Origin of the sequence: Streptomyces sp. NBC_01433 (assembly GCF_026340105.1) — a bacterium.
GTDB lineage: Bacteria > Actinomycetota > Actinomycetes > Streptomycetales > Streptomycetaceae > Streptomyces.
Genome location: NZ_JAPEPM010000001.1, coordinates 748,301 through 860,968, shown reverse-complemented (window position 1 = coordinate 860,968; position 112,668 = coordinate 748,301). Strand labels below are relative to the sequence as shown.

The following is a 112,668-nucleotide window of genomic DNA, read 5'->3' as shown; positions in this document are numbered from 1 at the left end:
CCGACGACCCGGACGCCCCGACCGTCCTCGTCTACGGCCACCACGACGTGCAGCCCGCGGCCCGCGAGGACGGCTGGGACACCGACCCGTTCGAGCCGGTGATCCGCGACGGCCGGATGTACGGGCGCGGCGCGGCCGACGACAAGGGCCAGGTGTTCTTCCACACGCTCGGCGTCCGGGCGCACCTCGCCGTCACCGGCCGCACCACCCCCGCCGTGCACCTCAAGCTGCTGATCGAGGGCGAGGAGGAGTCGGGCTCCCCGCACTTCCGCGCCCTGGCCGAACAGCGGGCGGCCCGCCTCGCCGCCGACGCGGTGATCGTCTCCGACACCGGCATGTGGGACGAGACGACACCGACCGTCTGCACCGGAATGCGTGGTCTGGCCGAGTGCGAGATCGAGCTGTACGGCCCCGAGCAGGACATCCACTCCGGATCGTTCGGCGGCGCGGTGCCCAACCCCGCGACCGCCGTCGCCCGCCTCGTCGCGGCCCTCCACGACGACCGGGGCCGGATCGCGGTCCCCGGTTTCTACGACGGTGTGGCAGAGCTCACCGACACCGAGCGCGCGCTCTTCGCCGAGCTGCCCTTCGACGAGGCCACCTGGCTGCGTACCGCCGGATCGCACGCCGCGTCCGGCGAGGCGGGGTATTCCACCCTGGAGCGCGTCTGGGCCCGCCCCACCGCCGAGGTCAACGGCATCGGCGGCGGCTACCAGGGTGCGGGCAGCAAGACGATCATCCCCTCCTCGGCCATGGTGAAGATCAGCTTCCGGCTGGTCGCCGGCCAGGAACCCGAACGTGTCCAGCAGGCCGTGCTGGCCTGGGCCGAGACACAGATCCCGGCCGGTGTCCGTCACCGGATCACCTTCTCGCCCGCCACCCGCCCCTGTCTGACCCCGCTGGACCACCCCGCCCTCCAGGCCGTGGCCCGCGCGATGGGCAGGGCCTTCGGCAAGAAGATCCTCTTCACCCGCGAAGGGGGCTCGGGCCCCGCCGCGGACCTTCAGGACGTCCTCGGCGCACCCGTTCTCTTCCTGGGCATCTCCGTACCGTCCGACGGCTGGCACGCCCCCAACGAGAAGGTCGAACTGGACCTTCTGCTCAAGGGAGCGGAGACAACCGCCCACCTGTGGGACGAGCTGAGGGTCTCGCTGCCCGCGGCACTCCGCTGAATCCTCTGAACACCCGATCCATCCCGGGGGAGTAGGAAGCACCTGTGAGCACCTTCGACAACGCCACCGCAGACCGCCCGATCGGTCTCACCGCGCCCAGCGGTATCGACCGCGCCGCACATCACCGCCTCGACGAGGCGTGGCTGTCCGTCGCCTGGAGCCACCCGACGACCAGGGTCTTCGTCGTCTCGGGCGGGCAGGTGCTGATCGACGACACGGACGACGGCGGCTCCGCGATCGTCATGACCCCGGCCTTCGAGGCGCCGGTCACCGAGACCCACCGCTACTTCCTCGGCACCGATGAGGACGGCGTCAGCTACTTCGCGCTCCAGAAGGACTCCCTGCCCGGCCGCATGGACCAGTCCGCGCGCCCGGCAGGTCTGCGCGAGGCCGGACTGCTCCTCGGCGCCCGCGACGCGGGCCTGATGGTGCACGCGGTGGCCCTGGAGAACTGGCAGCGCCTGCACCGCTTCTGCTCCCGCTGCGGCGAGCGCACCGTCATCGCGGCGGCCGGACACATCCGCCGCTGCCAGGCGTGCGGCGCCGAGCACTACCCGCGTACCGACCCGGCCGTGATCATGCTGGTCACGGACGACCAGGACCGCGCCCTGCTGGGCCGCCAGGTGCACTGGCCGGAGGGCCGCTTCTCGACGCTCGCTGGTTTTGTGGAGCCTGGGGAGTCGATCGAGCAGTCCGTGGCGCGCGAGGTGTACGAGGAGGCGGGCATCACGGTCGGCGAGGTCGAGTACATCGCCAGCCAGCCCTGGCCGTTCCCGTCGAGCCTGATGCTCGGCTTCATGGCGCGGGCGACCTCGTCGGAGATCGACGTGGACGGCGAGGAGATCGAGGAGGCCCGCTGGTTCTCCCGCGAGGACCTCACGGCCGCCTTCGAGTCGGGCGAGATCCTGCCCCCGTTCGGCATCTCGATCGCGGCCCGTCTGATCGAGCTCTGGTACGGCAAGCCGCTGCCGAAGCCCGGCAGCGCGACCCGGACGAACTGACCGCGCTCCGTAGACGCACCACGAACACGACTGCCCCCTTCCGGCCAGTGCCGGAAGGGGGCAGTCGATGCGGGCGGAGGGTGCGTCAGACGGCCAGCGCCTGCTTCACCTGGGCCAGCGAGGGGTTCGTCATGACCGACTCGGTGCCGGAGGGCGCGACGACGAGAAGCGTCGGAACCGTCTGGTTTCCGCCATTCGCCTTCTCGACGAAGGCCGCCGAATCCGGGTCGTGCTCGATGTTGACCTCGGTGTACGCGATGCCTTCGCGGTCCATCTGGCCCTTGAGCCGGCGGCAGTAGCCGCACCACGTGGTGCTGTACATCGTCACAGTGCCCGGCATGTCGCTCGCGCTCCTCTGTCTCGTCCGTCTCGCTGCAAAGCTGGAAGCTGAAAAGTGCGTTCCCGCACGCAGTGGAACGTACGGGACCCGGCCACCATTCCCGCAACGGGGCTGGAACACCGCGCGAGCGACGGGGCTGGGCCGTGGGGCGCAGCACGCGTGATGGGTGTGCGGGGCCGGTACGCGGATTCGGTACGTGTGGTGGGTACGCGCGATGTGTACGAGGGATCGGCCGTGGTTAGTACGACAGATGCGGCACCCCTGTGGACAACCTCCGCACCAGCCCCTCGCGACCTGGCAGCATGGCGGGGTGACAGCAGCAACGCATTCCACCCTCTTCCCACAGGTCCCCGAGTCCCCGGATGCCGTGCTCGACGGGCTCGACCCCGAGCAGCGCGAGGTGGCTCTGGCGCTGCACGGACCCGTGTGCGTGCTGGCCGGAGCCGGTACGGGCAAGACGCGAGCGATCACGCATCGCATCGCGTACGGGGTGCGGGCGGGGATCATCCAGCCGACGACCGTGCTCGCTGTCACGTTCACCAACCGGGCCGCGGGCGAGATGCGCGGTCGGCTCCGGCAGCTCGGTGCCACGGGGGTGCAGGCCCGGACCTTCCACTCCGCGGCGCTGCGGCAGCTCCAGTATTTCTGGCCGAAAGCAGTCGGTGGCGAGCTGCCCCGCCTGCTGGAACGCAAGGTACAGCTGGTCGCCGAGGCGGCGGCCCGCTGCCAGCTCCGGCTCGACCGCAATGAGCTGCGGGACGTCACGAGCGAGATCGAGTGGGCCAAGGTCACCCAGACCGTGCCCGCCGACTATCCGGCCGCGGTCGCCAAGACCCAGCGGGACGCGCCGCGCGATCCGGCGGTGCTCTCCCAGATCTACGCGATGTACGAGCAGCTGAAGCGCGACCGTTCGGTGATCGACTTCGAGGACGTGCTCCTTCTCACCGTCGGCATCCTCCAGGACCGGCACGACATCGCCGACCACGTGCGCGGCCAGTATCAGCACTTCGTCGTCGACGAGTACCAGGACGTCAGCCCGCTCCAGCAGCGGCTGCTCGACCTCTGGGTGGGCGACCGGGACAATCTGTGCGTCGTCGGCGACGCCAGCCAGACCATCTACTCCTTCACCGGGGCCACCCCCGACCACCTGCTGAATTTCCGCACCCGCCATCCGAACGCGACCGTGGTGAAGCTGGTGCGGGACTACCGCTCCACACCCCAGGTCGTCCACCTGGCCAACGGACTGCTGAGCCAGGCCCACGGCAAGGCGGCCGAGCACCGGCTCGAACTGGTCTCGCAGCGCGACAAGGGCCCCGAACCCTCCTACACGGAGTACCCGGACGAACCCGCCGAGGCCGAAGGCACCGCCCGCCGCATCCGCGACCTGATCGCCGCGGGTGTCCCGGCCGGTGAGATCGCCGTGCTCTACCGGGTCAACTCCCAGTCCGAGGTCTATGAGCAGGCGCTGGCGGACGCCGGTGTGCCGTACCAGCTCCGCGGCGCCGAGCGATTCTTCGAGCGCGCGGAGGTACGGGAAGCCGGTGTGGCGCTGCGCGGTGCGGCCCGCGCCGGGGGCAACGACTCGCTGCTCGACGAGGCGGAGGGCCTGCCCTCGCAGGTACGGGCGGTGCTCTCCACGAAGGGCTGGACCAGCAGGCCGCCCGCCGGCTCCGGCGCGGTGCGGGACAAGTGGGAGTCCCTGGCAGCGCTGGTGCGGCTCGCCGAGGACTTCGAAGCGGCCAAGCCGGGGGCGACCCTCTCCGACCTGGTCATGGAGCTGGACGAACGGGCCGCCGCCCAGCACGCCCCCACGGTCCAGGGCGTCACCCTGGCCTCGCTGCACTCGGCGAAGGGCCTGGAGTGGGACGCCGTGTTCCTGGTCGGCCTCACCGAGGGCATGATGCCGATCGCGTACGCCAAGACCGACGAACAGGTCGAGGAGGAGCGGCGCCTGCTGTACGTCGGGATCACCCGGGCCCGCTTCCACCTCTCGCTGTCCTGGGCGGTGTCGCGCTCACCCGGCGGCCGCGCGAGCCGTCGTCCGACCCGCTTCCTGAACGGGCTGCGGCCGGGTTCGGCGGGGCTCGGCGCCCGGGGCGGCACGGGCGGCACCGGCGGCATCGACCGGGGCTCCGGCACTGCGGGCGGCGGCGGCCGGGCGCCGGTGATCAAGCGGAAGCACCGGGGGCCGGTGCTGTGCCGGGTCTGCGGCAAGACCCTCACCCAGGCCGGTGAGATGAAGCTGATGCGCTGCGAGGACTGCCCCTCCGACATGGACGAGGCGCTGTACGAGCGGCTGCGCGCCTGGCGCGCGGGCCAGGCGGAGGGGCTGCGGCAGCCCGCCTACTGCGTGTTCACGGACAAGACGCTGATGGCGATCGCCGAGGCGGTGCCGGGCAGCGAGGGCGAGCTGGTCGTCATTGCCGGGGTCGGGAACCGCAAGTTGACCCGCTTCGGTGCCGATGTGCTGGCCATCTGCGCAGGTGAGGCCCTGGATGAGGAGGACGCGGAGGGTGCCGACGAGGAGTGAGGGAAACTCGTCGGGAAAATAGTTTGCGCCCGCCCCAGTCATCACCATAGGTTCTTAACCACGGGAACAGCGTCTTCTCTGAAGCCCTGATTCCGTGCTGTACTTATCCGAATACGCAGGACCGGTCCCGGCCGGTCCCCCGAGACGCCGAGAGGAGGCGATTTCTGTGATCAGCATCATCAAGAACGTCAAAATGACCGATCGCTCGGTCGTCTCCGCCTGCTCGCTCGGCCTCGCCTGCTCTTCGGAATCTGTGCTGCGTGGCACCGGTCTGTCCGGCATCTCCGCCGCCGGCCCGCTGTCCCCGGCCAGCCTCCCCGTGACGCGGGAGCGCAATGAGCGACCGACCCAGGCACCGGCAGCAGCAGTAGTGAAGGCGACACAGGCTCAGGCCTATGCCTTTGCGGCAGCCGGTGCAGGAGCCAAGAAGCAGTCGACGCAGCACCACACGATGTGGGCCTTCCGTGGGCCTGAACCCTGGAGTGATCCAGCCTGATCCAGCATCAGGCCGGCGCCTTCAGGGCCGCGGAACCCCACTCGGGATCCGCGGCCCTTTTGTTTTGTCCGAACGGACGAGACGTGACGAAGGAGCCTCGGGACAAGCAGTACCTGGTACCAGCCGCCAACCGGCCAACAGGCCGGCACGACCAGACGAGGACACCACCCACCGTGCAACTCGAAGCGCACGCCCCGTCCGTACCGCCTTCCGACACGATCTCCCCGCCCGGCCTCACGGAGGACTCCACCTTGATTCCGCTCACCGCGCTCACCGCGCTCGACGACGCCATCGAGAACCTCGGCGTGCCCGCCCCCTGCCGTTCCTATGACCCGGAGGTCTTCTTCGCCGAGTCCCCGGCCGATGTCGAGTACGCCAAGTCCCTCTGCCGGACCTGCCCGCTCGTCGAGGCATGCCTCGCCGGTGCCAAGGAGCGGCGCGAGCCGTGGGGCGTCTGGGGTGGCGAGCTCTTCGTGCAGGGCGTCGTCGTCGCTCGCAAGCGGCCGCGTGGCCGTCCGCGCAAGAACCCGGTCGCAGCGTGACCGCCGGCCTGGGGGTCAAGGCCCCCACACGAATGAAGCGCCTCGGAACCATCGACCGTCCCCAGACCCATGACCCTCGGAATCAGGCACCAATGATCACCCCCACGAAGGAGCCCGTCGGCTCCGCCACCCCGGACGTCACCATCATCGGCGCGAACGACTCGCGTCAGAACAGGACCCGCGAGATGCAACTCATCCCAGAAGCCCTGGCTCGTGCGCATATGCACGACCGCCTGCGGGAAGCCGAGGCCGACCGTCAGGCTGTGCGCCTGCTGGCCGCCCGGCGGATGCAGCGCCGTGCGGAGCGCGCCTCGATGCGCGCCCGCCGTGCGCTGGCCATGGCGGTCATGCACTAGCACCGGCAGGCAAAGAGGCCACCCCGCCGCAGTACAGCCGAGAACGCGGTACAGCGAGGACGCGGTACAGGCGAGAAGGCAGTAACTGGCGAGAACGGGCACGGCCCGGAAATACCCGGCTGCTCGGGCAACCGCTCTGCCCGGTGAGCAGCCACCACCCCCACTGCGGGGCCGTCCGAACAGGACGGCCCCGCAGTGCGTTGTGCCGCTCCGCATCGTGCTCCGGAGTTATCGTCACGAGGTGGACGAGGAAACGCACCACCCTGAACAACCGGGCGCCGCGCGTGTGGTGTGCGCCCGCTGCGGAACCGCCGCCGACGGTGAGACGGCCCCGCCGACCTGGATCTGCTCGGTGGAGAACGGGCGCCGCCACTACCTCTGCGACGACTGCGCCCGCACCCACATCAGGTCCATCGAAAGCCGCCTCGACTCCGCCTGGTGGTGAGCAGCCCCCTCGGACCGCTCCGCTGACCCAGCCCCGTCCGGGCCTCCGCCCGCACCGGCCGCACCGGTACCTACACCTCGACGGCCGCGTCCTCCTGCTGGCTCTCCGCCCCGGTCCCTCGCTCGCCGGACTCCTCGCCGGTCTCGTCGCCGGATTCCTCGTCGTACTCCGCGAAGAATCCCGGCAGCCAGGATTCGAGTTCGTCCCGCAGCCGGACCGTCGCCCCCAGCTGGCACAGCACCCCGATCGTGCTCAGCGTCACCCGGTGTATCAGGAGATAGGACGGCGGAAGATTCAGTTGCTTGCCCAGCTGATGGGCGGGGGAGCGCGGATCCGCGATCCGGGCCGCCTGCGTCCGCAGCCAGCCGCGGGTGAAGGTGAACTCCTCCACCTGCGCGGGTTCGATGATCGGCACCAGATAGTCGAGCACCGCGTCCGGTGCGAGGTCGATCGAGTCCTTGACGAACCCCTCTTCCCGAAGCAGCCCGTACACCGCCTCGGCGTCGCCCTCCAGTGTCAGCCGCAGGGAGTCACCGATGTTCCGCGGCAGCCCGCCCGGCAGCCGGTCCACCGTGCCGAAGTCCAGCACCCCGAGCCGCCACTGCCCACCGTCACCGTCACCTTCACCGTCCTCGGCCACCGCGGGCAGCAGCCGGAAGTTGCCCGGATGGGGGTCGGCGTGCAGCAGGCCGGTGCGTGCCGGACCCGAGAAGAGGAAGCGCGCCAGCAACTGTCCCGCGCGGTCCCGCTGCTCCGTCGTTCCCTCCGTGATCACTTCGGACAGCGGAATTCCGTCGATCCACTCCGTCACCAGCACCTGATCGGACTGGTGCACCACCCCGGGGATCACCACATCGGGATCGTCCTCGAACTCCGTGGCGTGCTCTTTCTGGGCCCGCGCCTCCAGTTCGTAGTCCAGCTCCTCGGACACCCGGTCGCGCAGTTCCTTGATGAGGGGCTTGATGTCCATCCCGGGGATCAACGGGCCGAGCAGCCTGGCGAAGCGGCTGAGCTGCGTGAGATCCGAGAGCAGCGCCTCACCCGCGCCCGGATACTGCACCTTCACGGCGACCTCACGGCCGTCGTGCCACACGGCCCGGTGCACCTGCCCGATCGACGCGGCAGCCGACGGCCTGTCCTCGAACTCGTCGAACAGCTCCCGCCAGTCCTCACCGAGCCGTTCCGCGAGCACCCCGTGGACGGTGCGGGTCGGCATGGGCGGCGCCGCTTCCTGCAGTTTGGTGAGTGCGGCCCGGTAGGGGCCCGCGACCTCCTCGGGCAGGGCCGACTCGAAGACGGAGAGGGCCTGGCCGAGCTTCATGGCCCCGCCCTTCAACTCGCCCAAGGTCTTGAACAGCTGGTCCGCCGTGCGCTGCTGCACCTCGCGCGCGACGAGCTCGGCGGACTTGCCACCGATCCGCTTGCCCAGGCCCCAGGTGGCACGGCCGGCGAAGCCGAGCGGGAGCGCGGCCAGTTTGGCGGTACGGGTGACCGCCTTCCGGGGTAGATCAGACATGTGCCCCTCCAGTTCCCAGACTGCCGTGCCGCTTGAGCCTCCGGTATCGCTGCGTCGGCGGTCACCCGGCCATTGTGTCGTGAGCCGATCCGGCCTCGGAAGTGAGTTCCCCCTCAGTCTGCCCAGTCGCACCACAGGAACAGTCGAGGTGCGGTCCGATCCGTTCCGAGCGCCAGTCCAACAGCGGCAGCGCGGCTTCCCACCGGGCACCCGTGCTCCCCGGCAGCTCACCGTCGAGGAAGGACAGGGCGTGCGCCGCCGCCAGACCCGCCACCGCAGTGGCCAGCCCCAGGTCACAGGCCGGTACCGTGCCGCGACGTCCGGACCGCCACTGCATCAGCATCCTCGGCCACTGGTCGTCCTGGTCCGCACGCCGCAGTGCCAGACATCCGGCGCATCCCGTTCCCCCGGGCAGCACGAGCGGGCCGACCACTCCGGTGGCCTCGATCACCCCCGCGTAGAGATGAGGAGTGCCCGAAGCGATCCAGGGCCCGGCCACCGCCGGGTCGGGTGCGTACACCGCGAGGCCGTCCCGAGGGGCGACGACGATCAGGGACAGTCCGGGCTCGCCGCTCCCCGAGGGACGGTCCGTCTCCGCCGCGCGAGGGGACCCGCCGACCGCCGACCGGCGGACCAACTGGCGAGCGGCGCTGTCCCGCCGCTCCCCGACGGCCGCCGCCGGAAGACCCCCGGGCGCGATGTCCCACGGTTCGGTGTGCCCGCCGTCCAGAACGTCGACCCGGCCCACCCCCGAGCCGGACAGCACCGCGGCGATGGCGGCACCGACCCGGCCCGCACCCCTCACCTGGACCCGCATGGCCCGCCGGGCCGCAAGCCGCCGAAGGCCACTGCCCGGCTCCGGATGGACCACGGAGAGTGAGGCCACGTCCGGGCGCTGCCGCTCCATGGCTTCGGCACGGTGACGCAGCGCGTCGGCCCCCGGTCCACCCGCGCGCGGATCGTCGAGCAGCCCCGCCGCGGCCAGCCTCTTCACGAGCGTGTCCACGTGACGGTCCGACAGGTCCAGCGCGCGAGCCTCCTCGCGAAGCAGCGGCAGCCCGCGCGTGCCGTCGAGCAGTTCCAGAAAACTGGCGGTGGCGATATCCAGCGGACCCAGCGTCACCGCATGCGCGGGAGTCACACCGAATTGCACGGTGCTCCGGCCACGCCATGCCCGGCGCAGCGCGGGCTTCAACATCGGATGCATGACTTCTCCCCCGGTCGGTTTCACGAACTCCGCGCACGAGCGGCGCCCGGCCGCTTCGCAAGATCGACAGATCCACGGATCCACAGTGCGGTGATCCGTTGTTCCGCGGTTCCGTAGATCCGTTGTCAGAATGCAGGCCGACGGCGAAGTGTGCGGAAAGTTGTCCACAGGCATGGGGCATTAGTCGTTCAAATGGTGCATGCCGAGGAGTGGATCAGCGCCGAACCGACCCGGAGGCGGGACTTCCCCCACTGACAGCGGGTAACGTCGGGGCGTGCCCGCCGACCCGTCACCCGGATTTGCCGGGGAGACCTCCGCGCGCAGCGCCGGAACCCCTCAGCGCAGCGCGGCCGCCGCCCAGCCCCGCGCCTCGGCGACGAGCGCGGTCGAGGTACGCAGGAGCACCCGCCGCAGAAGAACGGTTTCCGCGTACCGGGAGGGCGGCCGCACGATCGTGCTGATCCCCGCCCGGATGTCGGAGGCGGAGGAGCAGCGCTGGGTGGGCGTGATGCTCGACAAGCTCGCGGCCCAGGAGAGCAAGCGCGTCTTCGGGGACAGCGAGCTGGCGGCGCGCGCCGAGCGGCTGTCCGCCCAGTATTTCGACGGTCGGGCCAGGCCCGTGTCGGTGCGCTGGGTGACCAACCAGAACACCCGGTGGGGGTCCTGCACCCCGGCCGAGGGCAGCATCCGGCTCTCGCACCGGCTGCAGGGAATGCCGGAGTACGTGGTCGACTACGTACTCGTCCATGAGCTGGCCCACCTGCTGGTTCCCGGGCACGGCCCGCGGTTCTGGCGCCTCCTGGAAACGTATCCGCGTACCGAACGGGCCCGTGGCTATCTCGAAGGAGTGGTGGCGGCCGATCAGCTGCCGCACCTGCCCGCCGCACGCGAGGAATGAGAGTCGGCGTACGCGAGGAGTGACGGCCGCCGCACGCGACAGGTGACGTTCGGTGACTCTGTACCGGGTGTGTACCGACTTGGCTCATTGTCGTGGTTTGCGGTTAGCCTGACGCGACGTATTCACCTTCGGGATGGGGGACGGTCGTTACGCATGGCCAGGGAATTCCAACGCGGCCACAAGGCCAAGATCAGTGATCTCACACCAGGGACGGATCTGTACGTAGGTGTGCAGATCGCTGCCCCCGGATTGACCTTCGACATCAGCTGCTTCGGCCTCGACGCCAATGAACAGCTTTCGGACGACCGGTATTTCATCTTCTTCAATCAGCCGAAATCGCCCGAGGAGTCCATTCAGCTGCTCGGTGCCCAGTCCGGTGACACCGAGTCGTTCCGCGTCACTCTCGACCGCATTCCGGCGAACATCCACAGGCTGTCCTTCACCGCGGCTCTCGACGGTGCCGGACAGATGTCGCAGGTCGGCCCCGGATATATCCGGATCGTCGCGGGCGGCGAGGAAGTCGTCAGATACGCCTTCAACGGGTCGGAGTTCACCACCGAGCGCGCGGTCATGCTGGGCGACTTCTATCTCAAGGACGTCTGGCGGTTCGCCGCGGTCGGCCAGGGCTTCGACGGCGGTCTCGACGCGCTGCTGAAGAACTTCGGAGGCGAGGTCGCCGAGGAGGAACCGGCCGCCCCGCAGCCGCAGGCCGCGGCGCCGTCGTTCGCCCCGCCCGCCCAGGTCACCGCCCCACCGGCCTTCGGAGCTCCGCCCGCCCCGCAGGTGCCGCAGCCCGCACCGTCCTTCGGCGCCCCGCCCGCACCCGCCCCCGCGCCGCAGCAGCCGATGCACACCGCGCCGACCATAGCGGCGCCGCTGGCACCGCAGGCGCCGTCCCCGTACGGGCAGCCGGGGCAGCCGCCCCCGCCGCCGCAGTTCGGGCAGGTTCCGGGCCAGGGCGCACCGCCCGCGGCTCCCTATGGACAGCCGGCGCCCGCCCCGTACGGACAGCCGGCTCAGGCGCCGTACGGTCAGCAGGCGCCCGCCTCCTTCGGGCAGCCGGGCCAGGCGCCGTTCGGCCAGCAGCCTCCCGGCGGAATGCCGCCCGGGGTGCCGCAAGGCATCCCGCAGGGCGGTGCCGGTCTGCAGGCGGCTCTCCAGCCCTACAAGGAGACGGCCACCGGGCAGCGCTGGACCCCGCAGAACCAGCAGTTGATGCGGGTCGACCTGACCATGGGCGGCGGCGGTGTGCTCGCCCGGCAGGGCAGCATGGTGATGTATCAGGGCAAGGTCGACTTCGGCTACAAGAGCGCGGGTTTCGCGGGCCGTGTGGTCGGTAACGCCACCGGCCAGGAAATGCAGCTGATGCGCTGTACGGGCAAGGGCCAGGTCTTCCTCGCGGAGGAGGGGTCGCACCTGCACCCCATCGAGCTTCAGGGCGACGGCATCTGCGTCTCCGCGGAGAGCGTCCTCGCCTTCGACGAGTCGCTGCAGTACGAAGTCCGCCGGATCGAGGGCCACGGCATTCCCGGTGGCGCCCTGTTCACCATGCAGTTCCAGGGCACCGGCACAGTGATCGTCAAGACGCACGGAACACCGGTCGTCCTGCCGGTCACCCCGACCACCTTCGCCGACTGCAACGCCGTCGTGGCCTGGTCGTCCGCGTCCCAGGTGATCATCTCCAGCCAGGTCCGGCTGCGCCGCAACGCGTACCCAGGACACAGCGGAGAGACCGTGAACCTCCAGTTCCGGGGAGCCCCCGGCAACTTCATCGTCGTCCAGCCCTACGAGGTCTGAGGGAGCCCGTCATGAATCAGCAACTCGCGGGCTACGCCCCGACCCCCGTCACGGCCCGCATGGAGAACCACGGCAAGACCATGCTCAAGGTCGCCATGGCCTCCGGGCAGGACCTCTACGCGCGTACCGGCTCGATGGTGGCCTACGAGGGCTTCATCCAGTACGAGCCCAACCCGCCGGCCGTCCGGCAGGCCGCCTCCCAGTGGGTCACCGGCGAGGGCACACCCGTCATGAAGTGCTCCGGCGACGGACTGCTCTACCTCGCCGACTACGGCGCAGATGTGGTCGTCATCAACCTCGACAACGACTCCCTCTCGGTCAACGGCACCAACCTCCTCGCCTTCGACGCCCACCTCACCTGGGGTGTCGAGAAGGTCAAGGGTCTCGCCAAGTTCGCAGGTCAGGGGCTGTGGAACGTCGTCATTCAGGGAACCGGATGGGTCGCCATCACCTCCCGGGGCACCCCGATCGTCGTCGACTGCGGACGCGGCGAGGACGAGACGTACGTCGACCCGGACGCGCTGGTCGCGTGGTCCCCGAACCTGAAGGTGAAGGGCAAGCGCAGCTTCAAGGCCGCCTCGCTGATCGGGCGGGGCAGCGGAGAGGCGTACCAGATGGCCTTCTCGGGGCAGGGCATCGTCGTCGTCCAGCCGAGCGAGGACAGTACCGACCGGCTGCGGATCCAGAACTGAGCGGGAGGGAGACAACATCATGCAGAGTCCGCTTTTCAGCCACATCGAGCAGCAGACCCAGGACCGGTACGCGATCCAGAACCCGCAGCTCCTGCGGGTCGCGCTGACCGGCCACGACGACGTCCTCGCCCGCAAGGGCGCCATGGTCGCCTACCAGGGGCTGATGGATTTCGACGGTGAGTACCAGTCGCAGGGACAGCGCCGCGCCCGCGCGAACACCGGTGAGGGCCTCGACCTGATGCGCTGCTCCGGCCAGGGCACCGTCTACCTCGCCAACCTCGCCCAGTACATCCACGTCGTGGATGTCGACCGCGAGGGCATGACGGTGGACAGCGCCTATGTCCTCGCGCTCGACTCCTCGCTGCACACCGAGGTCATCGCGGTGGACAGCCAGTACGGAATCTCAGGCTCCGGCAAGTACCAGCTCAATATCTCCGGCTCCGGCAAGGTCGCCCTCATGACCTCCGGACAGCCGCTGATGATGCAGGTCACCCCGGAGAAGTACGTCAGCGTCGACGCCGACGCGATCGTCGCCTGGTCCAGCTCGCTGCGCGTGCAGATGCAGGCCCAGACGCACTCCACGAGTGTTTTCCGGCGCCGGGGCAACACGGGGGAGGGCTGGGAGCTCAGCTTCCTCGGCCAGGGGTACGCCCTGGTCCAGCCGAGTGAGGTCATGCCCCCGCAGAACGCCCAGATCGGCCAGGGCGCACGCGCCCAGTTCGGCGTGGGCCAGCAGGGCTCGCACGGCCAGAACCAGAACAACGCCTGGAACTGACCGGCACAGTCCGCGACAGCCGGGCAGCGGTAAGGGGCGGCCTATCAGGGGTCGCCCCTTACGCGTGTCCACTTCGGTTACGCGTGTCCACTCCGGCCGGACAGCTCACCCGGTCCGGCCGGTGCGTACGGCCGGACCCCTCGCCCGCGCGGCCGGTGCGTACGGCCGGACAGCTACCGGCTCTGCCCCAGCGCGACGCGTGTCCGCTCCAGCAGCCGAACGACCGACTCGTCGGCCACGGCCGCCACCTCGCCGTAGGCGAACCAGCGCAGGTCCAGCGATTCCTCGCTGATCCGCTCCGTCGCGCCGACCGGAGCCAGGGCGGCGTACTGCACATCGAGATGCCAGTGGCACGGCGAAGGGATCGGGTGCCGGTCCAGGCGCACCGGCCCGCCCGGGAGCAGGGTGAGTCCGGTGATGCCGGACTCCTCCGTCGCCTCACGGAGCGCCGCGGCGCTCAGCGTGGCGTCCTGCGGTTCGCAGTGGCCGCCCATCTGGAGCCACATCCGGAGCTTCTTGTGCAGCGTCAGCAGGACGCGGCCACGCTCCGGATCGACCACCAGGGCGCTGGCCGTCACGTGACCGGCACCGCACGCCTTCCACATGCCGTCCGGATGCCGCGCCAGATGGTCCAGATACACCTGACGCAGCTCTGCCCGGTCCCCGTCCCCGTCCCCGCCCCCGTCGAAGCTTTTCAGTACGAGAACGGCGTCGTCGTGCAGGTTCACTGGTCGCTGTCGCCCTTGCCACCGTTGCCGCCGTCGGCCTTCGGCTCGTCCTTGCCGTCGGTGTCCTCGCTCTTCCGCTCGTCCGCCGGTTCGGCGGCCGGCTTGTGCGACCCCTTCGCGGCCTCGCCGAGCATCTTGTCCAGCTCGGAGAAGTCCAGCTGCTCGTGGTGCACGAAGCCGTCCGGGTCGTCCAGGTCGTGGGCGGTCGGCAGCATGTCGGGGTGCTCCCACAGGCTGTCGCGGCCCTCCAGGCCCCGGGCGTCCGTGAGCGAGGCCCACAGCCGCGAGGCGTCCCGCAGCCGGCGCGGACGCAGCTGGAGGCCGATGAGGGTGGCGAAGGTCTGCTCGGCGGGACCACCGGAGGCGCGGCGCCTGCGCAGGGTCTCGCGCAACGCGTCCGCCGAGGTCAGCCGGGACTTGGCGGCCTCGTGGACCACGGCGTCCACCCAGCCCTCGACCAGGGCCAGGGCCGTTTCCAGGCGGGCCAGCGACGCCTTCTGCTCGGGCGTGTCCTCCGGCTGGAACATGCCCTGCTGAAGGGCGTCCTGAAGCTGCTCCGGCTGCGAGGGGTCGAACTGGCCGACGACGTCCTCCAGCTTGCTGGTGTCGACCTTGATGCCCCGGGCGTATGCCTCGACCGCACCGAACAGATGCGAGCGCAGCCACGGCACATGGGCGAAGAGCCGCTGGTGTGCGGCCTCGCGCAGCGCCAGATACAGCCGCACCTCGTCCTGCGGGACGCTCAGGTCCTTGCCGAACTGTTCCACGTTCAGCGGGAGGAGCGCGGCCTTGCCGGCCGGGCCGAGCGGCAGCCCGATGTCCGTGGAACCGACCACCTCACCGGCGAGAACGCCCACGGCCTGCCCGATCTGCTGGCCGAACATGGCGCCGCCCATCGACCGCATCATGCCGATCAGCGGGCCCGCCATGGCCTGCATCTCCTCGGGCAGCACATCACCCATCGCCAGGCCGACACGCTCGGCCACCGGGTCGACCAGCTGCTTCCACGCGGGAAGGGACGCCTCGACCCACTCCGCGCGGCTCCACGCCACGGTCGAGACCGAACCGGAGGGCAGCGAGGTCACGCCGTCCAGCCAGAGGTCGGCCAGCCGCAGGGCCTCGTCGACAGCGGTGCGCTCCGAAGGCCCGACGCTCGCGTCCTTGGTGCCGTCAGGGGTCCCCTGGGAGACCGTCTGGCGGGCGATCTGCTTGGCCATGTCCCAGTTCACGGGACCGCCCTCGTAGCTCAGCATCTGGCCCAGCTGCTGGAAGGCGGCGCCCAGGTCGTTCGGGTTCATCGTGCCGAACATCGCCGCGAACGGGTTGTCCCCGCCCGCGCCCGGCCCGAAGCCGAACGGGTTCCCTGGCCCGCCCGCGCCCTGCCCACCTTCGGTGGGGTCCTTCTTCTTGCCCTCGTCGCCGTTCTCAGGCTCCTCCGGCGGAAGGCCGAATCCGAATGGGGTGTCACTCACGGGTTTCCTCGGCTCGTAGGGCCGCCGGCTCGAACCGACGGCGACTGCCCGACATCACCATCCAGCGTAGACACCAAGCCCGCTCGGGGCCTCAGTGCTCCGCCTGCTCCCGGCCTGCGGCAGGATGGACGCCACCTGGTACGTACGCGTCATTCGGGTACGTACTGAAGACAACCGCTGGAGACGCCCGGTGAGTTCCCCAGATCCACAGGTTCGCGGAGCGCGAAACCTGACCGACCCCTCGCCCGAAAGCAAGCCCAGAAAAAATCGTTCCAAGAGCCGGGGCCCCGTCGTCGCGGTCACCGGCGCCGCGACCGGTATCGGTGAGCTGCTCACCGCGCACCTCGCCGCATCCGACGAGATCAAGCAGGTCATCGCCATCGACGAACGGCGTGGGGAGGTCTCCGAGGCGACCTGGCACATCCTGGACGTCCGGGACCCCGCCATCGCCGAGAAACTGCGCGGCGCGGACGTCGTGGTCCATCTGGCGCTCGATCTCGATCTGGAGACCGACCCCGCCGCCCGTACGGCGTACAACGTGCGCGGCACCCAGACCGTGCTGACGGCCGCCGCGGCCGTCGGCGTCCACCGGGTCGTGCTGTGCACCTCGGCGATGGTCTACGGGGCCCTGCCCGACAACGACATCCCGCTCGCCGAGGACGCCGAACTGCGCGCCACGGCGGAGGCCACCGGCGTCGGTGATCTGCTGGAGATCGAACGGCTCGGCCGCCGTGCGCCCCGGGCCCACCCCGGGCTCAACGTCACCGTTGTACGCCCCACCGTCCTGGTCGGCGGCACGGACACGGCGCTGACCCGCTACTTCGAGTCGCCCCGGCTGCTGGTTGTCGCCGGATCGCGTCCCACCTGGCAGTTCTGTCATGTGGACGACCTGGTCAGCGCCCTGGAGTACGCCGCCCTGGAGAAGATCGACGGCGAGTTCGCGGTCGGCTGCGACGGATGGCTGGAGCAGGAGGAGGTCGAGGAGCTCAGCGGCGTACGCCGGATGGAGCTGCCGTCCGCCGTCGCTCTCGGGGCCGCCGCCCGCCTGCACCGGATCGGCCTCACCCCCTCCCCGGCCGGTGACCTGGCGTACACCATGCATCCCTGGGTGGTCAGCGTGAGCCGGCTGCACGATGTCGGGTGGCGCCCGAAGTGGACCAACGAGGAGGTCCTGGGAGCCCTCCTCGAAGAGGTGGAAGGGCGTCACACGCTCGCCGGACGCCGACTGGGCCGCAAGGACGCCACCGCCGCGGGTGCCGCCGGTGCGACGGTCGCCCTGCTCGGTACGGCAGCCCTGGTCCGCCGCGCCCGCAAGGCCCGCCGTCGCATCTGATCGTCGTCGTCCCCTTCGGGGACGATCCACGGGCGCCTGTAGGAGGCTCCAACGCGACCGGCTGCCCACCGGTCGAACGCGCAATTCCGCGAGGTCGGTGCCGTGCGGCACCATGGGGGCCATGGCACGCACCCACGACCACCCCGGCGAGCAGGCCGCCCAGGACCCCATCCGGCTGCTGGCGATCCGGGACACCCCGCTGTCCGTCGACGAGATCTTCCGCGCCGTCGGGGACGACGCCGCGGGCGGCATCGCGCTCTTCGTCGGCACGGTGCGTAATCACGACAGCGGTCAGGACGTCGGCGCGCTCGGCTACTCCTGCCATCCGTCGGCCCAGGACGAGCTGCGCCGGGTGGCGGAGAAGGTCGTCGCCGACTTCCCGGTGCGCGCGCTGGCCGCGGTCCACCGGGTGGGTGAACTGGCGGTGGGCGATCTGGCGGTGGTCGTCGCCGTCTCCTGCCCGCACCGCGCGGAAGCCTTCGACGCCTGCCGCAAGCTGATCGACGACCTCAAGCACGAGGTTCCGATCTGGAAGCACCAGCGGTTCTCGGACGGTACGGAGGAGTGGGTGGGTGCCTGCTGAGCGCAAACCGGACCGGGTGGGATCAGCCCCGATTTGCGTAACCGCACCCCTGCCGTAAGCGTTGGACTTCCGGATCGTTAATCTGCTGATCGGTTACTTGCGGTCGCTCATGGGGTAAGGAGGCCGTCATGGCGGCACTCGCTTGGCTGCTGATTCCACTTTTCGCTGCTGTCGGCGCCGCGATATGGGGAAGCTGGGCCGCGCGTAACCGTACGACCGGCGACGTCTCCGAACTCGCCGGGTATGCCAGATTCCGTGATGCGATGGAGAAATCGCACTCCGGTTCCGACGTCCTCTGAGGCCGCTCGCCGCGTGACATCTTCCGCCGCCGCGCCCCCAGCCCCGTACGGACCGGCCCACGCGGTGCACTGACAGGCCCTTCCCGTACTGTCGTTCCATGCCACGCCGCACCGCGACGATGCTCGCCTCCACCCTCATCCTCATCGCGCTGCTCTGCGCCGGCGTGCTGATCAAAGTGCCGTACTCGGAGATGTCTCCCGGGCCGACCGTGAACACGCTCGGTGACGCACGTGGCGAGCCCGTACTGCACATCGCCGGTCGCAAGACGTACCCGACGTCGGGGCACCTCAACATGACGACGGTGCGCGTCACGGGCGCGGACTACAACATGAACATCGTCGAGGCCGTCTACGGCTGGCTGGCCCACGACAGCGTGGTCGTGCCGCACGACACCCTGTACCCCGACGGCAAGACCGAAGAGCAGTCGACCCAGGAGAACGCCGAGGAGTTCAGCCAGTCCCAGGAGAGCGCGAAGGTCGCCGCGCTGGAGGAGCTGGGCATCCCGGTGTCCTCGCGGGTGGTCGTCTCCACCGTGGTCAAGGACAGCCCGGCCCAGGGCAGGCTGCACGCGGGCGATGTGATCAAGGCCGTCGACGGCACCGTGGTCAAGGAGCCCGACGACGTCGCCAAGCTCGTCACCAAGCACGAGCCCGGCCAGGACGTCACGTTCACCGTCATCCCGGCCAAGGAGGCCGCCGCCGCCGAGAAGGCGGGCCGCGCCCCCGAGGGCAGCGAGAAGGTCACCGTCACGACGGAGAAGGCGCCCCCCACGCCGGAGGCCCCGAAGGAGAACCGCGCGATCGTCGGCATCAGGGCCGGAACGGACCACACGTTCCCGTTCGAGATCGACATCAAGCTCGCCGACGTGGGCGGCCCGAGCGCCGGTCTCATGTTCTCGCTGGGCATCATCGACAAGCTGACACCCGACAATCTGACGGGCGGCAAGTTCATCGCCGGCACCGGAACCATCGACGACAAGGGCACGGTCGGCCCGATCGGTGGCATCAACATGAAGCTGGTCGGCGCACGCAACGCGGGTGCGCGCTACTTCCTCACCCCGGACGACAACTGCGCCGCCGCGGCGTCCGACACCCCGAGCGGGCTCACGCTGGTCCGGGTGAAGACCCTCGACGACGCCAAGAAGTCGCTGGAGAAGATCCGGGCGGGGAAGACGGACGCGCTGCCGAGCTGCTCGGCAGGCTGACGGCCGCCCGCCCCACCCCTGAACGGAGCCGGTCCGGAACCCGTGGGTCCCGGACCGGAAGGCCTGGACCTGTGAGTCCCCGCCGGAGATCCGGGACTCGTGAGTCCCGGATCCGGGGGATCAGGACTCGAAGGTCGCCGCCAGCGCCTCGGCCAGCCCCGGGACCAGCCCCGCGCCGGTCAGGACCTCGGTGGGGGAGTCCTTCTCGCGCAGCCGTACGGCCGAGTCCCGCGCCCCGTCCCGCAGTACGGCCACGGTCATCCGCACCTCCTGCCGGTCCGGGTGCTTGGCGACCCACTTGGTCAGCTGCTTGTCACTGAGTCCTTCCGGTACGGATGCCTCGGCGGACGGCGGAAGCATCAGCCGCTCCACCGTCATGGCGCACCCGACCACGGAGTCGGGCCAGGCGATCGTGCCGAGGAAGTCGTCCAGCGCCGTGCCGGCGGGGAGCTCCTCCTGCTCGATGGGGGTGAGGGAAGCGGTCGTCGAACCGGTGTCGTCAAGACCGAGCTGGGCGGCGAGACCGGGCTCCTGGACCCGCAGCCGGGCGGTGTCGACAAGGGCGAACAGCCGGGCCGGCTGGTCCCAGCCGAGGGTGGAGGCGTAGGTGTCGATTTCGAGGACGGCGACGGTGAGGGGGCTCGCGGCCATCGGAGGGCCTGAGGGGGAAACGTTGGGCATGGTGAATATCCTGCCTCCTTCCGCCCCGGGAACGGGAACTAGGTAAAGCCTCAGTAAGTTGCTTAGGTGGGCTCTACGATCGCGGGGCCCGCTTCACACGACCGATGACTTCGAGGTGCGCACGTTGGCTTTCCAGATGCCGGACCGCGGCGGAGGCCCGACCGGGCCACGGATCAGAGTGGGCCGCCCGTCCCGGCGTGTCCGTACCCTGCTCATGACACTGGGCGTTCTGGCGGTTCTCGCCATGGCGTTCGTCATGTTCGCCGGGTTCTGGACGGACTGGCTCTGGTACCGGTCGGTGGCGTATTCGTCCGTCTTCACCACCACCCTGTGGACCAAGATCGGGCTGTTCCTCGTGTTCGGACTGCTGATGGCCCTCGCCATCGGCGTGAACATCTGGCTCGCGCACCGGCTCCGGCCGCCACTGAGCGCGATGTCGCTGGAGCAGCAGAGCCTGGACCGCTATCGCATGAGCGTCGCCCCCTACAAGAAGTGGGTACTGCTCGCGATCACCGCGCTCGTCGGACTGATCGCCGGAGCCTCCGCTTCCGGCCAGTGGCGTACGTGGCTGATGTACGTCAACGGCGTGTCGTTCGGGCAGAAGGACCCCCAGTTCAAGCTGGACGTGTCCTTCTACGCCTTCGACCTGCCGTGGTACCGCTTCCTGCTGGGCTTCGGCTTCGCGGCGACGGTGCTCGCGCTGATCGCCGCCGCGCTGACCCACTACCTGTACGGCGGGCTGCGGATCACCAGCCCCGGCGCGCGGGCGACGGGTGCGGCCACCGGCCATCTCTCGGTGCTGCTCGGCATCTTCGTCTCCCTGAAGGCCGTGGCCTACTGGCTCGACCGGTACGGCCTGGCCGTGAAGTCCAGTGACTTCAAGGCCACGGACAACTGGACGGGCCTGCGGTACGTCGACGCGAACGCCTACCTTCCGGCGAAGACCATCCTGTTCTGCATCGCCGCGATCTGCGCCGTGCTGTTCTTCGCGACGCTGTGGCGGCGCACCTGGCAGCTGCCGGTGATCGGCTTCGGCCTGATGGTGCTCTCGGCGATCCTGATCGGCGGGCTCTACCCGGCGATCGTGCAGAAGTTCCAGGTCCAGCCGAACGAGCAGGCCAAGGAAGCACCGTTCATCCGGAAGAACATCGATGCGACGCGGGACGCGTACGACATCGATGACGCCCAGGTCGACGACTACGCGGGCAAGGCCACCACGACCGACGACACCAAGCTGCGCGCGAGCGCGGACGCGGCGGCCAGTTACCGGGTGATGGACCCCAACGTCGTCTCCCCGGCCTTCCAGCAGCTCCAGCAGAAGAGGAACTACTACCAGTTCCCCAAGACCCTGGACGTCGACCGCTACAAGGGCAAGGACGGCAAGGAGCAGGACACCGTCATCGGCCTGCGCGAGCTCAACCTCCAGGGCCTGCCCAAGCGGAACTGGATCAACGACCACTTCACGTACACCCACGGCTACGGCGCCATCGCGGCCCGGGGCACCACCACGGGTACGAACCCGGCGGGCTCCCCGGACTTCACCGAGTCGGGTCTGCCCGCCAGCGGCGATCTGGGCAAGTACGAGCAGCGGATCTACTACGGCGAGAAGACCGAGCAGTACTCCATCGTCGGCGGGCCCCAGAAGGAGCTCGACTACGAGGAGGACGGCGAGAAGACCACCAGCTACAAGGGCAACAGCGGGGTCAGTCTCTCCAGCGCGTTCAACCGCGCCGCCTACGCGGTCTCCTTCAGCGAGCCGCAGATCCTGTACTCGGGAGCGATCGGCGAGGGCTCGCGGATCCTGTACAACCGCACGCCCAAGGAGCGGGTCGAGGCGGTCGCCCCGTGGCTGACCATCGACGGTGACGCCTATCCGGCGGTCGTCGACGGACGCATCCAGTGGGTCGTCGACGCGTACACCACGACGAACGGCTACCCGTACGCCTCGCGTACGACGCTCGGTGACACCACGGCCGACTCGCTGACCACCAACCAGCGCGCGGTCGTCGCCCAGCAGAACCAGGTCAACTACATCCGTAACTCGGTGAAGGCGACCGTCGACGCGTACGACGGCAAGGTCAAGCTCTACGAGTGGGACACCAAGGACCCGGTGCTCAAGACCTGGCGCAAGGCGTTCCCCGGGACCGTGAAGTCCCGCGCGGACATCCCTCAGGAACTGATGGACCATCTGCGGTACCCGCAGGACCTGTTCAAGGTCCAGCGCGAGCTGCTCACCCGCTACCACGTCCAGGACCCCGCTCAGTTCTACAGCGGCAGTGACGCGTGGCAGGTGCCGGACGACCCGACCAACAAGGAGCCGGGAGCCGTTCCGCCGTACTACCTGAGCATGAAGATGCCGGGGCAGGACGCGCAGAAGTTCTCGCTGACCACCACGTTCACTCCGAAGGGACGCCCCGACCTGGGGGCGTTCATGGCGGTGGACGCGGACGCGGCCAGCAAGGACTACGGCACCATCAGGCTGTTGCGGGTCACCACCACGGTGAAGGGCCCGGGGCAGGTACAGAGTGAGCTCAACGGCAACGACGACGTCGCCGAGTTCGTGAGAAACCTCAAGGGCACCGACTCCGACATCGAGTACGGCAATCTGCTCACCGTGCCGCTCGAAGGGGGCTTCCTCTACATCGAGCCGGTCTACACGCGCGGTGGTACGCAGAACTACCCGCTGCTGCGCAAGGTTGCCGCCTCGTACGGATCGAAGATCGTCTTCGAGAACAGTCTCGGGGAGGCGCTCAACGCGGTCTTCGGGGTCGAGGGTGATACGACGACTCCGCCGACCGAACCCACCCAGCCACCGGGTGACACCACCAAGCCCCCGGTCACCGGGAGCGCCGCTCTGAAGCAGGCCATCGCGGATGCCCAGAAGGCGTACACCGAGGGCGAGACGGCCCTGAAGGAACAGGACTGGACCGCCTACGGCAAGGCTCAGGCGGCCCTGGAGGAAGCCCTCCAGCGGGCGGCGGCGGCCCAGCCCAAGGCCGGCAGTCAGGCCGACAAGCCCGCGTCCGGTTCGGACAAGCCCGCGTCCGGTTCGGACAAGCCGGGCAGCGACGCCGACAAGGCGGGCGACCAGGCCGACAAGGCCGATGCGAAGGGCATCGACCAGGTCAGCGACCAGGGCAGCTGAGAAAGACCCACCCCGCGTCGTGGTACTGTTTGAACACAACGACGCGGGGTGGAGCAGCTCGGTAGCTCGCTGGGCTCATAACCCAGAGGTCGCAGGTTCAAATCCTGTCCCCGCTACTGAAAAACGAAGGCCCGGATCCATGGGATCCGGGCCTTCGTCATGTCATCAGATCCCGCATCAGACTTTCTCGTGTGGTGGGCGTGAAGTGCGGTTCGCTGGGCACGAGTTGGACTTGGACGTGTTTGACTTGTCTCCCTGTGGGCATGTCGACAAAACGCTGAAGTGACCTAACTGGCCGCGATATTCCAGGTGTACGCGGGTTGCGGGTGGTGCGACGATGGTATTTATGGGGGACAGGGCAACTCTGTTGGAGACAGGGCGGTTTGTGCAGCGTCGCGGCTATGGGACCGAGAAGGCAGCAGATGCGGCATTTGCTGCTGCCGTGACCGGGTCGGCCGGAGCTGTGGGCAGGACGAATATCGGAAGCACCGAAAGCACCGCCCGTGCCGCGGGCACCTTCGAAGCAGCCGGTGCAGCCGGTGACGCCGTGGACAACGTCGGCACCACGGACGCGATGGACGCGGCGGACAGCGCCGAGAGCGAGGCGCGCCACCGCCGTGCCGCCGACGCCGGGGACACGGCGTCGATGAGCGTGCTGGGCGCACTGCTGCTGCGCCGCGGAGACCTGGACAGCGCCGAGACCTATCTGCGTGCGGCCACCGCCGAGGGCGACCGGGCCGCCGCCAACAATCTGGGCGTCCTCCTCCACCAGCGCGGCTACCCCGACGAGGCCGCCGGATGGTGGCGCGTCGCCGCCGTCGCCGGCTCCGCGGCCGCCGCGCACGCGCTCGGCCGCCACTTCCGTGAGCGCGGCGACGAGCCCGGCGCCGAGTACTGGCTGCGCCAGTCCGCCGAGCAGGGGCACGCGCTGGGCGCCTACGCCCTGGCCGACCTCCTGGAGCACCGCAGCGACGTCGGCGCGGAGCGCTGGCTGCGCGCCGCCGCCGAGCAGGGGCACCGGGAGGCCGCGTACCGCCTCGCCCGCACCCTGGAGCGGAACGCAGTCGAGGACCCGCACGACGCCTTCGGCCTCGGCCGGGGATCGGGACCCGGCGCGGCGCGGCGCGCTCTCGCGGCCTCCGGCTCCGACACGCTCGCGGGCCGCGTTCCCACGTCGCCCGGTGCTCCGGGCCGCCGTGCGGGCGACGGCCCCGTGGCGGGTCCGGCCGCCGGACGCGTGGGCGAGGCCGAGCAGTGGTACCGGCAGGCCGCCGCGCGCGGTCACCGGCGCGCGGCCCTGCACCTCGGCGCGATCCTGGAACAGCGCGGCGAGCTCAAGGAGGCCGGTCGCTGGTACCTCACCTCCGCCAAGGACGGCGAGCCGCGCGCCGCCTGCGCCCTCGGTTTCCTGCTGCGCGACGCGGGCGACGAGGAGAGCGCGGCCGTGTGGTGGCTGCGCGCCGCCCAGGACGGCGACGGCAACGCCGCCAACGCCCTGGGCGCGCTGCATGCCGCCCGCGGTGAGCAGCAGACCGCCGAGCGCTGGTACCGGGCCGCTATGGACGCGGGCGACGTCAACGGCGCGTACAACCTCGGGCTGCTCTGCGCGGCCCAGGACCGCACGCCGCAGGCCGAGCAGTGGTACCGCCGCGCCGCCTACGCCGGACACCGTGAGGCCGCCAACGCCCTGGCCGTGCTGCTGCTCCAGGCCGGGGACCACACCGGGGCCGAGCCCTGGTTCTCCAAGGCGGCCGAGGCGGGCAGCGTGGACGCCGCCTTCAACCTCGGCATCCTGCACGCCGGACGGGACGAGGACCGCACGGCACTGGGCTGGTACCAGCGGGCCGCCGCGGCCGGGCACATCGACGCCGCGCTCCAGGTCGGCATGGCTCTGCTGCGCGAGGGCGAGGAGCAGGAGGCCGAGCGCCACCTGCGCTGCGCCGCGGGCGGTGGCAGTGCCGAGGCCGCCTTCCGGCTGGCCGGGGTCCTGGACTCGCGGCAGCCGCCGCCCGGCCCCCCGGCGCTCGGCGAGCCGATGCCGGAGAAGACCGAGTGCGAGGAGTGGTACGAGCGGGCCGCCCAGCAGGGCCACCGCCGTGCACAGGTCCGGGTCGGGATGCTCGCCGCCGCCCGCGGTGACGTGGACAGCGCCGCGCACTGGTACCGGGAGGCCGCCGAGGCGGGCAGCCGCAACGGCGCGTTCAACCTCGGACTGCTGCTCGCCCGTGAGGGCAGCGAGCGCGAGGCCGCCCTGTGGTGGAGCCGTGCCGCGAACGCCGGTCATGGCCGTGCCGCACTGCGCCTGGCCCTGCTCGCCGCCCGCCGGGGCGAGCTCGCCGAGGGGCAGCGCTGGTGCGCCCGTGCCGTCGAGCTGGGCCCGGCGGAGGTCGCCGAGCGGGCGGCCCGGCTGCGCGAGGCGCTGCACCAGGAGCTCACCGCGTAGCACCGCCCTCCCCGTTCTCGCCGTGCCCTCGGTGCGGCGGTCGAGTGAATTTGCGCTGGTCGGCGGGGTGACGTAGTGTTGCATTCATCGACGCGGGGTGGAGCAGCTCGGTAGCTCGCTGGGCTCATAACCCAGAGGTCGCAGGTTCAAATCCTGTCCCCGCTACTGAAGGCAGAGGCCCGGATCCTTTCAAGGATCCGGGCCTCTGTCGTGTGCGGAAGCGGGCGCCGGCACAGGGCCCGCTCAGTCCTGGTGGCCGACGGCCTCCCCGTACAGCGCACGGTCCACGGCCTTCTCCTCCGGCACCGGAGCGCCGTCCAGCACCCCCGCGTCCCGGTACGCCCGCTGCAGCCGGTCCGTCGTGCCCTCGCGGATCTCCCAGTCCATCCGCATCGAGGGCGTCGACCGCAGCACCGGCTCGCCGGTCCTCATCAGCTTCGCGAGGGTGGAGACGAAGGCGGGGTCGGCCTTGTAGTCCCCGGCGAAGTAGGTGTTCACGGTCCTGATGTAGGCCCGCAGGAACGCGACGCCCGCGTCCGGGTCCTTGTTCAGCAGGGTCGGCCCGAAGAGCAGGCCGCCCAGTGGTTCACCGAGCGGCTGACCGCCCAGGAACGCGTACTTGCCGTCGCCGTCGACCTTGCGCCAGACCGGGTCGAGCAGCCAGGCGGAATCCACGCCGCCGTTGCGCAGGGCGGTCAGCACATCAGCGGATCCGAGCTGCTGGAAGGCGATCCTGTCCAGACCGCCGCCGTGCTTCTTCAGGGAGGTGGCCATCGGGTACATGATCACCGAGCCCTTGCCGATCATGGTGCCGAGCCGCCGCCCCGCCATGTCGACCCGGTCGGCGCTCTCGCCGTCCTTGAGCCGTACCCACAGGCCGCTGCGGGAGGTGGCGGCGGGGGAGAAGTTCCCGGCCACCCACTTGATGGCGAAGCCGCCGTTGATGCCGTTCATCACGGCTGCCTCGGGAGCCGCCCACTGGGCGTCCACATCGCCACGGGCCAGCAACGGCAGGGCGTCCGGTGTCGGCAGTACCTTCAGCCGGACGTCCAGGCCCTCCTTCGCGAACTCGCCCTGGGTGACCGCGACCTGGAGCGGCGCGACGTACTCCGCGCTCAGTGTCCCGGTGGCCACGGTGATCGTCCGCTTCTTCTTCAGCGGCTGCGGGGCGGGCGCGCCCTTGTCGCAGCGCGCCGGTTCACGGTCGGGCGCGCGGTCGGCCGGGTCACTCCAGGCGGCCGGGCCGCAGCCCGCGACGGGCTTGACGGTGCGGGGCGCCCGGGGGGCGTCGTCGCCCGCGGTGCCGCCCCCGGCGCAGGCGGTCGCCGTGAGCAGGGACGCCGCCAGGAGTACGGCGGTGCAGGTGGACGGGATACGCACAGTGCCTCCGTACGAGAGGGGGAGAGGGCGGCGGTTCACGACTGCCCGCGGCCGCGGTCGCGTGGCGCCCAGGGGGTGAGCAGCCGCCCGGCGATCCGTACCAGCTCGGAGAAGACGACCCCGAGCACGGCCACGCAGACGATCCCGACGAACATCACGTCGTTCTGGAAGAGCGCCCGGGAGTCGAAGATCAGATGGCCGAGCCCGTCGGCCGCCGCGATCTGCTCGGACGCGACGATGACCAGCACCGCGACGCCTGCCGCGATCCGCGCGCCGACCAGGACGGCGGGCAGCGAGGCGGGCAGCAGCACATGCCGGAACATCTGCCAGGGCGAGGCGCCGAAGACCCGCCCGGCGTCGCGGTGACCGGCCGGGACGGCGAGGACGGCCGCCATGGTGGAGATCCAGACGAAGAAGAAGACGGTGGCGGCGACCAGCGCGATCTGCGGACCTTCACCGAGGCCGAACATATTGAGGAAGACCGGCAGGAGCGCCAGCTTCGGTACGACGTAGAGCGCGTCCAGCAACGGTTCCAGCGCCGCCCGTACGAGAGCGAGCGAGCCCATCAGCAGCCCGAGCGCGTATCCGGCGGCCGTGCCGATCGCGTAGCCGCCGAGGACCCGCTTGAGGGTGGCCCACACGTCGGGCCACAGCTCCCCGTCGGCGGCCCGGTCCCAGCCGTCGGCGGCGATGGTGGAGGGCGCCGGATACACCCGCGCGTCGATCCAGGACCGCGCGGCGGCCAGTTGCCACAGCAGGACGAGCACCAGCGGTACGGCGACGGCGAGCGCCACCTCCAGGGTGCGGCGCCTGCGGTGGGTGCGGCCGGGGCGCAGCTCGCGCGGTCCGGGGCGGCGGACGAGGACGTCGTCGCGGGTGCGCGGCGCGGTCTTCACGGAAGCGCTCATGCCGGGACCGCCTCCCTGCGTACCTCGCCGCGCAGTACGTCCCACAACTCGGCCTTCAGCGCGGTGAATTCGGTGGTCGCCCGGATGTCCGCGGTGCGTGGACGGTCGAAGGGCGGGCGGTGCTCGGCGATGATCCGGCCCGGCCGGGCGGACATCACCAGCACCCGGTCGCCGAGCAGGATGGCCTCTTCGAGGCTGTGGGTGATGAAGAGCACGGTGGTACGGGTGGTCTGGGTGAGGTCCAGCAGCTCGTCCTGGAGGATCGTGCGCAACTGGGCGTCGAGCGCGGCGAAGGGCTCGTCCATCAGCAGCATCTCGGGTTCCACGGCGAGTGCCCGCGCGATCGCCACCCGCTGCCGCATCCCGCCCGAGAGCGCCGCCGGGTAGGCGTCGGCGAACTCGGACAGTCCCATTCTGGCCAGCCAGTCCCGGGCCCTGGCGTCGGCCTCCCTGCGGGGGACGCGCTGGATGTCGAGGCCGAAGCGAACGTTGGCGAGGACGTTCTTCCAGTCGTAGATCCCGTAGTCCTGGAAGATCATCGCGGCCGGCCGGGGCGATGCCGTGCGGATCTCCAGCTCGCCCGCGCTGGGGCGCAGCAGTCCGGCGGCTATCCGCAGCAGTGTGGATTTGCCGCAGCCGGACGGGCCGACGAGACAGGTGAACTCGCCCGGTGCGATCTCGATGTCCACCGGGCCGAGGGCGGGCAGCGCGTGGGCGCCGCGCCCGAAGGAGCGGGCCAGTCCACGGGCACGGAGCTTGGGCGGTACGGGGGCGGGGGCGGGTGTTCCGGGCGGAGGTGGGGTCGGGTGCGCAGCTCCCACGGGTCTCTCCTCGTGTCCATCGAGGTGCGGATCCACCGCGTGTGACGCAGGTGACAAGAGCGGCAGGGGAGTCACGGGTGCCGTGGGGCGTCACAGGTGTCACTGGCGGGGGCGATCACCGCCGACGATATGACGACCCGTCAGATTCGGGAAGGGGGTACGCGAAAGCCCCGGCACGCGTCGCGCCGGGGCTTCGTCGATGGGTCTGTGCGGCCGAGGGGTCAGGCCGTACCGGCACAGTTCGGGCAGATGCCGCGGTACGTCACCTCGACGCCGGAGACCGTGAAGCCGAACCGCTCGTCGGCCGACAGGTCCGCGAGCGGGTTGCCCGAGGGGTGGACGTCGCGGATGGTGCCGCACCGCGCGCAGACCAGGTGGTGGTGGGGGCGGTGGGCGTTCGGGTCGTAGCGCTTGGCCCGGCGGTCGGTGGAGACCTCCAGGACCTCACCCAGGGACACCATCTCGCCCAGGGTGTTGTACACGGTGGCCCGGGAGATCTCGGGAAGCCGGTCGACGGCCCTCGCGTGCACCTCGTCCGCCGTCAGGTGGACATGGTCCCCGTCGAGGACCTCGGCCACGACACGCCGCTGCGCCGTCATGCGCCAGCCGCGTCCTCGGAGTCGTTCCAGCAGGTCACTCATGGGATTCAGCCTAACAGTGAGGGGACCGTGTTCCGAATAGATGTGACTTTGGATGTTCGCTTGACTTAGACAAAGTCCATCGTAGGATCGAGAACGGCATACGCCAAGGGACAGGCTGTGCGGGACATCGACAGATGACGAATGTGCAGGACATGACGCAGGAGGCGCACGTGACGCAGGGACCGCTCACCACGGAGGCCGGCGCGCCGGTAGCCGACAATCAGAACAGCGAGACCGCTGGCGTCGGCGGACCGGTTCTCGTCCAGGACCAGGCGCTGCTGGAGAAGCTCGCCCACTTCAACCGGGAGCGCATCCCGGAGCGCATCGTGCACGCCCGCGGTGCCGGTGCCTACGGCACGTTCACGCTGACCCGGGACGTCTCGCAGTGGACGCGGGCGAAGTTCCTCTCCGAGGTCGGCAAGCAGACCGAGACGTTCCTGCGCTTCTCGACCGTCGCGGGCAACCTCGGATCGGCCGACGCCGTGCGCGACCCGCGCGGCTTCGCGCTGAAGTTCTACACCGAAGAGGGCAACTACGACCTCGTCGGCAACAACACCCCGGTGTTCTTCATCAAGGACGCCATCAAGTTCCCCGACTTCATCCACACCCAGAAGCGCGACCCGTACACCGGCTCGCAGGAGGCCGACAACGTCTGGGACTTCTGGGGTCTGTCGCCCGAGTCGACGCACCAGGTGACCTGGCTCTTCGGTGACCGCGGCATCCCGGCCACGCTGCGCCACATGAACGGGTACGGCTCGCACACGTACCAGTGGAACAACGAGGCCGGTGAGGTCTTCTGGGTCAAGTACCACTTCAAGACCGACCAGGGCATCAAGAACCTCACCCAGGACGAGGCCAACAAGCTCGCCGGTGAGGACCCGGACAGCCACCAGCGCGATCTGCGCGAGTCGATCGAGCGCGGCGAGTTCCCGTCCTGGACCGTGCAGATCCAGGTCATGCCCGCCGCGGAGGCGGCCACGTACCGCTTCAACCCGTTCGACCTGACCAAGGTGTGGCCGCACGAGGACTACCCGCCGATCGAGATCGGGAAGCTGGAGCTCAACCGCAACCCGGAGAACGTCTTCGCGGAGACCGAGCAGTCGATCTTCAGCCCCGCGCACTTCGTGCCGGGCATCGGGCCGTCCCCGGACAAGATGCTCCAGGGCCGTCTCTTCGCGTACGGCGATGCCCACCGCTACCGCGTCGGCATCAACGCCGACCACCTGCCGGTGAACCGCCCGCACGCCACCGAGGCGCGTACCAACAGCCGTGACGGCCATCTGTACGACGGCCGCCACAAGGGCGCGAAGAACTACGAGCCGAACAGCTTCGGCGGGCCGAACCAGACGGACCGGCCGCTGTGGCAGCCGGTTCCGGTCACCGGTCCCACGGGCAACCACGAGGCGGTGAGCCACGCGGAGGACAGCGACTTCGTGCAGGCCGGAAACCTCTACCGGCTCTACTCCGAGGACGAGAAGGTCCGGCTGATCGACAACCTCGCCGGGTTCATCGCCAAGGTCTCGCGCGACGACATAGCCGAGCGCGCGGTCAACAACTTCCGCCAGGCGGACGGTGACTTCGGCAAGCGGCTGGAAACCGCGGTCCAGGCCCTGCGCGGCCAGTAGGACGCTTGTCGTGGACGGTGGGCCGGATTCCCCTCGGGGGCTCCGGCCCGTCGGCCGTTTCCGGGCGGGCCGGCCTCAGCCCACCAGGCCGGCCGTGCGGCGCCTGGCCGGTGCCCAGCAGCGGATGATGTCGCGCACCGAGACGATGCCCACCGGGCCGGCGCCGTCCAGCACGATCAGATGGCGGAACCCGCCGTGCGTCATGGCTTCCGCGGCCTCCTCCAGCGTCCAGACGGGGGCGGCGTACACCACGTTGTCGGTGGTGTGGGCGGACGCGGTCTCCACATCGGGGTTCTGCCCCGAGGCGATCGCGTCGAGGATGTCGCGCTCGGTGATGATGCCGAGCCCGCAGGTGTCCGGGTCGTGGACGACGGCTGCCCCGACGCGGCGGGCCGACATCAGCCGGGCGGCCTGGCGGAGCGTATGGGTGGGGCCGATGGTCAGGACCATCGTGCTCATGGCGTCGCGGACGAGCATGACGGGAGCCACCTCCTTCGTGAGCCGGCCCTGTGAGCCGATTCACAAGTTCACAAGTGGGGGGACTCTCAGAGTTGCACCCTTGGGGCGAGTCAACAAGGGCTGGGTGAAGAACGGCTGTGGGGCGGGCAAAAACCCGCCCCACGCGCCCCGGCCGCCCCGGTGGTGACCGGCACCGCCCCGATGGTGACCGGCGGCGGGGGTGAGCCCCTAGTACCGCTGGTTGAGGTAGCCCAGCAGTTCGTGGTGGAGCAGCCCGTTGGAGGCGGCCGCGTTGCCGCCGCCCGGACCGGAGGCCCCGTCCAGGCTCGTGAAGAGCCCGCCAGCCTCCTGCACGATGATCGCGTTCGCCGCCATGTCCCACAGGGAGAGCTCGGGCTCGGCGGCGATGTCCACGGAACCCTCGGCGACCATCATGTACGGCCAGAAGTCCCCGTACCCACGGGTCCGCCAGCAGGCCCGGGTGAGGTCCATGAACCCGTCCAGCCGGCCCTGCTCCTCCCAGCCGCTCAGTGAGGCGTACGCGAACGAGGCGTCCGCGATCCGCTCCACCTTCGACACCTTCAGACGGGTCGCCGAGGTGAGGCTGCGGCCGGAGAACGCTCCCGCGCCCTTCGCCGCCCACCAGCGACGGCTCAGCGCGGGCGCCGAGACCACCCCGACCACCGGCTGGAAGCCGTCCTCGCCCGCCTCCATCAGCGAGATCAGCGTCGCCCAGACGGGTACACCGCGCACGTAGTTCTTGGTGCCGTCGATCGGGTCGATCACCCAGCGCCGAGGTCCGGTGCCCTCCAGCCCGTACTCCTCGCCCAGAATCGCGTCGCGCGGGCGGGCCCGGTGGAGGTGGCCGCGGATCAGCTCCTCGGCGGCCTTGTCGGCCTCGCTCACCGGCGTCATGTCCGGCTTGGTCTCCACCTTCAGGTCGAGAGCCTTGAACCGGTCCATCGTCGCCGCGTCGGCGGCGTCCGCCAGTACATGGGCGAGGCGCAGATCATCGTGGTAATCGGGCATGTCGTCACAGTATCCACCGGCGACCCGGCAGGGCTACAGCGCCCCTGACCGGTGGTCCGGGCGGGGGCCGCCAGGAGCGGGGTCAGTGCGAGGAGCCGGACAGCTGGAGGCCGATCACGCCCACGATCACCAGCGAGATCGAGACCAGTTTCAGCGTCGAGACGATGTCGTCGAGGAAGATCATTCCGTAGATCGCCGTACCGGCCGCGCCGATTCCGGTCCACACCGCGTACGCGGGACCGACATCGAGCTTCTTCAGTGCCAGCGTCAGCAGCCCGAAACTGCCGAGCGCGAACGCACAGAACGCGATCGTCGGCCAGAGCCGGGTGAATCCATGGCTGAGCTTCAGACACACGGCGAAGCCGGTCTCCAGCAGTCCTGCGACCACGACCAGCAGCCACGCCATCGTCAGTTGCCTCCCACGTAGGTGACGCCTTCGTCCCGCTCGGTGCGATTATGCCTTTACCAGTCCTTGGGGACCCGCAAACGTGCGTAAGTCGCGCGGCGCGGAACCGGCCCGGTCCGGACCGGGCCGGAGAAGGGCCTCAGTCGCCCTCGCGCCGCTCCCGTGTGGCGAGCAGCCGCCGCAGCGAGTACAGCCGCGCCGGATCGGCGTGCCCCTCGGCCACCCAGGCGTCCAGCGCGCATTCCGGTTGGTCCTCGTCGTGGGTGCAGCCGCGCGGGCAGTTCTCGGTGCCGGGCTCCAGGTCGGGGAACGCGTTGATGACGCGTGACGGGTCGACGTGGTGCAGCCCGAAGGAGCGCACGCCGGGGGTGTCCACCACCCAGCCCCGGCCGCCGGGGAGCGGCAGCGCGAGCGCCGATGTGGTGGTGTGCCGGCCGCGCCCGGTGACCGCGTTGACGACACCGGTCGTCCGCCGCCGGTCCTTCGGGACGAGGGCGTTGACCAGGGTGGTCTTCCCCACGCCGGAGTGCCCGACGAACGCGGTGATCCGGTCGTTCAGCTGCTCGCGCACCAGGTCGGCCGCGCCGCCGCTCTCCAGCTCCTCGCGGCTGGTGACGATGTACGGGACACCGAGCGGCGTATAGGTCTCCAGCAGCTTGTCCGGCGAGGCCAGGTCGGACTTGGTGAGCACCAGGAGCGGGGTGAGCCCGCCGTCGTACGCCGCCACCAGACAGCGGTCGATCATGCGCGGACGGGGTTCCGGATCGGCGAGCGCGGTGACGATCGCCAGCTGGTCGGCATTGGCGACGACCACCCGCTCGTACGGGTCGTCGTCGTCCGCGGTCCGCCGGAGCACCGAGCGGCGCTCACCGATGCGGACGATGCGGGCGAGGGTGTCCTTGTCGCCGGACAGGTCGCCGACGATGGAGACGGTGTCGCCCACCACGGCGGCCTTGCGGCCCAGCTCGCGGGCCTTCATCGCCATCACCGTGCGGCCGTCGACGAGACAGGTGAGCCTGCCCCGGTCGACGGTGAGGACCATGCCGTCCTGGGCGTCCTCGTGCTTGGGGCGGGTGTGCGTACGGGGCCGGTTGCCCTTGCGGTTGGGGCGGACGCGGATGTCGTCCTCGTCGGGGTTCTTGCCGTAGCGGCGCATGTCCTCAGGCCCCGAGCATTCCGGTCCACATGTCCGGGAAGTCCGGCAGGGTCTTGGCGGTCGTGCCCACGTTCTCGATCTCCACTCCTGGGACGGCGAGGCCGATGATCGACCCGGCCGTGGCCATCCGGTGGTCGTCATACGTGTGGAAGACGCCTCCGTGCAGCGGTCGCGGCCGGATGTGGAGACCGTCGGCGGTCTCCGTGACATCGCCGCCGAGCTCGTTGATCTCCTTGGTCAGTGCGGCCAGCCGGTCCGTCTCGTGCAGCCGCAGATGCGCGACGCCGCTGAGCGTGGAGGGGGAGTCGGCCAGCGCCGCGACGGCCGCGATGCCCGGGGTCAGCTCGCCCACCTCGCTCAGGTCCACGTCGATGCCGTGGATGCGGCCGGAGCCGGTGAAGGTGAGCCCGCGCTCGGTGAGCTCGCAGCTGCCGCCCATCGCGGTGAAGATCTCGCGCAGCGCGTCACCGGGCTGCGTGGTGCGCTCCGGCCAGTCGGGGACGGTGACCCGGCCCCCGGTGACCAGCGCGGCGGCCAGGAACGGCTGCGCGTTGGACAGGTCCGGCTCGATCGTCAGGTCGCGGCCCAGCAGCGCGGACGGGGAGACCCGCCAGACGTTCGGCTCGCCGCCCGTCTCCGGCTCGTCGACCTGGGCGCCGACGGCCCGCAGCATGTCGACCGTCATCCGGATGTGCGGCATCGACGGGAGGGCGGAGCCGGTGTGCCGTACCTCCACGCCCTGGTTGAACCGGGGGCCGGACAGCAGCAGCGCCGAGACGAACTGGGAGGACGAGGAGGCGTCGATCGCCACCGGGCCGCCGTCCAGCGCGCCCCCGCCGTGCACGGTCAGCGGCAGCGCGCCGCGCCCGTCGTCGTCGATCCGGGCGCCCAGCACCCGAAGGGCGTCGATCACGCCGTTCAGGGGGCGTTCGTACGAGCGGGGGTCGCCGTCGAAGCGGACCGGGCCGTCCGCGAGGGTGGCCACCGGCGGCAGGAAGCGCATGACCGTCCCGGCGTTGCCGACATCGATCGTGGCCGGGCCGTGCAGTCCCGCCGGGATGATCCGCCATGCCTCGCCGGAGCCGTCCGGGACGCTCGTGCCGATGGAGCTGGAGGACACGGTCTCCTCGATGCCGACGCCCATCGCGCGCAGCGCCTGGGCCATCAGCAGGGTGTCGCGGGAGCGCAGCGGGCGGCGCAGCCAGCCCGGCTCGGCGGAGAGGGAGGCGAGGACGAGTGCCCGGTTGGTGACCGATTTCGATCCGGGCACGGTGACGGTCGCGTCGACGGCTCCGCTCGCGTGGGGGGCGGGCCAGAGGGCGGGGTGCACGGAACTTTCGGTCATGGCCCTCACTTTAGTGGCTCATCGCAAACCCGGATCCTGAACAAACGGGCGGAAACCGGGGCGTAATACCGACGTGGTACATACCGGGGGCGCCCCCTGCCCCGACGGACCCGGCGGCCGTCGGAATGCTCTGCGGCCACCCGGTGACGACCCTGCGGCCATCCGGCCCCGGCGACCGGAGCCCGGTGGCCGCCCGGCCCCGTGACCGGGCCCGGTGCCGTCACAGACCCAGCAGCCAGCGCCCGCCGCCGATCAGCGAGCAGAGCGACACCGCGTGGAAGAAGAACAGCCACAGCGCCGCCGGGACGTCCGTGAGCCGTGCCAGCTGGTCCGCGTCGGAGTCCGGCGCACCGCCGTGCCGCCGCTTGGACTGCAGCTCGAACGGTGGGCGTACGCCGCCGAGCAGCAGGAACCACACCGCCGCGTACGCGAACGCCGACTGCACGGCGGCCGAGGTCAGCCAGGACACCAGCAGGAAGACCGTGCCCGTGAGGATCACGGTCAGGGCCCCGTACACATTGCGGATCATCACCAGCATCGCGGCGAGCAGTGCGGTGGCCACCCACAGGAGCAGCGTGATCCTGCCGTCGGCCAGCAGCCAGGCGCCGCCCAGGCCCAGCAGCGACGGCGCGGTGTAGCCGGCCGCCGCGGTGAGGATCATGCCGATCCCGGTCGGCCGGCCGCGGCTCACGGTCAGCCCGCTGGTGTCCGAGTGCAGCCGGATCCCGGAGAGCCGGCGGCCGGTGAGCAGGGCCATCAGCCCGTGGCCGCCCTCGTGCGCGATGGTGATCGCGTTGCGCGAGAGCCGCCATATGAGGTTCGGCACGACCGCGACGAGTGCGGCGGTGGCCGTCACGACCACCAGCCACTGCTCGGGCGCGGGCTGGGTGCCGAAGACGCGATCCCACAGATCGCCCAGTTCGGTGGCGTTCATTGGCCGGGCGGCTCCTTGCGGTCGGGGCGGGAGGTCGTGGCAGTCTGGCACTTATGTGTGGACGGTTTGCAGCGAGTCGGCGGCCCGAGGACCTGACCGGGCTCTTCGAGGTCGAGAAGTGGGAACCCGCCGAGACCCTTGAGCCCGACTGGAACGTGGCACCGACCAAAGAGGTCTACGCGGTACTGGAACGTCCTGTTAAGGACGCAGACGATCAACGTCCGGTTCGCCAGCTGCGTGCCCTGAAGTGGGGACTCGTGCCCTCCTGGGCGAAGACCCCGGAGGGCGGCGCCCGCATGATCAACGCCCGTGCGGAGACCGTGCACGAGAAGCCGTCCTTCCGCCGCCCCTTCGTCCAGCGGCGCTGCGTCCTGCCCGCCGACGGCTACTACGAGTGGGTCACGGGCTCCGAGGAGCGGCAGCTGGAGGAGACCGGGAAGAAGAAGCGGCCGCGCAAGCAGCCGTACTTCGTGACGCCCGCCGACGGTTCGGTCTTCGCGATGGCGGGCCTGTACGAGTTCTGGCGCGACCGGACCCTGCCCGACGACCATCCGCTGGCCTGGTGGGTGACCTGCTCCGTGATCACCACCGAGGCGGAGACCACGCCGCTGGCCGTCGCCCCCGCCGAGGGCCCGGCCACCCTCGCCGAGATCCACCCGCGGATGCCGCTGATGCTGACCCCGGACCGCTGGGACGCCTGGCTGGACCCGTCGCGCACCGAAGTCGAGGAGCTGCGGGGGCTGCTCTCCCCGCCGCCGGGCGGGCTGCTGCGGGCCTTCCCGGTGGGCACCGCGGTGAGCAACGTGCGCAACAACGGCCCCGAGCTGCTGGAGGAGCTGGCCGCGCCGGAGGTCGCCACGCTGTTCTGACCGCGGCGTTCCGGTCGCGGCCGGGCGCGGGGCAGGATGGGCCGCGTGAGCCGTACGGAGAGCGTGCAGAAAGTCGTCACCGGGGTGGGCGAGGCCAGGATCACCTGGCGGCCCGCGAAGGACGCCCGGCTGGTGCTGGCCGTCAGCCATGGCGCGGGCGGTGGCATCGAGGCCCGTGACCTGAGGGCGCTGGCCGCCGCGCTGCCGTCCCACGGGGTGACCGTCGCCCTGGTGGAGCAGCCCTGGCGGGTGGCCGGCAAGAAGCTGGCTCCCGCGCCGAAGACCCTGGACACCGGGTGGCGCGGAGTGTGGCCCGCGCTCACCGGACCCGGACTGCCGGTCGTGGCGGCGGGGCGCAGCGCAGGGGCCCGGGTGGCGTGCCGGACGGCGACGGAGCTCGGCGCCCACGCCGTCCTCGCGCTCAGCTTCCCGCTGCACCCGCCGGGCAAGCCGGAGAAGTCCCGGGCGGACGAGCTGCTGGGGGCGGGCGTACCCACCCTGGTGGTGCAGGGCGGCAACGACCCGTTCGGGCGGCCCGCCGAGTTCCCGCCGGACCCCTACGAGCTGGCCGAGGTGCCGTACGGGGACCACGGCTTCGCCGTACCGAAGCGGTCCGGCCTGACCGAGGATCAGGCGATGGGCATCCTGACAGCGGCCGTGACCGGGTGGCTGTCCTCACTCGTGTGACGCACGCCCCGTGTGACGTACACCGCGGGAATGCTGAGTGCGGGGCCACTGTTGTTCGGGACGTCGGTACAAGTACGTCGTACGTGGAGAGGGAGTCTGTCGCATGGGTTCGACCATCTGCCCGCGCCGCTCGAACGCCGCTGATCTGGAGTGGACGGTGCTGCACGCGGCCAAGACCGCTCCCGAGCGGGCGCTGAGCGGATCGGATCGACAGCCCGTCTCCAAGCAAGGTCGACTATTCTCCGAGGCGAGCGGGTCCGGTTTCGGCTCCGCCACATCGTTGGAGGAGGTGGGTCCGGTCACTGGGACCGACACAGGGACCGACGACGGCCGCGCTGAGGAGACGACCGCCGAGCGCAACGCGCGTTTCGAGCGGGACGCTCTCGGTTTTCTCGACCAGATGTACTCGGCCGCACTGCGCATGACGCGCAACCCCGCCGACGCCGAGGACCTGGTCCAGGAGACGTATGCCAAGGCGTACGGGTCCTTCCACCAGTTCCGTGAGGGTACGAACCTCAAGGCGTGGATGTACCGCATTCTTACCAACACCTTCATCAACTCGTACCGCAAGAAGCAGCGTGAGCCCCAGCGCAGCGCCGCCGAGGAGATCGAGGACTGGCAGCTGGCGCGTGCCGAGTCGCACATGTCGACCGGTCTGCGTTCGGCGGAGTCCCAGGCCCTCGACCACCTGCCGGACTCCGACGTGAAGTCCGCGCTCCAGGCGATCCCCGAAGAGTTCCGCATCGCCGTGTATCTCGCCGACGTAGAGGGCTTTGCGTACAAGGAGATCGCCGACATCATGGGGACTCCTATCGGTACGGTGATGTCCCGACTGCACCGCGGACGCCGTCAACTGCGCGGCATGCTGGAGGACTACGCCCGTGAGCGCGGGCTCGTCCCGGCCGGTGCCGGTGCCGGTGCCGGTGAGTCGGACGATCGGAAAGGCTCGGCCTCATGAGCTGCGGAGAGCCGCACGAGACGGATTGCTCAGAGGTTCTCGACCATCTCTACGAGTTCCTCGACCGTGAGATGCCCGAGGGCGACTGCACCAAGTTCGAGGTGCACTTCGAGGAGTGCTCCCCGTGCCTGGAGAAGTACGGCCTGGAGCAGGCCGTGAAGAAGCTGGTCAAGCGCTGCTGCGGTCAGGACGACGTCCCGACCGACCTGCGGTCCAAGGTGATGGGCCGGATCGATCTGATCCGTGCCGGACAGGCCGTGCCCGACCGGGACGTGACGATCGGCGGAGCCGACCGCTCGGCGGCCGCCACGGAGTGACCGCGAGTGACAGCGGCGGCAGTCGACCGCTATACGGGTGAGGGCGTGCCGCGATATACGCGGCGCGCCCTCCTTCGCGCCACCTGGACTTCGCCTCCCCCGGACGACGCGACTCCCGGACGTCGCCTCTCCCGAACGCAACCCCCGAACGTCACGTCACCCGAATGTGCTAATCGGATCCGTTGGGGCTCGACGGTCCTCCCAACTCGCTAGCCTGGCGCCTTCATTGACCAGGCTGGGGGCGGGTGCGGACGTGAGGGGCACACCGGGCGCGGCGCGCGCGCTGATTCTGGCCGCGGTGCTCTGCGCCGCCCTCTGCGCCCTGCCCGCGCCGGCGCCGGGGGCGGCCGTTCCCTGGCAGACGCTGGGTCTCCTCACCGCGCTCTGTCTCGTCTGTGAACTTCCCGGCCGCTGCCCCTTCTTCGGCAGCTCCGTGCCGGTCAGTGCCGGATCGTTCCTTCCGCTGCTGCTCGCCGCCGCGTTCCTGTTGCCGCCGCCCGCCGCCGTCCTGGTCGCGGTGCCCGGCTCGCTGGCCGGACGGGTGGAGAAGCCGCCGGTGGCCGCCCGGCGGATCTGGCGGGCCGCCCAGCTCGCCGTCACCGTCTGGGCCGCCTCGTCCGTCCACACCGCTCTCGGCGGCCCGGCCACGCTCGGGGGCGGCGAGGGTCCGCAGTCGGTGCCCGGCTTCCCGTACGCGCTGCTGCCCGCCTGCGCCGCCGCTCTCGTCTTCAGCCTCGTCCTGACCGCCCTGGACGGCGGCATCCTCATGGCCGCGGAGCGGCTGCCGTTCCGTCGTGCCTGGCGCGGGCTGCTGTCCCGGTCGCTGGGACCGCACCTGGTGCACGCGCTGGCCGGGCTGATGATGGCCGTCCTGTGGCGCAGCTCGTACGGGCCGCCGGCCGCGCTCGTCGTGCTGCTGCCGATGTACATCTCCTGCTGGGTCTTCGCCCAGTACCACCGTGAGCACGCCGCGCACCGCGCCACCATCCGGGCGCTCGTGCAGGCCGTCGACATCAAGGACAAGTACACCCGCGGCCACAGCGAACGGGTCGGCCTGGCCTCCGTCATGATCGCCCGCGAGCTCGGTATGGAGGCGAGCCGGATCGAAGCGCTCCGGTTCGCCGGGATCCTGCACGACGTCGGCAAGCTGGGCGTCCCGACCCGGGTACTGCGCAAGGACGGGCCGCTCACCCCCGAGGAGCGCCGCGTCATCGAACTCCATCCCGAGTACGGACACGAGATCGTCCGGGGCATCGGCTTCCTGGACGAGGCGCGCGCCGCGATCCTGCACCACCACGAACGGCTCGACGGCAGCGGCTACCCGTACGGGCTCAGCGGCGGCCGTATCCCCGAGTCCGCCCGGGTCGTCGCGGTCGCCGACGCCTTCGACGCGATGACCTCGACGCGCTCCTACCGGCGCGGGCGGCCCGTCCCGGCCGCGGTCGCGGAGCTGCGGCGGTGCGCGGGCAGCCAGTTCGACCCGCGGATGGTGGGGGCGCTGACGCGGGCCCTGGACCGGCACGGCTGGTCCGGCGCGGCGACGACCGTCACCGCGGACGAGCAGACGGTGCCGGTGCCGCGTCAGGGGGCGAGGGCCGGGCGCGACGGTCCGCAGGCCGGGCCCGCTATGACGAGAGCCGGGCTCGACACGTCGCCGGACCGGTCCCTCGACGCGTCGCCGGACCGGTCCGGATGAGCCGCCTCCACGGGCTGCGGCAGCCCCCGGCCGTCCTCGCCGTCCGCGGGGCCGCCCTCGCGCTCGTCCTCGCCGGGTTCGGCCACATCCTGTGGCGGGGCGTGGCCGAACCCGGCCACGCCCTCGCCTTCTGCCTCCTCATCACCGTCGGCGAGCTGGCCCGCTGGGGCTCGCTCCCGGGCGAACGGGAGCCCGCGCCCCTCGGGGCCGCCGGAGCACTCGGGTACGCCCTCCTCGGACGCAGCGGCGGGGAGCCCACCACGCACGGGGTCCTCCAGGTGATCGTCGTCGTGGTCGTGGCACAGCTCGTCGCCGCCGTGCCGCAGCTGGCGCGCGGCCGTGGGCCCGGCCTCGACCGGCCGGCCCGGCGGGTCCTGTCCGTCGTCTTCGCCGCGGTCTGTTTCCAGCCGCTCTTCAATTCGGGCCAGGGCGTGCCCCGGTTCGGCGAGGGCCCGTACTTCGCCCTCTTCCTGCTCCTGCTGCTCGTGCTGACCGCCCTGTGCGACGCCGTGCTCGCCGCCCTCCTGGCCCGCTCCCGCACGCGCCATCCGTACGGCCCGCTGCTCCGCGACGAACTGCGCGCCCTGCCCGGCATCGGCTCGGCGGTCTGCGCGACGGGTGCGGTGCTGGCGCTCGGGGTCGCCGCCGCCGGGCTGTGGGCGCTGCCCGTCGTCTGCGTACCGCTGCTGCTGACGCAGGTCTCCTTCAGGCGGTACGCGGCCGTCCGCACGACCTACGGCCAGACCATCGCCTCGCTCGCCCGCTCCACCGAGGTCGCCGGGTACACCCCGCACGGGCATGCCCGCAGGGTCGCCGGGCTCGCCACCGCGGTCGGGCGGGAGCTGGGTCTGTCGGGGGCGCGGCTGACCGTGCTGGAATACGCGGCGCTGATGCACGACATCGGGCAGCTCTCCCTCGTCGACCCGGTGGCCGACGGGGCGACCGCCACCCTTCCCGCCGTCGAGCAACGCCGGATCGCGCTGCTCGGCGGGGCCGTGGTCCGGCAGACCGGGGTGGACCCGAAGGTCGCCGCGGTGGTGGAGCGGCAGGCCGATCCGTACCGGGAGCAGCCGTTGAGCGCCCGGATCGTCAGGACGGCCAACGCATACGACGACCTGTGCGGGGAAGGCATCAGCGGGCCGCTCGGCGCGCTGGAGCGGCTGAGGCTCGCCACCGGCCACGACCACCAGCCGCAGGTGGTGGAAGCGCTGGCGAGAGTCCTGGCCCGCGATGGTCTGACCCCGGTCCGGGGTGGGTAACCCATGGGTAATGAGCGGGCGTCCGGCCGGGCATGGTTGGATGCGAAAGCAGAGCGGAAAACGAGGGTGTCCAGTCGGGACAGGCGGGAATCGTGAGGATCTTCGGGAAGGTACGGCATCGGCCATCCGCATCTTGGCGGCAGGCCACGGACCGCGCGTTCACGCTGATCGGCGACGGCCGGTACGAGGACGCGGGGGCGCTGCTGACGCGCGCGGCGGACCTGGAGCCCTGGCTCTCGGAGTCCTGGTTCAATCTCGCGCTGCTGCACAAGTTCCGGCACGACTGGGAGCAGGCGAGAGCGGCGGGCCTGCGGGCCGTCGCCCTGCTCGACCGGGAGTCCGGAGCCCCTGACTGGTGGAATGTCGGGATCGCGGCCACCGCGCTCCAGGACTGGCCACTGGCGCGCCGGGCCTGGCAGGCGTACGGCCTCAAGGTGCCGGGCAGCGGTCAGCACAACGCGGCGTCGAACACCGAGCCGACCGGCATGGAGCTGGGCAGCGCGGCGGTACGGCTTTCGCCGGAGGGCGAGGCCGAGGTGGTCTGGGGCCGCAGACTCGATCCGGCCCGGATGGAAGTGCTGTCGATCCCGCTGCCGTCCTCCGGGCGGCGCTGGGGCGAGGTCGTCCTGCACGACGGGGTGCCGCACGGTGAGCGGGTCACCGCCGCCGGGCCCTCGTATCCGGTCTTCGACGAGATCGAGCTGTGGGCGCCGTCGCCCGTGCCCACCTGGGTGGTGCTGCTGGAGGCGGCCACCGAGGCGGACCGGGACGCGCTGGAGCAGCTCGCCTCGGACGCCGGGTTCGCCGCCGAGGACTGGTCGTCCTCCGTACGGCTGCTGTGCCGGGCCTGCTCGGAGAGCCGGATGGAGAGCGACGAGGGCGACGGAGAGCATCTGGACCCGCACGACCACAGCGAGCCGGGCCACCCCGGGCCGCTGGGCCATCGCACCGCCGGTGACCTGTGGGTTCCGGAGCGCGAGTGCGGTCTCGCGGCGCCCGCCGGGCTGGTGCGCGGGCTGCTGGACGGCTGGGTCGCGGACAGTCCGGACAGTCGGGAATGGCGGGATCTCGAAGAAGTCTGCTGAGCGGTGCCCGTAGGCTGTACGGGCACCGATCGCGGTGCTGATTCTCCCGAGTCTCCCGAGTTTCCCGGGGTTCCGGGTTTCCCGAGTTTCAGGTTTGCAGGAAGGCGTACGGCGGACATGTCGCAGCAGGAGACGGACGAGCAGATCAGCGTGGACGACGAAGGTTTCGTCGTGGACACCGAGGACTGCGAGGCGCGCGAGGCGGCGTACCGCGAGCGGGGCACCTCTCGTCCGATCACGGTCGTGGGCAACCCGGTGCTCCACAAGGAGTGCCGGGACGTCACCGAGTTCGGCGACGAGCTGGCGCAGCTGATCGACGACATGTTCGCCAGCCAGCGGACGGCGGAGGGCGTGGGCCTGGCCGCCAACCAGATCGGCGTCGACCTCAAGGTCTTCGTCTACGACTGCCCGGACGACGACGGTGTGCGGCACGTGGGCGCCATCTGCAACCCGGTGCTGGACGAGCTGCCGCCCGAGGCGCGGGTGCTGGACGACTCCAACGAGGGCTGCCTCTCGGTTCCGACGGCGTACGCGTCGCTGGCCCGCCCGGACTACGCGGTGGTGCGCGGCCAGGACGCCAAGGGCAACCCGGTCAAGGTGCGGGGCGACGGGTACTTCGCGCGCTGCCTCCAGCACGAGACGGATCACCTGTACGGCTACCTGTACATCGACCGGCTCTCCAAGCGGGACCGCAAGGACGCGCTGCGGCAGATGGAAGAGGGCACCCCGCGCTACGAGGTCGTCGCGAACGACTGACGGGCGAGGCGGTGGGGGCGGGGGTCCGCGGCCGGTGACGGCGGCGGACCCCCGCCCGCTTTCCCGACGGCAGGGCGGGGGCGGTGCGGAGGCTACGGAGGCGCGGAGGCCGTGCGGCCGGGCACTCGGGTGGCTTCTGGCAGGTAACTGTCGCTTCTCCAGAGGGAGTTGACGCGCGTCGACTCCTGGGCCAGGCTCGCCTGAACGTCACGAACATCACCCGGTGATAGGGAGTCCCCCCATGCTCAGACGCACCGCGCGCGCCCTGCTCGGTTTTGTCATGGCCATTGCATTCACCGTGGGCGGGGTGTTCCTGACCGCCGGTACCGCGCAGGCCGACGGCTGTTACACCTGGTCCCGCACGCTGTCGCCCGGCGCCACCGGCAACGACGTCGTCCAGCTCCAGATCCGGGTCGCCGGCTACCCCGGGTACAACGCCGTGCTCGCCGTCGACGGTTCGTACGGCCCGGCCACCACCGCCGCGGTGAAGCGCTTCCAGGCCGCGTACGGTCTGGCCGCCGACGGTGTCGCGGGCCCGGCCACCCAGGCCAAGATCTACGAACTCCAGGACAACGACTGCACGCCGGTCCACTTCACGTACGGCGAGCACAACACCTGCAACAGCACCTGGGCCGGTGGTGCGGTCGCCGCGGGAACGGCCAAGGCCAACGCCCTGAGCACCATGTGGAAGCTGGAGGCCCTGCGGCGCGCCCTCGGTGATCAGTCCATCCGCGTCACCAGCGGCTTCCGCTCCACCTCCTGCAACGCGGCCGTCGGCGGAGCCGCCAACAGCCGCCATCTGTACGGAGACGCGGCCGACCTCGGCGCCGGGCCGCACTCCCTGTGCACCCTCGCCAAGCAGGCCCGTAACCACGGCTTCAACGGGATCCTCGGCCCCGGGTACCCCGGCCACGGTGACCACGTGCACGTCAACCAGGGTCCGAGCCACTACTGGTCGGCGTCCAGCTGCGGCATCTGACCGGGCGGTGGGCGAGGGGCCCGTGCGAGCGGGGCCCCCTCGTGTGCGCGGCGGCCGTGTACGACCCCGTGTGCGGTGGCCGTGCGGGATCAGACGGCCTCGGAGAGCGCGGCCGGACCGCGGAAGGTGCGGCGGTAGGCGTTCGGCGTCGTCCCGAGGGACCGTACGAACTGATGGCGCAGCGCCGCCGCGTTGCCGAAGCCGGTCTGCCCGGCGATCGTGTCCATGGTCTCGTCCGAGGTCTCCAGCAAGTGCTGGGCCAGCAGCACCCGCTGCCGCAGCAGCCAGCGGTACGGGGTGGTCCCCGTCTCCTGCTGGAAGCGGCGCGCGAACGTGCGCGGGGACATGTGGGACAGGCCGGCCAGCTGCTCGACGGTCATCTCCCGGTCGAGGTGGCGCTCCATCCAGGCGAGGGTTTCACCGACCGTGTCGCACCTGGTGCGGGGCAGCGGGCGCTGGATGTACTGGGCCTGGCCGCCGTCGCGGTGCGGTGGCACCACCATGCGGCGGGCGATGGTGTTGGCGACATCGGGGCCGTGCGCCTGGCGGACCAGATGCAGACAGGCGTCGATCCCGGCGGCGGTGCCCGCCGAGGTGATGATCGGCCCCTCGTCCACGTACAGCACGTCCGGCTCCACGACGGCCTCGGGGAAGCGCCGGGCCAGCTCGTCGGCGTGCCGCCAGTGGGTGGTGCAGCGGCGGCCGTCCAGCAGCCCGGCCGCGCCGAGGACGTACGCGCCGGAGCAGACGCTCAGCACCCGTGCGCCGCGTTCCACGGCCCGGCGCAGCGCGTCCAGGACCTCCTCCGGATACTCCCGCTCCATGAAATGACTGCCCGCCGGCACGGCGATGAGGTCGGCCTCCTCCAGGCGGTCCAGGCCGTGGGGCGTGCTGATGGTGAACCCGGCGTGCGTCCGCAGTTCCGGGCCCTCCGCCGAGACCACCGCGAAATCGTGCACCGGCAGCCCCTCGTCGCTGCGGTCGAGTCCGAAGACCTCGCACAGCACGCCGAGTTCGAAGGGGTGGACCTCGTCGAGCAGCAGGGCGGCGACATTTTTCAGCATGACGGCAGTGTGGCAGTAATTCGATGCTGTGTGACAGTCCTGCCACTGCCGCAATCCGCCCGCACGGACGAGAGTAGGGGCATGAACACATTCCTGAACTACCTGGGCATTACGGTTGTTTTCGCCCTCTTCCTGCTGCCGACGTTCGTCGGGCTCGCCCGTGAGCGCCGCATCGACCGTGAGCTGAGAGAAGCGGAACGGGCCCGCGAGGCCGAACCCCCGCGAACGGCAGGCGCCGCGCAGCCGGTCACGGCCACGCGGCGCCCCCACCTCAGAAGCTGGGCCAGGATCTGACCCGGCCCGACGGACCGCTCAGAAGTCGTCGTCGAAGCCGACCGAGCCCTCCACCGCCACCTGATAGGCGGACGGGCGGCGCTCGAAGAAGTTCGTCAGCTCCTGGACGCCCTGGAGCTCCATGAACGAGAACGGGTTCTCCGAGCCGTACAGCGGGGGGAAGCCGAGGCGGGTGAGCCGCTGGTCGGCCACGCACTCCAGGTACTGGCGCATCGACTCCGTGTTCATGCCGGGCAGGCCCTCGCCGCACAGGTCGCGGCCGAACTGAAGCTCCGCCTCGACGGCCTCCTTCAGCATGTCGGTGACCTGCTGCTGGAGCTCGTCGTCGAAGAGTTCCGGCTCCTCCTTGCGGACGGTGTCCACGACCTCGAACGCGAAGTTCATGTGCATGGTCTCGTCACGGAAAACCCAGTTGGTGCCCGTGGCGAGGCCGTGCAGCAGGCCGCGCGAGCGGAACCAGTAGACGTACGCGAAGGCGCCGTAGAAGAACAGCCCCTCGATGCACGCCGCGAAGCAGATCAGGTTCAGCAGGAAGCGGCGGCGGTCCGCCTTCGTCTCCAGCCGGTCGATCTTCTCGACCGAATCCATCCACCTGAAGCAGAACTGCGCCTTCTCGCGGATGGAGGGGATCTCCTCGACCGCGTCGAACGCCGCCGCCCGGTCGTCCGGGTCGGGCAGATACGTGTCGAGCAGCGTCAGATAGAACTGGACGTGCACGGCCTCCTCGAAGAGCTGCCGCGACAGATACAGCCGCGCCTCCGGGGAGTTGATGTGCTTGTACAGCGTCAGCACGAGGTTGTTGGAGACGATCGAGTCACCGGTCGCGAAGAACGCCACCAGCCGGCCGATCATGTGCTGCTCGCCGGGGGAGAGCTTGGCGAGGTCGGCGACGTCGGAGTGCAGGTCGACCTCCTCCACCGTCCAGGTGTTCTTGATCGCGTCCCGGTAGCGCTCGTAGAAGTCCGGGTAGCGCATCGGCCGCAGGGTCAGTTCGAAGCCCGGGTCGAGCAGGTTCTTGTCGTTGGAGCTCATTACTGGCAGGCCTCGCAGGACTCGGGGTTTTCCAGGGAGCAGGCGATGGCGTCCGCGTCGGGAGCCTGGGCCTGCTGTACGGGGATGGGGGCGGTGGCGGACGCGGAACCGGACGCGGCACGGGCGATCCGGGTCGCCGGGCGCGAGCGCAGGTAGTACGTCGTCTTCAGCCCCTGCTTCCAGGCGTACGCGTACATCGAGGAGAGCTTGCCGATCGTCGGCGTCTCCAGGAACAGGTTCAGCGACTGGCTCTGGTCGAGGAACGGCGTACGCGCCGCCGCCATGTCGATCAGGCCGCGCTGCGGGATCTCCCACGCGGTGCGGTACAGCGCCCGCACGTCCTCGGGGATCCAGGCGAAGCCCTGCACGGAACCGCTCGCCTCGCGCAGCGCCTCACGGGTCCGGGCGTCCCAGACGCCGAGCTGCTTCAGCTCGTCCACCAGATAGGCGTTGACCTGGAGGAACTCACCGCTGAGCGTCTCGCGCTTGAACAGGTTGGACACCTGCGGCTCGATGCACTCGTACACCCCGGCGATCGAGGCGATCGTGGCGGTCGGCGCGATGGCCAGCAGCAGCGAGTTGCGCATCCCGGTCTTCGCGACGCGGGCGCGCAGGGCCTCCCAGCGCTCCGGCCAGTTCAGCGCGGTGTCGTAGTGGTCGGGGTGCAGCACGCCGCGCGCGGTCCGGGTCTCGGCCCAGGCCGGGAGCGGGCCCGAGCGCTCGGCGAGGTCGCAGGACGCCTCGTACGCCGCGAGCATGATGCGCTCGGAGATCCGCGTCGACAGGGCCCGCGCCTCGGGGGAGTCGAAGGGCAGCCGGAGCTGGAAGAAGACGTCCTGGAGGCCCATCGCGCCCAGGCCCACCGGGCGCCAGCGGGCGTTGGAGCGCCCGGCCTGCTCGGTCGGGTAGAAGTTGATGTCGACGACCCGGTCCAGGAAGGTCACGGCGGTGCGCACGGTGGCGTCCAGCCGCTCCCAGTCGATGGACCCGTCCGCGACGAACGACCCCAGGTTGACCGAGCCGAGGTTGCAGACGGCCGTCTCGCCGTCGTCGGTGACTTCGAGGATCTCGGTGCACAGGTTCGACGAGTGGACGACGCGGCCCGGCTCGGCGGTCTGGTTGGCCGTCCGGTTGGAGGCGTCCTTGAACGTCATCCAGCCCTGGCCGGTCTGCGCGAGCGTACGCATCATCCGGCCGTACAGGTCACGCGCGGGCATCGTCTTGCGGGCCAGCCCCGACGCCTCCGCCGCACGGTAGGCCGCGTCGAACCCGTCGCCCCACAGGTCCACCAGCTCGGGCACATCGGCGGGCGAGAACAGCGACCACTGCCCGTCCGTGTCGACCCGGCGCATGAACTCGTCCGGGATCCAGTGCGCCAGGTTGAGGTTGTGCGTACGCCGCTGGTCCTCACCCGTGTTGTCGCGCAGCTCCAGGAACTCCTCGATGTCCGCGTGCCAGGTCTCCAGGTAGACGGCGGCGGCGCCCTTGCGGCGGCCCCCCTGGTTGACCGCGGCGACCGAGGCGTCGAGCGTCTTCAGGAACGGCACGATGCCGTTGGAGTGCCCGTTGGTGCCCCGGATCAGCGAACCGCGGGCGCGGATACGGGAGTACGAGAGGCCGATGCCGCCCGCGTGCTTGGAGAGCCGCGCCACCTGGTGGTAGCGGTCGTAGATCGAGTCCAGCTCGTCCTTGGGCGAGTCCAGCAGATAGCAGGAGGACATCTGCGGGTGCCGGGTGCCGGAGTTGAAGAGCGTGGGGGAGGAGGGCAGGTAGTCCAGCCGGCTCATCAGGCCGTACAGCGCCGCGACCTCGTCCAGCGCGCGCACGGTCTCGTCCTCGGCCAGACCGGCCGCGACCCGCAGCATGAAGTGCTGCGGCGTCTCGATGACCTGGCGGGTGTGCGGGTGGCGCAGCAGATAGCGGCTGTGCAGCGTCCGCAGCCCGAAGTAGCCGAAGCGGTCGTCCGCGCCGTCGGCCAGCGACCGCTCGACCAGCGCGTCGAGCGCGGCCGCGTGCAGCGCCACGAAGGCGGCCGTACGGTCGGCGATCAGGCCCTCGCGGTGTCCCACGGCGACCGAGGCGGAGAACGACAGCGCGCCCTGTCCGGCGGCCTCGTCGGCGATGGAACGGCTCAGCAGCCGGGCGGCGAGCCGGGAGTACGCCGGGTCCTCGGAGATCAGGCCCGCGGCCGCCTCGGTGGCCAGCGAACGCAGCTCGGCCTCGTCCGACCGGGCGTTGCGGCCGCGCAGCGCGGCGGCGGCGACCCGTCCGGGGTCGGTGTCGGGCAGATCGACGGTGAGGTCGGTCAGGGTCCGCAGGAGTGCGGTCCCCGGCGCGTCGGTCGTGGCTTCCGTCGCCTCGGCGGCTGCGGCGGAGGCTGAAACCGGATCGGCTGGCGCGATGGTCACTGGGCTTTCCCTCGCTCGGCGGGGGCCGGGCGGAGAGCGGGGCAGCCGGGCAGCGCGAAGCCCGGAGCGGGGCAGCACTGCGTACGGCGTCCACCGGCCCATCCGCGAGGCCCGGACGTCTTGGCGTCCGGTTCGGTCGAGCCGGACGCGCTGTCGACAGGTCGTCGGACTTCGGGTGTGCAAAAGCACACTGAATACACCGTTGCGGGACAGTTCCGGATTCGCACCGGATTCCCCTGCGACGACAGCGAGCACGAGCATACATGTGGGGGCCGCCCGATGAGGCAGCCCCCACATGTTGTGTCGCGAGGTGTGTTGAGCCCTGACGGAGCGTCGGCCGGAGGGCCTCCGGCGGCAGGCCGGGAAGGGGCTTCCAGCCCCGCTGGGAGCCCCGTACGGGGCCGTTCCGCCCACTCCCGCGTCGTTGTCCGGGGCGCCGGAAAGCGTGCGGGCCGCCGCGCCCCCCAGGGGGAGACGTGACGGCCCGCGTACCGCTGATACGGGGGGTCAGTGACCGCCCGGCGCACCCGCCGTCGCGGGCGGCAGCGTCGCCTTGACGCCCGCGTCGCCGACATCCGCCGTGTAGTCGGCGGGGGAGGTCTCGTCGACCCCCGCCGGGGCCTTCAGCGCGTTCAGGACGAGGGTCAGGACGATCACGACGACGACGTTCAGCACGAACGCCGTCAGCCCGATGTAGCCGATCTCGCCGATGCCCGGGATCTCCTTCGACGACCCGCCGAAGTGCTTCTGCGTGGGACTGGCCACGCCGTACGCGGCGACCGTCCCGTACAGCATGCCGACCGCCCAGCCCGCGATCAGCGCCCAGCGGTGGAACCACCGGGTGAAGAGACCGCCGACCAGGGCCGGCATCGTCTGGAGGATCCAGATGCCGCCCAGCAGCTGGAAATTGATCGCGACCGTCTTGTCCATGGTCAGGACGAAGGCCAGCGCCCCGACCTTGACCAGCAGCGAGACCAGCTTGGAGACCTTCGTCTCCTGCGCGGGTGTCGCGTCGGGCTTCAGGAAGTCCTTGTAGATGTTGCGGGTGAAGAGGTTGGCCGCGGCGATGGACATGATCGCCGCGGGCACCAGCGCGCCGATGCCGATGGCGGCGAAGGCCACGCCCGCGAACCAGTCGGGGAACATGTTCTCGAACAGCTGCGGGATGGCCAGCTGACCGTTGTCCACCTTGACCCCGGCGGCGATCGCCATGAAGCCGAGCAGCGCCAGCAGGCCCAGCATCAGCGAGTACAGCGGCAGGATCGTGGTGTTGCGCCGGATCACCTCACGGCTGCGGCTGGAGAGCGTCGCCGTGATCGAGTGCGGGTACATGAAGAGCGCCAGCGCCGAGCCCAGGGCCAGGGTGGCGTACCCCCATTGGCCCATGTCGCCGGGGACCAGGGCGCCGCGCGGCTGGCCGGTCGCCGGGTTCTTCTGCGCGAACGCCTCGCCCGCCTTGGCGAAGATGTCGTCGAACCCGCCCAGCTTGATCGGGATGTAGATGATCGCCACCACGATGACCAGGTAGATCAGGCCGTCCTTGACGAACGCGATCAGCGCGGGCGCGCGCAGCCCGGACGAGTAGGTGTACGCGGCGAGCACCGCGAACGCGATGAGCAGCGGCAGGTCCTTGATGAACCAGTGCGTGGTCTCCCCGCCGCCCACGCCCATGACGTCCAGCACCGCCTGGATGCCGACGAGTTGGAGCGCGATGTACGGCATCGTGGCGAGGATGCCGGTGACGGCGACCGCCAGCGAGAGCCCCTTCGAGCCGAAGCGGCCGCGGACGAAGTCCGAGGTGGTGACGTAGCCGTGCTTGTGCGACACCGACCACAGACGCGGCAGGAAGGTGAAGATCAGCGGGTAGACGAGGATCGTGTACGGAACCGCGAAGAAGCCCGCCGCGCCCGCCGCGTAGATCGCCGCCGGGACGGCGACGAAGGTGTAGGCCGTGTAGAGGTCGCCACCCAGCAGGAACCAGGTGACCCAGGTGCCGAACGACCGCCCGCCCAGACCCCATTCGTCCAGGCTCGCCTCGTTCTCGGCCCTGCGCCAGCGGGCGGCCATGAAGCCGATGACCGTGACGGCCAGGAAGAAGAAGATGAAGACGCCGAGCGCGACGCCGTTCACGCCGTCCTTCATGCGGAAGCACCGCCCTTGCGGGCGCGCTGGTCACGCTGCCACAGCTTGTACGCGACCATCGTCAGCGCGGTCGAGATGAGCACCCAGAGCATCTGGTACCAGTAGAAGAACGGGATGCCGATGAACGTCGGCTCGACCTTCGCGTACGAACTCACCCACAGCATCGCCACGAACGGCGCGACGAGGCAGAGAGCGATCACCACTCTCATGGGTGTGACCGTGGGTGGTTTCGCCTCGGTGTCTTCTGGCATGTGGTGACTCCGTCCCCTCGCTGACCACCGGCGGCAATGGGCGGGGAATCCGGGCGGGCTGTCCGGCCGGCGTCACCCCCTGTGCCCAGTGCGGTCCGGCAACGGTGATGTATCGGAGGGAGTCACGTACGCGGGCGCGATCCGGTTCACCCGGCGCGCGATCCGTTTCATCCGGTCGGGTGATCCGGATCGCGCGCCGGGGACCGGGCAAACGAATTCGGGGCGCTCGCCCGCGATGTCGCGGGCTGCCTGCCCCATCCGGCGGTGATCGCGGGGGACTTCAACGCCACCCCGGCGGCCGGGGGAGTCCCCCGGCCGCCGTACCTGCCCGTCGTCCGTCCCCCATCGGGGCGAACGGCCTCAGTCCGTGGGCCGCTTCAGCCTGGCGACGAACTTGTACCGGTCGCCGCGGTACACCGAGCGCACCCACTCCACCGGTTCGCCCTGCCCGTCGATCGAGTGGCGGGACAGCATCAGCATCGGAAGGCCCACGTCCGTACCGAGCAGACCCGCCTCGCGCGGTGTGGCCAGCGACGTCTCGATGGTCTCCTCGGCCTCGGCCAGCCGGACGTCGTACACCTCGGCGAGCGCGGTGTAGAGCGAGGTGTACTTCACCAGCGAACGGCGCAGCGCCGGGAAGCGTTTGGCCGAAAGGTGTGTGGTCTCGATCGCCATCGGCTCGCCACTGGCCAGCCGCAGACGCTCGATCCGCAGCACCCGTCCGCCCGCCGTGATGTCCAGCAGACCGGCGAGCGTGTCGTCGGCCGTGACATAGCCGATGTCCAGCAACTGAGACGTCGGCTCCAGTCCCTGGGCACGCATGTCCTCGGTGTACGAGGTCAGTTGGAGCGCCTGGGAGACCTTCGGCTTGGCGACGAAGGTGCCCTTGCCCTGGATGCGTTCCAGCCGGCCCTCGACCACCAGCTCCTGGAGAGCCTGGCGCACGGTGGTGCGCGAGGTGTCGAACTCGGCGGCCAGGGTGCGTTCGGGCGGCACTGGTGTACCCGGTGGCAGGGTGTCGGTCATGTCGAGGAGATGGCGCTTGAGCCGGTAGTACTTCGGTACGCGCGCAGTGCGCGTTCCCGCACCGGTCTCGTTCCCCGAACTGCCCCCGTCGGCGCCCATGGCCCGCCTTCCCGACTGCTGCGTTGCTGCCGTCACCGGCTCCTCCGTCTGTCGCGGCTCACATGGTGGCACGGTCCCGTCACGGGTCCTCGCCCTCCCTTAGGTGTCGGTCCTATAACGGACGCGAGTGCACTTCTTATACACCCTTGACACCCCTAAAGGTCTAGGCCAAGCTCCCGGTACTGGTCTAAACCATTAAAGACCAGGTCCAGCCCCAGCAGTACTCGTCGAATGTCTTCGCGGTGGGCGGGGTTGCAGCATCCCTGAGGAGGGTTTGGCGTGAAGCGCAAGCTCATCGCGGCGATCGGCGTCGCGGGCATGTTGGTTTCGATTGCGGCATGCGGATCCGATGACAAAGCATCGTCGCAGGACCCGAAGGACCGCAAGGAGAACCTGACGGTCTGGCTGATGGGCGACGCCCAGTCGACCTGGCCGGAACTCGTCAAGGACGTCAACGCCCAGTTCAAGAAGAAGTACCCCGGCGTCACCGTCAAGATTCAGTACCAGCAGTGGGCCGACAAGGTCAAGAAGCTTGACACCTCCCTCGGTGGCGACAAGTTCCCGGACGTTGTCGAGCTCGGCAACACCGAGACCATGCAGTACATCCTCAATGGTGCGCTCGCGGAGATCGACCCCAAGAAGTACGAGAACTCGGACACCTGGATCAAGGGTCTGAAGGACACGTGTTCCTTCGAGGGCAAGAGCTACTGCGTCCCCTACTACGCCAGTGCCCGCCTCGCCGTCTACAACAAGGACATGCTGAAGGCCGGCACCGGCAGCGACGTCCTCCCGCAGACCGAGGACGAGTTCCTCAAGGCCATGGACAAGGTCCAGGCCGAGCTGGCCAAGAAGGACAAGCGCGCCTCGTCCCTCTACTACCCGGGCCGTTACTGGTACGCCGCCATGTCCTACGTCGCGGCCACCGGTGGGCAGATAGCCAAGTACGACGAGGGCACCAAGGAGTGGAAGGCCACTCTCTCCACGCCCGAGGCGCAGCGCGGCATCACCCACTACATCGACCTGATCAAGAAGTACAACAAGGCCGACCAGACGAAGGACGAGCAGGACCACGCCAACGTCATGGCCAACGAGAAGGCCGCGGTCATCTATGGCCAGGCCTGGGAGGCCGGCAGCGTCACCACGGGCGAGAACGGCAACCCGAAGCTTGAGGGCAAGATCGCCACGGCCGGTATGCCCGGCCCGGACGGCAAGGCGCTCCCGTCCTTCATCGGCGGCTCGGACCTGGCGGTCATCTCCAAGTCCAAGGTCCAGGACCTCGGCGAGGAGTGGATCTCCCTCTTCACCAGCGCGAAGTCCATGGACGTCCTCGCGTCGAAGAACATCCTCCCCAACAACGAGAAGCAGCTTGAGCCGCTGAAGGCCAAGCCGGAGACGGCCGCCATCGCCAACGCGGTGCCGGACGCCTGGTTCACGCCGATCGCCCCGGGCTGGGCCTCGGTCGAGAAGGAGGAGATCCTGGAGAACCTGCTCCTGGAGATCCTCAAGGGCAAGTCCGTCGCCGACGCCACCAAGAAGGCCGACGGCGAGATCAACGCTCTGATCAACAAGAAGGCCTGAGCCTTCTGATCGCCGGGCGGGGGCCCGGCACTGTGCCGGGCCCCCGCTCCTTCAGCTCAAGAACGCCGTGATTTCCGGGGGTTGCCTCGGACCGCGATGGAAGGTCGCCACGTGACTGCCGCCGACACCAAGGCCGCCGGGCCACCGGTCTCCCCAACACGTGATCCTCAAGTGACCGGGCCCCGGCTGTCCGACGAGGACGGCACCGGGCCCCGTGTACAGAAGAGGAAGCGGAAGAAGGGTGCACTCCTCCCCTACTTCCTGATCCTCCCGGCGATCGTGGCGATCGCCGCCGTCTATCTCTACCCGCTCGGCAAGACGGTCATCATGTCCTTCCAGGACATGGGCCGTCGGGAACTGTGGTCCGGCGAACCCGCACCGTGGGTCGGCCTGGAACAGTTCACCAACATCCTCGGCGACTCCGAGTTCTGGTGGGTCACCTTCCGCACCGTGGTCTTCATGGCCGTCTGTGTGACGCTGACGATGGCCATCGGCCTCCTGGTGTCCCTCCTGATGCGCCGGCTGTCCACCTGGGTCAGGCTCGTGCTGACCTTCTGTCTGATCGCGGCCTGGTCCATGCCGCTGATGGTCGCGGCCTCGATCTTCCGCTTCATGGCCGACTCCGACTACGGCCTGATCAACACCATGATCGCCAAGGTCGTCGGCGAGGACTTCCTCGGCCACAACTGGTACCTGAACCCGCTTCAGGGCTTCACGATCATCGCCATCCTGGTCGTGTGGGGTGCCATTCCGTTCGTCGTCGTCACCCTGTACGCCGCCCTCACCCAGGTCCCCAAGGAACTGGAGGAGGCCGCCTCGCTCGACGGCGCCAGCGGCTACGGCGTCTACAAGTACGTCACCTGGCCGGTCATCAAGCCGGTCTTCACCATGGTGGCCACGCTCTCCGTGATCTGGGACTTCAACGTCTTCGGCCAGATCTGGCTGCTGCGCGGAAACAAGCCCGAGCCGGAGTACGAGACCCTCGGCCTCTACTCCTACTCCAAGGCGTTCGAGTCCACTTCCTTCAGTCAGGGCACCGCGATCGCCCTGATCACGGTGCTGCTGCTGTCCGGCGTGGCCGTGTACTACCTGCGCCAGCTCATGAAGACGGGAGAGGTCGAATGAGCACCACGACCGACACACAGACACTTCGCCCGGACCGCAAGAAGAGCCGCGTCGGCTTCGACGTACTCGGCCTGGGCATCTCCCTGGTCATGGTCTTCCCGGTCTACTGGCTGGTCGTCAGCGCCCTGCGGCCCAACCGGGAGATCCGCTCCTACGACCAGACGCTGTGGCCCTCGTCGATCACCTTCGACAACTTCGTGCGGGCCACCGAGCAGCCGAACTTCGGCACCGCGATCCAGTCGAGCCTCATCGTCTCGATCACCGCCGTGGTCGGCGGCATGGTCATCGCGACCCTGGCGGCGCTGGCCATCGGCCGCTTCCGCTTCTTCGGCCGCAAGGCCCTGGTCCTGATCATGATCCTGGTCCAGATGCTGCCGCCGACCGCGATGCTCATCCCGATCTACGCCCAGCTCAACGCCATGGGCGGGATCGATGAGTACTGGGGCCTGATCGTCGTCTACCTGGTCTCCACGCTGCCCTTCGCGACCATCATGATCCGCGGCTTCGTCGTGAACATCCCGGTGGAGCTGGAGGAGTCCGCGATGGTGGACGGCTGCACCCGCTTCGGCGCCTTCCGCCGGGTGATCTTCCCGCTGCTCGCGCCCGGCCTCGCCGCCGCGTCGATCTTCGCCCTGGTCAACGCGTGGAACGAGTACCTCTTCGCGTACATCCTGATCAACGACAACTCCAAGTACACGCTGAACGTCTGGCTGATGACGTTCACGACCGAGCGCGGGACGGACTACGGCGCGCTGATGGCGGCCTCGACCATGATCGCCCTGCCGGTCGTCGTGTTCTTCATGTTCATCCAGCGGAAGATGGCCGCTGGCCTCACTTCCGGCGCCGTGAAGGGATAGTGCGGGCCTCATGACCACCCTCGTTTCCACTACGGACACCCTGACGCGGGACGCGCTCGCCGTCCTGCAGCCCGGGTTCACCGGCACCACCGCCCCGGACTGGGTCCTGCGCCGGGTCGGCGAAGGGCTCGCCGCCGTCGCCCTGTTCGGCCGCAACATCCAGACGCCCGAGCAGGTCGCCGCGCTCACCGCCCAGCTGCGGGCCGAGCGCGAGGACGTCCTCGTCGCGATCGACGAGGAAGGCGGTGACGTCACCCGGCTGGAGGTCCGGCAGGGTTCCTCGTTCCCCGGCAACCTCGCCCTCGGCTCTGTCGACGACGTGCACCTGACCCGCGCCGTCGCCCAGGAGCTGGGCCGCCGCCTCGCCGAGTGCGGCGTCAACCTCAACTGGGCGCCGTCCGCCGACGCCAACTCCGACCCGGGCAACCCGGTCATCGGCGTCCGGTCCTTCGGGGCCGACCCCCGCCTCGTCGCCCGGCACACGGCCGCGTACATCGAGGGCCTCCAGGCCGCCGGTGTCGCCGCCTGCACCAAGCACTTCCCGGGGCACGGCGACACCGCGGTCGACTCGCACCACGCGATGCCCCGCATCGACGTGGACCTCCAGACCCTGCACGCCCGTGAGCTGGTGCCCTTCCGGGCGGCCATCGCGGCGGGGTCCAAGTCCGTGATGACCGCGCACATCCTGCTCGCCGCGCTCGACGCCGAGCGTCCCGCGACGGTGAGCCCGCAGATCCTCACCGGTCTGCTGCGCGAGGAGCTGGGATACGACGGCCTGATCGTCACCGACGCCGTGGAGATGCAGGCCATCGCCTCGACGTACGGCATCGCCCGCGGCTCCGTCCTCGCGATCGCCGCGGGCGCCGACGCCCTGTGCGTCGGCGGCGGGCTGGAGGACGAGCCCACGGTCCTGCTGCTGCGCGACGCGCTGGTCGACGCGGTACGCAGCGGCGAACTGGCCGAGGAGCGGCTCGCCGACGCGGCCGCACGGGTACGTGCCCTCGCGTCCTGGACGCGGAGTGCGCGGGGGACTGTCCCGGAGCCGGGCGCGGCAACGCAGGAGGGGATCGCGCCCGGCACCGGAGTCAGCTCCGACATCGGTCTGGTGGCGGCCCGCCGCGCCGTCCGGGTGACCGGTACGGGCGAGCGGCTGACCGGGCCGGCCTATGTGGCCGAGTTCAACCCGGCGCCCAACATCGCGGTCGGCAACGAGACCCCGTGGGGCCTCGCCACCGACCTGCGCAGGCTGCTGCCCGGTACCGAGAGCGGTACGTACGGCAGCGACAGCGTGACGGCGGCGGCCGATGTGCTGAGCGCCGCGGGGGAGCGGCGCATCGTGGCCGTCGTCCGCGACGCCCACCGGCACGACTGGATGGCCGGAGCGCTCGACGCGCTGGTCGCGGCACGTCCCGACACGATCGTGGTCGAGATGGGCCTTCCGCAGTCGGAGCCGCGGGGATCGCTGTACGTGGCCACCCACGGCGCCTCCCGGGTCTGCGGCCAGGCGGCCGCGGAGGCCGTCACGGCCTGACCGGACGGCGGGCCCGGCCGCACGCGCGGCCGGGCCCGCGCAGCCGGCCCGTCCGGCGATCGAGGGCAACGCCTCTCGCCGGACGGGTGTACGTACGACGGAGGGCCGGGACACCCCAGGGTGTCCCGGCCCTCCGTCGTCCCGCGGGGATCGGCTAGATGCCCTGCCAGGCGGGCTTCGCCGCGAACGTGGCGCGGAAGTAGTCCGCGAGCTTCAGCTTCGACGCGGCCGCCTCGTCGACGATCACCGTCGCGTGCGGATGCAGCTGCAGCGCGGAGGCGGGCACGATCGAGGCGACCGGTCCCTCCACCGTCTGGGCGACGGCCTCGGCCTTGCCCTCACCGGTGGCCAGCAGGATCGGGTGCCGGGACTCCAGGATGGTGCCGATGCCCTGGGTGATCACGTGGTGCGGCACCTGGGCGATGTCGTTGTCGAAGAAGCGCGCGTTGTCGACCCGGGTCTGCTCGGTCAGCGTCTTGATCCGGGTACGGGAGGCCAGCGAGGAGCACGGCTCGTTGAAGCCTATGTGCCCGTCGGTGCCGATGCCGAGGAGCTGGAGGTCGACCCCGCCGGCCGCGGCGAGTGCCTTGTCGTACGCCTCGCAGGCGGCCTGGACGTCCTCGGCGGAGCCGTCGGGGCCCATGAAGGACGCCTCGGACAGACCGAGCGGCTCGACGACCTCGCGCAGCACCACGGAGCGGTACGACTCGGGGTGGCCCGAGGGCAGCCCGACGTACTCGTCCAGCTGGCAGATGCGGGCGCGCGAGGCGTCCACCGCACCGGATCGGACCTTGGCCGCGAGCGCCTGGTAGATGGGCAGCGGGGTGGAGCCGGTGGCGACGCCGAGCAGGGCGTCGGGCTTGCGGCTCAGCAGGGCGCCGATGGCCTCCGCGATGAGTTCGCCGCCTGCCTTGGCATCCGGGACGATGACAACTTCCACGCTGTGCCTGCCGATCTGAAGAGTGGTGGAGTCATGTGGTATAGACCAATCAAAATACTAATCTAGCAGAACGCGGCATCCGTGAGGTGAACCGTTCAGTCCCTGGTCCCCCCTGCGGCCCGGTGGCGGGTGCCCGTGCCGCCGTGGTCGACTTGTCCCGAGCGACGACACCGCAGGGAGGCACCCATATGTCCGCCACCTTTTCGGCCGAGCGGGACGGCAGGGGCGAACGGCCCGGCCGGATCATGTCCGGCGAGATGGCCGAGCAGCCCGCGATGCTGCGGCGCATCCTCGACCGGGGTGCCCCCAGGATCCGCGAGGTGGCCGCCGAGATCGCCGCCAGGAAGCCCCGCTTCGTCCTGCTCACCGCGCGCGGTACGTCGGACAACGCGGCCCTCTACGCGAAGTACCTGCTGGAGATCCGGCTCGGTCTGCCCTGCGGCCTGGCGTCGATGTCCACGACGACGGCGTACGGGGCCAAGCCCGATCTCCGGGACGTCCTGGTCATCACCGTCAGCCAGTCGGGCGGCTCACCGGACCTGGTGGCCTCCACGACGGCGGCCAGGGAGGCGGGAGCGGTCACCCTCGCCGTCACCAACAACCCGGACTCCGCGCTGGCCGCGGTCTCCGAGTACCACATCGACATCCTCGCGGGCCCGGAGAAGGCCCTTCCGGCCACCAAGACGTACACCGCGTCCCTGCTGTCCCTCTACCTCTTCGTGGAGGGCCTGGGCGGCGGCGACGGCGCGGCGGCCGCCGACGCCCTGCCCGAGCTGGCCGAGGTGATCCTGGGGCGCCGGGACGAGGTCAAGGCGCTGGCCTCGCGCTACCGCTTCGCCGAGCGCATGGTCATCACCTCGCGCGGTTACGGCTACCCGACGGCCAAGGAAGCGGCCCTGAAGCTGATGGAGACCAGCTACATCCCCGCGCTCTCCTACTCCGGCGCCGACCTGCTGCACGGTCCGCTCGCGATGGTCGACAACATCTCCCCGGTGATCGCGGTGGTCACCGACGGCCGGGGCGGAATCGCCCTCCAGCCGGTCCTGGACCGGCTGCGCGGACGCGGCGCCGACCTGTTCGTGGTCGGCCCGAAGGCCCAGGTGGACGCGGCCTCGGCGGGCTTCGTGCTGCCGACGGCGGGGGTGGCGGAGGAGCTCCAGCCGATCCTGGAGATCCTGCCGCTGCAGATGCTGGCGTACGAGGTGACGATCGCCCGCGGCCAGGACCCGGACGCGCCGCGCGCCCTGGCCAAGGTCACCGAGACCCACTGAACGCCGGGCTGCCGAACGGCCGCGACCCCGGGAAACACCCGCGGGCCGCGGCGCCGCGACGGGACCCTCAGCCCGTCCGGCACCGCAGCCCGGAGCTACCTGGCCGGCGGTGTGCGGTGCCTCCGGCCAATGGAGGCACCGGCGCAGTCAGGGCAGAGAGCGCCGGGTGCCTCGTTCCGCTCTCCTGTGCGGGGAGAGCGGAGGTCCTTGTCCTGAGCATTGTGGACTAGACCAATTGCCCGTGTCTATCCATGGGACAGACATTTTCCGTCGCACTTCCCGGCCACACCCGGACCGAACTTCCCGTCCACGACCGCACGGGGCGGTGGGCCGATCGGTTCGGAACCTCTCGGTATCCACGGGTACGCTCGCACACGTGCCCTCCATGAACGACCTCGTCCGCCAGCACACAGCCCTGAGTGACACCGACCTCGAGTGGCTCCATCTGCTGGTCTCGGAGTGGCAACTGCTCTCCGACCTGTCCTTCGCCGACCTCGTCCTGTGGGTTCCGACCCGCGACGGGACCCGCTACGTGTCCGTGGCGCAGATGCGGCCCAACACCGGCCCCACCTCCTACCAGGACGACATGGTCGGCCATCTGGTGCCGCGCGGCCGCCGTCCGCTGCTGGACGCCGCCCTGGACGAGGGCCGGATCGTGCGCGAGGGCGATCCGGAGTGGCGCGAGGAGGTGCCGGTACGGGTCGAGTCCATCCCCGTACGCCGTGAGGGCCGGGTCCTCGGTGTCATCGCCCGCAACACCAACCTCCTCACCGTCCGTACGCCCTCCCGGCTGGAGCTCACCTACCTCCAGTCCGCCTCCGACCTGGCCCAGATGATCGCTGCCGGGTCCTTCCCCTTCCCCGGCCAGCAGGTCGACATGGACGCCTCCCCGCGCGTCGGCGACGGCCTGATCAGGCTCGATGCCGACGGTGTCGTCCAGTACGCGAGCCCCAACGGCCTCTCCGCGTACCACCGCCTCGGTCTCGCCTCCGACCTCGTCGGCCATCACCTCGGCACGACCACCGCCGAGCTCGCCCCGTCCCGGGGCCCGGTGGACGAGGCGCTGGTCAAGGTGGCCAGCGGTTACGCGCCCCGCGAGTTCGAGGTCGAGTGCGCCGGTGGTGTCATCCAGCTGCGGGCCATTCCGCTCAAGCCCAAGGGGGTGCGCATCGGTTCGCTGGTCCTGCTGCGCGACGTCACCGAACTGCGCCGCCGCGAGCGGGAGTTGATCACTAAGGACGCCACCATCCGGGAGATCCACCACCGGGTGAAGAACAACCTCCAGACGGTGGCCGCCCTGTTGCGGCTCCAGGCGCGCCGGATGGACTCGGAGCAGGGCCGCGAGGCGCTCAACGAGGCGGTACGGCGCGTCGGTTCGATCGCGATCGTCCATGAGACGCTGTCCCAGAATCTGGACGAGCGGGTCGAGTTCGACGAGATCGCCGACCGGGTCATCGCGATGGTCGCCGAGATCTCCCCGGGCAAGGTCACCTGCCGTCGTACGGGGCGCTTCGGCATACTCGACGCGGAAGTTGCCACTCCGCTCTCGATGGTCCTCACGGAGGTCCTGCAGAACGCCCTGGAGCACGCGTTCACCGTGGCCGAACACGGCACGGTGGAAGTCTCGGCGGTGCGGGGCGGATCGCCCACCGAGGGGCGGCTGCTGATCACCGTCTCCGACGACGGGCGCGGTCTGCCCGAGGGGTTCGACCCGCAGCGGGCCGGAAATCTGGGGCTCCAGATCGTGCGGACGCTGGTGGAGGGCGAGTTGGGCGGCACCTTCGGCATGGTTCCGGGGCCCGAGCGCGGCACCCAGGTGGTGCTGGACCTTCCGGTGCGGGTCGACAAGTAGCCGACGGGCTCGGTCCGGCGCTGCGACAGACACCGCGCGCCGGCCGCGCAGCACAGTGGGCCCGGACCGTGGTGACGGTCCGGGCCCACTGTGTACTGCTCACGTTGCGATGCGCTTCGGGGGTACTGCGCGCTGCGACTCGAAGGCGGGGCTGTGCGTACGCTCTGTACGCGCCGCCGGGCTGAGGCTCGTCGCGGGGGGTCGGTCAGGCGCTGGCGTTACGCGCCCGATTGCGAGCGGCACGGCGCTTCATCGCGCGGCGCTCGTCCTCGCTGAGGCCACCCCAGACGCCGGAGTCCTGGCCGGACTCAAGCGCCCACTGCAGGCACTGCTCCATGACGGGGCAGCGACGGCAGACGGCCTTGGCTTCCTCGATCTGCAGCAGCGCAGGACCGGTGTTGCCGATGGGGAAGAACAGCTCGGGGTCTTCCTCACGACAAACGGCGTTGTGACGCCAGTCCATGGCTGCTACCTCTCCTTGGTATTACATGCTTGTTGCTTGTGAATGTGAACGCTTTCACGAATCCCCCCGCAGATAACGGGCCGACTCCCAGGAGAACTGGATGTGGTCTGTGAGGTGAGGAGGGGTTCTGGCTCTCAGTGGAGGCCGGTGTTGCGGGCCGTCCCGATCGCCATGTAGAGATTCGCAAACCTCGGCGACGGATACAACCCCTTCTGGAAAGTTTTTTTTGATTCCTCGGTGTCGGCTAGGTCACAGCCGTACTTCTAAGGGGTGGGGGACAGCCCAAACGTTCGAGTTAAAGGACTTTAGGCCCTTCCACTCACACAATCACACGCAGTGCACGGCGTACGCCTGTGAACGTCACGCTCGTACGCAGTCCCAGGTGGTCGCCGTCCATCTGGAAGGGCAGTGGAGCCTTTGAATGCAAGGTGAAGTCCGTGAGGTCATGAAGTGAAACCGCGTGCTTCCCGTGTGGACCCTTCTCGGGGCTCGAAGTGAGCAGCTGAGTGGCGTAGCGGGTCACCGCGGGAGTGGAAAGGCGCTTCAGGCCGAGGATGTCCAGGGCCGTGTCGAAGGACGCCTTCGGGGACGCGTATATCGGGCGATTGCCCAGGTAGGTCCAGGGGGCGGTGTTGCAGATTATGGACAGCGCGAGGTCGGTGACCGGGTCCTGGCCGGGAACGTCCAGCGTGATCATCCCGTGCCGCCGGTGCGGCTCCTCGACGAACTGCCGCAGCACCTGGCGTACGTACAGCGCATGGGTGGAGCGCTTGCCCCGCTCGCGCTGCTGTTCGACCCGGCCGATGACTCCCGCGTCGAAGCCGAGCCCGGCACAGAAAGTGAACCAGCGTTCCGGAACGGATTCGTCCGCCGTGCCCGGGGTGCCGGCCGCCAGCCCCAGGCCGACCGTGCGCTCGCTCCGCTGCTCCAGTGCGTCCAGAATCGCGCCGGTCGCCTCCACGGCGTCGTTGGGCAGCCCCAGGGCGCGCGCGAAGACATTGGTGGAGCCGCCGGGAACCACCGCGAGCTTCGGCAGGCTGTCCACGTCGGGGCCCTTGTGCAGCAGCCCGTTCACGACCTCGTTGACCGTCCCGTCGCCGCCCAGGGCGACCACCAGATCGATGTCGTCGCTGTCCGCGGCCAGGCGCCCGAGGTCCTGGGCGTGCCCGCGGTACTCGGTGGTCACCGCTTCCAGCTTCATCTCGCTCGCCAGCGCGTGAATGAGCACGTCACGGGTCCGCGCACTGGTGGTGGTAGCAGCTGGGTTGACCACGAGGAGTGCGCGCATGCCCGCCAGACTACCTACCGGGTGGTACCGCTCCGTAGCCCGGATCCGCTGCGTTCGCCTTCGTCACGCGCTGTGAACGGCCTGGGTTTCGGCCGCCGGACCCGCCGCCCCGTACCCCGGCTTCGCTTTCACCGCCCGGGGATGCCAACCTGAGAGGCGTGAGCACTCAGCAGAACACGCCCTCTTCGCCCCCTCCGGCCACCGGGGCGAAGCCGGGCAGGATCGCCGTCCTCGCCGGACTCAACGCCCTCGAAGGGGCGGCGCTCGTCATCGGCGGGATCTACATGCTGGTCATGGGGGTGCTCGGCAGGCCCGAGAGCCCCCAGCAGGCGGAGACGGGCGGGGTCACCCTCATCGCGCTCGGCCTGATTCCGCTGTTCGCCGCCCGCGGGCTGCTGCTGCGGCGCGCCTGGAGCCGGGGGCCCGCGCTCATCACGCAGCTCATGGCGCTGCCGGTGGCCTGGACGCTGCTGCGGGCCCAGGGTGCGCTGATCCCCACCGGGATCGTCCTGGCCGCGGTCGCCGTGACCGGCCTCGTGCTCGTGCTGAACCCGGCGACCAGCCGGGAGTTGGGCATCCGCCGGGGGCCGCGTACGACCCCCGACGCCTGACCCACCACCACGGGCCGCGACCGCGACCGCTTCGGCGGCCTGATCCGTGCGGCCCGCGCTGTGGCCCTACTCCTCCACGAGCAGGCGCTCGCGCAGCTGGGCGAGCGTGCGGGCCAGCAGCCGCGAGACGTGCATCTGCGAGATGCCGACCTCCTGCGCGATCTGCGACTGGGTCATGTTCCCGAAGAAGCGCAGCAGCAGAATGCGCTTCTCGCGCGGCGGCAGGTCCTCCAGCAGCGGCTTCAGCGACTCCCGGTACTCGACGCCCTCCAGCGCCTCGTCCTCGGAGCCCAGGGTGTCCGCGACCGCGGGCGACTCGTCGTCCGTGTCCGGGACGTCCAGCGACAGGGTGCTGTAGGCATTGGCCGATTCCAGGCCCTCCAGGACCTCTTCCTCGGAGATGCCCAGGCGCTCCGCCAGCTCGTGCACGGTCGGTGAGCGGCCGTGCTGCTGGGAGAGCTCCGCGGTCGCCGTGGTCAGCGAGAGCCGCAGCTCCTGGAGGCGGCGCGGCACCCGCACCGCCCAGCCCTTGTCGCGGAAGTGGCGCTTGATCTCGCCGACGACGGTGGGAGTCGCGTACGTCGAGAACTCCACGCCACGGTCCGGGTCGAACCGGTCGACCGACTTGATGAGCCCGATCGTGGCGACCTGGGTCAGGTCGTCCAGCGGCTCGCCCCGGTTGCGGAAGCGGCGGGCCAGATGCTCCACGAGCGGCAGATGCATCCGGACCAGCCGGTTGCGCAGCTCCGCCTTCTCGGCCGAGCCGTCGGGCAGCTCCCGCAGCTCGATGAACAGGGCCCGCGCCCCGCTGCGGTCGTGTGGATCGTGGTGCGCGTGCTCGCTCATCTGGACCGCCCGCTCTGCCTGCGACTGCTCCACCGCGACCGTACGGTTCTCGGGCCCGTCCGCTCCGTCCACCGGATGCGGCCGGGCCTGTTGCTCCGGGATGCCTGCTGGGCGCACCACCCCGGGTCGGATCGTCTCGTCCCGCACAGGACCGTCCCCGTTCCCGTCGCTCACGCCGGCCCGGGGCCCGCGCCGCGTTGCTTGTAGAGGCTGATGCTGACCGTACGGTCTTCGGCGACCGTGGAGTCGACCTTTCCGGCCAGTGCGGAGAGCACCGTCCAGGCGAAGGTGTCACGCTCGGGCGCGCGGCCGTCCGTCGTGGGGGCCGACACCGTCACCTCAAGAGAGTCGTCGACGAGACGGAACACGCAGCTGAGGACGGAACCCGGCACGGCCTGCTGAAGCAGGATCGCGCAGGCCTCGTCGACCGCGATGCGAAGATCCTCGATCTCGTCGAGAGTGAAGTCCAAACGCGCTGCGAGACCGGCCGTGGCCGTTCGCAGCACCGACAGGTAGGCACCCGCAGCGGGCAGCCGGACCTCTACGAAGTCCTGATTCCCGGGCTCGCCTGCGATCTGGGACACCCTCACCTCCAAGGTGGCACAAACTCTTTCGAGGTTCCGGGAGAAGTGGCCCGGAGCCATGCGGTCCGTCGTCGGTTCTTGGCTCGGCGACGCTATCGCGAACCATGATGCCGTGTCGCCAGGACCCCATCCCCTACTCGTCACTCATGGTAAGCACATGAGTACGCACAGTGGCTAGAGGTCTGCAGCGTCCAATTGCGAAGAACCGGCGCCGGATTGACGTACCCAGACGTCAGACGATCGAACCGTCCTCGAAGCACCATCGCCAGCTCTCGCCCTGTTCGAAGCTTCGCATCACAGGGTGACCGGACTCCTTGAAATGCGCGGCGGCGTGCCTCAGGGGCGACGAGTCGCAGCAGCCGACATGCCCGCAGGCCAGGCACAGGCGCAGCTGCACGGGATGGCTGCCCGCCGCCAGGCATTCGAGGCAGGTGTCGCTGAGCGGGGCGGGCTCGGGGCGCGGCAGTTCGAGAACATGCGTGCACTCACTCATGATTGCCAGGTTACGACGGATGTGAGGACCGTGAGATGGACGCATTGCCGCTGGTGGCCCTGGTCGCGGCCAGTGCGGCGGTCGCGGGGGCGGCGCGCCGGACGCCCGTGCCCGCCCCGCTGCTGCTGGTCACCGCGGGGCTGATCGCCGCGTATCTGCCGGGGGTGCCGTCGTACACCCTGGACGCGCACATCGTGCTCCCGCTGCTGCTGCCGCCGCTGCTCTACACGGCGGCGGTCGACAGCTCGTACCTCGATCTGCGGGCCAACGCGAGGCCGGTCGCCCTGCTCTCCGTGGGGTACGTGCTCTTCGCGACGTTCGCGGTGGGCTGGCTGGCCTATCTGATGGTGCCCGACCTGCCGCTGACCGCGGCGCTGGTCCTCGGGGCGGTGATCGCCCCGCCGGACGCGGTGACGGCCGCCGCCATCGCCCGCCGCGTCGGGCTGCCCGCCCGGGTCACCACGATCCTTCAGGGCGAGTCCCTGGTGAACGACGCCACCGCGATCACCGCCTACAAGGTGGCGCTGGCCGCGGCGGTCGGCGAGGGGATGAGCTGGGGCGCCGGGATCGGTGAGTTCCTGCTGGCGGCGGTCGGCGGGGTGGGCGTGGGCCTGGTGCTGATGGTGCCGCTGCACTGGCTGCGCACCCACCTCAAGGAAGCACTCCTCCAGAACACGCTGTCCCTCCTGATCCCGTTCGTGGCGTACGCGGCGGCCGAACGGGTGCAGGCCTCCGGTGTCCTCGCCGTGGTCGTCGTCGCGCTCTACCTGGGGCACCGCTCCTGGCAGGTCGACTTCGCGACCCGGCTCCAGGAGGCGGCGGTCTGGAAGATGGTCGCCTTCGTCCTGGAGTCCGCGGTGTTCGCCCTCATCGGGCTCCAGCTGCCCTTCGTACTGACGGGGCTCGGCGCGTACGGGGTCGGGGAGGCGCTCGGCTACGCGGTGGCGGTGTTCCTCGCGGTCGTCGTGGTGCGCTTCGTCTGGGTCTATCCGGCCACCTATCTGCCCCGGTGGCTCTCCCGGCGCATCCGGGAACGCGAGCCCGGGACCGACTGGACCGCGCCGTTGATCGTCGGGTGGGCCGGGATGCGCGGGGTCGTCTCGCTCGCCATCGCGTTCTCCATCCCGATGGTCATGCACGACGGGCAGGACTTCCCGGCCCGGAACCTGGTGCTGTTCCTGACCTTCACCACGGTCATCGGCACGCTGGTGATCCAGGGCCTCACCCTGCCGCTCCTGGTACGGGTGCTGAAGCTCCCGGGGCGCGACCTCCAGGCGGAGACGCTGGCCGAGGCGCAGGCGCAGAGCGAGGCGTCCACGGCCGCGGAGCAGCGCCTGGAGGAACTGCTGGACGACGGCCGCAACAGCCTGCCGCCGCCCCTCGCCGACCGGCTGCGCACCGTCCTGGAACGGCGCCGCAACGCCGTGTGGGAGCGGCTCGGCGCGGCCAACCCGGTCACCGGGGAGTCGGCGGACGACACCTACCGGCGCCTCGCCCGGGAAATGATCGAGGCCGAGCGCGAGGTCTTCGTACAGCTGCGGGACGAGCGGCGGATCGACGACGAGATGCTGCGGACCCTGCTGCGGCGCCTCGACCTGGAGGAAGCGGCGGCCTACCGGGAGACGGACGACTCGTAGGGGGTGCCCGTCACCACGGCGGTCACCGTCGTTCCCGGAGCGAAGGCGCCCGCCCCGGTGAGCGCCGTCAGCGCGTACAGCAGTTTGGCGACGTACATCCGCTCGACGGGCAGCCCGTGCCGGTCCTCGAAATCCTCGGCGAAGGCGTGCAGCTCCGGGGGCGTACGGGCGTAGCCGCCGAAGTGGAAGCGCTCGTCCAGGGACCACTGTCCGGCCGGGCCGCCGAACGCCTCGCGCTGCAGCCGGGCCACCGCGTCGCCCAGGAAGCCGCCGCGCAGGACCGGGATGCCCAGGGCGCGCTGGCCGGGGGCAAGGCCCGCGGCGAGGCCCGCCAGGGTGCCGCCGGTCCCGCAGGCCACGGCCGCCACATCGGTGTGCCCGCGCAACTCGCGCCCAAGCTCTGTGCAGCCCTGTGCGGCCAGCGCGTTGCTGCCGCCCTCCGGGATGACCTCCACCTCCCCGAAGAGCCTCAGCAGCCCGTCCAGGACGTCAGGATCGGTCTTCGCGCGATACGTCGAGCGGTCCATGAAGTGCAGACGCATGCCGTCGGCCGCGCACCGGGCGAGTGAGGGGTTGAGCGGGCGGTGCGCCAGCTCGTCGCCGCGGACGACACCGACCGTGGGGAAACCGAGGAGCCGCCCGGCGGCGGCGGTGGCCCGCAGATGGTTGGAGTAGGCGCCGCCGAAGGTCAGCACGGTCCGGCCGGCGGCGGCCGTCAGGTTGAGGGAGAGCTTGCGCCATTTGTTGCCCGGCAGGTCGGGGTGGATCAGGTCGTCGCGCTTGAGCAGCAGGCTCACGCCGTGCCGCCGGAAGCGCTCGTCCTCGGCGGGCCGCAGCGGCGAGGGGAGGGCGGGCCCCGGCCCGGCGGCGCCGTGCGCGTCGTGGTGCATGCGTCCATTGTCACGGGGCCGCCCCGTGGTCCCTGGCGGGCGGGCGTTTCCGGCGGGCGTGCGGGGGCGCCGCGTCAGCCGGCGGCGAGCCAGAGGTCCGGTCCGAACACCTCGTAGTGGATGTCGGCCGCCCGGACCCCCTTGGCCAGCAACTGGCCGCGGACGGCACGCATGAAGGGGAGCGGTCCGCAGAGGTAGGCGTGCGTTCCGGACAGTACGGTGAGGCCGGTCAGATCGACCTGGCCGGTGCGCTCGGCGGGGTGGCCGGGCTCCGGGTTCTCGTACCAGAAGTGCGCTTCGGCGCCCGGGAGTCTGCCGGTGAACAGCGCGTGGTCGGTGCGCAGGGCGTGCGCGGCGGGCGAGCGGTCGCCGTGTACGACGGTGACCGGGGAGCGGTGGCCGGTGTCCACCAGGTGCTCCAGCATCGACAGCATCGGGGTGCAGCCGATGCCCGCGGAGGCGAGCAGCAGCGGGGCGTCCGTGTGGTCGAGGACCAGGTCCCCGTAGGGGACGGAGACGCGCAGCCGGTCGCCGGTCCGGGTGCGGGTGTGCAGGTGACGGGACACCTCGCCGTCCGGGGACCTTTCGCCCCGCACCCGCTTGACGGTGATCGAGCGCGGCGGCGACCCCGGCGCGCGGGAAAGGCTGTACTGGCGTATCTGCCGGGCTCCGTCGGGCAGTTCCACCTGTACGGAGACGTACTGGCCGGGCCGGAAGGCGGCTGCGGGCGCCCCGTCCGCCGGGCGCAGCCGGAAGGTGGCGACGTCCTCGGTCTCCTCGATCCGGTCGGCCACCTCCCACGTGCGCCAGACGTCACCGGCGACGACGCCCTGCCGCGCGTACAGGCGTTCCTCGACGGCGATCAGCGCGCCCGCCATCAGCCAGTAGACCTCGTCCCAGGCGGCGGCGACCTCCGGGGTGGCGGCGTCGCCCAGTACGTCGGCGATGGCGGCGAACAGGTGGGTGTGCACCACCTCGTACTGCTCGGCGGTCACCCCGAGCGAGGCGTGCTTGTGGGCGATGCGGCTCAGCATCACGTCGGGGCGGGTGTCCGGGTGCTCGACCAGCTGGGTCGCAAACGCGGCGAGGGAACCGGCGAGGGCCTGTCGCTGGGCGCCGGACGCCTGGTTGCCGCGGTTGAAGAGGTCGCGGAGCAGCTCGGGGTGAGCGGCGAAGAGCTTGCGGTAGAAGAGGTCCGCGATGTCCCCGATGGCCGCGCCGACGGTGGGGAGGGTGGCACGGACGGTGGTGGTCGAGGTCTCGGAGAGCATCGGTGGACTCCTCGGGGTGAGGCGGAGGGCGGCGTAATTAATTGGTATGTGGGATGCGTATTTTTGAGTGTGAGTCGGGGTGAGCCGGGGCGTGCCGGGCGGGGCCCGGCTCGGGGTGCCGGTGCTCGGGGTGTGGTCGGCCGGTGGGTCAGTCCGGTGCGGGGCCCGTGCTGATGCCGATCAGCAGCGGCCCGGTGGGGGAGGAGACGAGTTCGGTGACGGTGATCGGGTCGAGCGTGGCGTAGAACGCTTCCTGCGCCCGGCGCAGCGCACCGCGCAGGCGGCAGCCGGAGCGCAGTGGGCACGGGGTGTCGCCCTCGCACTCGACCACCTCGTCCGCGCCCTCCAGTTCCCGTACGAGCGTGCCGACCGAGGCGCGGTGGCCGGCCGAGGTGAGGGTGAGCCCGCCGCCGCGGCCGCGGCGCGCGTCGACCAGGCCGAGGTGCTGGAGGCGGGCGACGACCTTGGCGGTGTGGGTGTACGGCACGCGCATGGTGGCCGCCACCTCCCGGGTGGTCGGCGGATCCTCGTCCTGCGCGACGGCCAGTCGCATGAGCACGCGCAGTGCCACATCGGTGAATCTCGTCAGCCGCATGGCGCTCAGGCTAGATAAGTGGCATGGGTGATGCAAATTAAGGAGTACGCCGGGCGACGCTGAGCAACGTGCCCCGTCCGGGGCCCGGTTAGTCACACTCGTTTGTGTAATGGCGAAGCAACTCACCGTGCTGAAAGGCTTCTGCACGCAGGTCAGCCCATGATCGAAAGGACGTCAGATGTCCGTTGGTGAAGAGGTTCGCGACACGCAGGCCCCGCCGCAGCAGAGTCTGGGCACGGCGGCTGCGCGGAACCTCGCGACGACCACCAAGTCCGCGCCGCAGATGCAGGAGATCACCTCGCGGTGGCTGCTGCGCATGCTGCCGTGGGTGCAGGTACAGGGCGGTACGTACCGGGTGAACCGTCGGCTCAGCTATGCGGTCGGCGACGGCCGGGTGACCTTCGTGCAGACCGGCGACCAGGTCGCCGTCATCCCCGCCGAGCTCGGGGAGATGCCGCCCCTGCGGGAGTTCGGCGACGAGGAGGTCCTCGCCGAACTGGCGCGCAGGTGCGAACAGCGGGACGTGGCCGCGGGGGAGGTGCTCGCCGCCTCGGGGGACGCGGCGGACCGGGTCTTCCTGCTGGCGCACGGCAAGGTGGAGAAGATCGGCGCCGGGCCGTACGGGGACGAGACGGTGCTCGGCGTCCTCGCCGACGGCGCGTACTTCGGCGACCGGAGCCTGACCGACGGTGACGCCACTTGGGAGTTCACCGCCCGCGCCGTCACCCCCTGCACGCTCCTGACGCTGCGCCGTTCGGACGTGCACAACCTCGCGGCCCAATCCGACTCGCTCCGGGCCCATCTCGCCCGTCAGCTCTCCATCCCGCGACAGCGGACCAACACGTACGGCGAGGCGGCCATCGACCTCTCCGCGGGCCATGTGGGCGAGCCGGTCGTCCCGCACACCTTCGTCGACTACGACGCGGCGCCGCGCGAGTACGAACTGAGCGTGGCCCAGACCGTGCTGAAGGTGCACAGCCGGGTCGCCGATCTCTACAACCAGCCGATGAACCAGACCGAGCAGCAGCTGCGGCTCACGGTCGAGGCGCTGCGCGAGCGCCAGGAGCACGAGCTGATCAACAACCGCGAGTTCGGACTGCTCAAGAACTGCGACTACGGGCAGCGGATCCAGCCGCACGACGGGGTGCCCAGCCCCGACGACATGGACGAACTGCTGTCGCGCAGGCGGGGATCGAAGCTGTTCCTCGCCCACCCGAAGGCCATCGCCGCCTTCGGCCGCGAATGCAACAGGCGCGGTCTGCTGCCGGAGAGCGTGGACATCGGCGGCCACCGGGTGCCGGCCTGGCGCGGGGTGCCGATCTTCCCGTCCAACAAGATCCCGGTCACCGACGCCCGCACCACGTCGATCATCTGCATGAGGACCGGCGAGGCCGACCAGGGCGTCATCGGGCTCCAGCAGAGCGGCATCCCGGACGAGATCGAGCCGAGCCTGTCGGTCCGCTTCATGGGCATCGACGAGCAGGCGATCATCTCCTACCTCGTGACCGCCTACTACTCCGCCGCCGTCCTGGTCCCGGACGCCCTCGGCGTACTGGAGAACGTCGAGGTGAGCCGCTGGCACTGACCCCTTTCCCCCGGTGGGTCCGGCCGGTCAGTGCCGTCCGGGCCCACCGCCCCGCCCGTACCCACCGCACCACCCAGGGGAGAGACCCGTGACCATGACGAGTACGGACGCAGCGACGGAGGGGCACGAGGCCGCCGCGCTGCTGGAACGCACCCGCGGCATCGTCGACCCACGACTGCGCGCGGCCGTCGAGTCGCTGCCCGGCGGGATCCGCCGCGTCGCGATGTACCACTTCGGCTGGGCGAACGCGGACGGCAGCCCGGCCGCGGGCCAGGCGGGCAAGGCCATCAGGCCCGCGCTCGTACTGGCCGCCGCGCGAGCCCTGGGCGGTGACCCGGAGCGGGCCGTCCGCGCCGCCGTCGCCGTGGAGCTGGCGCACAACTTCACGCTGCTCCACGACGACGTCATCGACGAGGACACCACCCGTCGGCACCGGCCCACGGCCTGGGCGGTCTTCGGCATCCCGGACGCCGTCATCGCGGGCGACGCCCTGCTCGCCCTCGCCCAGCGGCTGCTGGCCGAGGACCCGCACCCGGCCTCCGCCCGCGCCTCCGCGCGGCTCTCGGCCTGCGTGATCGAGCTGTGCGCGGGGCAGCAGGCCGACTGCGCCTTCGAGGAGCGCGGCCCCGACGAGGTCTCGCTGGACGAGTGCCTCGCGATGGCGACCGCCAAGACCGGCGCCCTGCTCGGCTGCGCGTGCGCGCTCGGCGCCCTGTACGCCGGGGCCGGAGACCGGGCCGTCGGCGCGATGGACGGCTTCGGACGTGAGGCGGGACTCTCGTTCCAGCTCATCGACGATCTGATCGGCATCTGGGGGGATCCGGAGCACACGGGCAAGCCGGTCGGGGCGGATCTGGCCGCCCACAAGAAGTCCCTGCCGGTGGTGGCCGCGCTCACCTCGGGCACCCCCGCCGCCGCCGATCTGGCCGTGCTCTACCGGGGCGCCATGAACACGCCCGGCGAGGTGAGGCGGGCCGCCGACGCCGTCGATCGGGCCGGTGGCCGGGACTGGGCACAGGTCTGCGCGGCGGACCGGATGGCCCGCGCGGTGCACCATCTGTCCCGGGCGGTGCCCGAGCCGGCCGCGGCGGGCGACCTGCTGGCCCTGGCCGAATTCGTCACGCGCCGGACCCGCTGACCAACCACCTGTGGCCTGCTCCCGGCCCCAACTCTAGGATTCCACCTGTCGGTTGAGGTCGTGCGGAAGAAGGGGCGGGAGCCGGTCATGGGTGTACGGACACGGCGGGCGGACGCGCGGGACAGGGACCTGGTCGTATCGGTCCTGGAAGAGGCGTTCCACCACGACCCGGTCAGCGGCTGGGTCTTCCCCGAGGAGCCGCACCGGCGCGCGGTGCACGGGAAGTTCCTCGGTGTCTTCGTCGACGTCGCCCTCGCCGAAGGTCATATCGACCTGCTGGCGGACGGCACCGCCGTGGCCCTGTGGCTCACGGTGCCGGCCGGGGCGCCCGAGGAGGAGGACCCCACCCCCGCGCTGATGCGGCGGACCGCGGACCCCGGCAACGAACGGTGCGAACTGGTGGGCAGGCTGACCGGTGCCGTCCATCCGCACGACCGGGCCCACGAGTATCTGCTCATGGTCGGTGTCTCCCCCGGACGCCAGGGGGAGGGCATCGGGGCGGCGCTGATCGAAGGGGTCCTGGAGCGATGCGACCGCGAGGGCGTCCCGGCCTATCTGGAGGCGAGCAGCGCCCGCAGCCGCGGCCTCTACGAGCGGCTCGGCTTCACCTTCCTGGGCCGCGCCGTCGAGCTGCCCGACGGACCGTCGATGTGGCCCATGTGGCGCGAACCGGCGAAGGGCCGATGAGCAGGTGGAGGGCGGCACGGGGACCGCGTCGGGCACGGGCTACAGTCCCTGCTCATGACAGATGAGTCGTGGGCAGGCTGGTACCGGGACCGCGAGGGTTCCGATGCCGTCGTTCTCACCACGGACGGACAGCAACTCCGGATCCGGATCAGGGGGGTCGACTTCGAGGGCGAGAGCTTCGACGACCTTGTTCCGGTGGGCGGGATACCGCCCGAAAGCGGCATGTTCGCCCTGGCGGACGGCGCGCTCACCGACTGTGTACTGGAGTGGGACCTCCCGCTTCCGGTCCGCTCCGCGGGCACGGTCCGCCAGGCCACGCTCAGCTGTCTGCTGTCGCTGCGGCGCAGCGATCCGGACCTCTACCTCGCCCTGCATCTGGACGGCGCGGTCTACGAATCGGCCCGCGCCGAACGCGACTTCGCCGCCGCGATGGCCACGATCCAGCGCATCCTGCCGTCCGGTACCCAGGTGCAGACGTGTATCGCCTGCGCCTTCTCCGACTACTTCCCGGCCCCCGGCCGGGGCCTCTCCGGCGCTCTCGCCTGCTTCCGCGGCGCGAAGGACGCGTACCGGGGGGCGGCGGGCGAGGACGACGTCCTGGATCTGTGGGACCGGCGGAGCGGGTTCGTGCAGGAGATCTGGAGCTGCCGCGAGTTCGAGGCGCGCCCGGCCGAAGGCGCCGGCACCGGCCACCGGGGCGCGTTCCCGCTGGAACTCGCCTGACCGTCACGCTCCGTACGTACGCGGCCGTCACGCCCCGTACGCACGCGTCCATCACGCCCCGTATGCGCCCGACCGTCACGCCCCGTACTGGAATTGCACATTCCGGTACGGGGCGCGCCTTTTTGCGGCTCAGATCCGCTTCGGTGTGTTTCGCTGCCGGGCGCCTTTATCGGCGCACCGGCGTGACTGTCGCCGTCGTGGGGGGATCAGCTCACGGTCGTCGTATTCGTGACGCCCTTCGGTGCGGTCATCGAGGGCAGGCAGATCAGGGCGACGAGGGTGGTACCCAGAATGGCACACACCACGGGGATGATCGTTGAAATCTTGAACATGTTGCGCATTTCTCCATGCGTGCAGAGAGATTCTTCGGCAACGTTCGTGCCGAGTCCTCATACTCTCCATACGCGCACGGGCGATCAAGTCCAGCGGAAACTTCTTGGTATTCCCGCTTCGGCCCTGTCACTCTGTTCCGGCGCCTTCGGATTCCGCTTGCAGAGCGGCGAATTCCGCCTGCGTCCGGGCTGCCTCGTCCATGGCGCCGATGTGCTGGGCGAGGGTGAGGGCCTCCGCGAGATGTCGCGCGGCCGATCGCGTGCGGCCCAGCCGCCGCTCCGCCGCGGCCATGCCCCGGAGCGCGAGCATGCGCTCATGTCCCGCGCCGATGCCGGTTGCCAGGTCGAGGGCGCGTTCGTGGTGGGCGACCGCCTGGTCGTCGTTGCCGGACTCCTCGAACGCGACGCCCATCCGGTGCAGGGTGATGGACGCGTTGCGCCGGTCGCCGAGCTGCCGGAACGACAGCAGCGCCTCGCGATAGAGATCCAGCGCCGCTTCCGCCTCCTCGGGCATTTCCATGGTGTTCGCCAGATTTACCTGCCCGGTGGCCCGTGCCAAAGGGGTTCCCGCCAGCCGGGGATTCGACAGGGATTTCTTGAGCAGTCGTCGTGCGGATTCACGGTCGCCGGTGTGGAAGTGGAGATCCGAGAGATTGTTGAGCACATTGAATTCTTCCCGTGCGTCACCCGACCGACGGAATCCGCCCAGGGCGGAGACAAAGAATTCCATTGATGTCGTGTGGTTTCCGAGATAGAGGTGGGTGATGCCGAGGTTGTTCCTGGTCCGTGCGAGCTGCCATATGTCACCCGACCTGAGCCGTCGTTCCAGGGTCTGATTCTGGAAGGAGAGAGCTTCGTCGAGCTGTCCCATATTCCAGTGAATGACGCCGAGAAGATGACGCGCTTCGGCATCCGTCGCCGGATCGTCCAGTGTGCCCGCCGCCCGCATGGCCGCGTGACCGGCGGCGAGGGCGGACTCGTAACGGCCGGCCCGTGACAGCGTCGTACCCAGATCGATCAGCGCGATGGCCTCCGGGCGGTGTTCGCCGCTCTCGTGCCAGAACTCGGCGGCGGCCGTGTGCATCGGCCTCGCCTCGCCCCAGTAGCCCTCCTCGTCCAGGTGGGCCGCGAGCGCGTGGGCCAGGCGTGCGGCCTGGCGGGTGAGGCCGTTGCCGCGGGCACGGTGCTCCGCCGCGACGAGGGCGCCGTGTTCCTGTACGAGCCAGTTCCGGGCGGCCGAGGTGTCCCGCCATTCAGGCAGGGTGAACTCCGGTGCGGCTTCCGCGATATCTACTCGCAGGCGCCGTGGATAGATCAGCCGGTCGGCCTTCTCGGCGGCGAGGACATAGAAGTCGATCATCCTTCGCACGGCCGGGAGCTGACCTTCGTATCGGTCCTCCGTCGCGCTCAGGCTTCGTGCGTACTCACCCACAAGATCATGGAAGCGAAAGCGTTCCGGGGCCGGTTCCTGGAGGAGATGCGCGTCCAGCAGGGAATCCATGACGCGTTCCGTCTCCTCCAGTGGAAGCCCGGTGAGCGCGGCGGCGGAGTGCGGGGTGAAATCCGGCCCAAAATGCAGGCTCAACTGTCGAAAGATCGTTCGCTCTTCGGTCCCGAGTGTGTGGTAGGACATCTCGAACACTCCGGCGATCTTTCGATAGCCGTCCCGGATTTCATTGAGGCGTCCGTGTTCGCGCGACAGTTTTTCGATCAAGTGGGAAGTGGTCCAGGAGGGGCGTGAGTCCAGCCTGCCCGCGGCGATCTCCACGGCAAGCGGAAGGTGCCCGCACAGCCGTACGATGTCCGCCACCTCGGCGAGGTTCGAGGTCCGCTCCGCGCCCACCAGCCTGCGGAACAGTGTGCTCGCGTCGTCGGCCGGCAGGACGTCCAGGAAGAGCGAGCGGATGCCCGGCAGCCCCGTCAGCCGTCGGCGGCTGGTGATGATGAGCAGGGACTCGGAGGTGCCCGGCAGGAGCGGGGCCACCTGCTCGGCGTCCGCCGCGTCGTCGAGGACGATCACCGAGCGACGGGTGCTGAGCAGGGTGCGCCACAGGGACACCAGCCCCTCCAGGTCGTCCGGCAGATCCGTGACGGGCACGCCGAAGTTCCTCAGCAGCCGGGTGAGTGCGGACTCGGGGCTCAGCGGGTGTCCGTCCGCGGTGTGCGCGCTCAGGTCGAGGTGGAGCTGTCCGTCCGGGTAGTGCGGGGCGAGTGCGCGGGCGGCGTGGAGAGCCAGGAGGGTCTTGCCCACGCCCCCCATGCCACTGATGGCCTGGAGTGCGATCACCGAGCCCGCCGGTGGACGGGCGAGGAGGGTGAGCATCTCCCGGTCCCTGCCCACGAGGTCGCCGTGGCTGGGCAGGGTGTGCGGGGCGGTGGTCACCGGCTCGGGTCCGCTCAGCAGCCCGGAGACCGGCACCCGGTTCAGGATGAGCTGGTAGAGCCTGGTCAGCGCCTCGCCCGGATCCGATCCGAATTCCTCACCGAGGCGGCGCCGGACGGTGTCGAACGTGCGCAGCGCGTCGGCCTGTCGGCCGCAGCCGTAGTTCGCGACCATGAGGTGGCCGGCCAGGGTCTCGTCCGTGGGGTGCAGTTCGAAGAGGGTGGAGAGGTCGGGTACGAGCTCCGCGTATCGCCCGGTACGCAGTTCGATGCCGACGCGGGCCAATGTCGCGGCGAGGCGCTTTTCCAGCAGGTTCGTCCTGACGCTCTCGGCCCAGAGGCCGGGCATCCCCGAGAGCGGATCGCCACGCCACAGGCTGTCGGCCTCGCGCAGGAGGGCCAGGGCCCCGGGCCCGTCACCGTCGTCGGACCGGGCGAGCGCCTCGGCGGTCAGGCGCTGGAAGCGGTGGCTGTCCACGCTGTCGGGATCGACCAGGAGACTGTACGTGTGGGCCTGCTGGACGATGCGGGTCCGCTCGCCCGCCCTCTCGCCCAGCCTGCGGCGGATTCTCGCCGCGTACACATGCAGGCTCGCCCGGGGTTTGGCGGGCGGGGTGTCGTCCCACAGCCGGTGGATCAGGGAGTCCAGCGCGACCGGGCGGCCGGCGTCGACGGCGAGCGCGGCGATCATCGCTCTCTCCTTGGCCGTGCCGAGGGGATCACCCCGCCCGTCCACGCGTAACTCGATCGACCCCAGGATGCGGATCTCGAATTCCACCAGCGCCCCCATCGCCGGTCCGTGCTCGGCCCGGCTGTTCCGCTCGTGCCGCCGTGCGCCGGTCTGCGGCCACGGCAGTCCGTCGTCGCCACGACCCACCGCTGACGTCCGTGTCGAGGCGTATACCCAAGCAAGAGCCAAAGGATGACACGATGCCAACTTTGATCAAAAGGTGGCATCGAATGATCGATTATCTTGGCTCAAATGTTCAATGTGTAAAGGACTTTGGTCTGTGAGGACCAAGAAAGGGGTAAACCCCGGGCCGACCCGGAGACCGCGGGCAAGTACATGGTGGCGCATACGGGGGAAGGCGGCAGATATGGAACCAGTACCGGGGTCCGGCCACACGGCAGGCGGAGGCCAGGGCGGCGTTCGCGGTCCGAATATTCAGGACAACACCGTCAGCGGCGACGCCACCCTCACCGGTCCCGTCGTCCAGGCCCACGGCATCCACGGCGGAGTCCACTTCCACGCCGCGCCCGAGCCGACCGTCGCGACGGCCCGTCAACTGCTCCCCGCACCACCGCACTTCCTCGGCCGCGAGCGCGAACTCGGTGCACTGCGCCGGATGTCGGGCCGATTACCGGACGCACCCGTGCTCGCGGTGATCAGCGGGCCCGCCGGAGTGGGGAAGACCGCCCTCGCGTCCAGCTGGTTGCGCGGCCTGACCGAGCAGTTCCCCGACGGGCAGTTCTACGCGGACCTGCGCGGCCATTCCGCGGCGGGCAGCCCCGCCCCGCCCGCGGAGATACTCGCGCAGTTCCTGCGGGCCCTCGGGCTCACACAGGCGCCGCAGGGGCTCGGTGAACTGGCCGCCCTGTGGCGTACCCGTACCGCGGGCCGCCGGATCGCCGTGATGCTGGACAACGCGGTGAGCGCGGGCCAGGTGCGCCCCCTGCTGCCGGGCACCGACGGCAGCCTCGTGGCCGTCACCAGCAGGTTCCGGCTCGCCGGACTGGCGGTGGACGGCGCGGTCTTCCAGCAGCTGGGGGTGCTGGACGCCGATGACGCCGTGGAGCTGCTGAGCCGCAGAATCGGTTCCGACCGGGTCGGCCGTGAACCCGAGGCGGCGCGTGAGGTGGCGGCACGGTGCGCGGGTCTGCCGCTGGCGGTGTGCATCGCGGCGGCCCGGATGGCCGTACGCCCCCGGCAGCCGCTCGCCGCGATGGCTCTGGCCCTGGGCGGGGACGGCGGCCTGGACACCCTCAAGGTCGAGGGGGAGCCCGCGGTGCGGGCCGCGCTGGACGCCTCGTACCGACTGCTGACGCCCGATCTCGCCCTGGGGTACCGGCAGTTGGGTGTGCTGCCGGTGTCCGTTTTCAGTGTCGGGGTCGCCGCCGCGGCGTGCGCGGCCGACCCGGTGGAGGCGGACCGGATCGTCGACGCCCTGGCCGAGGTGAACCTGCTGGAGGACCTCGGTCCGGACCCCGTGACGGGACTGGACCGCTTCCGTTTCCATGACCTCGTCCGGGCGCACGCCGGGGCACTCGCCGAGGCGGACGAGACGTCCGAGGACCGGCTGCGGACGGTGCGCCGCGTCGTGGACCTGTATCTGCGTACCGCCACGGCCGCCGAGGCCCTGCTGTCGCCCAGCCACCGCACCCTGCGCAGGGACTACGCCTCGGACCGGGAGCAGCCGCCGCCCTTCTACGACGCGACCGGTGCGCTGAAGTGGCTGGACGCGGAACGGCCGCACCTGATGGCGGTGTTACGGAAAGCGGCCGACCTCGGATGGGACGCCGCGGTGTGGCAGCTCGCCGACGCCATGTGGCCGCTCTTCCTCCGGCTGCGCCCGTACGACCTCTGGATCGAGGCGCACGAAGCGGGACTGGCGGCGGCCCGGCGGGCCGGTGACCCGCAGGGGGAGAGCCGGATGCTCACCTCCGGCGGGACCGGGCTGCGCAACGTGGGCCGTCACGACGACGCCGTCGCCTGGTTCACGCAGGCCGCCGGGGCCGCCCGGCGAGATCAGGACTCCGTCGCCGAGGCCCAGGCCCTGCACGGTGTGGGCCAGTCCCACCGGCTCGCCGGGCGGCTCACCGAAGCCCGGTCCTTCTTCGTCCGGGCGCTCGCACTGCGCGAGGCGGCCGGTTACCGGCGGGGCGTCGGCCTGACCGAACTGTGCCTAGGAGACGTGGAGTTGGCGGAGAGCCACCCCGGGCGGGCGCTCGGCCACCTGGTGCGCGCCCGCGCCGTACTCCTCGACGTACAGGACGCGCACGATGCCGCCCGCGCACTCGCCCACCTGGCCCGCGCCCGAGCGGGGGTGGGCGACTTCGCGCGCGCCTCCGAGGAACTGGCCCAGGCCCTGGGGGAGTTCGAGGCGACGGGCTCCGTGCACTGGCAGGGCCGGGTGCTGGAGATGCTCGGCGAGACGGCGGCCGAGCGCGGGGAGGGCGCGGAGGCCAGGGGCTGGTACGAGAAGTCCCTGGCCCGTTACGCATCCGTCAGCGCGGACGATGTCCGGCGTCTGGAGGGCCGCCTGGGAGAAGCGGCCGGGTGACATGGTCACCGGAACGCGCCGGGGCCGTACGGCAGCCCTGGCTCGGAGCGACTGCCTGGGCCGGAGCGACTGCCGGGGCCGGGCGCGGTGCTGCCTCCGTCGGGGCCGGGCGTGGCGCGGTCTCTTCGATCAGCTTCGCGTACAGCTGCGCGACGAGCCGGGTGGTGCCCCGTTCCGGACGCACGCGGCCGGGCGCGTACACCCGCACGCTCGGCCGGCCGTCGAGCCAGGAGGCCGTCGTGCAGCCGCCGTCGGTGCGGCTCACGACGGTCAGCAGACAGCCGGGGTAGCGCACCAGCGCCCGGCGGGCGACCCGTGCGGCCTCACGGGCCGGACGGGGCCGGGCGCCGCGCAGGACGTCGGCGCACTGTCGCCAGCTCTCGCCGGCGGGGCCGTCGAGGTCGACGCACAGGGGCCTGCCGTCCTCGCTCCCGTTCACTGGGTTCTCGCCATTCACGAGAGTCCCTTCATCCACGCAGGTCTCGCCGTTCACATGGGTACCTCCGGCCCCGTCGGTCTTGCCGTTCACGTGAGCACGCTCGGCCCCGTCGGTCTCGCCGTTCATGCGGAGATCTCCGTTCCGTCGGCTCCCCAAGGGTCCGCCTGAGGGGCGAGACCCAGCGGTGCGGGGAGCGGCAGCGGCCGGGTGACCGGAGCGAAGGCCGGCTGGCCGAGGCCGAGCATGCGGTACAGCACCCCGCGCATCCGCTGATTGAACCGTCCGGGCTCGGACGAGATCCGGGCGGCGATCCGTGCGTACTCCGCGGCCGGGTACTCGGCGTCCGCGTAGGCGAGTTGCTCGGTGATCGGGTGCGCGGGGGAGAGCGCCGGGGCGGTCCTGGCCAGTTCCGCCCCCGGCGACAGCGGGTTGACGTCCGCCTCGGGGAACCGGGCCAGCAGGATGCGCGCCCGGGTCATGGTGGCGTACAGCGTCACGGAGCCGTGGTCGCCGATGAGCCAGTCCGAGGCGATCAGCGCGGCACGCCAGTCCGCCTCCGGCGGCACGATCGCTATCCCGCGCCGCCGGAACGCCTCCAGCCACGCGTGCACCTGCCAATGGCCGTGTCCGGACCAGACATTGGGGTGGACGAGCAGCGCGATCCGGTACTCGTCGCGCGGCAGTTCGGCCAGCAGTCGCGGCAGCAGCGCGTCCAGCCGGTTGAACGAGGAGCCGGTCCCCCAGGTGGAGGAGACCAGCAGGAGCCGCTGTCCCGGCTTCAGCCCCATCGCACCGCGGTAGTGCTCCCGCAGCGGCAGACTGGCCGTGATGCGGTCGTGGCTCGCGTCGCCGACCACCTCCGCCGCGGGCAGCGCCTCCGGGCACCACCTCCCCAGCTCCGCGAGGTCCTCGCGGTGCGCCAGGACGATGGACCTCGGGACCACCCTGCCGTCCCGCATCAGGTACTTCCTGCCCAGGCCGCCGACGGTCCGGGGTGCCCCTTCCGGGCCGTCGGCGGCCCGCGACAGTTTCATGTGGCCGATGCCGTGGGGCATCCGGATCAGCGGGGCACGCACCTGCTCCATGCCCTGTGAACCCGCGGCGAGCGCGAGATCGAACTCGGTCCGGACCGCCTCCTCCCAGGGGATCACGGTGGTTCCCCGAGCGGGCAGCGAACGGACGGCGCCGGCGTTGAAGGCGTGCGGCGCGATGGTGAAGGCCACCTGGATCCGCAGGTCGGATTCCACGAGCGGCAGCAGATCCCGCAGTCGCTGCCCGTACACCTCGGTGTGGACGACCATCAGCACCTTCCGGCAGCCGGTGAGGGTCACCCACTGGCCGGGATCGCGGTGTTCACGCGGCGTCGGCCGCAGCGGTTGCACGGGCGGGCGGGAGCGGGCGGGTACGAGGCCGACGGGCCTCTTCACAGCAGACATCGATTTCCCCCGTCTCGGAGTCGAACGTAGCCGTGACCGGTGGGTGCCCCGCCCGGTGCGCCGAAGGCTTGCCCGGCGCTTGCCGGAACCTTGCTGCGCTCGCATTGTTCTACTAGCATGCGAACAACGGAGGTTTTCATGACACGCAAGAACCTTGGCCGCAGCACCCTTGCCGCCCTTCCCTTTCTGCTCGCGCTGACCGTCGACCTGATCCTGTTCGCCGTCCTCGCGGACCGGCTGCCCGATCGGCTGGCGGCCCACTTCGACGCCACCGGCGATGCCGACGGCCACATCGGCCGGACCTGGTTCGTCGTCAATACCGTCCTGTTGTTCGGTGTGCTCGGCGTCCTGTGGACCTGGACGGTGGCCAGGGGCACTTTCTACGACCGGGCCCATGGCTGGGCCGTCGCCGGCGGGTACGCCATCGCCGCGTTCTTCGGCTATCTGCTGGCCGCGGTGCTGTTCGTCAACGTGGACGCCGCCGACGGAGCCCCGGCCGGCGGGTTTCCGTGGTGGCAGCTCGGCGCCGCCCTCGGGGCCGGGGCCCTCGGCGGTGGGCTCGGACTGCTGCTCGCCCGGCTGGTCCCGGCGCCGCAGGACCCGCGAACGGGCCGGGACCCGCTGTCCGGCGAGCGGATCGCGCTCGCCGACGGGGAGGTCGCGGGCTGGGCGCGCAGCACCGGCTCCTGGTGGCTGCCGCTGTCCACCCTCGCGCTGCTCGCCGCCGCGGTCGCCCTCCTGTTCGCGGCCGGATGGCTCGCCGCGCTCCCGCCGCTGGTCCTCGGCCTGTTGCTGCTGACCTTCTCCCGGCCCTACGTCACCGTGGACCGGCGCGGCCTCACCGTCTCCGGGCTGCTGCCCTGGCCGCGCGTCCGGGTGCCGCTGGAGCGGATCGAGTCGGCCGGCAGCCGGGAGGTCAACGCCCTTGCCGAGTACGGCGGATGGGGCTATCGCATCCGTCCCGGCCGGAGCGGGGTCATCATCCGCTCGGGCGAGGCCATCGTGGCCAGGCTGGCGAGCGGCCGCGACTTCGCCGTCACCGTCGAGGACTCGGCGACCGGGGCGGCACTCCTGAACACCCTCGCCGACCGGCACCGGGCGGGGCGCTGACCATGCTCTTCCGGGTCGACCCCACGTCCACCGTGCCGCTCGGTGACCAGATCGCCGCATCGGTCCGGCGCGCCGTCGCCGACGGCGTGGTGACCCCGGGCGAACGCCTGCCCGCCGCCCGGGTGCTCGCGGAATCGCTCGGCGTCAACGTCCATACGGTGCTCCGCGGCTACCAGCGGCTGCGGGAGGAAGGGCTGATCGAACTGCGCCGGGGCCGCGGTGCCGTGGTCACCGGCGGCGCCTCGCCGCACCGGGCCCGGCTGCTGGAGCGCGTACGCGAAGTGGTCGCGGACGCGCGCGAGCTGGGGATGACGGAGGAGGAGCTGCTGACACTCGTCCGTACCGAACTGGGCGGGCCGAAGAAGCCCTGATCCGGGAAGCCCTGGTCAGGGGCGTACCGATCCGGGTACGTCCCGGAGGCGCGGCCCGGCCGTGCCCGTACCACCCCACAAGGGGCCGCTCCGACGACGGAGCGGCCCCTTGTGGCATGGGGGAACCCGGCGGCCGGACCCCGGGTGGTGGTCCGGCCGGCGGCCGGTGCGGTGTGGGGTCAGGAGGTGGCGCGGGCCAGCGCGGCCGCGAAGCCGTTCTGCCAGAGGTAGTTCACCCGCGACTTCTCGTTCGCGTTCGGGTAGGGGTTGGTGCAGGACGTGCCGGGGCCGCCGCCGGACATCAGCTCGCTGCACGGCCCGGAGTAGTGGTCCGGAAGGCCGAGCACGTGCCCGGTCTCGTGTGCCGTGACCCGGGTCGAGTTGTACTGCTGGTTCTGCGCGTAGTCGAGGAAGATGTACCCGTTGCCGTGGCCATCGGTGCTCGCGTACGAGCCGCGCGAGTCATTGCCCTCGTAGTAGGTGAAGTCGGCGTTGGAACCCTGCTGGAGCTTGACGTTGGAGACGGAGCTGTTCCAGATCTGCGCGCTGCTGGCTATCTGACTGCTGAAGCTCGGGGCGTTGGCGGCGTTGTAGATGACCGTGACCGCCTGGGTGCCCGGGTTGGCGGCGCGCTTCTCGGCGACGGACTTCACGACCGCGTCGAAGAACGCCCGGTTCGCGGCGGCGTTCTCGCTCGACCCGGTGTACGCGGCGATGCTCGCCTGAGTGCCGGTGGTGGAAGGCGCGGCGGGCGCCGGAGCCGCGGCGATCGCGGGGGCGGTGCCCAGCGCGGCGACGATCCCGAAACCGATGCCGGCGACGGCCGACGCGAAGACTGTCCTGGGGTGTCTCATGGGGGGTTCTCCTACCTGTCCGATGAACCCGTGCCGCGGGGGTGTCCGGTGAGCGGACTCGGCACGGGTGCGGTACGGGGAGAGTGTGGGGGCGCACGGGTCCCGGGCGGATGATGTCAACCGGCGATAGCGCCGCCCTATCGCCCACCCGCCGACCCTTTGCCGCGCGCCCCCGCTGTGTCACGCGCACGCCCCCGCCGCGTCACCCGCGTGCCCCCGCTGTGTCACGCGCGAGCCCCCCGCCGTGTTACGCGCATGCACCAGCCCTGCCACGCGCACCGGAACAGCACCGCATCGGCACGTTTACCTCGCCCCAACACCCGCTGAATTGCCGCCCTTTGGTGGGGTTGTGCCGTCTGGTGCCCGGAGTGCGGGCCGCCATACTCTCGGCGCTATGGAGCTTGAGGTGAGACACCTCAGGGCGCTCTGCGCCATTGCCGAGACGGGAAGCCTGCATCAAGCGGCCCGGCGCCTCGGCGTCAGCCAGCCCTCCCTGACCACCCAGCTGAAGCGGATCGAGAACACCCTCGGCGCCGAGTTGTTCCAGCGCGAACGGACCGGCTGTAGCCCCACCCTGCTGGGCCGTGCCGTCCTCAGCCGGGCCCGCCCCCTCGTCGACGGCATGAGCGCCCTGGTCAGCGACGCGCTGGCGGAGGCGGAGGCCGCCCGCCCCCGCGGCCCGCGGCTGCGCATCGGATCCACCGCGAGCCGGGTACTCGGCGGCTGGCTGCGCAGGCTGCGGGTCCGGCTGCCCGGCACCGACCTCACGTTGCGGGTCGACGTCTCGGCCCACGTGCTGCTGCGCACCGTCGAGGCGGGCCGCCTCGACGTGGCCTTCGTGCACGAGGTGGAGGGCAGCCCGCTCTCGATCCCGGAGGGCCTGGCGCAGCGCGTACTCCTGGACCGCGAACCGCAGTTCATCTCGCTCTCCCGCGACCATCCGGCGGCCGGCCGCCCGGTGGTGGACCTCGGGGACCTGGCCGGTGACCGGTGGATGGTCGACCCGTCGGTGGACGGCGAGTGGGACGGCGTACGCCGGGTGCTCGGCGCCGCCGGACTCGACCCGCCCGTGCTGCACGGCGACTACCTCACCGCCGCCTCACTGGTCGTGCTCGGCGAGGCGGTCGCTCCCTGCCAGCCCACCTCGGGGCCGCGCGAGGACATGGCGATCCGCCCGTTGCGCGATGACCCGCTCGCCGTACGGCTGCTGCTGGTCTCGCGGCCCGGGGCCGACACGGAAGCGGTGTACGGGGAGTTGGAGGCCGCCTATATGGAGGCCGCCCGGCAGGCGGCCGGTTACCACGAGTGGCTCCTGCGCCACCGCAGCCCGCTGGCGCGCACGCCCTGACACGGGGCGGCAGTGGTGGAAGGGGTGGCAGGGCAGGCCGGGCGGTCCGGGCATGCGGGCGGTCCGGGCAGGCCGGGCGCAGGGTTCCCGGTTCTGCTGACAGCGTGGTGGTGTTCCCGACGGGGGGCCCTGTGGGCAGGGTCACCAGCATGAGGCTACTGATGCTGGGCGGTACGGAATTCGTCGGACGCGCCGTCACCGAGGCGGCGAGGGAACGGGGCTGGGAGGTCACGGTCTTCCACCGCGGCCACCACGCGCCACCGGCGGGCGTGACCGCGCTGACCGGCGACCGGACGCGCGGCGCGGAGGGCCTGGCCGCCCTGGCCGAGGGCACCTGGGACCTGGTCGTCGACACCTGGAGCGGCGCGCCGTCGGCCGTCCGGGATGCCGCCCGGCTGCTGTCCGGGAGAGCCGGGCACTACACGTACATCTCCAGCCGTTCCGTGTACGAGTACCCGGCCCCGGCCGGTCTCGGCGAGGACGGTCCGCTGGTGTCCGGCGCCAGCCCCGACGCGGGTGACGACGTCCCGTACGCCCTGGCCAAACGCGGCGGCGAGCTGGCCGCGCTCGACGCCTTCGGCGACCGCGCCCTGCTGGCCCGCGCGGGCCTGATCATCGGCCCCGGCGAGAACATCGGCCGCCTGCCCTGGTGGCTCGGACGGATCGCCCGCGGCGGACCGGTCATCGCCCCCGGCCCCCGGGACACGGCCCTCCAGTACATCGATGCCCGCGACCTCGCGAACTGGGTCCTGGACGCCGCGGAACGCGGCCTGAACGGCGCGTACAACATCGTCAGCCGCCCCGGCCACACCACGATGGGGGAGCTGCTGGACTCCTGTGTGCGGGTCACGGGCTCAACGGCCGAGCTGCGCTGGACCGCCCTCGGGACGTTGCTCGCGGCGGGTGTCGAACCCTGGAGCGACCTGCCGGTCTGGCTGCCCGCCGGTGAGCTCTACGACACCTTGTACCAGGGCGGACACACCAAGGCGTACGACGCCGGGCTGCGCTGCCGGCCGGTCGGGGAGACGGTCGCCGACACCTGGGCCTGGCTGTGCGAGCGGGGTGGCAGCGCCCCGCAGCGTCCGGACCGGCCCCGGGTCGGCCTCGATCCGACGACCGAGGCGAAGCTGCTGGCCGGCTGAGCCACCGGAGTACCGGCGTACGGCGCGGCCATGACCCCCATGGCCCCTATGGCCCCATGAACCCGGCATATCCGGCGTGGCTTCCGGAGGGTTTGTCGGCAAAGATGCATATTGCGCGGCATGGGAGAACAGGCGCAGGGGAGCGGTAAGGGACCCGAGGCGGCGAAGACGGCGGCCATGGCGGCGGCATCGCCGCGTCGCCGGTCGCCGGAATGGTCCTAACGTGGTCCGATGACCGAACTGCTGCTGCACCTCGCCGAAGAACCCCTGTGGGAGGCGGCGCGCGGGAAGGGGACGTACGAGATGTCCACCCGCGGCCGCACCCTCCAGGAGGAAGGCTTCATCCACTGCTCGCTGCCCCACCAGCTCGCCGGTGTGGCACGGATGCTCTACGGGGCCGACGACCGGGGCCTGGTGGTCCTGGTCATCGATCCCGGCCGGCTCACCGTCCCCGTGCGGTACGAGGCCATGGCGCCGGGCGGCGAGGAGTTTCCGCACCTGTACGGACCGCTTCCGGTGGACGCCGTCGTGGACGTGCGTCCCTGGCAACGAGAGGAAGACGAAACCCAGTGAACGGCCCCCTCATCGCGGTGACCGGAGCGAGCGGCGCGGTCGGCGGACGGGTCGCCCGGCGGCTCGCCCGCACCGGCGTCCCCGTCCGGCTGCTCGGCCGCGACCCGTCCCGGCTGCCGGACCTGCCCGGCGCGGTCCACGCACCCGCCGCCCCCTACGGCGACCCGGAAGCGATGCGCCTCGCCCTGGACGGGGCGCACACCCTCTTCCTGGTCTCCGCGCACGAAAGCCCCGACCGGGTGGGCCAGCACACCACGGCGGTGGACGCGGCCGTCGCCGTGGGCGTCGAACGGATCGTGTACGTGTCGTTCCTCGGCGCCGCGCCGGACGCCACGTTCACCTTCGCCCGCGACCACTGGCACACCGAGGCGCACATCCGGACCAGCGGGCTGCGCCACACCTTCCTGCGCGACAGCTGGTATCTGGCCGGGCTCCCGGCGATGACCGGGGCCGACGGCATCCTGCGCGGGCCGGGCGGTGACGGCAGGGTCGCGGCCGTCGCGCACGAGGACATCGCGGATGCCGCGACCGCCGTACTGCTCGACGAGGGCACCGTCCACGACGGCCGGGTGTACGACCTCACCGGGCCCGAGGCGTTCACGCTGGCCGAAGCGGCGGAGGTGCTCGGCCGTTTCGCCGGACGGGCCGTCCGCTACGTCCCCGAGACCCGCGAGGAGGCATACGCCTCCCGTGCCGGATACGGGGCCGAGGACTGGGAGGTGGCCGGCTGGGTCACCTCCTACGAGGCCATCGCGACGGGCGAGATGGCAGCCGTCTCGGACGCCGTACCGGCCCTCACCGGGCACCCGGCCAAGAGCCTCGCCACCTATCTGGAGGAGCACCCGGAAAGCTACCGTCACCTGCTCGCCGGGGCCTGAGACCGAGGGCCTGAGACCGCGACCCTGAGACCGCAGGCCTGAGGAACCGGGACGTGACGACCGGGACGCGACGGACCGGGACATGAAGGACCGGGACCTGACGGGCCGGGGCGCGACGGCGCCGGGCGTGACGGGGCCGGAGTACGGCGGCGCGGGGTCAGCGCCACGGGATATGGCGCCAGGGGCTGCCCTCGCTCGCCGTCAGAAGACGGTGGGCGAGGACGTTCTGCTCGTAGAACGGGCCGTACTTCTCCCCGTCGAAGCGCAGCACCCTGCCCAGCGCGTACGCCGCCGAGAACTCCTCCCACGAGCGGTAGGCGGACTTGCTCAGCGCCCCGGCGTACACGATCGCCTGTTCCGCCTCGGCCTGGGTGCAGTACCGGGCGGACAGCCCCCAGCGGGCGAGGTTCACGGCGCGCCCGTAGTCGTACGCGACCGTGCTGCGGACCCTGCCGTCCGGCGGCAGCAGGCCGTCCGCGCGGAACCGGGCCTCGTACCGGATGATCCGCCGCACCAGCTCCTCGATGCCCCGGACGTCGTCGGGGTCCGCCCCGATGTCCTGGGCGTGCCCGGCGGCGGTCTCGCGCCAGAGATCGGCCGAGGGCGGCTCGCCGTACACGGCCCGCAGCTGTTCGCGGGCGCGGAGGACGAAGTCCGGTTCCGGCGGGCTGTTCCGGGCGTCGAGCAGGGCGTTCAACTGCTTCTGCCAGCCCGCGTGATCGGTGATTCCCCAGGAATCGCGGAGCTGGGCGCGCTCCTGGGTGTACGCGCGGAAGACCGTGCCGATCTCGTTCCACGGAACCCCGTTGCCGATCGCCAGATGCACCCCGCAGGCCAGCCCGTAGGCGAGCGGCCCGTGCAGCGCGCCGTGCCGCAGCGCGAGCAGTCTGCCCCCGTCCGGGCGGTCGTTCTCCGCGTAGTAGCGCAGCCACATCGCCCGGTGCGGGGGTGCGGTGGGCAGCAGGAGCTGGGCCGGTGTACCGACGTTGACCCCCAGCAGTTCCCGCGGGTCCGGCCAGTCGAACTCGGCGATCCACCGCAGCGAGACACCGCGGAACACCCAGTCCGGATGCCATGGCGGCAGCATCCCGCGCGTGAGCACCGGCATGCAGACGTAGCCCGCAGGGTCCCGGTGCGGGCGCCAGGTGATCGTCCCGGGGTCGGCGTCGACCGCGGCCTTCGGCGCCGGAATGTACAGCTCCGCCCCGGCCAGGACCCGTAGTTGGGCTTCCATGTCACCGCGCAGCCCGGCCTCGTGGAGCAGTTGCTCGGTCTCGGACGGCGGTGACCAGGAGGCCGGGTGCGGGGCCTGCGGGTGCGGGTTCATGACCAAGGGATGTTCCGGTAGGGGCTCATGGGGTCCTGGGTGAGGATGCGGTGCTGGGCGAGCGACTCCTGGACCGTGACCCCCGTACCCTCGTCCCCGTCGAAGTGGATCAGCCGGGTCAGGCAGTAGCCGAGCGAGAAGTCCGCCCACGAGCCGTACGCCCGCCGGGCCAGTTCGCCGATCCGCAGGACGGCCCGCTCGGCCTCGTGCGGCTCGCAGTAACGGGCCCCCAGCGCGAGGCGTACGACGTTGACCGCCCGCCCGTGGTCGAACGCGGCCAGGGTGTCGATCCGGCCGTCCGGCGCGAGGAAGCCCTCGGCCCGGAACAGGTCCTCGTACCGCACGATGAGCCGCAGCGACCGCTCGACCCCGGCGAGATCCTCCGGGTCCGCGCGGTGTGCGGCCGGTGGACCGGTGACGGCGTCGGACCACTCCTGGTGCGAGGGGGTCCGGCCGAGCCGGGTGACGAGAGCGGACCGGGTCCGCAGCACTCCCTCGTGGACCCGCCCGGCCAACCGGGTCCTCATCAGGGAGTCGAGTGTGTCCCGGTAGTCGGCGCGGTGGTGGACACCCCAGGGGCTGCGCAGCCGGGCCTTGTCCGTCGGGTAGTCCTCGTAGACGGCGCCGAGACCGTTCCAGACGAGGCCGTTGTGCACGGCGAGATGGGCGCCGAGGGCCAGCCCGTGCGCGAGCGGCCCGAGCAGCGGCCCGCCGTTGTGCGTGAGCAGGCGACCGGCCTGCGGCCCGCCCGACCGTGCGTCGGCTTTGAGCCAGGCCCGGTGGTGCCGGGTCCGGGCCTCGACGACGGCGGCGTACGGCGTGCCGTGGTTGACCGCCAGCCACCGGCGGTCCTGCGGCCAGGCGAGGGCGAGTTCGGAGAGCCGGGTCCGGCGGAACACCCACTCCGGATGCCAGGGCGGCAGCATGCCCGGGGTCAGGACCGGGACACAGGCGCGGCCGGTCGCGGGGTCGTGGAACGAGGGGAGCGGGGCGGTGAAGCCGGGGGTGTCGGCGTGCAGCCGGGGGACCAGCACATAGAGCCGGGTGCGGGAGAGCACGTCCAGGACCGCGTCCGCGCCGCCGCGCGCCGTGGCCTCGTACAGTTGTCGTTCGATGTCCGTCGGCGGAGGGCCGCCGGTCCCGGCGTCCGGTTCCGTCGGCCCTACGGCGCCGCTGTACGCGTGCGGCCCTGGCCCCGCCCCTGTCCCCGCCCCGGTCCCCGTGGTCACGGGCCCGATCCTACGAAACGGCCGCCGGACGGCGGCGCGGGGCACTCGGTATCCGGTACACGCCGCCGTCCGGGGTCGGCGCCGACGTCCCGGTCAGGCGGCGCGGTTCTCCCAGCCGGGGGCCGCGGCGGGGTTCGCCGCCGGGTGCGCGCCCGCCGGGTTCGCCTCCGGCGGCGAACCCCGCCGCCGGATAGGCGTCCGGGTGCGCGTCCGCCCAGTCGGGCAGTCCGGCGGGCACGGGCGCGGTGATGGCCCCGGACGCGAGGGCCTTCGCCACCGCGTCGAGCCGGGAGACGGCATCCAACTCGCGCAAGGCGGCGTGCGGATGGTGCTTGACGGTGCCGGTCGTGATCCCGAGGCTGCTGGCGATCTGCTGGTTGGTCATGGCGGCGGCGGCGCTCCGCACCACCCGTAACTCACGCGGCGAGAGCGGGGCGGCCTCCCGGCCGGCGGAGTCCTCATCGGCGCTGGGCGCGAGGGCGCGTACGGCGGGGCGCCGTTGGCACCGAGGCCGCGGGGACCGCACGGCGCAGGGACCGCACGGCGCAGGGACCGCACGGTGCGTACCGCGGCGCCCGGCGTCTGCAACGGCTCCAGGACGACGACATGGGGTTGCGGCCGGAGGGCCGGCCGCTGGGTCTCGTACGCGTCGGAGGTCAGCCCGAGGGCGGCGAGGTCCTCCCGGGCGTTGAGGAGGCCCGGGCCGCCCAATTCTGTTCGTGGGGCGCGTCACCACGGGACGGGGCCGAAATTTCCGACGAAGCCGCCGGTGGGGCTCCCCGCTCCCGCCGTCGCCGTACGCACGATGACCTCGGCCCCCTCCTCGACCGTCAGGACGCCCGTGCGGCCGTTCAGGTCGGTGGCCGTCCAGCCGGGGTCCACCGCGTTGAAGCGGATCGCGGGGTACGTCAGCGCGTACTGCGCGGTGAGCATGTTCAGCGCGGCCTTGGAGGAGTTGTAGCCGAGGCTCGGGTAGTAGACGGGCAGGAGGGGACGGTAGCGCTCGGGCGCGGCGGCGATCGTGAGGGAGCCGAGTCCGCTGCTGACGTTCACCACGGCCGGGGACTCACCGGCCTCCAGGAGCGGCAGGAACGCCTGGGTCACCCGTACGACCCCGAGGACATTGGTCTCGTAGACCGCGAGTACGTCGTCGGCCGTCATCTCGCCGGGTTCCTTGAGGGGGCCCGTGATGCCCGCGTTGTTCACGAGGACGTCCAGGCGCCCGCTCCGCTCGCGGACGGCGGCCGCGGCGGCCCGTACCGTGTCGTCGCTGGTCACATCGAGGAGCACGGCGTGCGCGCCGATGGCGGCGGCGACCTCCCGCCCGCGGTCGAGGTCCCGCGCGCCCAGATGGACGGTGTGGCCCGCTTCGACCAGGCGCCGGGCCGTCTCCAGCCCCAGGCCCCTGGTGGCACCGGTGATGAGCGTGGTCGTCATGGTCACGCCCTCCCGGAAGAGCCACTGCCGCTGACACGGACGCCGCTGACACCGGCACTGATGCCGCTGACACCGGCGCCGACACCGATGGCGACCTCATCGGTCGTGGGTTCCGTGGCGTAGGCGTGCAGGAACGTGTCGACCGCCGCCCTCGCCACGGTGCGCAGTTCACCGTCCGGGACCTGCCGGGTGCCCAGCCGGGAACGCATCTCCATCGGCCCCATGAGCAGGGCGAGGAACTGCTCCGCCGCCGGGTCCGGATCGCGGTTCCGCAGCCGTCCGGAGAGCGTCAGCCGGGCCAGCCGGTCCGCGAGGGTGTCCTTGACGCGCTGAGCCCCCTCGCGCAGTACGACGTCGAGCAGTTCGGGAAACCTGGTGGCCTCGGCGTGCATGAGCCGGCGCAGCGCCCATGACTCCTCGGTGGAGTGCGAGCGCAGGAGACGGTGGCCCGTGAGCTCCAGCGCGGGGCGTACGTCGTCCCCCGGTTCGCGCAGTCCTTCGAGCGCGGCGAGGCTGCGGCCGAACGTGCGGGCGGCGACGGTCTCCATCGACTCGCGGAACAGGGACTCCTTGTCACGGAGGTGGTTGTGGACGGTGGGCTTGGCGACGCCCGCCTCGGCCGCGATCTCCTGCACGCAGGACTGCCCGTATCCCTCGCGGGCGAAGACCCGGAGGGCGGCGTCGAGGATGGCCCTCCGCTTGTCGATGCGTCCGCGTGAGGTGTCTCGCCGTGGCGCGGGAGAGGTTCTGGGTTCAGTCACCCCTCCATCGTACCGTCGGAACTCGAAAATTGAACCGATGAGTGCAGTGTTCTGGACGTCACGGTTGCATGGCTACGGCGGCGGCCGTTATGTTGAACCGAATGGTTCAAGTGATGTTCCATGTCATTCCCGATGGAGTTGCGACTATGTCCAAAGCGCAGGATGGCCGCCTGGATCCCCGGCTGCTGCAACTGATCGGCGTGGTCCTGCTGGGCGGGATCATGGGGATCCTCGACAGCACGATGGTCGCCGTCGCGGCCGACACGCTCTCCCAGGAGTTCACGACCTCGCTGACGTCGATCAGCTGGGCCTCGACCGCCTATCTGCTCACGCTGACCGTCACCATCCCGGTCACCGGCTGGGCGATCGGCCGGTTCGGCGTCAGGCGGCTGTGGCTGTTCGGACTGGTGCTGTTCCTGGTCGGTTCGCTGGCGTCCGCACTCGCCTGGAACCTGAGCAGTCTGATCGTCTTCCGGATCGTGCAGGGCTTCGGCTCCGGCGTGCTCGATCCGCTCGTCCTGGTGATCCTGGCCCGCGCGGCGGGTCCGAGCAGGGCCGGACGTGTCATGGGCATGATGGGAGTGGTGCTGTCGCTCGGCCCGGTCCTCGGACCCGTGCTCGGCGGGGTGGTGCTCGAATCCCTGGACTGGCGCTGGATGTTCTACATCAACCTGCCGATCGGGATCGTGGCCTTCCTGCTCGCGATGCGGGTCATCCCGGCCGACCCGGCCGGCGCGCGGTCCGGCACCCGGCTGGATGTCACCGGCTTCGCGCTGATCGCCCCCGGCTTCGCCGCCATGGTGCTCGGCCTGACCCAGGCAGGCGAACACGCCGGATTCGCGGCGCCGTCCGTGCTCGTCCCGCTGGCCATCGGCCTGGTCCTGCTCACCGGTTACGTACTCCACGCGCTGCGCGCCCGGCGCATCCCGCCGCTGATCGACGTCCGGCTGTTCAGCAGCCGCAGCTTCGCCGCGAGCGTCACCGTCCAGGGGCTCGTCGGACTCGCCACCTACGCCGGTCTGTTCGCGTTGCCGCTCTACTACCAGCTGCTGCACGGACACGGTGCCCGCGCGGCCGGGCTGCTCGTGGCGCCGCTGGGCCTGGGCTCCGCACTCGCCATGCCGCTCGCGGGACGCCTCAGCGACCGGATGGGGGCCCGCAGCCTCGCCCAGGGCGGCGCGGTCATCGCGGCGCTCGGCGCCTTCGCGCTCACCCGCATCGGCGGCGACAGCGGTGAACTGTGGTCGGCGCTGGGTGCCTTCGCGGTCGGCCTCGGCCTGGGCGCCGTCGGCGCGCCCACCATGGGCGCGCTCTACCGGACGCTGCCCCCGGAGAAGGTGCCGCAGGGCAGCTCGGTGCTCTACAACCTCAACCAGCTCGGTGGAGCGCTCGGCGTAGCCCTCGTCACCCTGATCCTCGCGACGGCCGGGGCGGACAAGGGGAATCAGGCCGACGCGGTCAGTGGATTCCACAACGTCTACTGGTTCGTGACCGCGGTCTGTGTGGTCATCCTGATCGCCACGCCGCTGCTGCCCGGCAAGCCCGAGGCCGTGCCCGCCGCGGCGGCGGAGCCCGGGGGAACCCCCGCGAAGGAGCCCGTCGGCGGCGCGTGAGAGAGGCACGGAGGCGGTCCGGAGACGGTCGGCCGTCCGGAAGAGCTCGGCGGTCCGGTCGGTCCGGAGGCGGTCGGTCGTCCGGAAGCGGTCCGATCGGTCCTGAAGCGGTCTTCCGGAAGCCGCCCGGCCGGTCCGGCCCGCGGGGACGCGGACCGGACCGGCTCGCTCCGCCGGGGCGTCGGGTTCAAGACGGTCCGCAGATGAGCCGGCGGACGAGGACGGTGACGACGGCGGCGGGGCCCGCGGCGGGTGCGGCGGCAGGGCTCCCGGCGGGTGCGGCGGCGTCATCCGCCCCCTCGCACGGGCACCGGCCGCCGCGAGCGCCCGAGGCACTCCTCCAGGAAGGCGAGGACGCGCAGGTGGTAACTGCGGGCCGCCAGGCCGAGGCTGATGTTGTGTCCGGCGTCCGCCAGGTGTTCGGTACGCACCAGGGGTGAGCCGAGCCGCGCGGTCATCGCCGCCAGGGTCGGCGGGTCGATGTGCCACCAGCGCTCGTGCTCCGCGAACGTGAGGCGCACCGGGACCCGTACCGAGGGTGCCAGTTCGGCGTACGTTCCGGGCCAACGCGCCGCCTCCGCCGCCTCGTTCGGGGGCATCGGCGCGATCAGCGGCCGGGCCAGCCGGAACGTGTCGGGCGGGTAGAGGGACGGCGGCCCCCAGTGCAGAGTGTGCCGCTGCCGCCCGTCCGTGCCGGTCAGCCGCCCGGGGGTGACGGCCCACCGGTCGCTGACACCGGAGACGTCCAACCCCAGGAGCCGGTCCGCGCCCAGGAGTCCGTCCGTGCCGGGGAGTCCGTCCGTGCTCCAGCCCGCCGCGGTGGCCAGCGCGACCTTCCCGCCCAGCGAGTGCCCCACCAGGAAGAAGCCCGCCCCGGTGGGATGTTCGCGCCCGTACGCCGCCAGCGCCGCCCGCAGTCGCTCCGCCTGTCCGGCGAGTCCCATCCCGTCGGGGGCCTCGCGCGCCGAGCGTCCGTAGCCGGGCCGGTCGAGCGCGAGGGCCGCGTAGCCGCAGTCGGCGGCGAGGGAGAGCAGCGAGGTGGCCGGATCGGCCTGCCCGTGGAAGTACCCGGCACGCATCCCGCCGCCGTGCAGGGCGACCACCACGGCCCTGGGGTCCGCTGTACGGGGGAGGGCCAGCAGCCCGGAGAGGGTGAGGCCGTCCGCGTCCAGCTCGATCCCGGCGACGGTGGTGTCAAGAGTGCCAGGAGCGTCAGGAGCAACGGGGCCGTCAGGAGCGCGGGAGGCGGCGGGAGTTACCGGGGCGTCAGGCGTGCCGGGAGCGCCGGGAGCGCCGGATGCGCCGGATACCCCGCCGGATGCGGCCGGGGCGCCGGGGCCGGTCACCGGGGGCGGGGGCGTGAGGGGCTGGGTCACGGGAAGCTCCGATTCGGTGAGGAGGATCCGGGTCTCCGGTCAGCGGCCGGAGGTTCCCGGTTCTCCGGTCAGCGTGCCAGCAGTTCCCGGGTCGCGGCGGCGAGCCGCTTCGCGTTGTGCGTGTCGAAGGACTTGTCCGTCAGCCGGATCCGCCGGCCTTCGACGAAGGCGCTCACCGGTTCGGCGGGCGGGGCGTCGAGGACGGTGAGGATCGGTGCGATGCCCGCCTCCACCGGCTTCGCCATCCGCTTCATCCCCTCGATGTGGGCCTTCGTCGCGGGGTCGTACTCGCCGGAGAAGCTGGTGGACACGCTGCCCGGGTTGAACAGCACGTACCGGGTGCCGCCCGTCCCGTACTCCTCCGCGAACGCGACACCGAGGAGGTCGTTCGCCTTGCCACCCTGCATCTGGGCGACCAGCCCGTTGTAGCCGTGCTTCATTTCCAGGTCGCCCCAGTGGATCTCGCCCATGGGGCTTCCCGGACCCGCCACGTTCATGATGACCGGCTGCTCACCCTTCTCCAGCAGCGGGCGCAGACCGTGGCCGAGCAGGAACCGGCTCAGATAGAACAGGGCGAAGGTGCCCTCGATGCCCTCCGCCGTCTCGCGGCGGGCGGAGAGGTAGTGCCGTGCGCACAGCACGAGGGCGTCCAGCGTGGGGAATCGCGCCGAGACGTTGTCGATGACCCGCTGGTTCTCGCTGATCAGGCTCAGATCCGCCTGGACGAACGTGGCCCGCTCCCCGGCGCCCATGGCGTCCGCCTCGGCGAGGAAGGACGCCCCCTTCGCGGCACCGCGCCCGATGATGAGGACGGCGTCGCCACGGTGCAGACGGGCGAGGCCCAGGGCCCGGCCCATCCCGTCCGTGCCGCCCTGAATCACGATGTTCTTCACCAGGAGTCTCCTTGCCACTAATTGAACCAGTGAGTTCAATCTAGTGGTCTGATGTGACCCATGCAACAGGCGTGAGCGTATGGCCGGGAAGGGTGGGGCGCGGCGGACGGCTCACTGCGGCGCCCCGGCCAGTACGGGCGAGCCCGGGGCGGCGTGGCCACCGCCGCCCCTCGTGCCGGTGGTGACCTCGCGCGGGGGGTGCCGCCGGCCCGGCCTCGTCCGGCCGGGCGGCGCCGGCCGGGTCGGCACCGGGGCCGCGAACGCCGGGCCGTCGTGACTGTCGCGGAACTCCAGGAAGTGGGCGGCGGCGAGGGATTCCGCCAGCTGGCTGAACTCGCCCGGACGCAGCCCCGACAGCGCCGCCGCCGGGCCGGCGGACTTGGCGGGGGTGAAGGTAGTGATGGCCGTCATCCACCGGGGCGGTTCGGCCTCCGCGCCCTCGCGGGCCCGGCCATCGCCATCGGGCCCGCACCCCGCCTCCGTGACCCCGGCCGCCGCCGCCCAGCACCTCGACCACCCGTACACGCATCCCCGCCGGTTTCACCCGGATGGCCGCGTCCGGCTGGCCACGCGCCGCCGGGCGGCGGAACCTCAGGGTTCGTAGACCGCACCCGGAATGTCAGGGTTTGTCGACCGGACTATGGAGGTCCTCCCATGAGCAACTCGGCGCAGCAGCACCGGACACCGTCGTCCACGGCGAACTCCTGGGCCACCGGCGGCCTCGTGTTCGCCGGTGTCCTGCTGCTCATCGACGGCATCCTCGGCATCTTCCAGGGCATCGCCGCCATCGCGAAGGACGACATCTACACACGGTTCGGCGACTACATCTTCAAGTTCAACCTGACCGGCTGGGGCTGGATCCACCTGATCCTCGGCATCATCCTGGTCATCACCGGCTACGGACTGCTCAAGGCATCCACCTGGGCGCGCGGCGTCGGTATCGCCCTCGCCGCACTCAGCGTCATCGCCAACTTCATGTTCCTGCCGTACCAGCCCATCTGGGCCCTGATCACCATCGCCATCGGGCTCTTCGTCATCTGGTCCCTGAGCACCTACAGGCCCGACGGCAAGATCTGAGGCGCCGGCGTACGGACTGAGCGCCTAGGGCGCCACACCCGCCACACCCGCCACACCCGCCACCGCCGCCGCGAACCGCGCGGCGGTGGCGCGGTACGAGATGGACGACCGGCAGGACTTCGCCGACACGGACCGAGGGCCGATCGCGCCGATGAACCGCCGGGAGCCCGCGTTGACCGTCAGGTCGGTTCAGGTCGGTTCAGGGCCGGTCGTACCAGGCGACCGCGGAGATCCGCCAGCCTGCGGAGGTACGAACGAACTGGATGGTCTTGGTACCGCCGCCCTCGTACGGCTCCCCGTCCAGAATTCCGGACTTGCGGTACTCACCGAACCGTGACGCGATGTCGCCCGCGATATCGGTCCGTTCGGAGGTCTCCCACTCGGAGAACTCGACCAGCCGACTGTCGGACAGCAGCCGTTGGCGAGGCTCGATGAACTCCTCCACGGTCTGGACGGTGAAGTCCGGGCCGGTCTTGACGATCACGCCGCCAGGAAGCATCAGCCGACGGATCCGGGCCACGTCGGCGACCTGGCCGCCCCGGTTGTCGAAGGCGCCGAAGAACTCGGCGGTCACCGCGTCGATCTCGGTCTTGGACATGGCGGGACGGTAGCACCCGGCACGCCGCGGACCGACGCCGCGGGCCGACCCTGCGGATCGACCTCGTGGACCGACCCTGCGGGCACAACCGGCCGACCGGGCGCACGAGGCCGTACGGGCGGCGGGCCCGTCACGCGACCGGACCACGCCGGATGCGGAGATCTCCCTCAAGGACCAGCCTGGTGGCATGGCGAATCCCCCGATACTCATCCACGCCCCGACGTCGGCCGGTGGCCGACTGGTGACCGTCCACATCAACGGTCGGTCGGAAACGCTCGGGATTGCGCACAGCGACCACGACCTCGTCACCTTCCTCGAAGAGGCCGGGCTGGAGGACCCGGACCGGGCCCTGGACACCCCGGCTCTTGTCGAGTGGCGGGGCGGCGAGGCGCACCGGTACACGAACTGAGGCGCGGCGCCGCGTGCGCTGTTCGTATGAAAAGGAGAAGGGTTCCGCGCGTTCGGAGTCCGTATGGCTGGGCGGAATGGCGGAAGACCGCACAGTGGACGGGGCCGTGTCACCAAGAGACAGGCGGTCAGCCGATTTCGGGGAGCGTGAGAATGACCGCCCTTCAGCTGACGGTCGTGGTGCCGTGTTTCAACGAGGCCGAAGCGATCGAGACCTTTCACGCCGCGCTGATCACCGCCCTGGGGCCCTTGGGCAGCGAGCTGGAAATCTGCTACGTGGACGACGGCAGCACCGACGGGACGCGCGCACTGCTGGGCGGCCTCGCGGCGCTGGACAAGCGCGTCCGGTACACCGCTTTCAGCCGGAATTTCGGCAAGGAGGCCGCCATGCTCGCCGGACTCCGTATGTCCCGGGGCGCCGCGGTCGTGCTGATGGACGCGGACCTCCAGCACCCGCCCGAACTCATTCCCCGCATGCTGGAACTGCACCGGCACGGCTACGACCAGGTGATTCCGCGACGGGACCGGACCGGCGACGGAGTGCTGCGCAACGCCCTCAGCCACACCTACTACGCACTGGTCCGCCGCTGCATGGACGTGGAAGTCCTGGACGGCTCCGGGGATTTCCGGCTGCTGTCGCGACGGGCTGTGGAGAGTGTGCTCTCGCTTCCGGAGAGCAATCGCTTCTCGAAGGGGATCTTCTCCTGGATCGGCTTCGATACGGTCAGCTTCCGGTACCGGAACCGGGAACGCGCGGCCGGGCAGTCGAAATGGGGGAGCAAGAGGCTGCTGAACTACGGCATCGATGGATTGCTGTCCTTCAACAACCGCCCCTTGCGGCTGGCTATTTACACCGGATTCTGGGTCTTCGTATCGGCACTCGCCTATGCCCTGTGGACCATCGTGAACGTCTTGCTGAACGGTGCGGAGACACCCGGTTACGCCACCCTCCTCACCGCCGTCGTGGCGCTCAGCGGAATTCAGCTGGTCACGCTCGGAGTCATCGGCGAATACGTGGGGCGCATTTACCACGAGGCGAAACACCGCCCCCCTTATGTCGTCAGGGAAACAAGTGAATCGTGCCCGGAGCTGCCGGGAAAACCTGAACCGGTCGCCACGGGGGAGCTGAGCGAACTCGCGTCCGGCCGGTCGCGCACCATGCGCCAGTTCGCTTCCTTCGTGCTGATCGGATGCGTGAACACGGCGGTGTATATGGCCGTCTACTACGTGCTGAACCAGCGGATTCCGTATCTGGCCGCCCACGCCGTGGGTTTCACGGTCAGCTTCATCGGTTCGTTCCTGCTCAACTCCTACATCACGGTGGGGACGAAGCCGACGTGGCGCGGGTTCGCGCGCTATCCCCTGTCGAGTGTCATCAACCTCGTGGCATCGGGCGCCCTGCTCCATCTCGCGGTCAGCGGTCTGGGCATGGACAAGAACCTCGCCGCCCTGGCCGCGGGAGTGCTCGTCACCCCCTTCTCCTTCCTGCTGGCCCGATGGGCGATCACGTCGGGCCGGGGCCCGGACGCACAGGCCGACCGGGCGGACGACAGCCGCACCGAGCCGTCGGCGGTCAAGTCCGACAGCCTTTGACCGACGTCCCCTGAACCCCCGCCCCTGAACCCCGCCCCTGAACCCCGCCCCTGAACCCCGCCCCTGAACCCCGCCCCTGAACCACCGCCGCTGAACCGCCACCCCAGAACCACGGCGATGAACATCACCCGCGAACGGCCGGCGACGAAAGGCACCCGCACATGGTTGGCAGCGGCCCGGGAACCGCCGTTCCGGAACAGCCGGACGAACGGCTCCGGTCATCGCGGAGACGGGGACGGAGGCGGAGGCCTACGCGGAAGCGACCGTGGGCGGACTACTGGGTACCGGCACTCGCCCTCGTACCGCTCGGCCTGCTCGCCGCCGCGTCATGGTTCGGGCGCTGGGTCCGCCCCGGTGCTGACGACTGGTGCTTTCTGCCGGTCGTGCGGGACGAGGGCATCTCCGGCATCGTCGGCAAGTTCTACTTCGACGACAACGGGCGCATCGCGAACGGGCTGCTGGTCGGGGCCTACGCGGAGTTCGGTGTCGCCGGACACCAGTGGTTCGCCCTGGTCAGCGGCGTACTGATGCTCGGCATCCTGTGGGCGGTGGCCGTCGCCGCGCTGCGCGGGGCGTCGCTCAGGGTGCCCCGCGGCACAGCGCTTCTGATCGCCTCCATGGTCACCGCGCTCTTCCTGTTCGTGACGGCCAACACCTACAAGACGTTCTACTGGCCCGCCGCCTCGGTATCGCACACCCTGCCGCCCGTGCTCGCCTGCGCCGCGACGATTCCGCTGCTGCGGGCCCGCTCCCGCCGGGGCAGGCTCCTCGCGCTGGCCGGTGCCCTGGTCATGGGCCTGGTCATCGGCACCCTGTCGGAGGAGACCGCGGTCGTCGTCGTGGTCGTACTGTTCGCCGGGCTGCTGACCGGTCGCCGGGTCCTCCCGGCGCATGCCCGGACCTACGGGCTCGCGTGGTGCGCGACGGGGATCGCCGGGACGGGCATCGGTGCCCTGATCCTGCTCACCTCACCGGGCTCCCGGGCCCGGCGCGAGCGGTTCGGTGCCCAGAACTCCACCCTGCTGTCCCCCGACTCGCTCAAAGGGTCGCTGCGCGGGTTCGGCGAGATCATCGTCACGGTGGCCACGACCTGGCAGTACGTCGGTGCGGTCGCGGTGGGACTCCTGCTGGGCCTGGTCGCCCACCGCACCGACGGCCGCCCGCCCCGCCCGCCCGCGCACTGGCCCCTGCTCGCCGTCACCGGCGCACTCGCGCTGTTCGTTTCCGGATACCTCTGTACGGTCATCACCTACCCGGCCTTCGGCGCGCGCGTCGCCACCGCCAACCGGCTCTGGAACGACTACCTGCTGCTGTACATCGCGCTGCTCGTGGGCGCGGGTCTGCTCCTGGGCCTGGCCGTACGGCTGGTCGGCCTGCGCACCGGCCTGCGCACCGGCCCGGTCAAGGCCGTCTGCGCGGCACTCTGCGTCCTGGTGTGCGTCGGGCCGGCCATCTCGCTCGGCCACCTCGACACCAGCATGCGGGCGCGGGCCCAGCGCTGGGACCTCCAGGACCGATGGCTGCGGGAACGGGCGGCGGCGGGCGCCAAGGTGCTCCCGTACAAGCCGGTCACGGTCAGCGACATGCTGGAGCCGTTCGGACGGCAGGGACGTAACGTCTGGCCGGCCGGTTGCGTGGCCGACTACTACCACCTCGAACGCGTCACCTACTCGACCAAACTCCCCTCCGGGACCTGAGGTCGGGTGTGGTGCCTTGTACGCGTTGCGGTGATCCCACAAGGCTGTCCCCGTCGGGGACGGCCCGAAGACGTGGCGGCGCTCGTGGCGTTCCTCGTGGGCGGCTGCCGCGAGGCCGGTCTGAGTGAAGCGGCGGGCGCGTCGGCGGGCGGCGATCCGCTCGCCGACCTCACGCGGGCTGTCGGCGGGCATGCCCTGACCGTACTCGCACGGTGACGGTGCGCGTACGGGGACGTCAGCTACTCGTTGACGAGCGAGGGCAGGTCCATGAGGGAGTCGACCACCCAGTCAGCTGTTTCTCGTACCTCTGGGTCGTCCGCCCACAGGTGCCCCCACGGGCCGCGGCGAAGGTGCACCGTTCGGAGCCCGGCCCGAGCTGCCGGGAAGGTGTCGTTCTGGGGATGGTCACCGACGTACACGGTGTCCCGTGGTAGGGATCCTGACGCTCTGAGTACTCGGGCGAAAAATTCCGGGTCCGGCTTCGACACCCCCCATTCTCCGGAGGTCGCGATGAAGTCGGCGGGCAGGTCCAGCGCCCGCGGCAACTCCCCGGCGCGTACGGTCTGGTTGCCCGCGATCACGACGCGCACCCCGAGCTTCCGCAGCTCGGCGAGTGCGGGCCGCACATCTGCGTACACGTCGGACTCATCGAGGTACTCGCCCTGGCCGGCCGCCTCACGGGCGGCGTACTCAGTGGGAATGCCGATGCCTGGCCGGAGCAGGCGGAGTGCTTCGGCGTTGTCGAGACCCCGTGCTGTGACGGCGCCGACGAGGGCGGACACGGTGTGTCCGGGGACGCCGAGCCATGTGGCCCACGACGCCCAGTAACGGTCGTCACGTACGAGGGTTTCACCGATGTCGAACACGATCGTCTCAATCACGGAGAGAGCCTACGGCTGTCGTACGAACCGGCCCGTGGCAGATATCGAACTGAACGACGACCTGATCGAGCTGGAGCGCGCGGCGTGGGCCGAGCAGCGGGAAGGCCGCCTCACCGTGGCAACCGCAGCCCGTGTGCAGCTGCGGCAGGAGTTCTTCGAGGGGGCATCCCCGTGCGTACGGGGACCAGCGGTCCGGGCACGTTGTCCCGCCGGAGAGGGCCGCACAGGCGGCGCTGCCCGCAGTTGAGGGCATCGCCGACCTGGTGCCGCACGGCCTGCGCCACGGGCACAAGGTGTGGCTGGACGGGCAAGGCCACCCGCAGGTTGCCGTCGAGGAGCGGATGAGCCACAAGCCGCAAGGCGTGGAGGGGACGTACTCGCCCACGTCGCCGGAGATGGAACTCGGCACCGCGCGGGGCCTGCGAGAGGCGTGGGAGAAGGCGCTGACCGACGAGGTGGACCAGACGGCGGAGTGGCGGGAGAGGCGCTCATCCTGACCTCGTCTCCCAAACGTCCCAAACGATCTGCGAGTGACGGAAAGGCCCGACCGCTTTGAGCGGTCGGGCCTCTCTCATTCCTGCTCTGACCTGCCATCCAGCCGCCGGCTGAGCTGCAAGCCGATCAGGCCTTCTTGGTCTCCTAGTAAGGGGGCAGGTCGGTGACCTGCGGCGATGTCCGCTGTAGGTCGCTGAACTGGCCTTTTAGGGATGGCTGGCGATGGGTTCTGACGGTCGTGAATGGGTGTCCTGCGGACTGTGTGCGGACTGGTGATGTGCTGCAACTGCCTATTTCGGCGGAATGAGGGAGCGAGAGTCGAACTCGCGATTGGTTGTACGACGCGCCGTCGGCAAGTGAGGGTCTTCACTGTGTCGGCCTGCGGTTCCCCTTGGCCATGGTGTGACTCGGAGGCTGGTGATCGAAACGAAATCTCCGCGTTGCCTCATGCGCTGCCGGGGTCGGTTGTGCGGCAGAACTCGGCCTCCAGGAGGTCGGTGAAGAGACCGGTGGGGTCCTCCCAGCACCCTTCTGTCCAGTCGGAGTTGATGTTCGCCGCCAGCAGGTGGGTACCGTCGAGGGTGCCGTAGACGTACGACCAAGAGCCGAAGATCGCGCCGCCCATACCCCAAACCTGCACCCCGGAGGGCAGGGTCAAGCGGGAGATTCCGAGACCGTACGTGGAAGCAGGCAGCCAATTCTCCGTCGGGACCGTGGCGAGCAGCTCGTGCTGCTGCTCCGGGTGCAAGAGGTGCCCTTCGAGGAGAGCGGCGAAGAACCGGGTGAGATCGTCAACGGTGCAGATCATGGCACCCGCCGCGCCGAACGTAGACACCTCCAGCTCCGTGGCCTCGTGGACCGTGGCGTCCGGGTCAGGCGAGAACAGTCGGGTGTAGTGCGTCGAATGAGGTTCGGGGAGCGTGGCATCGGGGGTGCGCGGCAGGGAGGTTCCCGTCAGGCCGAGCGGGCGGACGATACGGGCAGTGATCTCTTCGGCGAGCGTGAGGCCGGTTGCCTGCTCGACGATCATCCCGGCGAGGACGTAGTTCGTGTTGGAGTACGCCCAGCCTGTACCCGCCGGGAAGTCGGCCGGATGCGACATGGCGATGGCCACGAGGTCTTCGGAGGTGTAGTTCTCCTGTGTGCAGAGCGCCGGCTGGTCGTGGGTGTGGCTGAAGACTCCGCTGGTGTGGTTGAGCAGCTGCCGCACGGTGATCGTGGAGCCGTCGTGCCCGTTCCCGTTGACCACGCCCGGCAGCCATCGCTCCACCGTGTCCTCCAGGGACAGTCGTCCCTCGGCCACGAGTTGCAGGACCACGGTGGCGGTGAAGGTCTTGGTGATGCTGCCGATCCGGAACCGGTCCTCGTGCCCGCGCGCCCGGCGGGTCCGCCTGTCGGCGACCCCCGCGGTCCCGAACCAATGCTCGCCGCCGTCGCGGACCTGGGCGAGAATTCCTGGTACTCCCCCTCCTCGCACCGCTCGGTCGAGCACACGCTGGGCGCCGTCATGGTCCTTGCTGGTGAGCTGTGCTGTGGGTGTGGCGTCTTTCATCTGAACCCCCTGGCTTGAACTTTCGCGACACCTGAAAGCTACGTCCCACCTATGTATGTGGAAGCGGTACAGACGTTGGAAACTCTGGGAACCGGAGAGTTTCCCGGATCTTGTAGCGTTGCCGTTGCCGTTGCCGTTGACGGCTAACGCAACGCACGGGTACGAGCGCTCGGAGACGGTCGCCTTCAGCTGGTCCGCAGTGCTCACGGGTGGGGGGGGCGGGGATGGGCGGCGGAAGGCTCACCGCGGAGGACCGCAGGGGCATCGAGGCGGGACTGGCCGAAGACTTGCCGTACGCCGTGATCGCCCGACGGCTGGGACGGCCGACCTCGACCGTTAGCAGGGAGGTTGCCCGCAACAGCGGGCCGGGCGGCTACCGCGCGGAACACGCCGACCGTGCCGCCGCCTGGCAGCGGCGCAACCGGCCGCCTCGGCCTCCGGCGCCACCGGTCGCCGACTTCGAGGCCACATCCGGGCGGGACCCCGCCACCATCCGCGCCTACGAGGACAGATTCGCGACGATGATGATCGCGACCGGACTGCCCCGCACGGCCGCCAGGGTGCTGGCCTGCCTGGTAACGGCTCCCTCCGGTGCGCGGACTGCCGCGGAACTCGCGCAGCGGCTGCGGGTCAGTCCGGCCTCGGTGTCCAAGGCCGTGGGGTACCTCGAAGGACTCGACGTCCTGACACGCGAGCGCGAGCCCGGTCTGCGCCGCGAGCGCTACGTCATCGACGACGACGTCTGGCTCCGCACCTGGCGGACCAGCGCTCAGAAGAACGAGGCGTGGGCCGAGACCGCCCAGCAGGGGGCTGAACTGTTCGGCCTCAGCACCCCCGCAGGCGCACGGCTTGAGGCAATGCGCACCTTCTTCGTCGGAGTACACCGGGACATGACCGGAAGGTCGTCCGCGGCCCTCAACGACGCCGGGACCGTACTTGTCGCGCTCCTCCATGCGGCCCGGCCCCTCACCTCCAGCGAACTCGCCGCCGCCCTCGGTTGGCCGGAGGAGCGCGTAGCCACCGCCGTGGAAATCGCCGAGCAACAACCGGAAGTCTGTGGCCCATTGACGCTGCAGCACACCCCCTCCGGCGCACACCTGGCCACGGCCCAGAACGGCAGGCTCACTCCAGCCCAGTGCACCGCTCTTGTCCGGCGTCCGGGAGGATGCAAAAGCGGGGTTCGGGGCGAACCCGGCTAGTCACCTTTGAGGACGGCGTCCAGATCGCCGGTGTAGACCACAGCGAGTTCGTCGTCGGCGGGTGGTTCGAAGCGGGCGAAGAAGTCGTCCAGTGCTTCTGGGGTCACGGTGAGGGCGTTGGCGTCTTCGCGGTAGTTGCGTTCGTTGAGGCGGCTCAGGAGTTCGTCTCGGTCGGCCGGAAGGTAGACGAGGACGGGTTGGCCGCCGGCCTGGCGGGCGGTGGTCTGCCAGGCTGCTCGGTCGGCTCGGGTCCAGAGGCCGTGGTCGAGGACAATGTCGTGGTCTGCGGTGAGTTCGGCGGTGAGCTGTTGGCGGATGGTTTCGAGGGCGGGGCGTTCGCGCTCGAAGTAGGTGTGCTCGGGGTAGTCGATGCCGTAGCGGCCGTGGAGGCGGTGGACTTCCTCGTCGACGGATAGTCGGGTGAAGCCTCGTTTGGTGAGGGCCTTGGCGAGGGTGGTTTTCCCGGAGCCGGTGATGCCGATCAGGAGGACGGCGAGCGGCATGGGGGCGGTCCCTTCGTGGTGCTGTGGGGTGGCGTGGGCATTGTCCCTAATTGCGGGCGGCCGGGGTGGGAGGACGCCAGGTGGTGTGGACGGTGTGTGCCTCGGAGTGCCAGTTGTAGGGCAGTTGGTCGAGGCTGACGCGGCGGAAGGCGAAGCGGGGGTCAGCGAGGTTGATGGTGCCGCCGTGGTCGCTGAGGTGGGTGAGGAGGCGGCTGGCCTCGTCGCGTACGGCTGGCGTGTGTTCCTGCCAAGTACCGGAGCTGAAGTGGGCTACGCGGCGGCGGAGGTCTTCGACGATTCCGGAGCGCCACTTGAAGTGGTGGACGGCGGCCAGGTGGGCGGGGTCGGGGTGGTGGCCGGGGGCTCGGTGGTTGCCGGAGGTGAGGGCGACGTCGTGGCGGGCGAGGACGATCTTGCGGGGGTCACCGTGCAGGAGGCGGTGGGTGAGGTGGCCGCCGAGCGGATAGGCGTGGTCCAGGCCCTGGGCCGGGTTCCAGTCGGTCATGCGTCCGCTGGTGGAGATGCGGTCGAGGAGGAGGCCGCCGACGGTCTTGTGGCGGGTGCGGTCCGCGTGGGCGGTGATCTCGTGGAGAGGGGCCGCGTACTGCTGGAACTCGTCGGCGTCGGCGATGAGGTGCCAGCCGGGGCCTGCTGCGGCACGGAGGGCGTCGCGGAGCTGGGTGTTGGTGTGCTCGTGCCAGGGGCCGGTGCTGCATCCGGTGGGGACGATGCCCAGCTCGCGGACGTGGGCGTTGAGCTCGTGGCGGAGGTCGGTCGGTACGTGGTCGGGGAAGTGGAAGGCGAGGAGGAACCGTTCGATGCCCAGTTCCCGGTAGTGGGATACCCAGGCGGTCAGCAGGGGTGGCTCGACGGGGCCGATGACGGCGATCAGGGGTGGGGGTGCGGTCAGCATCGGGGCTCCTTGGGGAGGAGGCGTGCGTAGGTCCGGGTGAGCAAGTCGGCCTGGTCGGTGGCCGGCCACATGCCCAGCAGACGGGAGGCGTCCGGGCCGGGCCGGGGGAGTGGTGTGGACGTGGTGGTGCTCAGGGCTTCGGCGAGGGACGTGGGATCTCCGGCGGTGAAGGTGCGGGCCCAGGGCTGGTCCTGGAGGGCAGCGGTGAGGGCCGGGTCGTGGTCGGAGACGAGGAGCGGGATGCCGTAGCGGGCGCTGTCCATCACCAGGCCGGACTCCTTGGCGACGCCTGGGCGGCGTACGACCAGGGCTGCATCCGCGGCGGCGTAGACGAGCCGGAGGAACTGCTCGCCGACCGGGCCGCGAGTGAGGTGCAGGCGGACGTACGGGAGCTGTCGCCAGCGGTCCAGGGTGGGCTCGTTCAGCGGGTGACCGGCGACCAGCAGGTGCAACGGGCGGCGCAGCTTGCCGAGGGCAACGTCGAGGGTGGCGAGGTCCTTGTGCGGCCACCATCCGCCCACCAGGCACACCGCAGGCTCGTCGTCGGGGATCGCGAACGCCGTTCTCCCGCATGCCCGTTCAGCGGGAGAGATGCGCTCGGTGCCGTCGTCGATTGCGTACGTTCGGACCTGCCCAGCGAGCCGGGGGAAGCGGTTCGCGGCTTGCGCGGCGACGGCGGCCGTGGGGTAGAGCGCGATCGCTCTGGGTTCTGCCCGGCGCACGAGCCGTCCGACGAGCCGTAGCGGGAGATCTTCGGTGGTGCTGATCTCGTGCACGAAGCGGAGATGCGGCTGGCCGCCCAGAAGTGCGGCCAGGCCGTGCAGGGCTTCGCTCGCGGTCAGGATGACCACGGCGTCGGCGTTTGGAGCGCGGACACAGGCCGTCCGCAGCGCGGCTGCCTCCGTCAAGCACCTTGCCAGCAACGTCACTTGATGTGGCAGACGTCGTACGGCACGGGGCCAACGGCCGGAGCGGAAAGCACGCAGACCGACCGCAGAGAAGGCTGACATGACGCGGGAGCCCACCATCAGCACAGCAGCGACGGCCCCCGTCGGTGCCGTGATCACGCGCGCCTTCGCCTTCCGCAGAGCAGTGGTCGTCTCCCTCGTGATGCCGTGCGGTGCGATGACCCAGCTGTCGGGGCGGGCACGGGCAAGGGCCACCAAGGCGTGCTGGTGGTGGCCGCCCGGCCGGTGTGCGTACGGCTCGATGAGAATGAGAGGGGCGGTCATCCGGAGACCGCCTGGTCGCCGTGGGCGGTGGTGAAGCGGGCGCGGAGCCAGTCCGGGTCGTTGAGGTGGTCGAAGCGGGCGGTGTCGCGTGCTGCCTCGTGGGCGAAGGCGATGCCGTCGCGGGCGCCGGCCGTTGCGTACGAGGCGTACTCGCCGGAGCGGCTGTCCGTCCAGGACTGGAGACGGGTGCGAGCGTCAGTGTCGTCCATGCCGTACTCGCTGCCGCGCGAGAGCATGGCGCACTCCCGGAACCCGGCCTTCCAGGCGTGGAAGGGGGTCTGGTTGAAGCGGGTGACGCCCGCCGTCTGCTGTGCGAACTCGATACGGCCGGGGAGCGCGGCGAGTACGTCGACGGCCTGGCCCATCTCGCGCAATGCGCTACGGCGGATGAGCTTGAGGCCGCCGTACCCGTAACTCAGACCCGTGATCGGGTTGGTGGCCCGCCAGACCCGCATGGAGATGCCCTCCGCCAGAGGGGTGACGGTACCGGGGGCGAACTCGGGGTCGATGTCGAAGTCACCGTCGGCGAGGAAGAACTGCTCGTGGTCGACGACCTCGGCGCACAGCCGGTAGGCCCTGCGCATGCCGTGGACGCCGTGCAAGCGCTTGACGGTGCCGCCCAGGACGCGTTGCAGACGGGTGTGGAGAGCGGTGGCCATGGGCTCGTCGTACGAGAGCAGGACCGCGTCGAAGCCGTTCATCGCGAGATCGCCTCCAGGTAGCGGGCGGCGATGAGAGCGGGCGTGAAGTCGGCGGTGGAGGCGTGGGCGCGCTTGGCGTGCACGGCGTGGAACTCGTCGTCGACGGCGAGGCGCTCGGCCAGTTCGACGGCCTCGGCGGTAGTGGAGAAGCACAGCTCGGGGTCGATGTGCTCGGCGAGCCAGCCCAGCCGCGGGGAGATCACCGGCAGGCCCATGCCCTGGCAGTCGATGACGCTCATGGACCACGGGCAGCCGGGCCGGAACGGGGCGATCCCGAACCGCGAACCGCCGAGGAAATTCTTGTACCGGATGCGGTCGCCCCGGTCCGAGACGACCTGCACGTGCGGCAACGCGGCGAGCTCGTCGCGCATCCGCTCGGGGCTGTTGTCGAGTCCGGTGCGGGAGGAGCGGCGGTCACCGAAGAGGTCGAGGACACGCAGCCGTACAGACGCCGAAGCGGTCAGCGCGCGGGCGAGGTCTACGAACTGCGCGGTGCCGTAGTGCGCGTACAGACGGTGGTTGTAGACGCCGATCGATCCACCGTCGGACTGGCGTCGTACGAGGGCGGGGTCGCGCACCAGACGCTCGTCGCGCGGTGCGGGCACCACCCGCAACCGGTCGCCCAGCTCGACAGTCGTCCGCGATGCCGCCGCCGAGATCCAGGAGGCAGCCGTCGAGGAGTGGGCCAGCACGCGGTCGCAGGCGGCCAGGCCGGCGGCGAAGGACAGCAGGACGGTTCGCCCCAGACCGGCGTCGTCCAGCGACGGGTCGAGCTGCATCTCACCGTCCCCGTCGAAGGAGAACGGCAGGTAGTGGCAGTACCCGGCCAGCAGCGCGTCCGAGCCCGCCTCCAGCAGTGCGGTGCGGACGGCCGGGGCCTCTTCGATCTGGTTGGCGATCACGACATCGGGCTTCTCGCTGCGCACGAGAGCCACCAGCTCGTCGAGGTCGGCCGAGAAGCGGGCCCGGTACTTCGTTCCCGGAACGCGGGTGCGGTGGAATCCGCACCGGGCGTCTCCGGCCGGAGACGGAGCAGCCACCGTCACCTCGGCTCCGGCGTCGGCCACCGCAGGGGCGAGCAGGTCCGCGAAGATCCACCCCGAGTCCGACGAGAGCCGGTCGGGATTGGAGATGTTGAGCAGGTACAGCACACGCATGGTGGGGTCCGCCTTCCTCAACTGCCCTGCGATCGGGATCGATCCGGGCCGGTAAGGGAAGGAAAACGGCAACACGTGACGTGACGGGATGGTGAACTTGGATCACTCACGGTTCATTCATGCTCACCAATCAGCACCCGGGGGCGGGGCTTCGATGGACGCGCAGCACGACCCACCGCAGGAACCGCAGCACGATGTCGCAAACGATCCGGTCGAGCAGGCAGCCGAGAACTACGTCGCCGAGCTGGCCCGTTGGCGCGAAGTGCGCGGACTGTCCAAGCGGGCACTCGCCCACAAGATGGGCTTCGACCCCTCCTACGTCAGCCACATGGAGTCCGGTCGTCACAAGCCCAGCGAGGAGTTCTCCCGCCTCGCCGACGAAGCTCTGAACGCGGGCAAGGCGATCTGGAAGCGCTGGTGCGACTACGAACAGGCCAGGGCCCGCTCACGCCGCCCATCAGTCGCCACACCCGCCCCACTGCGGCCCGAGCAGCCGTACGCCACAGGCTCCGCCCTCGTCGTCGAGCACGACGCCGCACGCCTCGAATACGACGGCCACTCCTACCGCCTCACCATGCGCCGCCTGCTGCGCAACACCGGCACCGAGCCCGTCACCCGCTACCTCGTCCGTAT

109 protein-coding genes, 2 tRNA genes and 1 riboswitch (2 of these 112 only partly in view) are annotated in these 112,668 nt (G+C 70.7%); of the genes, 59 read left to right on the top strand and 52 right to left on the bottom strand.

Translation table 11 applies throughout. The features are described from left to right. On the top strand, positions 1-1,172 hold the 3' portion of the coding sequence (locus tag OG413_RS03725; protein WP_266802978.1) for a dipeptidase. It extends 235 nt beyond the left edge of the window; the window shows 1,172 of its 1,407 coding nt (coding positions 236-1,407); its start codon lies off the left edge, out of view; it ends in the stop codon at positions 1,170-1,172. Positions 1,173-1,216: 44 nt separating this feature from the next. After that, a complete protein-coding gene (nudC, locus tag OG413_RS03720) occupies positions 1,217-2,173 on the top strand; it encodes an NAD(+) diphosphatase (RefSeq protein WP_266802977.1) in 957 nt (318 codons plus the stop codon). 85 nt (positions 2,174-2,258) lie between these two features. On the opposite strand, the gene OG413_RS03715 is transcribed toward nudC, so the two are convergent. Further along, positions 2,259-2,513 (bottom strand): glutaredoxin domain-containing protein, encoded by a 255-nt coding sequence (locus OG413_RS03715; RefSeq protein ID WP_266802976.1) that lies wholly within the window; start codon positions 2,511-2,513, stop codon positions 2,259-2,261. Positions 2,514-2,823: 310 nt separating this feature from the next. Between OG413_RS03715 and OG413_RS03710 the strand changes: the two genes are divergently transcribed. The 5 genes from OG413_RS03710 to OG413_RS03690 all read left to right on the top strand — a co-directional run bounded on the left by OG413_RS03710 (position 2,824) and on the right by OG413_RS03690 (position 6,882). Continuing rightward, a complete protein-coding gene (locus tag OG413_RS03710; protein WP_266802975.1) occupies positions 2,824-5,043 on the top strand; it encodes an ATP-dependent DNA helicase UvrD2 in 2,220 nt (739 codons plus the stop codon). A 166-nt stretch (positions 5,044-5,209) separates the two neighbouring features. Further along, positions 5,210-5,539 carry a hypothetical protein gene (locus OG413_RS03705; protein ID WP_266802974.1) on the top strand — a complete coding sequence of 110 codons (330 nt, stop codon included), beginning with the start codon at positions 5,210-5,212 and terminating at the stop codon, positions 5,537-5,539. A gap of 173 nt (positions 5,540-5,712) precedes the next feature. Continuing rightward, a complete protein-coding gene (locus tag OG413_RS03700; protein ID WP_266809871.1) occupies positions 5,713-6,081 on the top strand; it encodes a WhiB family transcriptional regulator in 369 nt (122 codons plus the stop codon). Between the two features lie 32 nt (positions 6,082-6,113). Then, entirely contained in the window at positions 6,114-6,437 is a 324-nt protein-coding gene (locus OG413_RS03695) for a hypothetical protein (RefSeq protein ID WP_266802973.1), read from the top strand. Positions 6,438-6,678: 241 nt separating this feature from the next. Continuing rightward, positions 6,679-6,882: a hypothetical protein gene (locus OG413_RS03690; protein ID WP_266802972.1), complete on the top strand. Its 204-nt coding sequence runs from the start codon at positions 6,679-6,681 to the stop codon at positions 6,880-6,882. A 70-nt stretch (positions 6,883-6,952) separates the two neighbouring features. Here the strand turns inward: OG413_RS03690 and OG413_RS03685 are convergent, their stop codons facing one another. Both OG413_RS03685 and OG413_RS03680 read right to left on the bottom strand, forming a co-directional pair. Next, on the bottom strand, positions 6,953-8,398 hold the full coding sequence (locus tag OG413_RS03685; protein ID WP_266802971.1) for an AarF/ABC1/UbiB kinase family protein: 1,446 nt from the start codon (positions 8,396-8,398) through the stop codon (positions 6,953-6,955). A gap of 61 nt (positions 8,399-8,459) precedes the next feature. Next, positions 8,460-9,605: a ThiF family adenylyltransferase gene (locus OG413_RS03680; RefSeq protein WP_266802970.1), complete on the bottom strand. Its 1,146-nt coding sequence runs from the start codon at positions 9,603-9,605 to the stop codon at positions 8,460-8,462. Positions 9,606-9,879: 274 nt separating this feature from the next. Here OG413_RS03680 and OG413_RS03675 point away from each other — a divergent pair, with 274 nt between their 5' ends. From OG413_RS03675 to OG413_RS03660, 4 genes are all read left to right on the top strand, one after another. Next, positions 9,880-10,503: a M48 family metallopeptidase gene (locus tag OG413_RS03675; RefSeq protein WP_266802969.1), complete on the top strand. Its 624-nt coding sequence runs from the start codon at positions 9,880-9,882 to the stop codon at positions 10,501-10,503. 153 nt (positions 10,504-10,656) lie between these two features. Continuing rightward, positions 10,657-12,300 (top strand): TerD family protein, encoded by a 1,644-nt coding sequence (locus OG413_RS03670; RefSeq protein ID WP_266802968.1) that lies wholly within the window; start codon positions 10,657-10,659, stop codon positions 12,298-12,300. Between the two features lie 11 nt (positions 12,301-12,311). Then, positions 12,312-12,992, top strand: a complete 681-nt coding sequence (locus tag OG413_RS03665) for an AIM24 family protein (RefSeq protein WP_266802967.1) — start codon at positions 12,312-12,314, stop codon at positions 12,990-12,992. 19 nt (positions 12,993-13,011) lie between these two features. Further along, the gene (locus OG413_RS03660) at positions 13,012-13,767 is read left to right on the top strand and encodes an AIM24 family protein (protein WP_266802966.1); all 756 of its coding nucleotides are present in this window, start codon (positions 13,012-13,014) and stop codon (positions 13,765-13,767) included. Positions 13,768-13,940: 173 nt separating this feature from the next. On the opposite strand, the gene OG413_RS03655 is transcribed toward OG413_RS03660, so the two are convergent. Continuing rightward, entirely contained in the window at positions 13,941-14,495 is a 555-nt protein-coding gene (locus OG413_RS03655) for an NUDIX hydrolase (RefSeq protein ID WP_266802965.1), read from the bottom strand. Continuing rightward, on the bottom strand, positions 14,492-15,967 hold the full coding sequence (locus OG413_RS03650) for a zinc-dependent metalloprotease (protein ID WP_266802964.1): 1,476 nt from the start codon (positions 15,965-15,967) through the stop codon (positions 14,492-14,494). Before OG413_RS03650 ends, OG413_RS03655 begins: the two co-directional genes overlap by 4 nt. A gap of 190 nt (positions 15,968-16,157) precedes the next feature. Here OG413_RS03650 and OG413_RS03645 point away from each other — a divergent pair, with 190 nt between their 5' ends. The 4 genes from OG413_RS03645 (at position 16,158) to OG413_RS03630 (ending at position 19,387) form a co-directional block, all read left to right on the top strand. Then, a complete protein-coding gene (locus OG413_RS03645) occupies positions 16,158-17,300 on the top strand; it encodes an SDR family oxidoreductase (RefSeq protein ID WP_266802963.1) in 1,143 nt (380 codons plus the stop codon). Between the two features lie 121 nt (positions 17,301-17,421). After that, positions 17,422-17,883, top strand: coding sequence for a molybdenum cofactor biosynthesis protein MoaE (locus tag OG413_RS03640; protein ID WP_266802962.1), 462 nt, complete (start codon positions 17,422-17,424; stop codon positions 17,881-17,883). 128 nt (positions 17,884-18,011) lie between these two features. After that, positions 18,012-18,182 (top strand): hypothetical protein, encoded by a 171-nt coding sequence (locus tag OG413_RS03635; RefSeq protein WP_266802961.1) that lies wholly within the window; start codon positions 18,012-18,014, stop codon positions 18,180-18,182. Between the two features lie 98 nt (positions 18,183-18,280). After that, the gene (locus tag OG413_RS03630) at positions 18,281-19,387 is read left to right on the top strand and encodes a PDZ domain-containing protein (protein WP_266802960.1); all 1,107 of its coding nucleotides are present in this window, start codon (positions 18,281-18,283) and stop codon (positions 19,385-19,387) included. A 120-nt stretch (positions 19,388-19,507) separates the two neighbouring features. Here the strand turns inward: OG413_RS03630 and OG413_RS03625 are convergent, their stop codons facing one another. Next, entirely contained in the window at positions 19,508-20,068 is a 561-nt protein-coding gene (locus OG413_RS03625) for a PPA1309 family protein (RefSeq protein WP_266802959.1), read from the bottom strand. Positions 20,069-20,204: 136 nt separating this feature from the next. On the opposite strand from OG413_RS03625, the gene OG413_RS03620 reads away from it, so the two are divergent. From OG413_RS03620 to OG413_RS03605, 4 genes are all read left to right on the top strand, one after another. Beyond that, the gene (locus OG413_RS03620) at positions 20,205-23,213 is read left to right on the top strand and encodes a UPF0182 family protein (RefSeq protein WP_266809869.1); all 3,009 of its coding nucleotides are present in this window, start codon (positions 20,205-20,207) and stop codon (positions 23,211-23,213) included. A 42-nt stretch (positions 23,214-23,255) separates the two neighbouring features. Further along, a tRNA-Met gene (locus tag OG413_RS03615) sits at positions 23,256-23,329 on the top strand. A 221-nt stretch (positions 23,330-23,550) separates the two neighbouring features. Further along, complete coding sequence (locus OG413_RS03610) at positions 23,551-25,656, top strand: tetratricopeptide repeat protein (RefSeq protein ID WP_266802958.1); 2,106 nt, start codon at positions 23,551-23,553, stop codon at positions 25,654-25,656. Between the two features lie 91 nt (positions 25,657-25,747). Continuing rightward, a tRNA-Met gene (locus OG413_RS03605) sits at positions 25,748-25,821 on the top strand. Positions 25,822-25,899: 78 nt separating this feature from the next. Here OG413_RS03605 and OG413_RS03600 read toward each other — a convergent pair. The 4 genes from OG413_RS03600 to OG413_RS03585 form a co-directional block, all read right to left on the bottom strand. After that, the gene (locus OG413_RS03600; RefSeq protein WP_266802957.1) at positions 25,900-27,036 is read right to left on the bottom strand and encodes an ABC transporter substrate-binding protein; all 1,137 of its coding nucleotides are present in this window, start codon (positions 27,034-27,036) and stop codon (positions 25,900-25,902) included. Positions 27,037-27,071: 35 nt separating this feature from the next. After that, the gene (locus OG413_RS03595; protein ID WP_266802956.1) at positions 27,072-27,944 is read right to left on the bottom strand and encodes an ABC transporter permease; all 873 of its coding nucleotides are present in this window, start codon (positions 27,942-27,944) and stop codon (positions 27,072-27,074) included. Next, entirely contained in the window at positions 27,941-28,765 is an 825-nt protein-coding gene (locus OG413_RS03590) for an ABC transporter ATP-binding protein (protein WP_266802955.1), read from the bottom strand. Before OG413_RS03590 ends, OG413_RS03595 begins: the two co-directional genes overlap by 4 nt. 221 nt (positions 28,766-28,986) lie before the next feature. Then, positions 28,987-29,406 carry a Fur family transcriptional regulator gene (locus tag OG413_RS03585; RefSeq protein ID WP_266802954.1) on the bottom strand — a complete coding sequence of 140 codons (420 nt, stop codon included), beginning with the start codon at positions 29,404-29,406 and terminating at the stop codon, positions 28,987-28,989. Between the two features lie 152 nt (positions 29,407-29,558). Between OG413_RS03585 and OG413_RS03580 the strand changes: the two genes are divergently transcribed. Beyond that, the gene (locus tag OG413_RS03580) at positions 29,559-31,031 is read left to right on the top strand and encodes a catalase (RefSeq protein ID WP_266809868.1); all 1,473 of its coding nucleotides are present in this window, start codon (positions 29,559-29,561) and stop codon (positions 31,029-31,031) included. Between the two features lie 75 nt (positions 31,032-31,106). On the opposite strand, the gene OG413_RS03575 is transcribed toward OG413_RS03580, so the two are convergent. The 6 genes from OG413_RS03575 to OG413_RS03550 form a co-directional block, all read right to left on the bottom strand. Next, on the bottom strand, positions 31,107-31,508 hold the full coding sequence (locus OG413_RS03575) for a cyclic nucleotide-binding/CBS domain-containing protein (RefSeq protein ID WP_266802953.1): 402 nt from the start codon (positions 31,506-31,508) through the stop codon (positions 31,107-31,109). Positions 31,509-31,718: 210 nt separating this feature from the next. Then, a complete protein-coding gene (gene hisN, locus OG413_RS03570) occupies positions 31,719-32,519 on the bottom strand; it encodes a histidinol-phosphatase (protein WP_266802952.1) in 801 nt (266 codons plus the stop codon). A gap of 82 nt (positions 32,520-32,601) precedes the next feature. Then, a complete protein-coding gene (locus tag OG413_RS03565) occupies positions 32,602-32,925 on the bottom strand; it encodes a multidrug efflux SMR transporter (protein ID WP_266802951.1) in 324 nt (107 codons plus the stop codon). 139 nt (positions 32,926-33,064) lie between these two features. Further along, positions 33,065-34,081, bottom strand: a complete 1,017-nt coding sequence (gene rsgA, locus OG413_RS03560) for a ribosome small subunit-dependent GTPase A (RefSeq protein WP_266802950.1) — start codon at positions 34,079-34,081, stop codon at positions 33,065-33,067. 4 nt (positions 34,082-34,085) lie between these two features. Further along, positions 34,086-35,426, bottom strand: a complete 1,341-nt coding sequence (gene aroA, locus OG413_RS03555) for a 3-phosphoshikimate 1-carboxyvinyltransferase (protein WP_266802949.1) — start codon at positions 35,424-35,426, stop codon at positions 34,086-34,088. Between the two features lie 220 nt (positions 35,427-35,646). Continuing rightward, the gene (locus OG413_RS03550) at positions 35,647-36,360 is read right to left on the bottom strand and encodes a M50 family metallopeptidase (RefSeq protein WP_266802948.1); all 714 of its coding nucleotides are present in this window, start codon (positions 36,358-36,360) and stop codon (positions 35,647-35,649) included. Positions 36,361-36,413: 53 nt separating this feature from the next. Between OG413_RS03550 and OG413_RS03545 the strand changes: the two genes are divergently transcribed. From OG413_RS03545 to OG413_RS03505, 9 genes are all read left to right on the top strand, one after another. After that, positions 36,414-37,229 carry an SOS response-associated peptidase gene (locus tag OG413_RS03545; RefSeq protein WP_266802947.1) on the top strand — a complete coding sequence of 272 codons (816 nt, stop codon included), beginning with the start codon at positions 36,414-36,416 and terminating at the stop codon, positions 37,227-37,229. A 45-nt stretch (positions 37,230-37,274) separates the two neighbouring features. After that, the gene (locus tag OG413_RS03540; protein ID WP_266802946.1) at positions 37,275-37,916 is read left to right on the top strand and encodes an alpha/beta family hydrolase; all 642 of its coding nucleotides are present in this window, start codon (positions 37,275-37,277) and stop codon (positions 37,914-37,916) included. Between the two features lie 289 nt (positions 37,917-38,205). Beyond that, on the top strand, positions 38,206-38,874 hold the full coding sequence (locus OG413_RS03535) for a sigma-70 family RNA polymerase sigma factor (protein ID WP_266809867.1): 669 nt from the start codon (positions 38,206-38,208) through the stop codon (positions 38,872-38,874). Beyond that, positions 38,871-39,191 carry a mycothiol system anti-sigma-R factor gene (gene rsrA / locus OG413_RS03530; RefSeq protein WP_266802945.1) on the top strand — a complete coding sequence of 107 codons (321 nt, stop codon included), beginning with the start codon at positions 38,871-38,873 and terminating at the stop codon, positions 39,189-39,191. Before OG413_RS03535 ends, rsrA begins: the two co-directional genes overlap by 4 nt. 253 nt (positions 39,192-39,444) lie before the next feature. Then, positions 39,445-40,887: an HD-GYP domain-containing protein gene (locus tag OG413_RS03525; RefSeq protein WP_266802944.1), complete on the top strand. Its 1,443-nt coding sequence runs from the start codon at positions 39,445-39,447 to the stop codon at positions 40,885-40,887. Continuing rightward, complete coding sequence (locus OG413_RS03520; RefSeq protein ID WP_266802943.1) at positions 40,884-42,146, top strand: HD-GYP domain-containing protein; 1,263 nt, start codon at positions 40,884-40,886, stop codon at positions 42,144-42,146. The genes OG413_RS03525 and OG413_RS03520 overlap by 4 nt, the downstream gene beginning before the upstream one ends. A 92-nt stretch (positions 42,147-42,238) precedes the next feature. Then, entirely contained in the window at positions 42,239-43,231 is a 993-nt protein-coding gene (locus OG413_RS03515; protein WP_266802942.1) for a hypothetical protein, read from the top strand. A 117-nt stretch (positions 43,232-43,348) separates the two neighbouring features. Further along, positions 43,349-43,987, top strand: a complete 639-nt coding sequence (gene def / locus OG413_RS03510) for a peptide deformylase (protein WP_266802941.1) — start codon at positions 43,349-43,351, stop codon at positions 43,985-43,987. 241 nt (positions 43,988-44,228) lie between these two features. Continuing rightward, positions 44,229-44,966, top strand: coding sequence for a D-Ala-D-Ala carboxypeptidase family metallohydrolase (locus OG413_RS03505; protein ID WP_266802940.1), 738 nt, complete (start codon positions 44,229-44,231; stop codon positions 44,964-44,966). A gap of 89 nt (positions 44,967-45,055) precedes the next feature. Here the strand turns inward: OG413_RS03505 and OG413_RS03500 are convergent, their stop codons facing one another. Continuing rightward, a complete protein-coding gene (locus OG413_RS03500) occupies positions 45,056-46,030 on the bottom strand; it encodes a GlxA family transcriptional regulator (RefSeq protein WP_266802939.1) in 975 nt (324 codons plus the stop codon). 81 nt (positions 46,031-46,111) lie between these two features. Between OG413_RS03500 and OG413_RS03495 the strand changes: the two genes are divergently transcribed. Then, the gene (locus OG413_RS03495; protein WP_266802938.1) at positions 46,112-46,324 is read left to right on the top strand and encodes a hypothetical protein; all 213 of its coding nucleotides are present in this window, start codon (positions 46,112-46,114) and stop codon (positions 46,322-46,324) included. A gap of 18 nt (positions 46,325-46,342) precedes the next feature. Here the strand turns inward: OG413_RS03495 and OG413_RS03490 are convergent, their stop codons facing one another. From OG413_RS03490 to OG413_RS03470, 5 genes are all read right to left on the bottom strand, one after another. Beyond that, positions 46,343-47,356, bottom strand: a complete 1,014-nt coding sequence (locus OG413_RS03490; RefSeq protein WP_266802937.1) for a ribonucleotide-diphosphate reductase subunit beta — start codon at positions 47,354-47,356, stop codon at positions 46,343-46,345. Beyond that, positions 47,356-49,764, bottom strand: coding sequence for a ribonucleoside-diphosphate reductase subunit alpha (locus OG413_RS03485; RefSeq protein ID WP_266802936.1), 2,409 nt, complete (start codon positions 49,762-49,764; stop codon positions 47,356-47,358). The genes OG413_RS03490 and OG413_RS03485 overlap by 1 nt, the downstream gene beginning before the upstream one ends. Positions 49,765-49,908: 144 nt before the next feature. Beyond that, positions 49,909-50,038, bottom strand: a riboswitch (cobalamin riboswitch). 233 nt (positions 50,039-50,271) lie between these two features. After that, positions 50,272-51,906 carry a monocarboxylate uptake permease MctP gene (mctP, locus tag OG413_RS03480; protein ID WP_266802935.1) on the bottom strand — a complete coding sequence of 545 codons (1,635 nt, stop codon included), beginning with the start codon at positions 51,904-51,906 and terminating at the stop codon, positions 50,272-50,274. Continuing rightward, positions 51,903-52,157, bottom strand: coding sequence for a DUF3311 domain-containing protein (locus OG413_RS03475; RefSeq protein ID WP_266802934.1), 255 nt, complete (start codon positions 52,155-52,157; stop codon positions 51,903-51,905). The genes mctP and OG413_RS03475 overlap by 4 nt, the downstream gene beginning before the upstream one ends. Positions 52,158-52,517: 360 nt before the next feature. Beyond that, the gene (locus OG413_RS03470; RefSeq protein WP_073717913.1) at positions 52,518-53,282 is read right to left on the bottom strand and encodes a GntR family transcriptional regulator; all 765 of its coding nucleotides are present in this window, start codon (positions 53,280-53,282) and stop codon (positions 52,518-52,520) included. Between the two features lie 279 nt (positions 53,283-53,561). On the opposite strand from OG413_RS03470, the gene OG413_RS03465 reads away from it, so the two are divergent. The 4 genes from OG413_RS03465 to OG413_RS03450 all read left to right on the top strand — a co-directional run bounded on the left by OG413_RS03465 (position 53,562) and on the right by OG413_RS03450 (position 58,373). Continuing rightward, entirely contained in the window at positions 53,562-54,860 is a 1,299-nt protein-coding gene (locus OG413_RS03465; RefSeq protein WP_266802933.1) for a sugar ABC transporter substrate-binding protein, read from the top strand. A gap of 111 nt (positions 54,861-54,971) precedes the next feature. Next, entirely contained in the window at positions 54,972-55,985 is a 1,014-nt protein-coding gene (locus tag OG413_RS03460) for a carbohydrate ABC transporter permease (protein ID WP_266802932.1), read from the top strand. Beyond that, positions 55,982-56,842, top strand: coding sequence for a carbohydrate ABC transporter permease (locus OG413_RS03455; RefSeq protein ID WP_266802931.1), 861 nt, complete (start codon positions 55,982-55,984; stop codon positions 56,840-56,842). Before OG413_RS03460 ends, OG413_RS03455 begins: the two co-directional genes overlap by 4 nt. A 10-nt stretch (positions 56,843-56,852) precedes the next feature. Beyond that, positions 56,853-58,373: a glycoside hydrolase family 3 protein gene (locus tag OG413_RS03450; RefSeq protein ID WP_266802930.1), complete on the top strand. Its 1,521-nt coding sequence runs from the start codon at positions 56,853-56,855 to the stop codon at positions 58,371-58,373. A gap of 154 nt (positions 58,374-58,527) precedes the next feature. Here the strand turns inward: OG413_RS03450 and nagB are convergent, their stop codons facing one another. Beyond that, a complete protein-coding gene (gene nagB, locus OG413_RS03445) occupies positions 58,528-59,313 on the bottom strand; it encodes a glucosamine-6-phosphate deaminase (protein ID WP_266802929.1) in 786 nt (261 codons plus the stop codon). 188 nt (positions 59,314-59,501) lie between these two features. Between nagB and OG413_RS03440 the strand changes: the two genes are divergently transcribed. Together OG413_RS03440 and OG413_RS03435 are read left to right on the top strand one after the other, a co-directional pair. Further along, the gene (locus OG413_RS03440; RefSeq protein ID WP_266802928.1) at positions 59,502-60,584 is read left to right on the top strand and encodes an SIS domain-containing protein; all 1,083 of its coding nucleotides are present in this window, start codon (positions 59,502-59,504) and stop codon (positions 60,582-60,584) included. 385 nt (positions 60,585-60,969) lie between these two features. Next, positions 60,970-62,436: a sensor histidine kinase gene (locus OG413_RS03435; RefSeq protein WP_266809862.1), complete on the top strand. Its 1,467-nt coding sequence runs from the start codon at positions 60,970-60,972 to the stop codon at positions 62,434-62,436. A gap of 205 nt (positions 62,437-62,641) precedes the next feature. Here the strand turns inward: OG413_RS03435 and OG413_RS03430 are convergent, their stop codons facing one another. Then, positions 62,642-62,899, bottom strand: a complete 258-nt coding sequence (locus OG413_RS03430; RefSeq protein WP_003953983.1) for a WhiB family transcriptional regulator — start codon at positions 62,897-62,899, stop codon at positions 62,642-62,644. A 319-nt stretch (positions 62,900-63,218) separates the two neighbouring features. Next, positions 63,219-64,187, bottom strand: coding sequence for a diacylglycerol kinase family protein (locus OG413_RS03425; protein WP_266802927.1), 969 nt, complete (start codon positions 64,185-64,187; stop codon positions 63,219-63,221). Between the two features lie 158 nt (positions 64,188-64,345). On the opposite strand from OG413_RS03425, the gene OG413_RS03420 reads away from it, so the two are divergent. Beyond that, complete coding sequence (locus OG413_RS03420) at positions 64,346-64,798, top strand: hypothetical protein (RefSeq protein ID WP_266802926.1); 453 nt, start codon at positions 64,346-64,348, stop codon at positions 64,796-64,798. 66 nt (positions 64,799-64,864) lie between these two features. Here the strand turns inward: OG413_RS03420 and OG413_RS03415 are convergent, their stop codons facing one another. The 3 genes from OG413_RS03415 to OG413_RS03405 all read right to left on the bottom strand — a co-directional run bounded on the left by OG413_RS03415 (position 64,865) and on the right by OG413_RS03405 (position 66,721). After that, positions 64,865-65,791, bottom strand: a complete 927-nt coding sequence (locus OG413_RS03415; RefSeq protein WP_266802925.1) for an RNA polymerase sigma factor SigF — start codon at positions 65,789-65,791, stop codon at positions 64,865-64,867. A 23-nt stretch (positions 65,792-65,814) separates the two neighbouring features. Next, positions 65,815-66,228 (bottom strand): anti-sigma regulatory factor, encoded by a 414-nt coding sequence (locus OG413_RS03410; RefSeq protein ID WP_073718917.1) that lies wholly within the window; start codon positions 66,226-66,228, stop codon positions 65,815-65,817. Between the two features lie 232 nt (positions 66,229-66,460). Continuing rightward, on the bottom strand, positions 66,461-66,721 hold the full coding sequence (locus OG413_RS03405) for a UBP-type zinc finger domain-containing protein (protein WP_266802924.1): 261 nt from the start codon (positions 66,719-66,721) through the stop codon (positions 66,461-66,463). A 35-nt stretch (positions 66,722-66,756) separates the two neighbouring features. On the opposite strand from OG413_RS03405, the gene OG413_RS03400 reads away from it, so the two are divergent. Beyond that, positions 66,757-68,358, top strand: coding sequence for a Na+/H+ antiporter (locus tag OG413_RS03400; protein WP_266802923.1), 1,602 nt, complete (start codon positions 66,757-66,759; stop codon positions 68,356-68,358). Here OG413_RS03400 and OG413_RS03395 read toward each other — a convergent pair. From OG413_RS03395 to OG413_RS03385, 3 genes are all read right to left on the bottom strand, one after another. After that, positions 68,334-69,248 (bottom strand): 1-aminocyclopropane-1-carboxylate deaminase/D-cysteine desulfhydrase, encoded by a 915-nt coding sequence (locus OG413_RS03395; RefSeq protein ID WP_266802922.1) that lies wholly within the window; start codon positions 69,246-69,248, stop codon positions 68,334-68,336. The genes OG413_RS03400 and OG413_RS03395 overlap by 25 nt on opposite strands. A gap of 74 nt (positions 69,249-69,322) precedes the next feature. Next, positions 69,323-70,519, bottom strand: a complete 1,197-nt coding sequence (locus OG413_RS03390) for a globin domain-containing protein (protein WP_266802921.1) — start codon at positions 70,517-70,519, stop codon at positions 69,323-69,325. A 148-nt stretch (positions 70,520-70,667) separates the two neighbouring features. Continuing rightward, positions 70,668-71,114 (bottom strand): Rrf2 family transcriptional regulator, encoded by a 447-nt coding sequence (locus tag OG413_RS03385; RefSeq protein ID WP_266802920.1) that lies wholly within the window; start codon positions 71,112-71,114, stop codon positions 70,668-70,670. Between the two features lie 178 nt (positions 71,115-71,292). Here OG413_RS03385 and OG413_RS03380 point away from each other — a divergent pair, with 178 nt between their 5' ends. The 4 genes from OG413_RS03380 to OG413_RS03365 all read left to right on the top strand — a co-directional run bounded on the left by OG413_RS03380 (position 71,293) and on the right by OG413_RS03365 (position 75,247). Further along, a complete protein-coding gene (locus OG413_RS03380; protein WP_266802919.1) occupies positions 71,293-72,699 on the top strand; it encodes a family 2B encapsulin nanocompartment shell protein in 1,407 nt (468 codons plus the stop codon). A 94-nt stretch (positions 72,700-72,793) separates the two neighbouring features. Then, the gene (locus OG413_RS03375; RefSeq protein WP_266809860.1) at positions 72,794-73,837 is read left to right on the top strand and encodes a family 2 encapsulin nanocompartment cargo protein polyprenyl transferase; all 1,044 of its coding nucleotides are present in this window, start codon (positions 72,794-72,796) and stop codon (positions 73,835-73,837) included. An 87-nt stretch (positions 73,838-73,924) separates the two neighbouring features. Beyond that, a complete protein-coding gene (locus OG413_RS03370) occupies positions 73,925-74,524 on the top strand; it encodes an N-acetyltransferase (protein WP_266802918.1) in 600 nt (199 codons plus the stop codon). Positions 74,525-74,578: 54 nt separating this feature from the next. Beyond that, positions 74,579-75,247 (top strand): DUF6304 family protein, encoded by a 669-nt coding sequence (locus OG413_RS03365; RefSeq protein ID WP_073717894.1) that lies wholly within the window; start codon positions 74,579-74,581, stop codon positions 75,245-75,247. Between the two features lie 206 nt (positions 75,248-75,453). On the opposite strand, the gene OG413_RS03360 is transcribed toward OG413_RS03365, so the two are convergent. Beyond that, complete coding sequence (locus OG413_RS03360) at positions 75,454-75,579, bottom strand: hypothetical protein (protein ID WP_266802917.1); 126 nt, start codon at positions 75,577-75,579, stop codon at positions 75,454-75,456. 127 nt (positions 75,580-75,706) lie between these two features. After that, on the bottom strand, positions 75,707-78,838 hold the full coding sequence (locus OG413_RS03355; RefSeq protein ID WP_266802916.1) for a BTAD domain-containing putative transcriptional regulator: 3,132 nt from the start codon (positions 78,836-78,838) through the stop codon (positions 75,707-75,709). Between the two features lie 220 nt (positions 78,839-79,058). Between OG413_RS03355 and OG413_RS03350 the strand changes: the two genes are divergently transcribed. Beyond that, positions 79,059-81,242, top strand: coding sequence for a tetratricopeptide repeat protein (locus OG413_RS03350; RefSeq protein ID WP_266802915.1), 2,184 nt, complete (start codon positions 79,059-79,061; stop codon positions 81,240-81,242). On the opposite strand, the gene OG413_RS03345 is transcribed toward OG413_RS03350, so the two are convergent. Together OG413_RS03345 and OG413_RS03340 are read right to left on the bottom strand one after the other, a co-directional pair. Beyond that, positions 81,187-81,807, bottom strand: coding sequence for a hypothetical protein (locus tag OG413_RS03345; RefSeq protein ID WP_266802914.1), 621 nt, complete (start codon positions 81,805-81,807; stop codon positions 81,187-81,189). The genes OG413_RS03350 and OG413_RS03345 overlap by 56 nt on opposite strands. Then, positions 81,804-83,117, bottom strand: coding sequence for a hypothetical protein (locus OG413_RS03340; RefSeq protein WP_266802913.1), 1,314 nt, complete (start codon positions 83,115-83,117; stop codon positions 81,804-81,806). Before OG413_RS03340 ends, OG413_RS03345 begins: the two co-directional genes overlap by 4 nt. A gap of 138 nt (positions 83,118-83,255) precedes the next feature. Here OG413_RS03340 and OG413_RS03335 point away from each other — a divergent pair, with 138 nt between their 5' ends. Beyond that, on the top strand, positions 83,256-84,227 hold the full coding sequence (locus OG413_RS03335) for a DUF1648 domain-containing protein (RefSeq protein ID WP_266802912.1): 972 nt from the start codon (positions 83,256-83,258) through the stop codon (positions 84,225-84,227). A gap of 2 nt (positions 84,228-84,229) precedes the next feature. Beyond that, the gene (locus OG413_RS03330; RefSeq protein ID WP_266802911.1) at positions 84,230-84,598 is read left to right on the top strand and encodes a GntR family transcriptional regulator; all 369 of its coding nucleotides are present in this window, start codon (positions 84,230-84,232) and stop codon (positions 84,596-84,598) included. A 179-nt stretch (positions 84,599-84,777) separates the two neighbouring features. Here the strand turns inward: OG413_RS03330 and snpA are convergent, their stop codons facing one another. Continuing rightward, positions 84,778-85,452, bottom strand: a complete 675-nt coding sequence (gene snpA / locus OG413_RS03325) for a snapalysin (RefSeq protein WP_266802910.1) — start codon at positions 85,450-85,452, stop codon at positions 84,778-84,780. 394 nt (positions 85,453-85,846) lie between these two features. Between snpA and OG413_RS03320 the strand changes: the two genes are divergently transcribed. From OG413_RS03320 to OG413_RS03305, 4 genes are all read left to right on the top strand, one after another. Then, on the top strand, positions 85,847-86,800 hold the full coding sequence (locus OG413_RS03320) for a LysR family transcriptional regulator (protein WP_266802909.1): 954 nt from the start codon (positions 85,847-85,849) through the stop codon (positions 86,798-86,800). 149 nt (positions 86,801-86,949) lie between these two features. After that, positions 86,950-87,942: an NAD-dependent epimerase/dehydratase family protein gene (locus tag OG413_RS03315; protein ID WP_266802908.1), complete on the top strand. Its 993-nt coding sequence runs from the start codon at positions 86,950-86,952 to the stop codon at positions 87,940-87,942. A gap of 231 nt (positions 87,943-88,173) precedes the next feature. Next, positions 88,174-88,515 (top strand): DUF952 domain-containing protein, encoded by a 342-nt coding sequence (locus OG413_RS03310; protein ID WP_266802907.1) that lies wholly within the window; start codon positions 88,174-88,176, stop codon positions 88,513-88,515. Beyond that, positions 88,512-89,393: an SDR family oxidoreductase gene (locus tag OG413_RS03305; protein ID WP_266802906.1), complete on the top strand. Its 882-nt coding sequence runs from the start codon at positions 88,512-88,514 to the stop codon at positions 89,391-89,393. The genes OG413_RS03310 and OG413_RS03305 overlap by 4 nt, the downstream gene beginning before the upstream one ends. 157 nt (positions 89,394-89,550) lie before the next feature. Here OG413_RS03305 and OG413_RS03300 read toward each other — a convergent pair whose 3' ends face one another. The 5 genes from OG413_RS03300 to OG413_RS03280 all read right to left on the bottom strand — a co-directional run bounded on the left by OG413_RS03300 (position 89,551) and on the right by OG413_RS03280 (position 94,147). Beyond that, positions 89,551-90,720 carry a DUF1266 domain-containing protein gene (locus OG413_RS03300; protein WP_266802905.1) on the bottom strand — a complete coding sequence of 390 codons (1,170 nt, stop codon included), beginning with the start codon at positions 90,718-90,720 and terminating at the stop codon, positions 89,551-89,553. Beyond that, complete coding sequence (locus OG413_RS03295; protein ID WP_266809858.1) at positions 90,717-91,835, bottom strand: DUF1266 domain-containing protein; 1,119 nt, start codon at positions 91,833-91,835, stop codon at positions 90,717-90,719. The genes OG413_RS03300 and OG413_RS03295 overlap by 4 nt, the downstream gene beginning before the upstream one ends. Positions 91,836-91,959: 124 nt before the next feature. Beyond that, the gene (locus OG413_RS03290) at positions 91,960-92,475 is read right to left on the bottom strand and encodes a helix-turn-helix transcriptional regulator (RefSeq protein ID WP_266802904.1); all 516 of its coding nucleotides are present in this window, start codon (positions 92,473-92,475) and stop codon (positions 91,960-91,962) included. 203 nt (positions 92,476-92,678) lie between these two features. Next, the gene (locus OG413_RS03285) at positions 92,679-93,386 is read right to left on the bottom strand and encodes an SDR family NAD(P)-dependent oxidoreductase (RefSeq protein WP_266802903.1); all 708 of its coding nucleotides are present in this window, start codon (positions 93,384-93,386) and stop codon (positions 92,679-92,681) included. A 2-nt stretch (positions 93,387-93,388) separates the two neighbouring features. Then, on the bottom strand, positions 93,389-94,147 hold the full coding sequence (locus OG413_RS03280) for a TetR/AcrR family transcriptional regulator (RefSeq protein WP_266802902.1): 759 nt from the start codon (positions 94,145-94,147) through the stop codon (positions 93,389-93,391). A 146-nt stretch (positions 94,148-94,293) separates the two neighbouring features. Between OG413_RS03280 and OG413_RS03275 the strand changes: the two genes are divergently transcribed. Beyond that, on the top strand, positions 94,294-95,760 hold the full coding sequence (locus OG413_RS03275) for a DHA2 family efflux MFS transporter permease subunit (RefSeq protein ID WP_266802901.1): 1,467 nt from the start codon (positions 94,294-94,296) through the stop codon (positions 95,758-95,760). Positions 95,761-96,047: 287 nt separating this feature from the next. On the opposite strand, the gene OG413_RS03270 is transcribed toward OG413_RS03275, so the two are convergent. The 3 genes from OG413_RS03270 to OG413_RS03260 all read right to left on the bottom strand — a co-directional run bounded on the left by OG413_RS03270 (position 96,048) and on the right by OG413_RS03260 (position 98,440). Next, a complete protein-coding gene (locus OG413_RS03270) occupies positions 96,048-97,136 on the bottom strand; it encodes an alpha/beta fold hydrolase (protein WP_266802900.1) in 1,089 nt (362 codons plus the stop codon). Positions 97,137-97,204: 68 nt separating this feature from the next. Then, positions 97,205-98,029, bottom strand: a complete 825-nt coding sequence (locus OG413_RS03265) for an SDR family NAD(P)-dependent oxidoreductase (RefSeq protein ID WP_266802899.1) — start codon at positions 98,027-98,029, stop codon at positions 97,205-97,207. A 111-nt stretch (positions 98,030-98,140) separates the two neighbouring features. After that, positions 98,141-98,440, bottom strand: coding sequence for a hypothetical protein (locus tag OG413_RS03260; protein ID WP_266802898.1), 300 nt, complete (start codon positions 98,438-98,440; stop codon positions 98,141-98,143). 243 nt (positions 98,441-98,683) lie between these two features. On the opposite strand from OG413_RS03260, the gene OG413_RS03255 reads away from it, so the two are divergent. Next, positions 98,684-99,106, top strand: a complete 423-nt coding sequence (locus OG413_RS03255) for a hypothetical protein (protein ID WP_266802897.1) — start codon at positions 98,684-98,686, stop codon at positions 99,104-99,106. A 199-nt stretch (positions 99,107-99,305) separates the two neighbouring features. On the opposite strand, the gene OG413_RS03250 is transcribed toward OG413_RS03255, so the two are convergent. Next, positions 99,306-99,704, bottom strand: a complete 399-nt coding sequence (locus OG413_RS03250) for a DUF4440 domain-containing protein (protein ID WP_266802896.1) — start codon at positions 99,702-99,704, stop codon at positions 99,306-99,308. A 187-nt stretch (positions 99,705-99,891) separates the two neighbouring features. Between OG413_RS03250 and OG413_RS03245 the strand changes: the two genes are divergently transcribed. The 4 genes from OG413_RS03245 to OG413_RS03230 all read left to right on the top strand — a co-directional run bounded on the left by OG413_RS03245 (position 99,892) and on the right by OG413_RS03230 (position 103,618). Beyond that, positions 99,892-100,113, top strand: a complete 222-nt coding sequence (locus OG413_RS03245; protein WP_266802895.1) for a hypothetical protein — start codon at positions 99,892-99,894, stop codon at positions 100,111-100,113. A 152-nt stretch (positions 100,114-100,265) separates the two neighbouring features. Then, a complete protein-coding gene (locus OG413_RS03240; protein WP_266802894.1) occupies positions 100,266-101,705 on the top strand; it encodes a glycosyltransferase in 1,440 nt (479 codons plus the stop codon). 161 nt (positions 101,706-101,866) lie between these two features. Then, entirely contained in the window at positions 101,867-103,402 is a 1,536-nt protein-coding gene (locus tag OG413_RS03235) for a DUF6056 family protein (RefSeq protein ID WP_266802893.1), read from the top strand. Positions 103,403-103,474: 72 nt separating this feature from the next. Then, on the top strand, positions 103,475-103,618 hold the full coding sequence (locus OG413_RS03230; RefSeq protein WP_266802892.1) for a hypothetical protein: 144 nt from the start codon (positions 103,475-103,477) through the stop codon (positions 103,616-103,618). Between the two features lie 23 nt (positions 103,619-103,641). Here OG413_RS03230 and OG413_RS03225 read toward each other — a convergent pair whose 3' ends face one another. Then, a complete protein-coding gene (locus OG413_RS03225) occupies positions 103,642-104,280 on the bottom strand; it encodes an HAD family hydrolase (protein WP_266809856.1) in 639 nt (212 codons plus the stop codon). A gap of 37 nt (positions 104,281-104,317) precedes the next feature. Between OG413_RS03225 and OG413_RS03220 the strand changes: the two genes are divergently transcribed. Both OG413_RS03220 and OG413_RS03215 read left to right on the top strand, forming a co-directional pair. Further along, a complete protein-coding gene (locus OG413_RS03220; RefSeq protein ID WP_266802891.1) occupies positions 104,318-104,530 on the top strand; it encodes a hypothetical protein in 213 nt (70 codons plus the stop codon). Positions 104,531-104,546: 16 nt separating this feature from the next. Beyond that, a complete protein-coding gene (locus OG413_RS03215) occupies positions 104,547-104,780 on the top strand; it encodes a hypothetical protein (RefSeq protein WP_266802890.1) in 234 nt (77 codons plus the stop codon). 443 nt (positions 104,781-105,223) lie between these two features. Here the strand turns inward: OG413_RS03215 and OG413_RS03210 are convergent, their stop codons facing one another. Further along, entirely contained in the window at positions 105,224-106,330 is a 1,107-nt protein-coding gene (locus OG413_RS03210) for a serine hydrolase (RefSeq protein ID WP_266802889.1), read from the bottom strand. A gap of 224 nt (positions 106,331-106,554) precedes the next feature. Between OG413_RS03210 and OG413_RS03205 the strand changes: the two genes are divergently transcribed. Further along, entirely contained in the window at positions 106,555-107,529 is a 975-nt protein-coding gene (locus OG413_RS03205; RefSeq protein ID WP_266802888.1) for a GbsR/MarR family transcriptional regulator, read from the top strand. Here OG413_RS03205 and OG413_RS03200 read toward each other — a convergent pair. Genes OG413_RS03200 through OG413_RS03180 form a run of 5 tightly spaced genes read right to left on the bottom strand, consistent with a single transcriptional unit; the run spans position 107,526 to position 112,035 of the window. Continuing rightward, a complete protein-coding gene (locus OG413_RS03200; RefSeq protein ID WP_266802887.1) occupies positions 107,526-108,032 on the bottom strand; it encodes an ATP-binding protein in 507 nt (168 codons plus the stop codon). The genes OG413_RS03205 and OG413_RS03200 overlap by 4 nt on opposite strands. 46 nt (positions 108,033-108,078) lie before the next feature. Continuing rightward, positions 108,079-108,945, bottom strand: coding sequence for a glycosyltransferase family 2 protein (locus OG413_RS03195; RefSeq protein WP_266802886.1), 867 nt, complete (start codon positions 108,943-108,945; stop codon positions 108,079-108,081). Further along, entirely contained in the window at positions 108,939-110,177 is a 1,239-nt protein-coding gene (locus OG413_RS03190; RefSeq protein WP_266802885.1) for a hypothetical protein, read from the bottom strand. Before OG413_RS03190 ends, OG413_RS03195 begins: the two co-directional genes overlap by 7 nt. Further along, the gene (locus OG413_RS03185; protein WP_266802884.1) at positions 110,174-110,878 is read right to left on the bottom strand and encodes a hypothetical protein; all 705 of its coding nucleotides are present in this window, start codon (positions 110,876-110,878) and stop codon (positions 110,174-110,176) included. Before OG413_RS03185 ends, OG413_RS03190 begins: the two co-directional genes overlap by 4 nt. Beyond that, a complete protein-coding gene (locus OG413_RS03180) occupies positions 110,875-112,035 on the bottom strand; it encodes a glycosyltransferase (RefSeq protein ID WP_266802883.1) in 1,161 nt (386 codons plus the stop codon). Before OG413_RS03180 ends, OG413_RS03185 begins: the two co-directional genes overlap by 4 nt. A 154-nt stretch (positions 112,036-112,189) precedes the next feature. Between OG413_RS03180 and OG413_RS03175 the strand changes: the two genes are divergently transcribed. Further along, positions 112,190-112,668, top strand: partial view of a helix-turn-helix transcriptional regulator gene (locus OG413_RS03175; protein WP_266802882.1) — the beginning only. The gene runs 532 nt beyond the window's last position; 479 of the gene's 1,011 nt are visible here — the first part of the coding sequence; the start codon lies at positions 112,190-112,192; the stop codon falls past the right edge of the window.

Excerpts from the sequence above, each read along its gene's own strand:
- OG413_RS03715 (WP_266802976.1), bottom strand. The coding sequence starts at position 2,513 with ATGCCGGGCACTGTGACGATGTACAGCACCACGTGGTGCGGCTACTGC.
- OG413_RS03695 (WP_266802973.1), top strand. The coding sequence starts at position 6,114 with ATGAAGCGCCTCGGAACCATCGACCGTCCCCAGACCCATGACCCTCGG.
- OG413_RS03685 (WP_266802971.1), bottom strand. The coding sequence starts at position 8,398 with ATGTCTGATCTACCCCGGAAGGCGGTCACCCGTACCGCCAAACTGGCC.
- OG413_RS03680 (WP_266802970.1), bottom strand. The coding sequence starts at position 9,605 with ATGCATCCGATGTTGAAGCCCGCGCTGCGCCGGGCATGGCGTGGCCGG.
- OG413_RS03670 (WP_266802968.1), top strand. The coding sequence starts at position 10,657 with ATGGCCAGGGAATTCCAACGCGGCCACAAGGCCAAGATCAGTGATCTC.
- OG413_RS03665 (WP_266802967.1), top strand. The coding sequence starts at position 12,312 with ATGAATCAGCAACTCGCGGGCTACGCCCCGACCCCCGTCACGGCCCGC.
- OG413_RS03660 (WP_266802966.1), top strand. The coding sequence starts at position 13,012 with ATGCAGAGTCCGCTTTTCAGCCACATCGAGCAGCAGACCCAGGACCGG.
- OG413_RS03640 (WP_266802962.1), top strand. The coding sequence starts at position 17,422 with ATGGCACGCACCCACGACCACCCCGGCGAGCAGGCCGCCCAGGACCCC.
- OG413_RS03635 (WP_266802961.1), top strand. The coding sequence starts at position 18,012 with ATGGCGGCACTCGCTTGGCTGCTGATTCCACTTTTCGCTGCTGTCGGC.
- OG413_RS03630 (WP_266802960.1), top strand. The coding sequence starts at position 18,281 with ATGCCACGCCGCACCGCGACGATGCTCGCCTCCACCCTCATCCTCATC.
- OG413_RS03625 (WP_266802959.1), bottom strand. The coding sequence starts at position 20,068 with ATGCCCAACGTTTCCCCCTCAGGCCCTCCGATGGCCGCGAGCCCCCTC.
- OG413_RS03620 (WP_266809869.1), top strand. The coding sequence starts at position 20,205 with ATGCCGGACCGCGGCGGAGGCCCGACCGGGCCACGGATCAGAGTGGGC.
- OG413_RS03610 (WP_266802958.1), top strand. The coding sequence starts at position 23,551 with ATGGTATTTATGGGGGACAGGGCAACTCTGTTGGAGACAGGGCGGTTT.
- OG413_RS03595 (WP_266802956.1), bottom strand. The coding sequence starts at position 27,944 with ATGAGCGCTTCCGTGAAGACCGCGCCGCGCACCCGCGACGACGTCCTC.
- OG413_RS03585 (WP_266802954.1), bottom strand. The coding sequence starts at position 29,406 with ATGAGTGACCTGCTGGAACGACTCCGAGGACGCGGCTGGCGCATGACG.
- OG413_RS03580 (WP_266809868.1), top strand. The coding sequence starts at position 29,559 with ATGACGCAGGAGGCGCACGTGACGCAGGGACCGCTCACCACGGAGGCC.
- OG413_RS03575 (WP_266802953.1), bottom strand. The coding sequence starts at position 31,508 with ATGCTCGTCCGCGACGCCATGAGCACGATGGTCCTGACCATCGGCCCC.
- hisN (WP_266802952.1), bottom strand. The coding sequence starts at position 32,519 with ATGCCCGATTACCACGATGATCTGCGCCTCGCCCATGTACTGGCGGAC.
- OG413_RS03565 (WP_266802951.1), bottom strand. The coding sequence starts at position 32,925 with ATGGCGTGGCTGCTGGTCGTGGTCGCAGGACTGCTGGAGACCGGCTTC.
- rsgA (WP_266802950.1), bottom strand. The coding sequence starts at position 34,081 with ATGCGCCGCTACGGCAAGAACCCCGACGAGGACGACATCCGCGTCCGC.
- aroA (WP_266802949.1), bottom strand. The coding sequence starts at position 35,426 with ATGACCGAAAGTTCCGTGCACCCCGCCCTCTGGCCCGCCCCCCACGCG.
- OG413_RS03550 (WP_266802948.1), bottom strand. The coding sequence starts at position 36,360 with ATGAACGCCACCGAACTGGGCGATCTGTGGGATCGCGTCTTCGGCACC.
- OG413_RS03545 (WP_266802947.1), top strand. The coding sequence starts at position 36,414 with ATGTGTGGACGGTTTGCAGCGAGTCGGCGGCCCGAGGACCTGACCGGG.
- rsrA (WP_266802945.1), top strand. The coding sequence starts at position 38,871 with ATGAGCTGCGGAGAGCCGCACGAGACGGATTGCTCAGAGGTTCTCGAC.
- OG413_RS03520 (WP_266802943.1), top strand. The coding sequence starts at position 40,884 with ATGAGCCGCCTCCACGGGCTGCGGCAGCCCCCGGCCGTCCTCGCCGTC.
- def (WP_266802941.1), top strand. The coding sequence starts at position 43,349 with ATGTCGCAGCAGGAGACGGACGAGCAGATCAGCGTGGACGACGAAGGT.
- OG413_RS03505 (WP_266802940.1), top strand. The coding sequence starts at position 44,229 with ATGCTCAGACGCACCGCGCGCGCCCTGCTCGGTTTTGTCATGGCCATT.
- OG413_RS03500 (WP_266802939.1), bottom strand. The coding sequence starts at position 46,030 with ATGCTGAAAAATGTCGCCGCCCTGCTGCTCGACGAGGTCCACCCCTTC.
- OG413_RS03495 (WP_266802938.1), top strand. The coding sequence starts at position 46,112 with ATGAACACATTCCTGAACTACCTGGGCATTACGGTTGTTTTCGCCCTC.
- OG413_RS03490 (WP_266802937.1), bottom strand. The coding sequence starts at position 47,356 with ATGAGCTCCAACGACAAGAACCTGCTCGACCCGGGCTTCGAACTGACC.
- mctP (WP_266802935.1), bottom strand. The coding sequence starts at position 51,906 with ATGAAGGACGGCGTGAACGGCGTCGCGCTCGGCGTCTTCATCTTCTTC.
- OG413_RS03475 (WP_266802934.1), bottom strand. The coding sequence starts at position 52,157 with ATGCCAGAAGACACCGAGGCGAAACCACCCACGGTCACACCCATGAGA.
- OG413_RS03470 (WP_073717913.1), bottom strand. The coding sequence starts at position 53,282 with ATGGGCGCCGACGGGGGCAGTTCGGGGAACGAGACCGGTGCGGGAACG.
- OG413_RS03455 (WP_266802931.1), top strand. The coding sequence starts at position 55,982 with ATGAGCACCACGACCGACACACAGACACTTCGCCCGGACCGCAAGAAG.
- OG413_RS03450 (WP_266802930.1), top strand. The coding sequence starts at position 56,853 with ATGACCACCCTCGTTTCCACTACGGACACCCTGACGCGGGACGCGCTC.
- OG413_RS03440 (WP_266802928.1), top strand. The coding sequence starts at position 59,502 with ATGTCCGCCACCTTTTCGGCCGAGCGGGACGGCAGGGGCGAACGGCCC.
- OG413_RS03435 (WP_266809862.1), top strand. The coding sequence starts at position 60,970 with ATGAACGACCTCGTCCGCCAGCACACAGCCCTGAGTGACACCGACCTC.
- OG413_RS03430 (WP_003953983.1), bottom strand. The coding sequence starts at position 62,899 with ATGGACTGGCGTCACAACGCCGTTTGTCGTGAGGAAGACCCCGAGCTG.
- OG413_RS03425 (WP_266802927.1), bottom strand. The coding sequence starts at position 64,187 with ATGCGCGCACTCCTCGTGGTCAACCCAGCTGCTACCACCACCAGTGCG.
- OG413_RS03405 (WP_266802924.1), bottom strand. The coding sequence starts at position 66,721 with ATGAGTGAGTGCACGCATGTTCTCGAACTGCCGCGCCCCGAGCCCGCC.
- OG413_RS03400 (WP_266802923.1), top strand. The coding sequence starts at position 66,757 with ATGGACGCATTGCCGCTGGTGGCCCTGGTCGCGGCCAGTGCGGCGGTC.
- OG413_RS03395 (WP_266802922.1), bottom strand. The coding sequence starts at position 69,248 with ATGCACCACGACGCGCACGGCGCCGCCGGGCCGGGGCCCGCCCTCCCC.
- OG413_RS03390 (WP_266802921.1), bottom strand. The coding sequence starts at position 70,519 with ATGCTCTCCGAGACCTCGACCACCACCGTCCGTGCCACCCTCCCCACC.
- OG413_RS03385 (WP_266802920.1), bottom strand. The coding sequence starts at position 71,114 with ATGCGGCTGACGAGATTCACCGATGTGGCACTGCGCGTGCTCATGCGA.
- OG413_RS03380 (WP_266802919.1), top strand. The coding sequence starts at position 71,293 with ATGTCCGTTGGTGAAGAGGTTCGCGACACGCAGGCCCCGCCGCAGCAG.
- OG413_RS03375 (WP_266809860.1), top strand. The coding sequence starts at position 72,794 with ATGACGAGTACGGACGCAGCGACGGAGGGGCACGAGGCCGCCGCGCTG.
- OG413_RS03370 (WP_266802918.1), top strand. The coding sequence starts at position 73,925 with ATGGGTGTACGGACACGGCGGGCGGACGCGCGGGACAGGGACCTGGTC.
- OG413_RS03365 (WP_073717894.1), top strand. The coding sequence starts at position 74,579 with ATGACAGATGAGTCGTGGGCAGGCTGGTACCGGGACCGCGAGGGTTCC.
- OG413_RS03360 (WP_266802917.1), bottom strand. The coding sequence starts at position 75,579 with ATGTTCAAGATTTCAACGATCATCCCCGTGGTGTGTGCCATTCTGGGT.
- OG413_RS03350 (WP_266802915.1), top strand. The coding sequence starts at position 79,059 with ATGGAACCAGTACCGGGGTCCGGCCACACGGCAGGCGGAGGCCAGGGC.
- OG413_RS03345 (WP_266802914.1), bottom strand. The coding sequence starts at position 81,807 with ATGAACGGCGAGACCGACGGGGCCGAGCGTGCTCACGTGAACGGCAAG.
- OG413_RS03340 (WP_266802913.1), bottom strand. The coding sequence starts at position 83,117 with ATGTCTGCTGTGAAGAGGCCCGTCGGCCTCGTACCCGCCCGCTCCCGC.
- OG413_RS03335 (WP_266802912.1), top strand. The coding sequence starts at position 83,256 with ATGACACGCAAGAACCTTGGCCGCAGCACCCTTGCCGCCCTTCCCTTT.
- OG413_RS03330 (WP_266802911.1), top strand. The coding sequence starts at position 84,230 with ATGCTCTTCCGGGTCGACCCCACGTCCACCGTGCCGCTCGGTGACCAG.
- snpA (WP_266802910.1), bottom strand. The coding sequence starts at position 85,452 with ATGAGACACCCCAGGACAGTCTTCGCGTCGGCCGTCGCCGGCATCGGT.
- OG413_RS03320 (WP_266802909.1), top strand. The coding sequence starts at position 85,847 with ATGGAGCTTGAGGTGAGACACCTCAGGGCGCTCTGCGCCATTGCCGAG.
- OG413_RS03315 (WP_266802908.1), top strand. The coding sequence starts at position 86,950 with ATGAGGCTACTGATGCTGGGCGGTACGGAATTCGTCGGACGCGCCGTC.
- OG413_RS03310 (WP_266802907.1), top strand. The coding sequence starts at position 88,174 with ATGACCGAACTGCTGCTGCACCTCGCCGAAGAACCCCTGTGGGAGGCG.
- OG413_RS03300 (WP_266802905.1), bottom strand. The coding sequence starts at position 90,720 with ATGAACCCGCACCCGCAGGCCCCGCACCCGGCCTCCTGGTCACCGCCG.
- OG413_RS03285 (WP_266802903.1), bottom strand. The coding sequence starts at position 93,386 with ATGACGACCACGCTCATCACCGGTGCCACCAGGGGCCTGGGGCTGGAG.
- OG413_RS03275 (WP_266802901.1), top strand. The coding sequence starts at position 94,294 with ATGTCCAAAGCGCAGGATGGCCGCCTGGATCCCCGGCTGCTGCAACTG.
- OG413_RS03260 (WP_266802898.1), bottom strand. The coding sequence starts at position 98,440 with ATGACGGCCATCACTACCTTCACCCCCGCCAAGTCCGCCGGCCCGGCG.
- OG413_RS03255 (WP_266802897.1), top strand. The coding sequence starts at position 98,684 with ATGAGCAACTCGGCGCAGCAGCACCGGACACCGTCGTCCACGGCGAAC.
- OG413_RS03250 (WP_266802896.1), bottom strand. The coding sequence starts at position 99,704 with ATGTCCAAGACCGAGATCGACGCGGTGACCGCCGAGTTCTTCGGCGCC.
- OG413_RS03245 (WP_266802895.1), top strand. The coding sequence starts at position 99,892 with ATGGCGAATCCCCCGATACTCATCCACGCCCCGACGTCGGCCGGTGGC.
- OG413_RS03240 (WP_266802894.1), top strand. The coding sequence starts at position 100,266 with ATGACCGCCCTTCAGCTGACGGTCGTGGTGCCGTGTTTCAACGAGGCC.
- OG413_RS03235 (WP_266802893.1), top strand. The coding sequence starts at position 101,867 with ATGGTTGGCAGCGGCCCGGGAACCGCCGTTCCGGAACAGCCGGACGAA.
- OG413_RS03210 (WP_266802889.1), bottom strand. The coding sequence starts at position 106,330 with ATGAAAGACGCCACACCCACAGCACAGCTCACCAGCAAGGACCATGAC.
- OG413_RS03205 (WP_266802888.1), top strand. The coding sequence starts at position 106,555 with ATGGGCGGCGGAAGGCTCACCGCGGAGGACCGCAGGGGCATCGAGGCG.
- OG413_RS03200 (WP_266802887.1), bottom strand. The coding sequence starts at position 108,032 with ATGCCGCTCGCCGTCCTCCTGATCGGCATCACCGGCTCCGGGAAAACC.
- OG413_RS03195 (WP_266802886.1), bottom strand. The coding sequence starts at position 108,945 with ATGCTGACCGCACCCCCACCCCTGATCGCCGTCATCGGCCCCGTCGAG.
- OG413_RS03190 (WP_266802885.1), bottom strand. The coding sequence starts at position 110,177 with ATGACCGCCCCTCTCATTCTCATCGAGCCGTACGCACACCGGCCGGGC.
- OG413_RS03185 (WP_266802884.1), bottom strand. The coding sequence starts at position 110,878 with ATGAACGGCTTCGACGCGGTCCTGCTCTCGTACGACGAGCCCATGGCC.
- OG413_RS03180 (WP_266802883.1), bottom strand. The coding sequence starts at position 112,035 with ATGCGTGTGCTGTACCTGCTCAACATCTCCAATCCCGACCGGCTCTCG.